This window comes from Frankia sp. AgPm24 (assembly GCF_023243055.1).
In the GTDB taxonomy this organism is placed as follows: Bacteria; Actinomycetota; Actinomycetes; order Frankiales; family Frankiaceae; genus Frankia; species Frankia umida.
Map to the genome: position 1 here is coordinate 1 of NZ_JALKFW010000207.1, position 101010 is coordinate 101010.

A 101010-nucleotide genomic window follows, 5' to 3' on the forward strand; every position below is an offset into this window, starting at 1 on the left:
CACGTCCGCCACCCACCAGCTGTGTGTCGCCCACCTGCTGCGCGAACTCCAAGCCGTGAGCGACACCGCCCCGGCCGGGACCTGGTGCTGGGCGACCCAGGCCGCCGACGCCCTCGTCGCCCTGCACCGGCTCACCGCCGACGCCACCACCACCGGCACGCCGGTCGACCCGACAGCGCTGGCAGCCCACACCCGGGCCCTGCGCCACGCCGCCCACATCGGGATCACCCAGACCTCACCGCGCGGCACGACACTCATGGCCGCCCGCCACGCCCTGGCCTGCCGGCTCATCGACCGCGAAACCGACTACCTGCGGTTCACCCACGATCTGCGAGTTCCCGCGGACAACAACGGCTCGGAACGCGACATCCGCATGATCAAACTACGGCAGAAAGTCTCCGGGTGCCTCCGCACCCTCACCGGCGCCCGCCAGTTCTGCGCGATCCGAAGCTACCTGTCCACCGCCACCACACACGGCATCCCCCTGCTCCCCGCCCTCGTCCAACTCGCCGAGGGCCACCCCTGGATGCCCGCAACCACCTAACCCACGATCAAAGCGATACCTGACCAGTTACGAGAAAAGCATCGGCGAATTCGGTGTCCAGGTCGTCGACGGTGGCGTGCTCGACAGCCCCTGCCTCGGGAGATCCGCAGTGCCGGAAGACATCACCGTGCCCCCTCGGATCCCGCGGTCGACACGTCGGTTCCGCACTCGGCGCGGACCGGCTCGCCGGCCCGGATGCCACGCTCGCCGCGCCCACGGCCGCTGACACCGAGCCGGCCTAAGCCGGCGGCGTCCTCACACTCCGACCGCCGCCTCCGGATCGCCGGCGTCGGCGGCGCCCGCTCCGACCGGCGGGAGGTCTGGTCCAGCCGCCGCCGTGGGTTGCGAGTCCAGGCCGAACGAGGCGAGGGCCGCCACCACGAGCGCTCCGGCCGCCACGTACCAGGCGTGCTGGAAGACCGCTTCGCTCGCCGCGCCGGAGGCGCGGCCCAGGATCGCCACCAGGACACTGATTCCGATGACCGAGCCGAGCTGGGTGGCCATCGTCACGATCGCGCTGCCGGTCGCGGAGTCCTTCTGCGGCAGGCCGACCGTCGCCCGGGTGATCGCGGTCGGCACCGCCAGGCCGTAACCCAGGCCGAGGACCACCCAGGTCGGCAGGAACGCGGCCACGAACCGCGGGTCGTCGGTGACCAGGAGAATCAGCATGATCGTGCCGACCGCGGCGAGCAGCGCGCCCGCGACCGCGATCCGTCCCGCCCGCAGCCGGGTACGCGTCTGGAGGGTCTCCGCGACCGCCGAGCCGACGGCGAACATCACCGGGCCGGCCGTGGAGGCCAGCCCGGTGCGGATCACCGAGTAGTGCCAGTGACCCTGGAGCCACAGGATCGTCGAGAGCAGTTCGATCCCGAAGGCCACGAAGGCGACGAAGGCCACCAGGTTGGCGGTGGTGAACACCCGGTCCCGGAACAGGGAGAGGGCGATGACCGGCGCCGGGTGGCGGGCGGAGCGGGCCAGGAACCACGTCAGCGCGACCGCCGCGAGGACGAACGCGACGATCACCCGGGCGCTCGACCAGCCCCAGTCCGGCGCCTTGACCAGCCCCAGGGCCAGCGCGCCGATCGCGACGATGAACAGCCCGCCGCCGCGCAGGTCGGGCAGGTGGTCGTCGGCGTCCCGGCTGCTGGGCAGGTAACGGGCGCCCAGCGCGAGCGCGGCCACCGCGACCGGGATGTTCACCAGGAACAGCCACCGCCAGGACGCCTCCACGAGCAGGCCGCCCAGCACCGGGCCGGAAGCCGCCGACAGCGCGCCGGTGGTGAACCAGATCTTCACGTAGGTGCCGACCTTCGCCGGCGGCGCGGTCAGCAGCACCAGACCGAGGCTGGCCGGGGTGAGCAGGGCCGCACCGGCGGCCTGCAGGACCCGGAACCCGACCAGCACCCAGATGTCGCCGGACAGGCCGGCGCCGATGCTGGCGACGGCGAACACGATCAGGCCGAGCAGGAAACCACCCTTGCGGCCGAACCGATCTACCAGGCGGCCGGCCGGTACCAGCAGCGCGGCGTAGACGATCGCGTAGCCGTTGAGCACCCAGCTCAGGTCTGCGAGGGAACCTGCGTGGGTGCCGTGCCCGATGGCGGGCAGGCCGACGTTGGTGACCCACACGTCGAGCTGGGCCAGGAAGCTCGCGATCGACAGGATCGTCAGTAGCAGGGCCGGGGAGACGGGCCGTGCGCCGGTGGCCGCACGGCGCTGGCTCGGGATGAGCGGGACAGCTTGGGGGCTGGGACCGGCCTGGTCGGGCTGGGTGTCCTGCTCTGTCATGAGGTTGGCTCGCATCTCGCGGTCGGGGCCCGGCGCATGCGCGCGGCGCCCGGTCGGCAGGGGACGCCCAACGATCTGGACTGTTCAGTAAAGAACGCTCAGGGTTCTGGACTATTCCGCCAACAACGAGATCCGTGGTTACGATCGATCGATGGGGCGCCCACCTGGCTTCGACCGGCAAGAGGTGCTGGCGGCCGTCGAGCGTGCATTCCGCAAGAACGGCTTCGACGGGACGAGTCTCGACGACATCTCGGCCGCGACGGGGCTCGGCCGCGGCAGCCTCTACGCCGCCTTCGGCGACAAACACGCGCTGTTCCTGGCCGCACTGGGGGACTACTGCGACCAGGACGAGGCGTGCGGCGCAGCCGCGTTGGCCGGCCCGGACGAGACCGCGATGGAGCGCCTGCGGGCCTATCTCATCGACTCGCTCGACCGGCAGCTGAACGACCCCGAGCAGCTGGCCTGCATGGCCAGCCGCTTCACCGTCGAGCTGGCCGGGCGCGACCAGGACGGCACGGCCCGCCTACGCCAGAGCTTCGAGGCGCAGCGGGCGGCCCTGGCCGACTGCCTGCGGGCCGCGCAGCGCAACGGCGACCTCGATCCAGCGGCCGAGCCGGTCACGCTGGCGACGTTGCTGGTCGTCGGCTTCCGGGGCATCGGCTCCCTGATCGGGATCGGGCTGGACCGGGGTGAACTTGTCGCCGTCATCGACGCGACCCTGGCCGGCCTGCCCGTGCCGCCCCCGTCAGTCGCCTCGTCCTGACCGTCGCCGGCGCATCCTGAATGCGCCTTGCCGACTGAGTGGTGCGCGGGAGGCCGGTCCGGCCGCCTGAGCCCCGGTTTCGCCGGGCTGCCACACAGGAGCCGTACTCTCAGGTGTGACCGAGTCCGAAGACCAGCCGACGTTCCATGACCTCGGGCTTGGTACCCCGGTCCTGCGAGCCCTCACCGAACTCGGCTACGAGGTGCCGTCGCCGATCCAGGTCGCCACGATCCCCGCCCTGCTCGAGGGCCGCGACGTCGTCGGCCTCGCCCAGACCGGGACCGGTAAGACCGCGGCGTTCGCTCTCCCGATCCTGTCCAGGATCGACGCGCACAGCGCCGCCACCCAGGCGCTTGTGCTCGCCCCGACCCGGGAACTGGTCCTGCAGGTCGCCGAGGCGTTCGGCCGGTATGCCCACCACCTCACCGGCCTGCATGTGCTGCCCGTCTACGGAGGGCAGCCCTACGCTCCCCAGCTGGCCGGGATCCGCCGCGGCGCGCAGGTCGTCGTCGGGACTCCCGGGCGGGTTATCGACCACCTGGAACGCGGGACGCTCGACCTGGGCGGCCTGCACACCCTGGTCCTCGATGAGGCCGACGAGATGCTCCGGATGGGCTTCCAGGAGGAGGTCGACCGGATCCTCGCCGACACCCCCGACGCCAAGCAGGTCGCGCTGTTCTCCGCGACGATGCCCGCGCCGATCCGTCGCATCTCCCGGCAGTACCTGCGCGACCCGGTCGAGATCACCATCAGGGCGCGGACCGTCACCGCCGCGAACACCCGGCAGCGGTTCCTGACCGTCGCCGGGCCGCGCAAGATGGACGCGCTCACCCGGGTCCTCGAAGTCGAGCCGTTCGAAGCGATGATCATTTTCGTGCGGACGAAGTCGGCGACCGAGGACGTCGCCGAGCGGCTGCGCAGCCGCGGGTTCGCCACCGAGGCGATCAACGGCGACCTCAGCCAGCCGCAGCGCGAAAAGCTCATCGCCCAGCTCCGTGACGGCACTCTCGACCTGCTCGTCGCCACGGACGTCGCCGCCCGCGGCCTCGACGTCGAACGGGTCACCCACGTCGTCAACTACGACATCCCCACCGACCCGGAGTCGTACGTCCACCGCATCGGTCGTACCGGCCGCGCCGGGCGCAGCGGTGAGGCGCTGCTGCTCGTCACCCCCAGGGAAAAGGGCCTGCTCGCCGCGATCGAGAGAGCGACCCGCCAGCCGCTCGTCGAGATGGAACTGCCCACCGCGGAGGATGTGAACGCCCAGCGGGTCGCGAAGTTCCACGACGCGATCACCGCCGCGCTCGACGCGCCAGCCCACGCCGTCTTCAGGGACCTGGTCCTTGGCTACACCCACGAGCACGACGTTCCGCTCGCCGACATCGCCGCGGCGCTGGCCGTGATGACCCGCCAGGAACCGGGGGAGTTCCTCCTCCCGCCTGACACCGCCCCGCCTGCCCGCGACAGGCCCGCCCGCGGCGCGGGCGGGCCGCGGCCGGTCTATGCCACCTACCGGATCGGGGTCGGGCATCGCCAGCGGGTCACCCCGGGCCAGATCGTCGGGGCGCTCGCCAACGAGGGCGGCCTGGACCGGGCGGACTTCGGGCGGATCGACATCCGGGCCGACTACAGCCTCGTCGAACTTCCCACCGACCTGTCCAAGGACACCCAGCAGGCGTTGACCCGCACCCGCATCGCCGGCCAGCCCCTCAACCTGCGCGCCGAACGGCCAAGCCGGGAATCCGGTGCGCGGCTCGGCGGCAGCCGCCGAGGAAAACCCGCCCCCTCCGCCCGCAGGACGCGCCGCCCCGTCTGACGTCACGCCGTAGACACCGTCAGAACATCAGATTCGCCGAATGTTCCGCACGTTAATTTTGAGATCTGTGAACCGGGTGCTCGGTCTCCATCGGCCAACAATCACGTTCCGCTGGCCACGACCACCCGGTCATCGTCGAGCTGCTTAAACAGGAACGATGATCCTGAAAGCTCGCTGACCGGTCCCGTCGGGCCGCGGCCAGCGTTGGCCGGGCCACCGTCCCGTTCGGAGGCACGTTCGGCTGAAGACCGGGCAACGGGGGTGCCTCACGTGTTGTCCGGGGCCCACCGCATCGACATGCGCGGATTCTCGATCCGCACGACTTCGAAACCAAGGCGGATATAGAGAGCCTGTGCGGGATTGTTGACGAAGACGCTGAGCCGGACCGGAACGTCGCGCCGCTGAGCAGCCCGAAGGATGCCCCGTAGCAGATGGCTGCCAATGCCACGACCTTGCGCGTCGGGGAGCAGCGCGATCTCCTCGACCACGGCAAATGGCAGATCGGCGAACTCCTTGTCAGCGGTTATGTGCTGTTCCGCATCATCCCACCCCGATGTCTGTTCGACGTATGCCCGCAGGGCGGCTCACCTCACCTCGAAGAAGAACTCTCGATCGCTGCTCAGAGCGGGCGTGTCAATCGCGAGCGGTGGCATGCTCGATGAGCGCGTCGGTGAGCTCGAGGCGACCGTTGTCGGCAAGCGCCTTCCAGGCCAGCGCGAGCAGCCGTTGGTCTCGATCGCTCACCGTCGCCGCGGGAATCGGCAGCACCGAGCCCGGATATCCCGCCGGATAGCCAAGCCCTGATGCCCCATCAAGCACGTCGATCAGCGGAACGACGCTGTCAACGCCGTAGCGTTCGACGAACCGGCGGTGGTAATCCGCCCACGCGGCCGGTCCCAGCGGCTCCCGACCCAGCCGCGTCAGGACGTCGGCGGCCACGGCCATGTCCGAAGCGACGGACATGGGCAGGTGCAGGTCGCAGTCGAGGACGAGGTCGACCGCCATGGGCGAGCGCTGCTGCGGGCTGACCCGGTCCATCACCGCGATCAGGTCCGCACGCGGACCCGCCTGGGCTCCCAGCTCCGGCGCTGCATTAAGTTCCCCGAGCCGGGCGTGGATCGCGGCCAACTCATCCGCAAGCAGCCCGACCTCGGCCAGATCGCAGGCACCAGCTCGCTGAAGGGCCGCGACCAGATGACCGAGCGGAGCGGTCTCCGTCATCGGTGCCCGAAGACCGCTGGTCAGGAACTGCTCGGCGACCAACTGGCGCAGCAGCGCCTCGATGCGCTCACGGCCGACGCCGGCGAACTTTTCGTCCAGCCGGTCAGCCAGTTCGGCGAACCGCCCTGGTCCTCTCGCGGTATCCATCACGAGCCGCACCGGTGGGGTCAGAGGGATCTCGACGTGGCCGTCGGCGCGAGGCACAACCAGCCGCCCAGCTCGTTCGACAGCCAGACTGTTGAACACGACCTCCATTCGCGCCAGGACCGGGCCCGCCTCCAGCCGGCTGACGATCTCATCCAGCCACGCGGCATCGGCCCGAAGCGTCGACCGATGGCGATCACCGATGCGCACCGACGCCACCTGGCCGAACCGGGCCGGCGCGACACCCGCGAACAGCGCGAACGGCGTCGAGCGGCCCCCGGAACGCACCAGGTACCGCACGACCGTCGCCGCAGCAGCCCGCACCCGCCGGTCGGCGACGGGATGCCCGGCAACGATCTGCTCGACCCGCGCGGCCAACGCACCGCTGGCGAGCCCGACCGGCTCCCGGGCCTGCGGCCAGACCCTCGCCAACCAGCCCCGGCACGCTGCCGCGTCCTCCAACACCGGCCAGTCCGACACCACGCCATCCAGCGGGCGGGCCGCAGCGCGCAGCAACGCGGGACCCGCCGGCTGGTACAGCATCCCGCCCATCCGCATGCTCCTTCCTGCAACCGCCACGATGGCCATGTGCCCTTCCACGCCGCGCCCCCAGGACCGTCGAGGCGGCACGGCGCTCACCTCGTTACGCGCTGACGCACGCCGACGGGGCACCGTAGGTCTGCCGTGAGGCGGCGAACAACGCCCGAATCCGGGTTTCCAGCGTGATACGCCGCAGGGTGGTCGTCGAGGAGGGCCGGCGGGTCCAGTCGTAGAAACCGGACGCGGACACCGCAGGCCATCGGCACATGTTTCCTACCGGGTAGGAGTCCTTCTCCGCGGCGATCAGCTGATACTTATCGGTCGCTGATGGCGTTGCGCGAAGAAGACGGTCGCTTTTGAGGGGAACTCACGCTCCATCCGGAGTTCTCGGTTCTCCTTCTGCAGCTCCCGCAACCGGGCCCGCTCCGACATGGTCAGTGGCTCGTCCTCGCTGTTCTCGTGGGCACGCCGCCAGGCCGTGACCCAGGTGCCCGGCGTGCCCTCATGGATACCGAGATCCTTCGCGACAGCCGAGACCGGCCGGCCCGAATCGATGACGAGTTTGACCGCATCGTCCTTGTATTCCGGCGTGAACCGCCTTCGCGGCTTTGTCATCAATATCCTCCGTCCACGGATCAATTCTCCCACAGGGATCACTCTCCGAAGAATGGGGACCACCTCACTGGCGGAGGGTGTCGAGGAAACGCTGACAATGGCGGGCGATTTCGTCGTCGAACACCGCGACGTAGCCGCGGGCGGTCTGCGGGACTCGCGCTGCTGGTTCCGGCCGGTCCTGGTTCCGGCCGGTCCTGGTCTCGGCCGGTCCTGGTCCCGGTGTTGCCGCTGCTGGGAGATGGTTCCGAGGTCGCAGGGCCTTCCGGCGCGGGCCCGCGCCCAGAGATTTGCCCTGGACGCGGGCGGCACGACCGGGCCGGGTCAGGTTCGGCAGGAGGCTCCGGCGCAGGTGGCGAGGACGTCGAGGCGGGCGTCGAGCTGGGCGACGAGCTGGGCGTTGGCGGCCACCCCTGCCGGCGTGGCGAGCAGGTTCGTCAGCTCGTAGGGATCGCTGGCCAGGTCGTAGAGCTCGCGTTCATGGACCTGCGGGTTTCGGTCGAGGTCGTACCAGCGGACGTAGAGGTACTGATCGGTCCGCAGGCCCGACCACGGCGGCAGGTCGAGATAGACGCCGGCGATGCCTTCGACCTGTTCCTGGATGACGCCGTCCTGGCCGTCGAGGCCGGGCCCGGCGTACTGTCCGAGCAGGTCGGACCGCCAAGAGGCGGGCTGCTCGCCGCGCAGCAGCGGCGTCATCGACTGGCCGTCGACGTCCGCCGGAACCGGCACCCCGGCGAGGTCGAGGAACGTCGGGGCGAGGTCGAGACCGGCCACCATGTGGGCGTCGGTCCCCGGCCGGACACCGGGCCCGCTGATCACCATCGGCACCCGCAGCGACTCCTCGTAGGGGGCCATCTTCTGGGTCAGCCGGTGGGAACCCAGGTTGTAGCCGTTGTCCGAGGTGAAGACCAGGTAGGTGTTGTCGAGCTCGCCGGTTTCACGCAGCGTGTCGACGATGCCGGCGACCATGTCGTCGAACGCGTACAACGATCCCATCCGGTCCTGGTAATCGGGATCGTTGATCGCCGCGACCCGGGCTGACCGTTCACCGGCACTGGCTCGCAGCCACCACGGCTTGTCGGAGACGTCCGCCTCGTCGAAGTTCGGGGTGACCGGCGCGCTGGCGGTCGCGAACGGATGGTCGGTGTGCCGCGGCGCCGGCGGCAGCGGCAGGTGCGGGGCGGTGGGCGCGGCGTACAGGAAGAAGGGCACGTCGTCGCCGGCCGCCCGGCTGATGAAGTCGGTCGACTTCGCGGCCACCACGTCGGTGGAATAGTTCGCCGCGTCGTCCGACCCGCCGTACTGGACGATCTGGCCGTTCTCGTTCAGCGCGTAGTTGTAGCCGGTGTAGAAGTTGTTGTCGACGCTGCCGTACCACTCCGACCAGCCGGGCGGGATGTGCTCCGGTGCGTCCTCGATGCCGTTCATGTATTTGCCTACCAGCGCGGTGCGGTAGCCGCCGCCCTCGAGAGATGTGGCGACGGTGTGTTCTTCGTTGCCGTTGGCCGCGAAGGTCGCCCAGCCGCCGACGTCACCGCTGTTGGTGAGCACGCCGGTGTTGTGGCCGTATTTCCCGGTCAGCAGTGAGCCGCGGGCCGGGCAGCAGATCGGTGTCGGCGCGAAACCGTTCGAGAACGTCATGCCGGTGTCGCGGACCAGCGCCGCCGTCTGCGGCATCGCCTCCCAGTACGGCGACGTCGTCGCGTCCAGGTCGTCTGCGAGGATCAGGACGATGTTCGGCCGCTCGCTCGCCGCGTCGGCGAACGTGGCGGCCGTGGCGGCCGAGGCCGGGGACGGCGGGCCGGTCACGACGGCCACGGTGCCGGTCGCGAGTCCGAGCGCGCCGGCGACGGCGGCGGCACCGAGACGGACCCGCGGGCTGATCCGACGATGTCGGGGCATGGCGCCTCCTGGGAGGGTGGAGGCCGGCGGGACGCCGACCAGGCTGTGGGGACCGCCGACGGAACGGTTCCGTCGCGGCGGTGCCAGCAGACCAACCTCGCCTGCGAATCGGATGTGAGCCGGCGGCGAGAACCGTGTGACCGGGTCGCGCGGCATCCCTCGAACGAAGCTCACATGCCGCTCGGTTGGAATGGCGATCCGTGGCCGCGCCGTCCGCCCTCAGCCGGAACGAGGCCACGGAGTTGGGCGAAGGCCGGCACGGAGGGGTGGGAGTGGACGGGAACGGGCAGGCGCCACGGCTGCTGGTGGTAGACGACGAGCCGAACATCGTCGACATGGTCCGGATGGCCCTGCGGTTTCACGGTTTCGAGGTCGCCACCGCCAGCTGCGGCGCGGAGGCGACGTTCGCCGTCACCACCGACCGGCCCGACCTGATGCTGCCCGACGTGATGCTGCCCGATGCCGACGGGTTCGACCTGTGCCGGCAGTGGCGGGCGCAGGGCCTCGACGTCCCGGTGGTGTTCCTGACCGCTCGCGATCGCCACACCGACAAGGTCGCCGGTCTGACCTACGGCGGCGACGACTACGTGACTAAGCCGTTCTCGATCGACGAGCTGGTAGCCCGGGTACGCGCGGTGCTACGCCGGGCCTGGCGCTCCGAGGAACCCGAGGCGCCCGCCGGGCACGTCCTCACGTTCGCCTGGATCGTCGGACCGTCGACGTCTCGGAGATCGTCCGGGATGCCGTGGCGGACGCGGCGGCCGTCGAGCCGGACCGGCCGCTGGTCGCCGACGTACCCGACGGATGCCGGACCGTCGGCGACCCCGACGCGCTGCGGCAGGTCCTCGGCAACCTGCTCGCCAACGTCCGCGCCCACACTCCGCCCGGCACCCCCGCCGAGGTCAGCCTGGCCCAGCTCGAAGTGGCTGAGGTCGAGGTGGCTCAGGACAGCGTCGGCGGCGGCCTCCGGGTCGAGATCCAGGTCCGTGACGACGGCCCCGGGGTCGCCCCCGGCGAGCTGGACCGGATCTTCGACCGGTTCCTCCGCTCGTCCGCCGGCCGCTCCCGCCCTCACGGACAGGGCGGGGACCGCCGCACACCGGTCGAGGCAACAACCGACACCGCTACACCGAATCGCCGTGCAGAAACGCCAGGGCGGGAAAATCTTGCGCCGACATGTCCAGATCCGGGCCGCTGCTCCGACCGGGAGCTGGCGCCCACGACCGGGGCGCGTGACGGAAAGGAATCACTGTGAAATACATGATCATGATGTTCGGTGGACTAGGTACCTCCCTCGCGGACCGCAGTCCGGAGTGGATCGCCGAGATGCAGGCCACGATGATGCGGACGGACCGTGAACTGCGCGAGTCCGGCGAGGTCGTCGAGAGCCGGCACCTGACCGACCCGACCCAAGCCACGACTGTGCGGTTCACCGACGGCGCGCCGACGCCGACCGACGGCCCGTTCGCCGAGATCAAGGAGACTCTCGCCGGGTACTGGGTCGTCGAGTGCGGTCGCGAGCGGGCGGTCGAGATCGCCTCGCAGGTCGTCGCAGTCACCGAACACCCGATGGAAGTCCGTCGAATCATGGACGAGCCTCCCCAGCAGATGTGAGGCGAGCGATCGTGACCGAGCCGACCGAGGACCTGCTGCGCGACCTCGCGCCGCACGTCCTCGGCGCGCTCGTCCGCCGCCACGGACAGTTCGACGCCTGCGAGGACGCGGTCCAGGAGGCGATGCTCGCCGCCACCCTGCAATGGCCCGTCGACGGCGTCCCGGACCGGCCCCGAGCATGGCTGACCACCGTCGCCACCCGGTCGCTCGTCGACCACTGGCGCAGCGACAGCGCCCGACGCCGCCGCGAAGCAACCGCCGCGCTCGACCCGACCCGCCAGCCGCCCGCAGCCGACCCCGACGACACGCTCGTCCTGCTGTTCCTGTGCTGCCACCCCGCCCTGTCGCAACCGTCACAGCTCGCACTCACCCTCCGCGCGGTCGGTGGCCTCAGCACCGCGCAGGTGGCCTCGGCGCTCCTCGTACCGGAGGCCACCATGGCCCGACGGATCAGCCGGGCCAAACGACGCATCCGCGACACGGGCGCCCAGCTCGAACTACCGACCTCCGCCGACCGGGCCAGCCGGCTCGCGGTGGTCCTGCGCGTGCTGTACCTGATCTTCAATGAGGGGTACACAGCCACGTCGGGACCGGACCTGATCCGGGTGGACCTGACCGCCGAGGCGATCCGGCTCACCCGTCTGCTGTACCAACTGCTGCCCCACGAGGGCGAGGCCGCGGGGCTGCTGGCGCTGATGCTGCTCACTGACGCCCGCCGCGCGGGGCGAACCGACCGCGACGGCTCCCTCGTGCCCCTCGCCGACCAGCAGAGGGACCTGTGGGACCGAGCAGCGATCGCCGAAGGGCAGACGTTGCTCACCCGGACGCTGGGCGTCGGACCGGTCGGCCAGTACCAGGTCCAGGCCGCCGTCGCAGCCCTCCACGACGAGGCCCCGACCGCCGCCGACACCGACTGGCCACAGGTCCTCGCCCTCTACGACGTGCTCGGACAGATCGCTCCCGGACCCCTTGCCACCCTCAGCCGCGCCGTCGCCGTCGCCATGGTCCACGGCCCGACCGCCGGCCTCGTCGAGCTCGGTACTCTCGACACCGACGACCGACTCGCCCACAGCCACCGCCTCGAAGCCGTCCGCGCGCATCTTCTGGAGCAGGCCGGCGACCCTGACGCCGCTCGAGAGTCCTACCTACGAGCCGCACAAATGACCGCCAGTCTGCCCGAACAGCGCTACCTCACCCGCCGCGCCGCCCAGCTCCGTCCGCACCCGTAGCCGAGCCGGTCGTCTTCGTCGATGGTCGAAAGAGTGATCTACTGGTGCTCGTCGACCAGGTCCGCTGCGTCGCTGTGCGGGATCCGACCGGCCTCGTAAGGGCTTGACAAGGAGGTTCACGGCTTGTTTCGGAATGCCGTTTCTGGCAGGTGTCCTCTGGTCGTAGCCGGTCAGGTGGAGGACCTTGATCCCTGGTCGGATCTGGCGGATGCGGTCGGCGACCTCGACGCCGGGTATTTCTGCCAGTGCAGGACGTCCTCGGCGCGGGACCGGTGGAGCAGGTCTTGCTCCCGCGCACCCGCGTTGGCCCGATCTGGAGACGTTCCGGTCGATCGAGCTGGCGTCCTGCCCGCCTGAGAGACGGACGTGGGAATCTTCGCCCGTCGGAATGCCCAGACGGATACCGAGCGTCGCGACGTTGCCGAAGCCGAACAAGAACGTCAGCCCGACCACGATCCCCACCATCACGGTCACGAGACGGACCGAAGCCTCCGGACCCGCCAGGTGTTCCGAACGCGTGTTCGAATCCGTGGATGATGTCGCCAGCTCGGCGCTCATTGGGCGTCGTCCCTGGTCGGAAGCCGTGCGGCGACCGGGCGGACGGTGATTTCGGGGCCCTGAACCAAGATCGGCTGGTTCTTGTTGTGGTGCGTTAGGTCCACGAGTCGGCCCGCCGTGGTCGCTGACCGTCAGTCAGCTTCCCGGCGGGCCGCGATGCTTTTCGGGGACGACCCCCGAACCTTCTGCTGTCGAGCTGCGCTCGACGCCGCCCGTGCCGCACTGGGTTCGGGCTGGACGCTGGCGGAGCTGTTGACAGGGGCCTGTCCCCGTCTGGCGCCCCGCCGACCTCGCACTGGTCACTCGTCCGCCATCGGCTCGCTCCTGCGTTCGGGGATCGGATCGCCGGGCTTCGACGGCTTGCCATCCGGGCCGTAGACGATGCTGTCACCGGGGCCGTTGACAAACCGGCCGAGTCGGTCCTCCGGCTGCTCGTCTGGCTCTTGGTCGTTACTTCGCTGCATTACGTCCTCCTTGACCACCATCGCCTTGGTTTGGTCGGCATAGCAGCCAGGCCACACGTCGGGGTGCATATGCCCTCTGGCAGGTGAGGGTGGGGGGTGACCGCCGGAGCGAACCAGGGAGACCCTCTATCGCCCGGTGGCGCTCAGGGCATCCAGGTGCCACCGGGGCCGGAGGCCGTAGATGCGGCGTTCCTGGCTGGTGATAGTTGTCCCAAGCGCACCCGTACGGCTTGAGCGGCATTTGTCTCGATTCTGGGGTGTGATGATGGTCGTAGAGGCCTCTTGCTCCAGCCCAAGAGGCGTCGCGATGACGTTGTCGAGACTCATGGTGCCTTTCGGTGCGCCGCGAAATATCTCGCCCGTCCCGGTAGGTTGGTCACCTGGTTTCAGGTTGATCCGCTGGCTGATGGAGACGTCGATAAGAGACTCCCCGCGGTCTGGCGCGTCATTGACCAGGGTCCAGTTCAGGTTGGGCCAGAACCGGGCACAGGTCACCAGCCCGGAGGGCTCGCAGGGCTCATCATCGATCGATCATGCCCGACCCGGTCCTGAGCGGGCTCGATTCCCGCTACCTCCACCAATGTGGGCATCGGGCGATCCGCTCCCTTTGGGAGCGATGTAGCCAGTAGGACGGTTGCGGCGCCCCTGTGGAGGCGGGGGGCGTGGCTTGTCGGGTCGGCTTCGGCCCGTTGGAGTCTCCGGCGTCTGCGTTGGCAGCGTCTCCTGGAGCGTCGGATCTGAGGACCTTGCCGCAGCGGTTCCGTCGGTTCTGGACCCGCTGGGAACGCCGCGCCGACATGTATCAGGCGTTCCTGACTCTGGCCTGCTCGATCATCTGGCTGTGGAAGCTCAGCGGACCACTCCGAAAAGACCCGTAACGACTGTGGGGCGCTGCCCTGCCTCAACCAGATGTTCGCCGCCGCGGAGCCGAACTTCCGGTCTACCTGCCCGTTGCGTCCATGTTGGACCCGATTCCCGTGACCAGAAGGGCCTGCTCCGATGATTTGCTGCACGCTCCCGTATCGGCGCATATTGAATCAATTATCGACATCACGAACGCCGTAGCGCCCGCGGCGAAGAATACTCCTACCGCCATGTTGGCCACCCCCTCTACGGTCATTCCTCCGGCGCTGGCAAGTGCGGCAATCGAGCTCGACGTCTCGAGCAGTGCGATAATGGCCGGTGTGCTGACGGGTCCGGCCGCTATGCACGCTGCGGCGACGACCACAAATGCTGCGGCAGCGGCGCCAACAATGAGTCCTTTGCAGAGTGCGCAGCCGAGCCAGTTGCTGGCTTCCGCGTCCGTTTCCCACCCGGCCGTGAACTGCACCGACTTGAGCCAAGCCATGAACTGCGTACAGCAGTCCGGAGCGCCGCCGATCCCCTCGCGGAGATTGATCATTGAGGACTTCGGGAAACCGGCGGTAAACATCAGGGTCATTGGGTCGCTGTTCCATGCCGGGTAGAGACTGGGTGCGGTGGAAACGAGCTTCATGATCTGCTGAGTGAGCGGGCCTATTTCGTCCATCTCTCGCAGCAGGGGAACCGAGAGCGGCGCGGTACCACCTGCGATGGTTGCCACGTTCGCGGCGTCGATGCTGATCTTCAGCATGCCCTCGTCGCGGTACAGATACTGATGCTTTCCGTTTACCAGCAGCGACCAGGTTCGGGAGTTCGGGCCCGCGCCGGTGTCCTCAATTGTCAGCGAACCGAGGTCGCCTGCCGATACGATATAAGCTGCTCCTTGTGGGCCAAGCCGGTCGCCGAGTGGCCGAGGGCCCACTGCGTTACCCGAACCTCCCCAAATCGCGCCCTGCTCGCCCGTTCGGGTAGATATGGTTTCGATGTGCCACATTGGATTCGCCACTCCTTAGCGGATTGGAGATCTGCTGGTTCCCGGGAATTGATTGATGGGAGTACCGGGCGGGCGACAATCATGTCTCGGCCCTCCTGTCCCCCTCCCAGGTTTCCTGATAGAGCCCCAGATTGCGCGTGAGATCAAATTCCGCGATTCCCGATCAATGCATCCAGGATCAACCGGAGAGTCTGCTGCGAGGCAACGTTGATCGATTATTTTTGTCTCGCGTGCGACAGCAGGTGCTGGTTCGGTCGCGCGAAAGTGACTGATCATCGTCCCGTGGACTGGCCTGCCCGGGTCATCGGAAGATCCACGTGATGATGGCCGTCGATGGTCACCTCGCGTCGGTGTCGTCGGTTGAGCGGGCGTTATGTCGCCGCGGGCTGCTCCAGCCGGTCGACCACCAGAGCGAACGGCGTGAGCTCGTGAAAGCCCGCAAGGCAGTGTTCGCTGGGCCGCCGACCGGATCCGTGTCAGGTCTGGCAGTTGGATTTCTCCGAGGTCGCGGATGTCGTCGAACCGGGTGCGACGGAACTCGCGCAGGGTCCGGGCGAAACCCTCGTCGACCAGCGCGGCCTGCTCAGCGTGCGCATCGTCGCGGCGTGCTCCTGGTGGACGTGCCAGTAGGCGGCGATGTGGTACCGGATCGCGTCGGGGTCGGAGAAGTCCGACGAGTGCGCCGGCATGCTGGCGCACTCGTCGCTGGCCGTGGCGACCTCCTGTAGCAGCCCCGCAAGCAGGTCCTCCTTGCCCGCGAAGTGCGTGTAGAAGGACCCACGTCCACCCGCCGACCAGGCGGGCAGTGCATGAACACCGGCGTGCAGGACGCCTACAGCCTCGACTGGAAACTGGCGGCCGAGACCATGATTGACACCTGTGAGAGCGAGCCGCGTACTGTCGCCGCGCGCGTCCATCGGAGTCAGCACCGCTCTGCTGGAGCAGTACCGGCAGGAAGATCCGGACGCATACAAGCGCGGCGAGGACGGCTTCGGCCTCGATATCACCTACCGTGCTCCGGACGTCACCTGCTGAATCACCTCGTCAGCGTGAGGTGGGCGGTCGACGCGGGTCCAGCAGAGCACTGCCGGGCTGGGGTGGCAGGACATGGTTCGGCAGTTCTCCGGAGGCATGAAATCTGCCCGGTCGCAACTCTCCGGGTTCATGAAATCCTTCCGCTCGCACATTGGCCGAAGGGCACAAAAGTACCTCTCCTGCAAACCTGACAGAGGGCATAGGTTCCGTTCTGTTGCAACGGTCCTGGCAAGAAAACACAAACTTGACAGCACCGTGGATCTTGCTTATGGTTCGGCCATTCAGGTCCTTGCTGATCGATGCCCGAAGGTGTTCATGGCCGCGCCTCCAGTATTGCCGAAGTTCAAGCGGAATTTGATTCTTGCCGTTCTCATGTTGTCTTCGCTGCTGATTTGGCTGGACAATACAGTCCTGAGTACTACGCTGGAGACCCTTGCCGACCCGGTTCGCGGGCTGGGGGCCAATCCCGGTCAGCTGCAATGGGCGACCGGTTCGTACACTCTGGCCTTCGCCACATTGATGTTCACCGCAGGAGCACTGGGTGATCGCTTCGGTCACCGTGCTGTGTTTTCCGGCGGGTTGGTGATCTTCGCCGGGTCCTCGCTGTGGGCGGCGTACGCAAGCGATGCGAGCGAGCTGATCGCAGCTCGAGCTGCGATGGGGGTGGGTAGTGCGCTGATCACGCCCGCCAGCTTGGCCATCCTTACGTGGACCTTCACCGGCCCCGCGCGGGCTGCCGCGGTCAGCGTTTTCTCGACGTCGGCCGGTGTCGGAATGGCTGCTGGCCCGGTGCTGGCTGGGCTCCTGCTCGATCATTTCTGGTGGGGCTCGGTCTTTCTGGTCAACGTCCCGGTCGCGGCATTGGCGCTTGTCGGGCTCGCGGTGCTGGTGCCGAATTTCCGCAGCCCCACTCGGCGGCCATTGGACCCGACCGGGATGTTGCTCTCGGTCGGTGGGCTCGTGGCATTGTCCTACGGGCTGATCCGGGCGGGGCAGGTGGCTGCCTGGAGCCGCACCGATGTCTGGGCTCCGATCCTTGCCGGTCTGGTTCTGCTGGCCGTTTTCGTACTTGTTGAGCTGCGTGCCAAGACGCCCATGTTTGATCCTCGACTGCTCGCGCAACGCATGTTCGGTGGCGGAAACGCGGCGCTTGGGCTACTGCTTTTTGGTGTGGCTGCCATAACCTTCTACAACGCGTTCTATCTGCAAGGATCGCTCGGATTCTCACCGATGGAGGCCGGGTTGGCCAATATCCCGACCGCGCTCGGCGCGCTCGCGGGGGCCCTCCTCGCTCCGCGCCTGGTCCGCCTCCTGTCGCTACGTCTTGTCGCCGTGCCAGCTCTGACCGCGGCCGCGCTGACCATGGGCGGGTACGGGTTCCTCGGGCTGCGAACTCCACTCGTCTGGATCGAGATCCTGCTGCTGATACAGGGCCTCTCGATCGGCATGGTGATCGGCCCCGTCACGGCTGCCTTGATCGGCAAGCTGTCACTGGAACAGGCCGGTGCAGGATCGGCGGTCACCAGCACCGTGCGACAAACGGGCAGTGTGATCGGAATCGCCGTAGGCGGCACGATCATGTCGATCACGTATCGACGCGCGATCGAACCTTCGCTGACAGGTGTACCGGCTCCAGTGCGGGATCAGGCGCGTGTGTCCGCCGAACAGGCCCGCCACGTCGCCGCTGCCATCCATCGGCCAACCCTTTCTCGGGCTGCTGATCATGCCTTTATCCATGCCATGCACGTCGGTGCGGTATGGATCGCGGTCGTCGCACTCCTCGGGGCGGCTGTGCTGCTGTTGACCTTGCCTGCTGCCGGCAAGAAGAAAGGTTCGATGCCGGAGCTGGACCACGAAGCGGCCCGTGGCTCTGAGATCGGGGCCGCCCAGACACCACAAAGCGTGATGGATTCGCATCGGTGACGCTGGTATTCGGGCAAGCCGACCTGTGTCTGTCGGTCGACGCGGTGTCGAATGGCGCTGACGTGGTGCCGATGCCGAGAGACGCGGAGGGCACCGAGCACCTCGGTCGGCGCAGATGGAGGTCCACCGACGAGGGGGGTCGTTCACCTGGGACGGGCCCCGCAACCAGTAGAAACGCCAGGCGCTTCCGCGGTCCCAGCACCGTCACCGTCACCAGTGCGAGTGCGGGTGTACGAGGGATCGCCGCGGCGCCGTTGCTACGGTGCAGGCGATGACCACCGAGCGTTTCACTCTCGATCCCGGTGTTCGCGCGCTCCTGCATGACATCGGTGCCTCGCTCGGGCGCGTGCTCAGGCGGGCGCGGCTGCCGGCGGGGCTTCTCGGTGACGGGCCGGCCAGGCTGACCACCGACGAGTACTACCGCTTCTGGGAGGCGCTTGACGCCGAAACCGGCGACCCTGACCTGGCGGTGCGGATCGGACGGGCGATCTCGGCTGAGGTCTTCGACCCGCCGCTGTTCGCCGCACTGTGCAGTCCCGACCTGGCGAGTGCGGCCGAGCGGATCGCGACGTTCAAGCCGCTCATCGCGCCCACCGTCCTCGATGTGGTCAGGAGTCCACGCGGCCTGACCATCACCTTCAACTGGCCACCGGGTACGAACCCGCCGCGGTTGCTGAGCATCGCCGAGCTCGCCTTCTTCGTGGCGCTCGCGCGGCTGGGCACCCGCCACGAGGTCCACGCCGTGCGCGTCGCGGCCCGTCGGCCGCCGGCGGCCTCCGACGAGATCTCGAACTTCTTTGGTGTGCAGGTCCGCAGGGGCAGGGCCGACTCGATCACCTTCGCGCCCGAGGACGCCACGCGACCTTTCCTCACCGAGGACGAGCCCATGTGGCGTTTCTTCGCTCCCGAGCTGCGCCGGCGACTGTCCGATCTGCAGGCCGCGGCCAACACCGCGGACCGGGTGCGCGCCGTGCTCCACGAGATCCTTCCTGCGGGCGACAGTGCGATGACCACGGTGGCCCGCGAACTCGCCACCAGTTCCCGCACCCTGCAACGCCAGCTCCAGGCCGAGGGAACCAGCTACCAGGCCGTGCTCACCGGCACTCGCGAACAGCTCGCCCGTCACTACCTCACGGACAGCACGCTCGGCATCGCCAAGATCGCCTACCTGCTCGCCTACGACGACACGAACTCCTTCTACCGGGCCTTCCGCACGTGGACGGGGCGCACCCCCGACTCGGTGCGGGCCGAACACGCCGCACACCCGCGCGCTCTGCCTCCCACCTAGGGGTGCATCCGCCGCCGCCTCCGACCCGGTGGGATCACCGATCGCTCGGGGGAACCCGTCCGAAGTTTGGCGGGATCAGAAGGTTCTCTGGCGTGTTCTGCGAGTCACACCGGCGGTCGTGGTCCCTACCGTCAGGGACATGGCACCGACCGACGAGGTCGGGCGAACACCCAGGAGATGACCATGACCCAGACGACTCTGATCACCGGAAGCTCGAGCGGCATCGGCAAGGCCACCGCGAAGCACTTCCACGCCAGGGGCTGGAACGTGATCGCCACGATGCGCACCCCCGAGACCGAGACCGAGCTCACCCGGCTCGACAAGGTCCTCGTCACCCGGCTCGATGTCCTGGACCCGATTTCCATCTCCTCGGCGGTCGATGCCGGCCTTGACCGGTTCGGCGCGATCGACGTGCTCGTCAACAACGCCGGGTACGGCGCCTACGGCCTGCTCGAGGCAACGCCGATGGACAAGGTCCGCCGGCAGTTCGACGTCAACGTCCTCGGCCTCGTCGAGACGACCAAGGCCGTGCTGCCTCACCTGCGCGCCCACCGCGGCGGCACCATCGTCAACATCTCGTCGATCGGTGGCAAGGTCACGTTCCCGCTCGGCACCCTGTACCACGGCACCAAGTTCGCCGTCGAAGGGCTGAGCGAAGCACTCCACTTCGAGCTCGCCGCTATCGGCGTCAAGGTCAAGATCATCGAGCCTGGCTTCGTCGACACCGACTTCGGCGGCCGCTCGTTCGACTTCACGAACGACGAGAACCTCGCCGAGTACCGCGACGTCGTCGCGGCGTTCCTCACCGCCCAGGCACAGCTGGGTGCCGGCGGCGACGCACCCGAGGTCGTCGCAGAGACGATCTTCCAGGCGGTCACCGACGGCACGAACCAGCTCCGCTACACCGCGGGCCCCTACGCCGCCGAACTGGTGGCCAGCCGTGCCGCCGCCACCGACGACACCTTCCTTGACGGCGTGAAGAAGCAGTTCGGCCTGTGACGAACGAGTCGCGGCCTTTGGTGCGAGAATCGACGGCTCCGTGGTCGGGCTCCCTCCCTGGCCGACAGCGACCCTGACCGTGATCGAGGCGGCGAGGCCGGCAGGCGACGCCGGGCCGCCTTCACGTCTCGGGCCCGCCAGGGGGTTTTGGTGGCGCCCAGCCGCGCATGACACGACAGAACCAGCAGCGGGAGGGCAGGGCATCGTGAGGAACTCCATCACCGTCGCGCGGGTCGCCCGCACGATCGACGGACTTCGCCACCGCGACGACCATGACGTTCCACGCGCGGCCGGCACGGCATCTTCCGCAGGTGCTCCCCACCGGCCGCGGGTCGTCGTCGTCGGTGCGGGGTTCGCCGGTCTCGGTGCGCTCCGTCATCTGGAAGCCCGCCTGCCGGCCGGCGCCGCGGATCTCGAGCTCGTCTCAGCGACCGACCATCTGCTCTACACGTCCCTTCTGCCGCAGGTGTGCGCGGGCGGCGTCGAACCGAGGCACGTGGCCGTCCCCGTCCGAGGCATGGTGCGCCGAACGGTGCTCCGGCTCGGGCATGCCGTCGACGTCGACACCACCAGCGGGACCATCAGCGTGGTCGCCCGGGACGGCTCGACGTCGGAGGTCGGCTGGGACCGGCTGGTCCTCGCCCCCGGATCCCTGACCCGCGTCCCGGACATCCCCGGCCTGGCCGAGCACGGCCTCGGCCTGAAGAACCTCACCGAGGCCGTCTACCTGCGCGATCACGTCCTGCGGCAGCTCGAGCACGCCGACGCCTGCGTGGAGACCGCCGAGCGGCGGGCCAGGTGCACCTTCCTGGTCGCCGGCGCCGGCTACACCGGAACCGAGCTGGCCGCCCAGATGCGCCGGTTCACCCTGGAGGCCCTCGACCGCTTCCCCCGCCTGAGGCGGGAGGACCTTCGCTGGATTCTTCTCGATCAGGCGCCGCGGGTACTTCCCGAGCTGGACGAGGCTCTCAGCGACGGCGCCATGGAGGTCCTGCGTGAGCGTGGTGTGGAGGTACGGCTGAAGACCTCCGTCTCCGCGGTCACGGCGACCTCCGTGGCCCTCAGCGACAACGAGACCATCCCGGCTCACACCCTTGTCTGGTGTGCGGGCGTGACACCGAACCCGCTCATGGAGAAGGTCGGTACCGAGACCGTCAAGGGCCGGCTCGTGGTCGACGAGAACCTGCGCGTTCCCGGGCTGTCGGGGGTGTTCGCGCTCGGGGACGCCGCGGCGGTCCCCGACATCACCAGGGACGGAGCCCCGGCCGGGCAGACGGCACAGCACGCCGCGCGCCAGGGCGCGGCCGCCGGCCGCAACGTCGCTGCGTCACTCGGCCATGGCAGGGCACTGCCGTACCGTCACCGCGACCTCGGGTTCGTCGTCGATCTCGGCGGCACCGACGCCGTCGCCAATCCGCTCGGCCTGCATCTTTCCGGCACTCCGGCCGCGGTCGTCACCCGCGCCTACCATCTGCTCGCCCTCGGGTCCGGCGGAAACCGGGCGCATGTGGCCGCCGACTGGCTGCTTTCCTCCACCGGCCCGGAACAGATCGTCCAGCTCGGATTCCTGCCCTCGCCGAACGCGACGATCGCCGAGGCCGAGGACACCCATGTGTACTCGGCCTGACACCTCAGGCCGGGGGTGAACACCGACGGCGGTCCGCGACCGCCGAACGACCCACCAAGGAGGCGATCATGCCGACCAGTCGCGAAGAGCCGCAGGGGACCTTGCGTCGCTCACCGGCCAAGGTGCGGCGCACCTATGAGAAGACCCTGGACAACGCCCATGAGGAGTACGGCGACGAGGAACGGGCCCACCGGACCGCGTGGAGCGCGGTGAAGAACATCGCCGAGAAGAAGAGCGATCACTGGGAGCTGAAGGACGAAACCGGCCCGTCCGACTCCCGTTCGAAACTCCCACGGTCGGCCAGGCGCAGCGGTGCGGGAGAGACCTTCGGTGGGCAGGCGCCGGCCAGCGGGCCTGACCGGTGCCGATGATCAGGGCCGCAGGATGACCTTCACCGCGCCGTCCCGCTTGCGCTGGAACATCTCGTAGGCGCTCGGTGCCTGCTCCAGCGGCAGGGTGTGGGTGGCGAACCCGTCGACGCCGAGTGGGTCGTCGTCTGTCAGCAACGGGAGGATCTCCGGCACCCACCGGCGGACGTTGGCCTGCCCCATCCGCACCTGGAGCTGCTTGTCGAACAGCGTCATCATCGGCAGTGGGTCGGCCATCCCGCCGTAGACACCGCTCAGGGACAGGGTGCCGCCGCGGCGGACGATGTCGATCGCCAAACGCAGCGCGGCGAGTTGATCGACTCCCACGGTCCGGGCCAGCGGCGCGGCGACCGCCGCGGGCAGGCGGGCGGCCACCTGCACCATCGACCGTGCCACCGGCGAGCCGTGCGCCTCCATCCCCACCGCGTCGATGACGGAGTCCGGTCCCCGGCCCGCCGTCAGGTCCCGGATGACATCGCCGAGGTCGTCGCCGTGCTGGCTCAGGTCGAGCACCTCGACACCACGGTCGCGGGCCCGCGCGAGCCGCTCGGGGACGAGGTCGACGGCGATCACTCTGCTGCCCTCGTGCGCTGCCACCCGTGCGGCCATGTCACCGATCGGGCCCAGACCGAGGATCGCCACCGTCCCACCCCTGGGCACGGCGGCGTACCGCACCGCCTGCCACGCGGTCGGCAGGACATCCGACAAGTAGACGAACCGCTCGTCGGGTGGGCCCTGCGGCACCTTGATGTGGGTCGAGCGGGCATGCGGGACCCGCAGGTACTGGGCCTGCCCCCCGGGGACCTGACCGTAGAGCTTCGAATAGCCGAACAGGGCCGCGCCCATCCCCTGCTCGCGGACCTGGGTCGTCTCGCACTGCGAGTACAGCTGCTCGTCGCACATGAAACAGGAGCCACACGAGATCTGGAACGGCACGACGACCCGCGCACCGACCCGCAGGTCACCGACGTCGCTCCCGACCGCCTCCACGACACCCATCGCCTCGTGGCCAAGGATGTCCCCCTCGGTCATGAAGGCGGCCAACGGCTCGTAGAGATGCAGATCCGATCCGCAGATGTTCGTGCTGGTCACCCGAATGACCGCGTCGCCCGGATGTTCGATGCGCGGATCGGGCACCTCGTCCACCCGCACGTCCCGCCGGCCATGCCACACAACCGCCTTCATGATCAGTAATCCTTTCTCCGGTCCTGCCGGCCGGTCGAACGGACGCCTGCCAACCACGCGAGCGCCCTGGTGGGTCCTCCACCTCTGACGGCCGTCCCCGGACGGCGGATACCAAAACGCGGCCGGACGGACCCTCGGACCCTCGGACCAGGGACACCTCCGCCGTGCGGTCCGCACTGCCCGTGGTGTGGAGGGATCGGACTCCACCGGCCCGACCAGGACGCGCCCGCGGGGTGTGCCGTCACCAGGCCGAACCGGCCCGTTTCGGTGGTCAGTCGAAGGGTGGCGAGCCCGGCTAGATCATCGCCTCGGGCCTTTTCCCCCGATGCGCAAGGGGATGTTCCCGTCGAATCCCGGGGCCTCATCGAGTAGCTGGGACGTTTTCATTTCGTCCACCGGGTCGGCCAGGAGCTCGAAGACCATGTCGGCGTACCAGGCGTTCCTTTCTGGATTTCCTCCGTGCTCGTGCTCGTCCCTCACCTTCAGGGGAGGGGGGTGAGCAGGCCCTCGACCCCGCGGCGGAACGCGTCGCCGACGCTGTCGACGCCGTCGAGGTGGGCACCGGACATGGCGCCGTCGCGAATCAGGACGAAATGTCGCGCGGCGTGCTCGGGGTTGCCTCGTCGAGGGGAATCCCCGAAGACCTGCGCGAAGAGCTCGGTGAGTGTGGTCGCGTACCAGGTTCGGTGTTCGAGGATCACCTGGCGCACCGGGTCGTCGGGGTCGGGGTACTCGGCGGCGGCTTTGAGGAACGCGCAGCCGCGGAACTCCGGCGCGGCCAGGTTGTCGGCGACGGCGGTCCCGATCGCGCGCAACGCGTCGGCCGGAGACCGCGCGGCCTCGACGGCGGCCCGTACGCCAGCCCGCGTGCCGGTATCGACGCCGCGCAGGTAGGCGAGCACGAGGTCTTCCTTCGAAGGGAAATGCCGGTAGAACGTCGCCCGCGTGGCCGGGGCCTCGGCGAGGATCCGCTCGACCCCGACCGCTCGGATGCCCTCCCGGTAGAACAGCCTGCTGGCCGTGGACAGCAGCCGCTCCCGTGCCTCGGATCGCTCCGGCCGCCCCGAGGAGCTCGCGTTCGGGTCGTCCTGCGCCAGGCGGGTCCGTGCTGCCATCGCGCAACCCTAGCGGAAAGAACGATCGGTCTTGCGGTCAAGGAGGCATCGTGCCAGGCTTGCGCCGCAAGAGAGAACGGTCTTTCTTCCAGGAGGGAACTGTTGTGACCACGACCACCGCCCCGTCCGCCGACCTCGGCGCCGTCGCGCAGGCGCTGCGCAGGCTCTACCTGCTCCGTTTCGGGTTCGCTCTGGTCTGGGCCGTGGTGATGTTTCTGACCGGGTCGAGCATCGGGCCGGTGAGCGCGACCCTGCTCGTGATCTACCCGCTGTTCGACGTGGGCGCCGCCATCGTCGATGCTCGCTCCTGCCGGGCGAGCCGCTCCGCCCGGGGCCTCCAGGTCAACATCGCGATCAGTGGGATCGCCGCCGTCGGGCTGGCCTTCGCGGCGGCCTCCGGTGTTCCGGCCGTCCTGCGGGTGTGGGGAGTCTGGGCCATCGTCGCGGGCCTGGTCCAGCTCGTCGTCGCGCTGTCGCGGCGCGCCGCCCTCGGCGGCCAGTGGTCGATGATCGCCAGCGGCGCCCTCTCCGCGGTCGCCGGGATCTCGTTTCTCCTCCAGGCCGCCTCGTCGCACGACTCGGTGCGCAACCTGGGCGGTTACGCCCTGCTCGGCGGCATCTTCTTCCTCGTCTCCGCGCTGCGCCTCGGACGCGACGCCAACCCGAACACCGGAGCTGGCACGAGCCGCCAGACCCGCACCCAGACCCCACCGGCGGCTCACGGCACAGCGGGCTGACGGCCCGCCGGCGGCATGTCGCGGTGACTTCGATCCGCGGGTGCTCGCCGACATGATCGGAACCGTCGGCCGGTTCACCGACGACGACCAGGTAACAACGGCTGGGCGGCGGGCATGGGCGTCCAGCCGCGGGTCAGCCGATCCGCTCGGCCAGGGAGACGATGATTCCCTCCGGGCCGCGCACGTAGGCCATCCGCCAGATGTTCTCGTGCTGGCCAATGGCGCCGACCAGCCCGTAACCGTCCGCGGCCAGTCTGTCGACGGCGCCCTGGAGGTCGTCGACCTCGAAGGCGATGTTGCGCAGGCCCAGCTCGTTGGCCATCGCGGCGGGCGATCCGGGCTCGTGATCGGGCCGGACGCGTGCCCTCGACCTCGAGACCCAGCCCGACGAAGAACGCCGTCACGGTGTCGAGGTCCGCGACGGTGATGCCGACATGATCAAAACGTCGGATGTGTGCCATGGGCTCTCCTCCAGTGCTCGTGCTTACCGACCAGTCCGGGGACGAAGCCGACGGCGCGATCTCGACACGCTCACCCGCGTCAGCCCGCGCAGCGCGCGCTCGGTCGCCGCGTCGATCGGTGTGACGACGAACAGGCGCTGGTGGGAGTCGCCGAGGGTGGCGAGAATGTCATAGGCGACGGTCATCTCACCGGCCACCGGGTGGCGGATGCGCTTGACACCGTGGGAGTGTTCCCTGACCGTGTGGTCGTCCACCAGGCGGCGAATTCGATGCTTTCCTGGCGCAGGCGTGCGATGACCTCCGCCAGTCGGGCGTCCTCGCGGTGACGGGCGAAATCGGCGCGCAGGTTCCCGACGGTCTCCCGCGCGATGCGTGTCCAGTCGAGCTGGGTCTCCCGGGTCCGTGGGTCCAGGAAAACCAGACAGGCGCTGTTGGCCGCCTCGCCCTGACACCCACCACGCCGCCCGCCGTCGTGGGCTTCACCCTGTCCAGCCACGTCCTCGGTTACGCCCGCCTCACCGCCACCGTCCAGCGGTAGGCGGTCCGGCGCATCCGGCGTCGCTGGTGCCAGCCGGCGGTGCGACACGCCAGCTGTGAACGCCCGGTGAAGCCGCGGACACCCGTTGTCATGGGACCGTGACGGGGTCGGTTCGGGAGAAGGGCGCCTCCATGTCAGATAGCGCCAGTGCGCGGCACGGCATCGCCACGATGGCCGTTCTGGTGATGGTCGCCGGTGTTGGCGCGCTGCTCGGCGCGGTGCCCGCGGGTGCCGCGCCGCTACCGCCCAGGGCGGTCCCGACAGTGATCGACCCACGCACCAGCGCGGGTGTCGGCAGCGTCGCCACCGCCATCAACGACCGGGGCGAGGTCGCCGGCACGTACTTCGCGCCCGGAATGTCCGGCGTCTTCGTCTGGTCCGCGGCGGACGGGGTCCGGTCGCTGGGTCTGTCCGGCGCCGAACCGATCGACGTCAACGAGTCCGGCCAGATCATCGGATGGCTTCCTGTGCCCGGCCTGCCGCCGGTGGGCTTCGTGTACCGCGACGGTGTGACGACGCCGACACCCGGGTTCCTCCCGCTGTACCAGAACGACCGCGGCCAGGTCCTCGGCGCGGAACGGATCGTCGACGGGGCCGCGGTCGGGATCATCCTGTGGGAGGGCGGGGTGCGGACCGACCTGTCCGCCCTGATCCCCGGCTACGTCCGCGGTGTCGGGACCGGGATCAACAACGAGGGCCAGCTCATCGCCGCGTTCCGGCGTGCCGACGGCAGCACCCATGGCGGGATCTACCGCAACGCCCAGTGGCGTGACCTCGGCGGCCTCGGTCCCTACACCTGGCCAAACGACATCAACGAGGCCGGCGACGTGGTCGGCGTATCCGGGACGGCCGCCGGTGCCGGACGCCCGTTCCGCTGGCGCGCCGGGCAGCTCACCGACCTGGGATCCCCCGGGGTGCTGCCCGGGGGAAGCGCGGTGGCGGTCAACGACTCCGGCCAGGTGCTCATCGGCACCCCCGGTTTCCACGACGGCGGCGCCTACCTGTGGACCGATGGGGTGACGACGCGAATCGCCGACGACGACACGGAGGCGATCGGACTCAACAACGACGGGGTGGTGATCGGCACCCGGGCGTTCGGCGGCCAGGGCTTCGCATGGCGCGACGAAAGCTTCTCCGCGCTGGTCGGCTACGCCGCCACCTCGCCGCTCGACCTGAACGAACACGGTCAGATCGTCGGCCAGGCACTCGTCACGGACGCACCGACCGTGGCCCAGCAGGCCGCGCTGTGGAACCTCTCACCCAGCTCCTAGCGATCATCGCCTCCGCGGTGCTACCGCGGGGGCGGGTGGTTCTGGCCGGCGGCGATGGTCGCGTGCACCTCGGCGACTCGTTGTTCCTGCGCCGCGTGGACGCGTGCGACGTCGAGCGTCTCGGCGGCGGCGTCGTCCTGGGCCATGAGAAGGTCCAGGTCGGCGTCGCCGAGGTCGAGGACGCCCAGGTCGAGGTAGGCCTGCCGCAGCCGCGGACCCCACAGGCCGATGTCCTTCACGCACGGGACGACCCGGGCGAACAGCAGCGTGCGAAAGAGCCGCATCGTCTCGCTGGCCTCGACGATCCGCCGGGCCTCGTCGGTGCGCAGACCGAGGTTCTCCAGGACCTCGAGACCCTGGATGCGGTCACGCATCAGGTGGCAGCCCTCGATCACGAACTCCTCGCGTTCCCGGAGTTCGGCGTCGGAGAGCTGCCGGTAGTAGTCGCGCAACGCGATGCGTCCGAAGGCGACGTGCCGGGCCTCGTCCTGCATGACATAGGTGAGCAGCTGTTTCGCGAGTGGCTGTGTCGTGGCATCTCGAATCAGACCGAAGGCTGCGAGCGCCAGACCTTCGATGAGGACCTGCATGCCCAGATACGGCAGGTCCCACCGGGAATCGTTCAGACTGTCGGCCAGCAGGCCCTGAAGGCTGTCGTTGATCGGGTACAGCAGGCCGATCTTCTCGTGCAGGAACCTGGTGTAGATCTCGACATGCCGGGCCTCGTCGACCACCTGGGTGGCGGAGTAGAGCTTCGCGTCCAGACCGGGGGAGGTCTCCACGATGCGTGCCGCGCAGATCAGCGCCCCCTGCTCACCGTGCAGGAACTGGGAGAACTGCCAGGCGGCGGCGTGCCGGCGCACCTGCGTACGATCGGTGGCCGACATGCGGTTCCAGTGGTCCGTTCCGTACAGGACGTTCGCCTCGTCGGGAATACCCAACGGATCCTCGGGGTCGACCGGCAGATCCCAGTCTATCCGCGTGGTCGAGTCCCACTGCCGGTCCTTGCCCTTCTGGTACAGGTCGAGCAGCCTGCCGCGCTCGGGATCGTATTCCCAGGTGAAAACAGGGCGGCCGCCGACGCCGGCGGCCCAGCGGTCCGTTTCGGGGGTCTGAGTGTAGAGATCTCGCGTGGACACCAGCTGTGCTCCCGTCAACGCCGGATGACGTTCCCCGACCGATGCTGCGCCCTGACCGCCGGCGCGGCCACACCGATCTGTCTATCGGGCCATAGGGGAACAGTATGATGCGACATCGGAGCCATCGAGGTGGCCGTCGGGAATCCGCAGAGTTTACCGGTGGTATGCTCGGATTCTGCCGGCGCGCAACCTGTGCGGTGAATCGCGGATATTCGCGTCTCGGCATGTGAAAAAATATTCGCCCCGCTGTCCCGCGCCGCGTGGAGGCGCCTGGTTCGGGTGTTCGGGCGCACTGTCAAGGAATACCTGCTGGTATTCCGAAGACTTATCGGTCCATGGTTGTCCTCTGGTGGTTTGTGGCCGATGCCGATGCCGGTGCGACACTGGCCACGGCTGCGGGAGAAAGGCCGGTTCCCGGCGACAGGGCGCCGTCTTCTCCCGGTCCGGTCCACAGGTCCCGGAAACCCGGTTCACGGGTCGCAGGAAGAGGTGCCGAGATGGCCACGCCGACGACGAGTGTCAGTCACGCCCGCAGACCACGGAGAAACTCGGTCCTGATCACCGCGACGCCGGACATGGCAGCCGTGGTCGACACCCTCACCCGGGCGTTCGACCCGGACCCGATCCTGAACTGGGCTTTTCCACCGGCCGCCGCGAACCGCGAACAATCGATGGCCGCCTTCTTCCGGATCACCACCGAGCTCCTGCTCGAACACGGCGGGCAGGTGGGGGTCGCACCGGAATACGCCGCGGTCGCCGTGTGGTCGCCACCCGGTGAACCGGCGTTGAGCGAGCTGGAACAGACCCGGTACTTCCAGCGGCTGGCCGACGCCTGCGGCGAGTGCGGTGAACGGGCCGTCGCGCTGATGCGCGCCCTCGATGATCAGCACCCGCCGGGCCTGCCGGCCCACTACCACGTGATGTTCGCCGCCGCGCGTCCGGAGCCGGCCGCGGTCGGGCGGGCCGTTCTGCTCATACGTGCCCTGCTGAAGCTGGAGGAACTGCGGGGTTGCGGCCTGTACGCGGAGGCGTCGAGCCCGCAGAACCGCGACCTGTGGCTGGAGATGGGCCTGCGGCGGGTCGGCGACGAGATCGTGCTACCGGCCGGCGGACCCTCCCTCTACCCGGTCTGGCGCGCACCGGATCCGCCGACGGCGTGATCACACGGGAGGCGGGAGACGCTCGACCGGACAGCGCGACGATGCCAGAACCTCATGCGGACCCGGGGCCAGGCGTTCCCGAGATCGCCTTCGGACCGGCGGACGAGCCCTGGCGGAACTCCTTCGGCGGGCTCTCGCTGATGTCCGGCCCACCTGATGTGACACCGCCCAGCAGCGACCCGCGTCGAAGCTATGCCAGCATCCCGGAGATCCCCTACGGCCAGTTCCAGCTGCCGGCCAGCGGGCTCACCGAAGAGCAGTACGCGGCGGCGGAGAACCACTTTCGCTCCTGGTTGGAGCAGCAGTGCCGGGTCTCGGTGGGTTTCCAGGTCAGCGGTGACCTGGATTACCAGCAGCGGCTCGGCCCTTACCTCGGCCTGGCTCTCAACAATGTCGGTGATCCATACCAGAGTGGCGCCTACACCCACAACTCGAAGATCCTCGAGCGGGCTGTTCTCGACTACTTCGCCTCCCTCTGGAACGCCAGATGGCCGCATCGCCGGGACGACCCCGAATCCTACTGGGGATATTCGCTGACGATGGGCGCCAGCGAAGGAAACCTGTACGGCCTGTGGAACGCCCGGGAGTACCTGTCGGGGCAGCTGATGCTGCATTCGGGACAGGACTCGTGGTCGTCTGGCGGTGGCCGGTACGGCCCGGCCGACGATCCGGCCGGGCCGAGGTCGAACAGCTACCATCCGGTCATCTTCTACTCGCAGGACACGCACTACTCGCTGACGAAGGCGACCAGGCTGCTGGGTGTCGACACCTTCCAGGACGTCGGCCGCCGCTGGTTTCCGGACGAGAACCCGCTGGCCCCGGGCACCCCCTGGCCGGCGGAGGTGCCGTCGCTCGGTGGCGCCGACGGCGACGGCACGATCGACATCGACTGTCTGGCGGTACTCGTGGAGTTCTTCGCGTCCCGCGGATTTCCGATCCTGGTCAACCTGAACTACGGCTCGACCTTCAAGGGCGCCTACGACGATGTGGAGGTCGCGTCGAGGACGGTGCACGAGATCTGCGCGAAACACGGCCTGGACGAACGTCCCGTCTACCACGACCACCGCGGCCGTGATGGCCGCGCCGCCGAGGACCAGGACGGTTCCGGAGGTTTCGATCTGCGCACCGGATACTGGGTCCACGTCGACGGTGCTCTGGGCGCCGGCTACGCGCCCTATCTGGAGATGGCCCGTCGAGCCGGCCTGGTCGCGGCGGCACCCCCGGTGTTCGACTTCCGCCTGCCGACGGTGCACTCCATCACCGCGAGCGGCCACAAGTGGATGGGGGCGCCCTGGCCGTGCGGAATCTTCATGACCCGTACCGGATTCCAGATGGTTCCGCCGCGGGAGGTGGAGTACACGGGTTCGTCCGACACGACGCTCGCCGGATCGCGCAACGGTTTCTCGCCGCTGCTGATGTGGGACTATCTGGCCCGGCACTCCTACGACGACCAGGCCCGGTGGGCGGCCGAATGCGACCGGATGGCGGCGTACGCCGAGAGCAGTCTGCGGGCGCTCGAAACGGCGCTGGGCCTCGACCTGTGGGTCGCGCGCAGCCCGTTCTCGCTCACCGTTCGCTTCCGCCGGCCCGTCCCCTGGATCGTCCAGAAGTACTCGCTGTCGTACGAGACGACCCACGTTCGCGGGCAGCGGCGACCCTACGCCCACCTGTTCACGATGCGGCACGTGACCCGCGACCTGGTCGACGCACTGGTTCGCGATCTTCGGCGGGTGGGAGCGTTCGCGGTCGGATAACCGCGGCCGTTCGGCGATGCGCGGGGAAGACGGAAAAAGGTTCGGGTGGCCTGGTCGAGATCCCGTTGACGTCCAACGGGTCCAGGAGGTCTTCGAGTTTCTCGCGGGCTCGGCGAACGCCGGCGAGAAAGACGCCTTCTTTCGTGGCGTAGTGTGAGTGGACGACAGGTCGGGTGACAGCCGTCGAACGGGTGATGCCCCCATCGAAGTGTTCTGGTCGAAGCCGGATCCGGCGACCAGGCAGGTTTGCGAGGAGATCGGCCCGCGGTGGCACGGGTCGTGCCAGGCCGCACTCACGGGACGACGTCCCGCGACGGTTCCTTCTGCTTGCCCGCATAACCGGCACATTGGTATACAAGCTGTAACTTAGGTCGCGGACGTCGCTGACACCAGTGACGCACCGCCCCGAAGCGGGTCTGACCACGATCGTCCACCACCCGGTGCGACTCCTTGGTCTGGCGGGAGACCGGGCCGGCTGTCACCTGCTGACGGCCGTTGTCGTGTCGATCGACGAGGAGGACGACGGGTGGACCTGTTCGACCTGACCGGCCGGACGGCGGTGGTCACCCGTGGCACCCGCGGACGACGACCCGGCCCGCATCGTCAACGTCGGCAGCATCGACGGGCTGACGGTTCCGGTCGGGCCTACCTGTGTCTACTGCGCGAGCAAGGCGGTGCTCCATCACCTGACCCGGCACGCGGTCATCCCGGTGGATGGCGGACTGGCGACGAGCAGGTAGGAAGGCACGCCGGCGAGCGACCGCCACGCTGGTACCGCCGAACCTCTGCCGTCACACGTTCCGCCGTCACATGAACTGTCAGTGCAAACCTGTCGACCGGAGGTCGAAGATGACCGACTTCTCTGTTTCGCTGAACGATGACCAGCGTGCACTGCAGAAATGGGTACACGACTTCGCGGTGGATGTGATGCGCCCCGTGGCCGCCGAGTGGGACGAGCGCGAGGAGTTCCCGTGGCCGGTGGTACAGGAAGCCGCCAGAATCGGTCTCTACAGTGTGGATTTCGTCAGCAACGGCACCTTTGGTGACCCGACCGGCCTCACCCTGCCGATCGCCGTCGAGGAACTGTTCTGGGGCGACGCGGGTATCGGCCTGGCCATCATGGGGTCCGCGCTGGCGGCCGCCGGCATCGCGGCGAACGGCACTCCCGAGCAGCTCATGGAATGGGTCCCGCAGTGCTACGGGAGCGCCGACGACGTCCGGCTCGGAGCGTTCTGCGTGTCCGAGCCGGACGCGGGATCGGACGTCTCCTCTCTGCGTACCCGCGCCGTCTACGACGAGAGGACCGACGAGTGGGTCCTGGACGGCACCAAGGCGTGGATCACCAACGGCGGCATCGCCGACATCCACGTCGTCGTCGCCACCGTCGACAAGAACCTGGGCAGCAAGGGGCAGGCGAGCTTCGTCGTTCCCCGGGTCGACGGTCTGAGTCAGGGCCAGAAGTACAGAAAGCACGGCATTCGGGCCTCCCATACCGCGGAGGTCGTTCTCGAGGGCGTGCGGGTGCCAGGTTCGCACCTGCTGGGAGGCAAGGAGAAGCTCGACGCGAGGCTGGCCCGGGCCCGGGAGGCGCTCGTGCGACCCAGCGGCGAGCGCTCCGGCAAGCAGCCGGCCATGGCCACCTTCGAAGCCACCCGCCCCACCGTGGCCGCCCAGGCTCTCGGTGTCGCCCGAGCCGCCTACGAATACGCGCTCGACTACGCCAAGGAACGCCACGCCTTCGGCAGGCCGATCATCATGAATCAGTCCATCGCGTTCATGCTCGCCAACATGTGCACCCAGATCGACGCGGCCCGGCTGCTGACCTGGCGGGCGGCCTGGCTCGGCCACAACGGGACGTACCAGAACGCGGAGGGGTCGATGTCGAAGCTGTATGCCGGCCGAACCGCGGTGTGGGTCACCGAACGCGCCATCCAGATCCTCGGTGGCTACGGCTACACCCGCGAGTTCCCGGTCGAGCGGTGGCACCGGGACGCGAAGATCATGGACATCTACGAGGGCACCGAGCAGATCCAGGAACTCATCATCTCGCGGGCGATCTCCGGACTCCGGATCGAGTGAACAACAGCTTCGGTGGAACTGCTTCCGTTGGATACTCCGGCAGCAGCCGACCGCGGATCTGTTCGACGACGCCGGACATGCTGACGACCGGGGCCGAACGAGGCAGGGACGGTGCCTAGTTCTCGGTGACGGACTCGGGGATCGGGGCGCCGGTGACGTCGTGGGCGGCCACGTCGGCGGGAACGGAGCCACCCAGCGGCTGGGCGTGCCAGTCCACGAAGGTCCAGCCGGTCGCGGCGCTGCCCTCGAGGGTGACCATTCCCGTGTTCGCGAGCCAGCGATGTTCCACCGAACCGACGCCGGCGGCCCGGATGCCGACCCAGGCCCGGATCGCGGCACCGTGACTGACGACGACGACCCCGTCGTGGTCGTCGTGCGCGGCCGAGATGGACGCGAGGGCGGCGTCATAACGGTCGACGAACGCGTGCCCGGTGTCGGCGCCGGGCATCGCACGGCCCAGATCGCCGTGAATCCAACTGCCGATGACGTCGAGGTACTCGGTGACGGACGCCTGGGCGGTGTGCAGCTCAAGGTCGCCCGCGGTGATCTCCTCGAGGCCCTCCAGCACGGTGACCCCAAGCTCGCGGGCCTGCGCGAGGGGGGCCGCGGTGAGCTGGGTGCGGATCAGGACCGAGGCGTACATCGCCGAGATCCGTTGCCCGCGCAGCGCGCCGGGCAACGCCTGTGCCTGCCCCTGACCGAACGCGGTCAGGGGGGCACCCGGACGCCCGGTGTCGAGGGCACCGGCGACGTTGTGGGGGGTTTGGCCGTGTCGGAGCAGCATGAGGCGCATCGACACGGATTCTAACCGGCGCTCAGCCGGCGAGCAGGGTGGTCGTGGCGAGGCCGAGCACCGTCGCGGCGATGGTGATGCGGATGGGAAGCTGGGCCCGTTCGGCCAGCGACGGTCGCCGTGAGATCGCAGACAGCGGCCCGGCGATCATCGCCAGCAGCGCCCCGGCCCACACCAGCGCGGACAGGTCGGCGGTGTCCCGGCCGAGCCCGACCACGACGATGGTGACGATCAGCGCGGCGGCGAACAGTGCCTGCGGCAGGAGCAGCAGGGACATTCTCGGCAGCGCGGTCTTGGCGGTGGTGCCCGACTCCGGCCGTCCGGCGATCACCACCCGGATGAACGCCAACGCGTACAGCGGCGCGTTGAACAGGGTGCTCGCGATCGTCCGATGCGCGCCACGCAGGCCCGCGTGATACGCGACGAGCAGCATCGAGCCCATCAGATACGGCAACGCGTGCAGCATGTAGGCGGTCAGGGAGGTTCCGGCGGCGATCTGGATGCCCGCGACGGCGCTCAGCGGCGGACCGAGCAGGAACATCATCTGGGCGCAGGCCACCAGATAACCAACGCCGGTGTGCAGATAGTGGGCGCGTTGCCAACCGGTGAGGCCGGGCTTGCGCAGCGGGTTGTCGAACAAGGTCAGGCGCAGGCCGTCCATCGCCCAACGGCTGCGTTGACGCGCGTACTCGGCGGCGGTGGCCGGTGCGATACCGACGGACACCGGCTGCGGATGGTAGACGCTGCGCCAACCCCGGGAGTGCAGTTCGTAGGACGTGTGCAGATCCTCGACGATGTTCCACTCGCTGAAACCGCCGGCGGACTCGAGCGCGGTGCGCCGGTACAACGTCCCGTTGCCGCAGGAACTCGCCGCGCCGTCGCGGTCCTTCGCCGGCTGCACCGCCCGGTACAGCATCGGCTCGGCATTGTTGAGGACGTCGTAGCGGCCGACGTCGAAACGCTGCTCGGTGCAGACGAGCCCGACGGTGGGGACACGCAGATAACCCAGCACCCGTTCGGCTAGGTCGGGGACGGCGATGTGGTCGGCGTCCAAAGTCATGATCGCCTCGCCGGTGGTGCGGGCGAGGGCGTGATTGAGGTTCGCGGCCTTGCCCCTGGGCCCGTCGGTCCGGGTGAAGCAGGTCAGCCCCAGGCGGGCGGCCAGCTCGTCGATCTCGCGCCAGTTGTCCCGCCGGGCGATCCGACCGTCATTGAGAACATAGGTGTGGTGCGGATAGTCGATCGCCAGAGCCGCCCGCAGGGTCGCCTCGACGATCTCCACCGGCTCACCGCAGACGGTGACGTAGACGTCCAGCGTCCCCGCCGGCGCCGGCGCACGACGGACCAGACCGGGCCGGATGCGCGCGGTCATCACCGCCGTCCACACGATGGCGAGGTAGCTCGCGACCTCCGCCGCGTAGAACAGGCCACCGGCCACCCCGGTGCCGCCCAGGCCACCGGCCCGCCACGTCAGGTACACCGCCCCGATCAGGACGACGACGACCGCGAGCACGGGCCCGGCGGCCGCCCGTGCTCGGCTCACGGGCACCCGCACCCAGGCGGCGTCGTCGGTCAGGGGCGCGAGGTCCGCCAGCCGCGTGGAGGTGGCCGGCGCGGCGGGGTCGTCGACGCCGCCGGCGACGTGGGCCTGCACGGGAATCGCCGGCACCTCGGGCGTCGTCGGCTTCGCGGAGGTCGCCGTGCTGGCGGGCGCCGCTGACGGGGGCCACGAACGGGCCCGCTGCGCCATCAATGTCGTGACCTCGTGGACGTTCCCACCGTGTCCACCCTCGGGTCCGGCATTATTCACAAGATCTCCTCTCGATCTTCCCGGGCATCCTCCCACCTGACCCCTTGTTCGAATGCACCGCCTGCCAGAAGTTCGGTCAGCGAGGTGCAATGGAGAAAATCGCTGGGGGTGTCACACCTGTGGCGCGTAACTCACCCGTTCAAACAAACGATGTTGACCCGGCCAGCCTGTTTCCGGGCAGCCATGTACGGGTCGCGACCGACTGGCTTCGTTCAGGATCAGGCGGGTGGCGGGCTCTCGCCGGACTCCCTCGCGGAGTTTGTCGAAGACGCCCCTGCGGTGATCCCGCACCACCGGGTGCGGGGAGACGAACAGGGCCGCGGCGGCGGTCCGGGGGCACGTCCAAGGGGGTGCCCGAGGGCGTACCCGAGGTCGTGTCCGCCCAGGAGGCGAGCGCGTCGGTGTGCGCGACATGATCGTCGTGCACCTGTCGATGCCGGGTGAGTTCCAGCTCGCGGTCGCCGCCCCGGCGAAATCGGCGTTGCCGCTGACCTTCGGAATGTTCGCCGACGGAAGGTGCACTCGAAGTGCCGCATGCCATGTGTGCGAGCGCTTCGCCGCTCCGCGTTGGTCGCCGCCCCGGCTGGCGCCGCGAGTTTATCCCGCCGTGTCCGGATCATCTACGGCACCGCCCGGCCCGGCCGGCCAGCACAACAATTTAAGTGAGACAATTGTGTGACCCGCGAAACCAACAATCAGCGCTACCGCCGGGGTGCGGCCGACATCGCGACGAGCGAGTTCGGCGCGCGGGGTCGGCTCGTTGCCGGGGTAGGCGGTGTGCTCGTGGAACCGGGGCTTTGCGTGATCAGGGGCCGAAGGGTGCTCGTTGGGCACGGTGATGGCCGGGCTGGCGACCGCGGTGCGGGTAGTCGATCACCATGGCCGCCCGCGGCGTCGCCTTGGCGATCTCCGCCAGTTCACCGCAGACGGTGACGAACACATCCAGGCTGCCCACCGGCGCCGGCGCCGGCGCGTGGCGGATGGGAGCCGGCCGGATCCGGGCGGTCATCACCGCCGTCCACATGACCGCGAGACAGCTTGCGACGTCCGCACTGTTTCCACCCTCGGGTCCGGCGGGATTCACAGGAATCTCCTCTCGATTTTCGGGCGATCGTCCAGTGCCGGACGGCCGCTGCGGGCTGCCGGGATTTGCCCATAGGAGATATGTTCTGTCGGTGGTTTCGGCGGAGCTGGGGGTCGGTTTCGGCCCGCGGGCGACGGTGCGGGTGTACTGGCGGCTGCTGTGCGCGGGTTTTCGCCGGCAGTCGGCCTATCGGGCGGCGATGCTGGGTGGGCTGGTGGCCAACGCGGCGTTCGGCCTGCTCAAGGTGGCGGTGCTGTTCGCGACGGTCCGGGCGGCCGGCGGTGAGGTGGCCGGCTATGACGTCGGCCGGATGAGCGCCTACATCTGGATCTCCCAGGGGTTGTTCGGTGTCCTCAATCTCAACGGCCGCAGCGAGCTGGCCACCCGGGTGAAGGACGGATCGGTCGTGGTCGACTTCCTGCGCCCGCTCGACGTGCAGGCGGCCGAGATCACGGTCGAGGTCGGGCGCGCACTGTTCGCACTGGTCTCGCGCGGAATCCCGATGATTGCCCTCGGTGCAGCCATCGGCATGGCGCTGCCGACCTCGGTGGCGGCGTATCCGCTCGGCGCGCTCAGCGTGCTGCTGGGAATCGTGCTTTCGATGGCGAGCGCCTACCTGGTCGGGGTCGCCGGGTTCTGGCTGGTGGAAACACGCGGTATCCAGGTCCTGTACATGGTGATGTCGGGTTTTCTGGCCGGGCTGTTCGTGCCGGTCGGGTTGTTCCCACCGCTGCTGCGAGCAGTGGCACAGGCGACGCCCTTTCCGGCCATGATGATGTATCCGGTGGACGTGCTCGGCGGGCACACCGATGTCGCCGGCATGTGCGGCCGGCTGGTCGCCCAGGCCGCCTGGCTGTTCGGCGTCGCGATGCTGGGTCAGATCCTCACCCGCGCCGGCCGGCGCCATCTGGAGGTACAGGGTGGCTGAGGTGGCGGCCGGGCGGGACCTCTGGTGGCGCAACGAGGCACAGCCACCGGGCCGAGGCGATCTGCGGGCGCGGTTGCGGCCCTACCGGGTCGTGCTGGCATCCCGGGCGCGGTCGCAGACGGCGTACCGGGCGAACTTCGCCCTGGACCTGGTCAGCTCGCTGCTGGTCGGGGTGGCGGAGCTCCTGGAGATCTGGGTGCTGTTCCATGCGGTGACCCGGCTCGGCGGGCTGGAGTTCCACCAGATACTGCTGGTCTTCGGGCTGGCCGATCTGGCTTTCAGCCTCGCTGACCTGGCCTTCGGGCACTGCGACGAGCTGGCCACCTACGTGCGCGCCGGCACTTTGGACGTGTTCTACCTACGGCCGCAGCCGTTGTTGCTGCAGCTGGTCACCTGCGACGTCACACTGCGTCGGCTTGCCCGGGCGTCCGTCGGTGTCTGTGCTCTCGGAGTGGGCCTGGCCGTCAACGACATTTCCTGGAACCCGTCGAGCGTGGCCCTGCTGATGACCGCCCTCGCCAGCGGGGTCGCCATGTTCTCCGCGCTGTTCGTCTGGGCGGCCGGGGTCCAGTTCTTCCTGGTCGACGGCGCGGAGATGACCAATGCCGTGACCTATGGTGGTCGTTACGCCGCGACCCAGCCGGCGTCGGTGTGGTCGCGGCCGCTCAAGGCGGTGTTCGGATTCGCCGTTCCCATGGCGTTCACCGGTTTTCTTCCGACGCTGCGGCTGCTCGGGCTGCCGGGGCCGGCGTGGTTTCCGACCTGGCTGGGCTGGTGCGGCCCGCTGGGGGCGCTGTGGACGTGGGGAATGGCACTGCTTTTCTGGCGCTGGGGCGTCCGGCACTACCGCAGCGGGGGCGGATGAGCGCGATCATCGAAACCGTCGGTCTGAGCAGGCGGTTCACTGTCCGAGAAGGGCTTCGGCGCCGGGTGCTGACCGCCGTCGACGGGCTGAGCGTCCGGATTGAGCCGGGGGAGGCGGTGGGCTACATCGGCGCGAACGGCGCCGGCAAGTCCACCACCATCAAGATGCTCACCGGCATTCTCGTCCCGACCGGTGGGACGGTGACGACCTGCGGGCTGCGACCGGTCGCCGACCGTCGCCGGATCGCCCGGCAGGTCGGGGTGGTGTTCGGCCAGCGTTCCCAGCTGTGGTGGGACCTGCCGCTGCGGGAGTCGTTCCGGATCCTGGCCGCGATCCATGCTCTGCCCGGTGACGTCGAACGGGCCCGTACGGCCGAACTGGTCGAGCGTCTCGACATGACCGAGTTCCTGGCCGTCCCGGTCCGCCAGCTGTCGCTGGGCCAGCGGATGCGGGCCGAGATCGCCGCCGCGTTGCTGCACGCCCCCCGGCTGATCATCCTGGACGAACCCACCATCGGTCTGGACGTGCTGTCCAAACAGCGGCTGCGCGAGTTCCTCGTCGACCAGCGTCGCGCCCATGGCACCACCCTGCTGCTCACCACCCACGACATGGGTGACGTCGAGCGGCTGTGCGACCGGGTGCTGGTCATCGACCACGGCCGGCTCGCCTATGACGGCGACCTCACCGGTCTCGCCCGCGCGTCCGGCGCCGAACGGGTGCTGGCCGTGGTGCTGGCCGAACCCACGACAGACCTGACCGACGTTCCCGGTGCCCGCCATCTGGTCAGCCAGGCCCGTGGGCTGCGGCAACGCCTCGCGTTCGACGCGGAGATCACCACGGCGGCCCAGGTGTTCGCCGCCGTCGCGCAGCGCGCCGAGGTTCTCGATTTCACCGTCGAGGAACCCGACATCGAGGACGTCGTCCGCCGCGTCTACGCCCGCGGTTCCGTGCCCGTGGTCCGCAGCTCCACCGACAGGTGAACGTCATGGTTTCTCCCGGCCGGGGTCAGGCAGTGACGATCGCGAAGGCGGGATTCGGGTCGTCGAGCAGCGATCGCAGCCGGGACAGGACGCTGGGATCGCCGTCGACCGTGAGATCGTCGGCGGGGATCCGGCCGCCGAGGAAGCCGAGCAGTTCCGCCCTGGACAGGCGCACGGTGGCATCCGGGGCATCGGTGGCGGGATCGGACCAGTGGGTCAGGGCGCCGTGGGACAGCAGGCTGCGGTGGATCTCCTTCTGATCGGTGATGGCCCAGTCGAGGGTGAAGGCCTGTCCCCAGGCTCGTGGGCCGTTGATCCTGATCGCGAAGGAGTCGAGGATCTGCTCGATCGTCAGTGCGCCCGCCAGGGCCGTGGTGTCGACGTCCGCCGCACCGTGGGCCGTGCCCTGGCGGAGTTCCTGGGCTCCGGTGAGGTAGAAGTTGCGCCAGGTGCCGTTCTCCGCGCCGAATCCCAGGCGGGTGTGGACATCGGCGAGCAGGTCCCGGGCGTCCTCCGACGCCGGATCGGCGAAGACGGCATGGTTGAGGAGCTGGGCGGCGAATCGAAGGTCGCCGTCGTCCCGGTAGGCCCGCGCCTTCGCCACGACCGCTTTCACCCCGCCGATGCAGTCGACATATCGGCGGGCCGACTCCACCGGCGGGTGTTCCCACAGATGCGCGGGATTGCCGTCGAACCAGCCCAGGTAGCGCTGGTAGACCGCCTTCACGTTGTGGCTGACCGAGCCGTAGTAGCCGTGGGTGTGCCAGGATCGCGCCAGCTCGGGATCCAGCTCGACCAGTTCGGCGATCTCGGTTCCCGTGTAACCCAGGTTCATCAACCGCAGGGTCTGGTCATGGAGATAGGCGTAGGTGTCCCGCTGGTCCGCCAGGAACGCTCGGATGGCCGCGGTGCCCCAGGTGGGCCAGTGGTGCGAGGCGAAGGCCACATCGGCCTCGTCCGCGAACAGGGTCATCGTCTCCTGGAGATACCGGGACCAGACGCGGGCGTCGCGCACCACCGCACCGCGCAGCGTCAGGACGTTGTGGAGAGTGTGGGTGGCGTTCTCCGCCAGGCACAGCGCACGATGGTCCGGAAGAAGGAAGTTCATCTCCGCCGGCGCCTCGGTGCCGGGCGTCATCTGGAACACGAACCGGACCCCGTCCAGGATCTCCTCCTGCCCGGTGCGGGTGACGTCCACCGTCGGCGGGAGCAACGACACCGTGCCGGCTGACGCCGTCTGTCCCAGGCCGGTACCGACCAGCCCGCGCGGCCCCGGTTCCAGTGACGCGCCGGTGTGGTACATCCCGCGGCGCAACATCGCCCCGCCCGCGTAGACGTTCTCTGTCACCGCGTGCCGCATGAAATCCACCGGTGCCACGATCGGGACCCCGCCGGTGACCACTCCGGCGACCCCGCCGAAATGGTCGATATGTGGATGGGTGTAGATGACCGCGGTCACCGGCCGGTCGCCCCGATGCCGCCGGTACAGTCCGAGTGCGGCGGCGGCCGTCTCCGTGGACACGAGCGGGTCGATGACGACCACTCCGCGCTCGCCCTCGACCAGTGTCATGTTGGACAGATCCAGGCCCCGCACCTGATAAAGCCCCTCGGTCACCTCGTAGAGGCCGTGCCTCGCGCACAGTCGGGACTGTCGCCAAAGGCTTGGATGTACCGTGGGTGGGCATTCGTCCGCCAGGAATCGGAACGCCTCGTTGTCCCACACCGTCCGGCCGGCCTCATCCCGCACGACGCATGGTTCCAGCGCGCCGATCAGACCCCGGTCGGCCGCCTCGAAATCCAGCTGATCGCCCTTCGGCACGCGACCCCTCCTGTACCTGGCCATGGAAAAGCACCACAGACGTCGTGCGCCCACGGGACCGGAATTCCAGTCGGCTTCGTACGTACCCAGAGCCGCCGTGGCCACGCAGGTTGGAATCTGGTTCAGGGGCCGGCGGGAAACGACCGGTGCGGTGGCGCCGCGCGCAGCGCGAGAAGCGCGATGTCGTCCTCTCCGGTCCGCGGCGCCATTGCGGCCAGGACGCCGTCGCAGAGGCTGGCAAGGGCAATGTCTTCGCCAGCAGGGCCTTCGCCAGCGGGGGATTCGGTGGTAATGCCTTCGGTGGCGAGGCTGGTCAGGACCCCGCGCAGGGCGTCGAGTCCTTCGTCAAGCGAGGTGCCGCGGCGTTCGACGAGGCCGTCGGTGTAGAGCAGCAGGACGGCACCGGGCGGGAGGAACGCGCTGTGGTCATGGCGGTCGGCGTGGGTGTCGAAGCCGAGCAGCAGGTCGGTCCGGGCCGTTTCGAGGATCTCGGTGGATCCGTCGGCGTGCACGAGGATCGGCGGCAGATGTCCGGCATTGCACCAGTGGACAGTGCGTATATGCAGGCTGTCGCCGCTGTCGCCGCTGTCGCCGCTGTCGCCGCTGTCGGCAGCGGCCTCGACGCGGACGAGGACGACGGTGGCGAGGGCGTCCACGCCGAGACCCGCCGCGGTGTGCTCGAGGGCGCTGAGAACGGCGGCGAGTGGACTGGACCGGTCCGGACGGTCCTGTCCACCGGCCGGGACGTGGCTGACCGAAGGTTGGCTGGCAGGGATTCGGTCGGCGGGGGTGCGACCGTCGGCGACGGGGGTGAGGTCGGCGGTGTAGGCGAGGGTGCGCAGCAGCCCGCGCAGCTGCGCCATCTTCGCGGCCGCGGTGCTGTCGTGCCCGGTGACGTCGCCGATCACCAGGACGGTCGAGCCGTCGGTGTGCTCGAAGGCGTCGTACCAGTCACCGCCGACCCGGGCGGCGTCCTGGGCGGACTGGTAGCGGACCTCGATCTGCAGGCCGGCGGGGGTGGGTGGTGGGGTCAGCAGGGCGAGTTGCAGGGCCTCCGCGAGTTCGCGTACCTCTCGGGCGGCCTGTCGTTCCTGCTGGGTCGCGCGGATGCGGTGCAGCGCCTGGGCGCACTGGGCGGCGAAGCCGTCGAGCAGGTCGAGTTCGCTCGCGGACGGCTCATGTTCGTCCACCCAGGCCGCGGCGAGGCTGCCCAGGACCTTCCCCTGCACGGTGAGCGGCAGGATGGCCCAGCCCAGTCGGGCGGTGTCGGCGTAGACGTCCGCCATGATCGGATCGAAGGCGTGGCCGGACGCGACGGTGGGCAGCAGAACGCGCCGGCCCGTCCGGGCGGTCCAGCAGCTGGGTAGCGGGCTGTCATACGGGACGGCGCCGTAGGTGCGCCGGGCCCGCTCGCCGAGGGCGGCGTTGAGGGTGATCCGCCAGTTGCCGGTCTCGTCGGGGGAGACCACGGCACCGCCGTCCGCACCGAGTGTGGCCAGCCCCTGGCCCACCACGATGGCTTCCAGGGCTTCGACGGTGTCCACCGAGGTCAGCGCGAGGGCGACCTCGGCCAGGGTGGCGGCCTGGCGGGCCGCCAGATCGCGCTCCGCCGACGCGTGCAGCAGCGACCGTGTGATGGACCGTTCCCGCTCCATGATCTCGTGGCGTTCGGTGACGTCGAGGAAGTAGGCCACGACCCCGCCGGTGTCCTCGATGTCTCCGATGACGTGGATGTCCAGCCATCGGCAGAGCGGCTCGGGGTAGTAGATCTCGATGTTCTCCGGCTCGCGCAGCCGCGCGACGCGCCGGTAGACCGTCTCGAACTCGGTGCCGACGACCGCGGGGAAGATCTCCCACAGTGATCTGCCGAGCAGCTCCTCGCGAGACCGGCCGCACAACCGCTCACCGGCGGGGTTGACACCGTTGCAGCGCCAGCCGCCATCCCAGGCGATGAAGCCCACCGGCATCGTCTGCAACAGCTGCCCGGCCCGACGTTCCACAGGGGTCAGGTCCCGCTCCGAGCCCGCGGTCACTGCTCCCACCCTTGTCGTGCACGGCCGATGACAGTCGAATGTTCCTGCCGAAAATAGCCGAGTCCCCGGACTCGGGCCACAGGTGAGACGGACCAGGAAGGGGTGGATCAGACCTGGGGTGGATCAGACCTGGGCCGGACCGGGCGGGTGCGGCAGGCCGCAGGTGCCCGGTCAGGGGCGAGGGAGCCGAACCAGGCCCAGGTAGAAGTCGTCGATGGTGTGGATGGTGCCGAGGAAGTCGTCCAGATCGGTGGGTTTGCAGACGTAGGCGTTGGCGTGCAGCTGGTAGCTGCCGGCGATGTCGTCGGGCGCATCGGAGGTCGTGAGGATCACGACCGGGATGGTGCGCAGCTCGGAGTCGGCCTTGATCGCGGCAAGCGTCTCTCGACCGTCCATCCGTGGCATGTTCAGATCGAGCAGGATCAGATCCGGCCGCGGACGGGCCGGGTCGCGCAGGTACTGCAGGGCCTGCACCCCGTCACCGACAGTGTGCAGGTTCTGGCCGAGTCCACGGGAGAGGAACGCTTCCTCGATGAGCAGGGCGTCACCGGCGTCATCCTCGGCGAGCAGGATGTCGTAGGGGCGGCTTGGTGCGGCAGCGGTCATCGGATCCCGGTTTCGATTGCCCCCCACACTCGTCGTGCGGTGGTTGGTGCCACGTCATCATGGCATGACCGGGACGTCCAGTGTGGCGATCTTGAAGGGTGTCCGGCGGGCGGACCCCCGGTGCGACGGACCGGTGGAAGGCGGACGAAGGTGACGTCGCAACAGGCTGTCCAGGGCCGGCCGTCCGGCTGGACCACCAGCCGGTGGTTGTCGGCCGGGGTGGGCGGCGCCCTGGTGGTGCTGGTCACGCTGGGTGTGCTCGGCACCTGGCTGCTCGCCCACGCGACCTCGGTGAACCAGCGCCTCATCGACCGCAGCGCCCCCGCCCTGCTCGCCGCGGTCCGCCTCGACGCCGCCCTGGTCGGCCAGGAGACCGGCGTGCGCGGCTTCGGGATGACCGGGCAGGCCGAGTTCCTGGCGCCCTACCGCCAGGGGGTCGAGGAACAGAACCGGCTGGCCGGCGAGCTGCGTCGGCTGCTGACCGCCGACGGCAGCCGCACCGACACCCTCGACGACCTGCTCGGACGGGCCACCAGCTGGCACCGGGTGTACGCCGACCGGGTCGTCGCCGCACCCCCGGGCGCACCGGTGGCGTTCGCGACGGCGCGGGCCACCACCGGCAAGACGGCGTTCGACGCCCTGCGCGCGGCAAGCCACACCCTGCAGGAACAGCTGGGCGCCGCCCGTGCCGAGGCCCGGGCGGACCTGATGCACGTGCGCCGGCTGCGGAACTGGACCTTCGGCGCGATCGCTGCCGTGATCCTCGCTGGTGCGGTCCTCGCGTTCGTGGGTCTGCGCCGCGCCGTGTCCGCACCGCTCGCCCGGCTCGCCAGCGACGCCGACCGGGTCGCCGCCGGCGACTTCGACCATCCGATCCGCACCGGCGGTCCCGCGGACATCCAGACCGTGGCCCGGACCGTGGACCTGATGCGTGATCGCCTCGCCGCCGCCCTCGTGGCCTCCGAACAGGCCCGTTCGGACCTCGACCGCCGGGCCGAGGAACTACGCCGCTCCAACACCGACCTCGAGCAGTTCGCCTACGTCGCCTCGCACGACCTGCAGGAACCGCTGCGCAAGGTGACCAGCTTCTGCCAGTTGCTGCAGCGCCGCTACGGCGGCCAGCTGGACGAACGCGGCGACCAGTACATCGGCTTCATCGTCGACGGCGCCGCCCGCATGCAGAAACTCATCCAGGACCTGCTGGCGTTCTCCCGCGCCGGCCGGGCGGATCACCCCGCCGAGGACGTCGATCTGGACGTGGTCCACCGCCGCGCGCTGGAAGGTCTCGAGCTGGTTGTTCGGGAAAGCGGCGCGCAGCTGACCCACGACCCGTTGCCGACGGTCGCCGGACACCCGGCCCACCTGGAGATCCTGCTGACCAACCTGCTCGGCAACGCCCTGAAGTTCCGCCACCCCGAGCGCACTCCGGCCATCCACGTCGGCGCCGAACGCGACGGCGACCGGTGGCAGATCAGCGTGACCGACAACGGTATCGGCATCGAGGCCCAGTACAGCGAGCGCATCTTCGTCATCTTCCAACGCCTGCACAGCCGGGAGGACTATCCCGGAACCGGCATCGGCCTGGCCCTCTGCAAGAAGATCATCGAATATCACGGTGGCACGATCAGCCTCGACGCCGATCGCGCCGTCGGAACGCGCGTGGTGTTCACCCTGCCGGCCGCGTAGCGCGATGTCGACGAAGGTGCACCGTCCCGCTCCGCCGCTCTCGTGGTCGGCGATCACGAGCCGCCGCCCTCGACCAAAGCTACTTTCTGTAGCGATGTTGTGGGTTGCTGTGGGGTGCTGGGAGCCAAGGGGGTCGTCGTGGGGGTTTTTGTGTCTGATTTGCCCCCCACGACGACCTGTTTAGCGTGATCTTGCTCCGTGGTCGGCTGCGGGGTGTAGCGGCTGGGGAGTTCGGGGTCCGGGGCGGTGACTGCTCGCGGTGGACGGATCCGCCAGCTCGTCCGGGTCTCGTGCACACCGCTGCCTGTGGGTGGAAAGGGTCGGTCGCCGTGGGGCGTCCGGATACAGTGACGCTCCCGTGGGGTTCCTCGACGCAAGGGCGGCGCGACGCAGCGATGGAGGCGGCGGGATGAGGGCATATGGCGACATTGCGGCGTTGAGCGTGGCGGGGCGCCGCCGGTTGCTGGTCCGCCTACAGGCCGTGGTGCCAGGTGTGACGGACGTCTCCGCCGAATACGTCCACCTCGTCGACCTGGCTGACCCGGCCGAGGTGCTGGGGGCGGCCGAGGTGGCTGGCCTGGCCAGGACGGCCGATCCGGCCGCTGGTGCGGGAGGTGCGGGTGGTGCGGGTGGTGTGGCTGAGCCCGGCGGGCTGAGCGGGTCGGACGAGGAACGGCTGCGCGGGCTGCTCACCTACGGGGAGAGGTTCGGCGGCGACCGGTCCGCGACCGTGGCGACCCTGGTGGTGCTGCCACGGCCGGGGACGATCTCGCCGTGGTCGTCGAAGGCGTCGGATATCGCCGCGTCAGCGGGGCTCACCGCCGTGCGGCGCATCGAACGCGCCACCGTCTACTACCTGCCTGGCGCCAAGGCATCCGACCTGCGCGTGCTCGCTCCGCTGCTGCACGACCGGATGACCGAGGTCGTCGAGGCGTCGCTGGATGCCGCTGGTGCGCTGTTCGCCGCCGGGCGGCCGCGGCCGCACACCGACGTCGACCTGCTCACCCAGGGGGAGGTAGCCCTCACCCGGGCCAACGCCGGCCTTGGCCTGGCGCTCGGCGCGGGCGACATCGCCTATCTGGGCGAGAGGTACCGCGAGCTTGGCCGCAACCCGACCGACGTCGAGCTGATGATGTTCGCGCAGGTCAACAGCGAGCACTGTCGGCACAAGGTGTTCAACGCCGACTGGGTGATCGACGGGGAGTCCCGACCGAAGAGCCTGTTCGCGATGATCCGCAACACGCATGCGCGCTCCGGTGAGAACGTGCTCTCGGCGTACTCGGACAACGCGGCCGTGCTGCGCGGCGAACCCGCGTCCTGGTTCTACCCGGACCCGCACACCCACACCTACCGTCGCCACGACGGTCCCGCGCACATCCTCGTCAAGGTCGAGACGCACAACCATCCGACCGCGATCGCGCCCGGCCCCGGTGCCGCGACCGGTGTCGGTGGGGAGATCCGCGACGAGGGTGCCACCGGCCGCGGCGGCGTCCCGAAAGCGGGCCTGTCCGGCTACACCGTCTCCCACCTGCGCATCCCCGGTGACGACTGTGCGTGGGAGGGCGAGGAGGACCGTCCGGAGCGGATCTCGTCCCCGCTGGAGATCATGACGGATGCGCCGCTGGGCGCCGCCGGCTACAACAACGAGTTCGGCCGGCCGAACCTCGTCGGCTACTTCCGCACCTTCGAGGCACCGGACGGCCCAGGCGACACCGCTGACCTTCCTGGCCAGCGGTGGGGGTACCACAAGCCGATCATGATCGCGGGTGGGATCGGCAACGTCCGGGACGCGCTGGTGGGCAAGGGGCAGCTGGCGGCGGGCGACCTGGTCATCGTGCTCGGCGGGCCGGCGATGCTGATCGGGCTCGGCGGCGGGGCCGCGTCCAGCATGCAGACCGGCGCGGGTGACGCCGAGCTCGACTTCGCCTCGGTGCAGCGCGGCAACGCCGAGATGCAGCGCCGGGCACAGGAGGTCATCAACGCCTGCTGGGCGCTGGACGAGGCCAACCCGATCGTGTCCATCCACGACGTCGGCGCCGGCGGCTGGTCGAACGCGCTGCCCGAGCTGGTGCACGACGCGGGCCGCGGCGCCGTGTTCGAGCTGCGCGACCTGCCGAACGCCGACTCCGGCATGACCCCGCTGCAGATCTGGTGCAACGAGGCGCAGGAACGCTACGTGCTCGGTATCGCCGCCGCCGATCTGGACACCTTCACCGCCCTGTGCGCGCGGGAACGCTGCCTGTTCGCCGTGGTCGGCACGGTCACCGACGAGCAGCGTCTCGTCGTGCGCGACCGGCTGTTCGCGACGGCACCGGTGGACGTGCCGATGTCGCTGCTGTTCGGGGAGGCGTCCCGACAGACCCGCACCGCACGTTCGGTCACCATCGCGACGGCGCCGTTCGACGAGTCCGGGATCGTGCTGGCTGAGGCCGTACAGCGGGTGCTGCGGGTGCCCGCGGTCGGCAGCAAGAAGTTTCTCATCACCATCGGTGATCGCACCGTCGGCGGTCATACCGTGCGCGACCAGTTGGTCGGGCCGTGGCAGGTGCCGGTCAGCGATGTCGCCGTCACCGCGTCGGCGTACGGGAGCCGCACTGGTGAGGCGCTGGCGATGGGGGAGCGCACACCGCTGGCCACCGTGAACGCCCCGGCCGCGGCCCGGATGGCCGTCGGCGAGGCCCTCACCAACCTGGCCGGCGCCGCCGTCGCCGACCTGAGTCAGGTGGCGCTCTCGGCGAACTGGATGGCCGCCGTCGGCGTGGACGACCAGCAGGCCCCGCTCTACGACGCGGTCGAGGCGCTGGGCGAACGGTTCTGCCCGCAGCTTGGCATCCCGATCCCGGTCGGCAAGGACTCCACCAGCATGCGCACCGTCTGGACGGACGACACCGGCGAACACGCTGTCACCTCCCCGGTGTCGCTGATCGTCACCGCCGGAGCGCCGGTCGCGGACGTCTCCCGGGTGCTCACCCCCCAGCTCGCCCGCGACGAGGACAGTCGCCTGATCTTCGTGGACCTCGCCGGCGCTGGCGACAGTGGCGATGCCGGCAGGGGTGTCGGTGCTGGTGGCCGCACCGGGGGGCGGCTCGGTGGCTCGGCGCTGGCCCTGGCGTACGGACGGCACGCGCCCGCGGACGTCCCCGACGCCGATGCCGAGGTGCTGCGGGCGTTCTTCGCCGCCTCCCGGCGGCTGGTCGCAGACAGTGACGTGCTTGCCTATCACGACCGGTCCGACGGCGGCCTGCTCGCGACGCTGGTCGAGCTGGCGTTCGCCGGCAGGGTCGGCCTCGACGTCGACCTCGCCGGACTGCCCGGTGGCACGCTGCTGGCCCGGCTGTTCGCCGAGGAACTCGGTGCTGTCCTTCAGGTGGCGGGCCCCGCCGTCGACCGGGTGGTCGCGGTGCTGGCCACCGCGCTGGGCGCGGACCGGGTCCACGTCCTCGGCCGGCCCACGCTGACGCAGCGGATCGTGCTGCGCGACGGGGAGACGGTCGTCTACGCGAACGGCCGGGCGGAGCTCGAACGGGTCTGGGCGACGACCAGCTATCTCGTCCAACGGCTGCGGGACAATCCCGACACCGCCGACGCGGAGTTCGACGCGCTCCTCGACGACGCCGACCCCGGCATCACCGAACGGATCACGTTCCCCCTGCTGCCGGCCGCCGCCCAGCCGGCCGCTGCCGACCGGCTCGCCCGGCCGAAGGCCGCGATCCTGCGGGACGAGGGCGTCAACGGGCATGTCGAGATGGCGGCGGCGTTCGACGCGGCCGGTTTCGACGCGGTCGACGTGCACATGACCGACCTGCTCACCGGCACCGCCGCCCTCGACGACTTCCAGGTGCTCGCGGCCTGCGGTGGCTTCTCCTACGGTGACGTGCTCGGCGCGGGCCTTGGCTGGGCGAAGTCGATCCTCGCCCATCCCGACCTCGCCGCCGCCTTCCGCACCTTCTTCCACCGCCCGGACACGCTCACCCTCGGTGTCTGCAACGGCTGCCAGATGGTCGCCGGTCTCGGCACGCTCATCCCCGGCGCCACCGGCTGGCCGACCCTGTTGGAGAACACCTCCGAACGGTTCGAGGCCCGGGTGTCCAGCCTGCTCCTCGAGGACTCACCGTCGGTGCTGTTCGCCGGGATGGCCGGTTCGGTGCTGGCCGTGCCGATCGCCCACGGCGAGGGACGGATGGACTTCGGCCCCGCCGGCACCCCCGGTGCGGTGACCGCCCGTTACGTCGACAACCACGGCAAGCCCACCCAGGACTACCCGGCCAACCCCAACGGCAGCCCCGCCGCCGTCGCGGCCGTCACCTCCGACGACGGCCGCGTCACCCTGATCATGCCCCACCCGGAGCGCGCCTTCCTCACCCAGCAACGTTCCTGGCTGCCCGTCCGCACCGGCAGCGCCGGGGACGAACCCGGCCTGGGCACTGGTGACGAGACGTTCGGCCCGTGGCTACGCATCTTCCAGAACGCCCGCACCTGGCTCGACGGGCGCTGAACCTCCGCCCGGACGGGGAGCGGACCCCGTGCGACCAGATTGTTCTGCCCCGCGCAGGGCGTGGTGGAGCCACAGCGCGGACAGCAGGCCGAGCAGACCGGTGAGGGCGATCAGCCAGAAGGCGTGCCGGAACGCCCCCTCGGGATCGTCGGGCAGGTTACGTGCGATGACCACCGCGAACAGCGCCCCACCGAGCGCGCCGCCGACGCGCTGCACGATGTTCACCGTGGTCGTCGCGTCCGGGAGCTGCTCGGGGGTGACCGGGAAACGTAGCGCGTAGGCCCCGTCCTTCAGGGCGGGGCCTGCGCGTCAACTCGGCTGCCAGAATGACCGGGGAATCGTGTATTCTGTCAGGTATGGGAAGTCGGGTGGTGAAGCGGGCATACCGCTACCGTTTCTACCCGAACCCCGACCAGATGGAGAACCTCGCGAAAACGTTCGGCTGTGTCCGCTACGTCTACAACCGGGCGCTTGCCGAACGGCACCGGGCGTGGTCCCAGGAACAGCGGCGGATCAGCCACGGGGAAACCGATCTGATGCTCACCGGGTGGAAACGGGACCCGGACACTCTGTGGTTGGCCGAGCCGTCGAAAGGCCCGCTGCAGGCCGCGCTGCGGAATCTCCAAACCGCCTACGTGAACTTCTGGGGAAAACGGGCCGGCCATCCGACGTTCAAGCGGAAGGGGAAGACGGACGATGCGGCGACCTACTTCCGGAACTGTTTCACGTTCCGGGACGGGCGGCTGAGGCTGGCGAAGCAGGCCGCGCCGCTGCGGATCGTCTGGTCCCGTCCGTTCCCGGACGGCGCGGTGCCGTCGCAGGTGACGGTGTCCCGCAACAGCCGGGGCCAGTATCACGTGTCGATCCTGGTGGACTGCCCGATCGAGGCGCTGCCGGCGGCGGACGGGCAGGTCGGGGTGGACGCGGGCCTCACGTCGCTGGTCACGCTGTCCACCGGGGAGAAGATCGCCAACCCGCGGCACGAGCGGACCGACCGGGCCCGGCTGGTCCGGGCACAGCGGGAACTGTCCCGGAAGAAGAAGGGCTCCGCGAACCGGGCGAAGGCCCGGCTGAAGGTCGCGAGGATCCACGGTCGGATCGCCGACCGGCGGCGGGATCACCTGCACAAACTGTCGACTCGACTCGTTCGCGAGAACCAAACGATCGTCGTCGAGGATCTCACCGTACGGAACATGGTCCGCAACCACAGTCTTGCCCGTGCGATTGCGGATGCGGGCTGGCGGGATCTGCGGACCATGCTGGAATACAAGGCCGGCTGGTACGGACGCGACGTGGTCGCTGTCGACCGCTGGTATCCCAGCTCGAAGACCTGCTCGTCCTGCGGGACGCTCGTCGAGAAACTGCCGTTGAACATTCGGGAATGGGCCTGCGCTTGTGGTGTGGTCCACGACCGAGATGTGAACGCGGCACGGAATGTTCTCGCGGCGGGGCTCGCCGTGATCGCCTGCGGAGACGGAGTGAGACCACCCCGCTCCTAGAGTGGGGAGGCGTCTGTTGGTGAAACAGGAAAACCTGCCCGCGAGGGTAGGAATCCCCGGTCTTCAGACCGGGGAGGATGTCAACGTCGCGGCGCGGTACACCTGGTTGCGCCGGTAGAGCCGCAGGTCTAGCAGCGGCTCGCGCTGGCGCAGGGAACGGGCCACGAAGGCGGCGAGCGCACCCACCCCGACGGCGAGCGCCCCGACCACGACGGGATGCGCCAGGGAGCCACGGTCCCCCAGACCGTGAGCGCGTACACCATCGGCGGCGAGGAGGAACCATGGACAGCCAGGGCGGGATCCGCACGGGTGTGGCCGATGCCGCCTCCGGTCGAGCGGCGCGGACGGGGCGTTCGTGGCGCGCCGGCGACAAGCGGCGCGACCTGCTGGACGGTTCGCTCGCGGCGTTCGCCCGCGACGGGTACACCCGGGCCAGCGTCGACGCGATCGCCCGGGCCGCCGGCACCTCGAGCCGCACGATCTACAACCATTTCGGGGACAAGGCGGGGCTGTTCCACGCGGTGATCGTGGACAGTGCCCGCCGGGTCGCGGACGCGCAGATCATCCTCGCTGACCGGTATCTCGGAAAGATCGTCGACATCGAGGCCGACCTGCTCGAGTTCGGCCGGGTCTGGGCGACACCGGCCCCGGAGTTCGCCGATCACTTCACGCTCGTGCGGCAGGTCATCGCGGAGGCGGCGCATGTTCCGCCGGCCACGCTGGAGGCCTGGCAGGAGCAGGGGCCGCGGCGGGTCCGGCGCGCACTGGCCGCCCACCTGCGGCGGATCGCCGACGCCGGGCACCTGTCCCTGGCCGATGCCGACCTCGCCGCGGCCCACCTGGTCCTGCTGGTCGCCGGGGACAGCGGCCAGCGCTCGCTGCACGGTGCTGTCGCGCTCGAGCCGGCCGAGATCCACGCCACCTCGGACGCCGGAGTGCGCGTGTTCCTGCACGGCTACGGCGTGCGTTGAGCCGGCCCGGGCGGGGGGCGCGAAAAAATCCTGGAGTTCTTCGGCGTCGGGTGTCGAGAACGGTGGGCCGGCTCCGTCCCTGGGGCATGAGTGGCCGCGACGGGCCACCGGATACCGAAGGAGAACCGAGATGAAGTACCTGCTGCTCAAGCACTACCGCGGTGGCCCGGACCGGGTTGTCGACTTCCCGCCGCTGGACCAGTGGGAGCCGCGGGCGGTGGACGCGCACATCCGGTTCATGCAGGAGTTCGCCCGTCGGCTGGAGGGCAGCGGCGAGTTCGTCAGCGAGCAGGCGCTCTCGCCCGAAGGCGCGTTCGTGCGCTTCGACGGCGAGGGCCGTCCCCCGGTGACCGACGGTCCGTTCGCGGAGACGAAGGATCTGATCGCCGGCTGGATGGTCATCGACGTGGAGTCCTGGGAGCGGGCCCTCGAACTCGCCGGCGAGCTGTCCGCCGCACCCGGCCCGGACGGCGCGCCGATCTACGAATGGCTGGAGGTGCGGCCGTTCCTGACCGCGCTGCCCACCTTCACGCAGTGAGCGGCGGGGGCTGACTGCCGGGTCAGGTCCGCGCTGGGGGTGCGGCGATCGGGGTGTAGAGCGCCATTTCGGAGAATCCGCTGGCGTCGTTCGCCTGCCGTCGGATGTGGGCGATGGCCACCCCGGGCGCCGGGGCGCGCACCGCGACGACCTCGAACGTCGACGGTGGCGCGGTGCTCCCCCCGGCAGCGGTGTGCGGGGAAAGTCATTAGCCGGATCGGTCGGTGCTTGGCAGAATGCCGATGTGCTGCTGACCGTGTCGACGACCGTACGGCCCGCTACTGACCTGGGGTTTCTGCTGCACAAGCATCCCGAGCGGGCGCAGCAGTTCGCCACCGCCGCCGGCACGGCGCACGTGTTCTATCCGGAGGCCACGGTGGAGCGCACGACGGCGGCGCTGCTGCTCGACATCGACCCGGTCGGCCTCGTCCGCGGCCGAGGCGGCGGGCCCGCGGGTCGTCGCGGCGGCCGCGGCAGAGGCGGCGGATCGGCGGCGGACGCGCAGGCACGCTATGTCGACGATCGGCCGTATGCGGCATCCAGCCTGCTCGCGGTGGCCCTGGCGGGTGTGTTCTCGACGGCGATGGCGGGCATCTGCACGTCCCGTCCGGAACTGGCCGCCACCGCCATCCCCCTGCAGATCCGCATTCCCGCGGTGCCGTGCCGTGATGGTGGGGCGGCGCTCGCCGAGCGGCTGTTCGCCCCGCTCGGCTGGGCCGTCGAGGCCCGCCCCGCGCCGCTGGACCCGCGGTTTCCCGAGTGGGGCACGGCACCCCATCACGATCTCACCCTGACCGGCACCCAGCGCCTCGCCGACGCGCTCACCCACGTCTACGTACTGCTGCCCGTCCTCGACGACGGCAAGCACTACTACGTCGGACGGGACGAGGCCGACAAGCTCGTCCGAGAGGGGGCGAGCTGGCTCGGGGAGCATCCCGAACGCCATCTCATCGCCCGCCGCTACCTCGCCCACCGCCGCGGACTCGCCAGTTTCGCCCTCGCCCAGCTGGCCGCGGCCGAGGACGTCCCGGACGAGAGCATCGCCACCGGTTTCGAACCGGGCCTCGTCCCCACCGAGCAGGAACCCGACCCCGCCAGCACCGGCCCCGCCAGCACCGACGCCGCCAGCACCGATGCCGCCAGCACCGATGCGGCCGATGTTGATGCGGCCGGTGCCGAGGCGGAGCCGAAACGGGTGCCGCTGGCGCAGCGGCGGCGCGAGGTGATCCTTGACGTGCTGCGGGCGGCGGGAGCGGGCCGCGTCGCGGACCTCGGCTGCGGCGACGGGAAACTGGTGGCCGCGCTGCTCGCCGACACGGCGTTCACCGAGGTGATCGCCGTCGACGTGTCACACCGCGCGCTCGAGCTGGTCGCCCGCCGGCTGCACCTCGACCGGATGCCCGAACGGGTCCGCGGCCGGCTGCGCCTTGTCGCCTCGTCCCTGACCTACCGGGACGCCCGCCTGGCCGGGCTGGACGCGGCGGTGCTCAGTGAGGTCGTCGAGCACGTCGACCCGCCGCGGCTGCCGGCGTTGGCCGAGGCGGTGCTCGGCGCGGCCCGTCCGCGTCTGGTCGTGATCACCACGCCGAACGTCGAGTTCAACGTCCGCTACGAGGGCCTCGCTGCCGGGACGCCGCGCCACCGCGACCACCGCTTCGAGTGGACCCGCGCCGAGTTCGCCACCTGGGTGCACGGCCTGAGCGCCACCTACCCGTACACGGCCCGCCTCGGCGGCATCGGCGAAACCGACCCGACCCTCGGCGCCCCCACCCAGCTCGCCATCCTCGAACGGCAGGACGACCGATGACCGACCCGAGCGCCGCATCCGACGCCTCGTTCGAGACCCTTGCGTCCGCGGTCGGGGTGGTACCTGAGGCGAGGACGCTGGCGATTCCCGAGATGTGTCTGGTGGTGCTCGTGGGGGTGTCGGGGTCGGGGAAGTCGACGTTCGCCCGCGCGCACTTCCGGTCGACGCAGGTGCTGAGCTCGGATGTCTGCCGTGGCCTCGTCGCCGACGACGAGAACGACCAGAGCGCCACACCGGACGCCTTCGACGTGCTCCACTACATCGCCGGCAAACGGCTCGCGGCCGGACGGCTCACCGTCGTCGACGCCACGAACGTCCAGGCCAAGGCGCGGGCGTCGCTCGTCCAGGTGGCCCGCGAACACGACGTGCTGCCCGTGGCGATCGTGCTGGACCTGCCCGAACGGGTCTGCGTGGCGCGCAACGCAGACCGTGCCGACCGCGCCTTCGGTCCCGCCGTCATCCGCCGCCAGGCCGCCGACCTGCGCCGGTCGCTGCGCGGCCTGGCCCGGGAGGGGTTCCGCCGCGTCCACGTGCTGCGCTCGGTGGACGAGGTGGCGGACGCGACCATCGAGTACACGAAGCTGTTCACCGACCTGCGCCACGAGACCGGCCCGTTCGACATCATCGGCGACGTCCACGGCTGCCTCGACGAGCTCGAGCAGCTGCTCACCCGCCTCGGCTACCACCTGCGCCGCGACGACGGCCGCGACGCCGACGGCGGTGCAGACGGCGGCGGTGGTAACGGCGGACGGCCCGTTTCGGCGTGGCATCCGGACGGGCGGCGCGTGGTGTTCGTCGGGGATCTCGTCGACCGTGGGCCGGCCGTCCCCGGCGTGCTGCGCCTGGCGATGGGGATGGTCGCCGAGGGCACCGCGTTCGCCGTCTGCGGCAACCACGAGAACAAGCTCGTGCGCGCCCTGGCCGGCCGAAAGGTGACGATCGGTCACGGTCTCGCCGCGTCGCTGGAGCAGCTGGCGGCCGAACCGGCCGAGTTCCAGGCGCGGGCGACGGCGTTCTGCCAGGACCTGGTCTCCCACTATGTCTTCGACGCGGGACGCCTCGTCGTCGCGCACGCCGGCCTGAAGGAGGCCTACCACGGCCGCGCCTCGGCCCGGGTGCGCTCGTTCGCGCTCTACGGTGACACCAGCGGCGAGACCGACGAGTACGGCCTGCCCGTGCGGCACCCATGGGCACGCGAGTACCGCGGCCGGGCGACGGTCGTGCACGGCCACACCCCGACGCTCGAACCGGAGTGGGTCAACAACACCCTGTGCGTCGACACCGGCTGTGTGTTCGGCGGCAGCCTCACCGCCCTGCGTTATCCCGAACGCGAGCTGGTCGCCGTCCCCGCCGCCCGCGTCTACGTCGAACCCACCCGCCCGCTGACCGACCCGACCGAGCCGTCCACGTCCACGATCACGCCGACCGCGTCCACGACCGCGCCGACCGCGTCCGCCATCGCGCCGGACGCGGGTCCGTCCGGGCTGGCGATCGAGGTGAGCCCGCCGGTCACCCCGCGTGATAGGGGTCCGGCCGGGGTGGTGGACCTGCTGGACGTCACCGATGTGCTCGGACGGCGGTTCCTGGAGACCCGCCACGGTGGACGCGTCCGGATCGACGAGGAGAACGCGCTGGCGGCGCTGGAGGTGATGAGCCGCTTCGCGCTCGACCCGCGGTGGTTGGTCTACCTGCCGCCGACGATGAGCCCACCGCCGACGTCGGCCCAGTCCGGCCTGCTCGAACATCCCGCGGAGGCGTTCGCGGCCTACCGCGCCGACGGGGTCGACCGGCTCATCTGCCAGGAGAAGCACATGGGCTCGCGGGCCGTCGTCGTCCTCTGCCGGGACGCGGGCGTCGCCGCCACCCGCTTCGGCGCGACCGACGGCCCGTCCGGTGCGGCCACCGGCGCGGTGTACACCCGCACCGGACGGCCGTTCTTCGCACCGGAGCTCACCGAGCAGCTGCTGGCCCGGCTGCGGACCGCGAGTGAACGCGCCGGCCTGTGGGACGAGCTCGCCGCCGACTGGCTGGTGTTCGACGCGGAGATCATGCCGTGGAGCGCGAAGGCCAGCGACCTCGTCGCCCGTCAGTACGCCGCCGCGGGAGCCGCCGCCCGTGGCGCCCTGCCCGTCGCCCTCGAGGCGTTGACGTCCGCCGCCGGCCGTGGCATCGACGTCGCCGACCTGCTTGGCCGGACCAGCACCCGACTCGCCAACGCCGAGGCGTTCACCGACGCCTACCGCCGCTACTGCTGGCCGGTCGACGGCCTGACCGGCATCCGGATAGCCCCGTTCATGCTGCTGGCCTCCGCCGCGAAGGCGGCACCAGCGGCACCAGCGGCACCAGCGGGGGCCGCGGGGGCGACGACGGGAGCGACCTATGCGCAGCGCCCGCACTCCTGGCATCTTGACGTCGCCGGACGGCTCGCCGCCGCGGATCCGACCCTCATCACCGCGACCCGGCACATCACCGTCCAGGCGGATGACACCGACTCGGTGGCAGCGGGCGTTCGCTGGTGGGAGGAGCTGACCGGAGCCGGTGGCGAAGGGATGGTCGTCAAGCCCGCCGATGCTCTGGTGCGTGGCGAGCGTGGCCTCGTCCAGCCTGGTGTGAAGGTCCGTGGCCGCGAGTACCTGCGGATCATCTACGGTCCCGACTACACCGAGCCGGAGCACCTCGACCGGCTGCGCTCACGCGGCCTGGGCCGCAAGCGCTCGCTGGCACTGCGGGAGTACGCACTCGGACTGGAAGCGCTGGAACGGGCGGTGGCCGGGGAGCCGCTGTGGCGGGTCCACGAATGCGTCTTCGCGGTCCTCGCCCTCGAATCCGAACCCGTCGACCCCCGTCTCTGACCCAGGCGCGCGGCGGTCACCGCGGATAACCAGGTCATCCCGCTTTTCGTTTTCCCTGGACGCCGAGGGATCGCCGCTGCCCCCATCGTCGCGTGCCCATGGCGGTGAAGCTTCCGCGTACGGTGCCGAGCCGGAAGGGATCCGAGTAGGTTCCCTCTCCCACCAGGGTTGTCTCGCCTGCACGGAGACTTCTGGGGGAATCCCCGCCGGATGCCGTCCCACACCCCAGTCATCATCCAGTCGCGACTGATGGTGGCCGAACATGGCCGAATGTGGCCGAATGTGGTTGGGTGTTACTGGCGGTCGTCGGCTGGGATTGTCCGTGGCTGGGTTCCGGGGTCAAGGATCCCGCTTGCCGCATCCAGAACGCCGGAGATCTGGCGACGAGAACCTCATGCCGAGGGATAGTCGGTGATTTCCAGGGTGTGGAGCCGATGAACCCTCGGCATGGCATCGACCAAGCCTCGGCCCGGCGAACGGGGCTGGACGGTGTGGCCCGGGGCTCGGCGGGTGCTCCTCAGGAATGGCGCAGTGCCTAGCGCGAACATGTACGGCGCCGTGCGGATGCGCCCCGCGGGTCCTACAGCGGGATGTTTCCGTGCCGGCCGCGGCGGGCGGGGGCGGCGGCGAGGGCCGCGGCGATGCGGCGGCGGGTGTCGCGCGGTTCGATGACGGCGTCGATGACGCCGATCGAGACGCCCCGGTCGACGCCGCCCGCCTCGCGGGTGTGCTCCTCGACGAGCTGGCCGCGCAGGTGTGCCAGCTCGTCCTCGGCGGCGGCGGCGAGGGCCCGCCGGTGCAGGATGTTGACCGCGGCCTCGGCGCCCATCACGGCCACCTCCGCCTCCGGCCAGGCCAGCACGGCGCTGGCACCCAGCGCCCGGGAGTTCATCGCGATGTACGCGCCGCCGAACGACTTGCGGGTCACCAGGGTCACCCGGGGCACGGTGGCCTCCGCGAAGGCGTAGAGCAGCTTCGCCCCGCGGCGCACCACCCCGTCCCATTCCTGGGTGACGCCGGGCAGATAGCCGGGGACGTCCACGAGGACCACCAGCGGGACGCCGAACGAGTCGCACATCCGCACGAACCGGGAGATCTTCTCGGCGCTCAGCGAGTCCAGGCAACCGCCCTTGCGGATCGGGTTGTTCGCGATCACGCCGACCGGCTGGCCGTAGAGCCGGCCGAGGCCGACGACGGCGTTCGCCGCCCAGCGGGCCTGCAGCTCCTCGAACGGATGCGGCCCCTCGTCCAGAACGCGCAGCACCAGCGGGTGGACGTCGTAGGCCCGCCGGGGTCGCTCGGGAAGCAGGCTGCGCGGGTCCGGACGGCCCTGTTCGGCCTGCTCGAACGCGTCGACGTCGACGACCTCGAAGCCCCGCTCGGAGCCGAGGCCATCGTCGAGGTCGGCGTCGGCGTCGGAGCCGGGGTCGAAGTCGGGATCGAGCCGCCGCAGGCGGGCGTCCTGGGCGCCGAACCCGGGCGCGCCGGTGAGCAGCCCGGTGATCCGCCGGGCGCGGGCCAGGGCGTCGCTCTCGGAGGTGGCCAGCACGTGCACGACCCCGGAGCGCCGCCCGTGCGCCTCGGCGCCACCCAGACCCTCCTGGTCGATCTGTTCACCGGTGACGCTGCGCACGACGTCTGGTCCGGTCACGAAGACCCGCCCCTCGGGCGCCATGATGACGACGTCGGTCAGCGCCGGTCCGTAGGCCGCCCCGCCCGCCGCCGGCCCCAGCACCACCGAGATCTGCGGGATACGACCGGAGGCGTGGATCATCGCCGCGAAGATGCGGCCGATACCGTCGAGCGAGGCCACTCCCTCGCTGAGGTTCGCCCCGCCGGAGTGCCACAGCCCGATGACGGGCCGCCCCAGCCGGACCGCCGTCTCGATGGCGGCGACGATCTCCGCCGCGCCGGTCGCGCCGAGCGCCCCACCCATCCGGGTCCCGTCGGTGCAGAAGGCGACGGCCACCGCCCCGTCGATCCGCCCCCGGCCGGTCACCACCCGGCTGCCGGCGACGATCTCGTCCAGTTCGAGGGTGCCCGGATCGAACAGGTGCGACAGTCTGCGCCGCGGACTGCGGACGTCCTGTTCCGGCACGTTCACCCGGACCGGTGCGCTGCTCGCGGTCTCCGCCATGATGCCCCTCACCGCCCGGCGCCCACCCGCACAGGCGGGGCCGGGCTGGACTGTCGCGAAGGCGCGGTGTGGGGCGCGTCCCGCGGTGCCGGTCGTCTGGCCGACGACTCCGATGTCGACCTCCCATGATGGCGGGAGGGCCTTTCGTCCGCCTTATGGATGGCTCAACCGGTCTGTCCGGCGCCTGACTGCGACTCGTGGCCGCCGGCTACGGACGGGTCCTTCGGCGCGGGGAATCCCAGGGCCTGGGCCGCGACGAGGGGGGTCGGCTGGGTCCAGAGCCGTTCGTGGTTGACCATCGAGGACAGCGAGCGCGGCTCGGCCCGGTCCAGGTAGAGCACGCCGTGCAGGTGGTCGGTCTCGTGCTGGGCGATCCGGGCCGGCCAGCCGGTGAGTTCCCGCTGGTAGGCGTTGCCGTGCCGGTCGAACGCGTCGAGGTGGACCCGGTGATGGCGGGTGACGACCGCCGTGTAGCCGACGACGCTCAGGCAACCCTCGTAGAAGGTGCGCCGGGACGTCCCGATCGGGGTGAGCACCGGGTTGATCAGGTCGAAGGCGGCCAGCGGCGAGCGCTCCCGCGCCTGGGCGAACTCGGCCGGCACGGTGGCGGGATCGGAGATCACGGCCAGGGCGAGCGGGATGCCGATCTGCGGCGCGGCCAGCCCCACCCCCCGTTCGGGGAGGTGGGCGCGCATCGCGTCGAGCAGTCGGTGCAGCAGCTCGTCGGGAAGCTGCCCGTCGTAGCGCGCGGCCGGCCGGCGCAGCACCGGTTCGCCGGCCTGGACGATCGCCCACGGCGCGGGCGCCTCGAGCACCTCGCGCACCAGCTCCTCGAGTCGCCCGTCCGACACCACACCGCTGTCATGATCTGCTCCGGCCGTCACCGGCCCATTGCACCATCCGGTGACGTTCCCCGTGCCGCCGAGCACGCAAATCGTCAACTGAAGGTTGACGCTGAGATGTCGTCAACCTAAGGTTGACGCATGAGTGAAGCCGTGAAGGTCGCCCCCACCGTCCGCCTCGACGATCTGATCCACGCGATCCGTTCCGCGCACACCGACACGCTGGACCAGCTCTCCAACGCCGTCCTGCTCGCCGACCATCTCGACGAGGTCGCCGACCATCTGATCGGCCACTTCGTCGACCAGGCCCGCCGCTCCGGCGCGTCCTGGACCGAGATCGGCCGCAGCCTCGGCGTCACCAAGCAGGCCGCGCAGAAGCGGTTCGTCGCCAAGGCCGCCAACGACCCGGCTGACCTGCACGGCGCCACCGGGTTCGACCGCTTCACCCCGCGGGCCCGCAGCGTCGTGGTCGCCTCCCAGAACGCCGCGCATGCCGCCGGCAACGATCACATCGTCCTGGCGCACCTCGTGCTGGGGCTGCTCGACCAGTCCGAGTCCATCGCCGTGCGGGTCCTGCGAGAGGTGGGCGTCGAGCCCGACGCGCTGCTGGCAGCGGCGGCCGCGGCCCTGCCGCCCAGGTCCGCGACCGTCCCCGCGCTCATCCCGTTCGACGCCGCGGCGAAGAGGGCGCTGGAGCTCGCCATCCGGGAGGCCCTGCGGCTGGGCCACGGCTACGTCGGTACGGAGCATCTCCTGCTCGCGCTGCTCGCCGTCGAGGACGGCACCGGCATTCTCAGCGCGGCCGGCGTCGAGCGCGCCGCCGTCGAGACCCACATCGCCGACCTCCTGGCCGCCCTCACCGCGGGAGCCCAGGGCACGACCGGCGAGACCGGCTGATGGGGGAGGATCACGGGGTGACCGAGCGTTCCGATTCGTTTCCCGGGCCCGCCACCGAATTCGCCGAACCGCCACCGGACGCCGAAACTTCGCCGAGTGCCAACCCACCGCCGGGCACGGAGCGGGCGGGGGGTGCCGAACCGGCGTGGGCGGCGATCGGCGCGCACAACCCGGACTGGCTGGGCTGGGTGCGGGAGTTGTACTCCATCGCGCAGTCGGGTCTGACGTACTGCGAGAACCCGTACGACCTGGAGCGTTTCGAGCAGCTCCACGTGCTCGCCGGGCAGATCGCGGCGCGGTGCGCGGCGGTCAGCGTGCCGGTGGCCGAAGGCATCTTCGCCGGTGAGGTCGGCTACCGAACCCCCAAGGTGGACGTGCGTGGGGTGCTCTTCGACGCCGACCGGATTCTGCTGGTGCGGGAGAGGTCCGACGGTGGCTGGTCACTGCCCGGCGGCTGGGCGGATGTCGGACTCACCCCGTCCGAGGTCGTCGTCAAGGAGATTCGGGAGGAGGCGGGGCTCGTCGCCGAGCCGGTGCGGCTGCTCGGTGTGCTCGACAAGCGTCGCCACGCGCATCCGCCCTATCCCAACGACACCTACAAGATCTTCATTCGGTGTCGGGTGGTCGGCGGAACGGCGGCGGGTGGGCTGGAGACCTCCGATGTCGGCTGGTTCACCCGCGACGCGCTGCCGCCGCTGTCGACCAACCGCATCACCGCCGAGCAGCTCCGCCTGATGTTCGCCTTCCTGGACGACCCGGCCGCCCCGGCCCTGCTCGACTGACGGCCCTGCTCGACTGACGGCCCCGCCCGGCTGGACGAGCTGGCCGTCAGGTGGCGAACAGGCCGCTGGCCCAGAAGTCCCTGCCGTCGCGGACACCGGGTGGGATCGCGAACACCGCGCTCGAGGTGTGCTGGATGTACTCGTTGAGCGCGTCCGACAGGGCGAGGCGACGCTGCACGGGGATGAACCCGGTGCGCGGGTCGCGCTGGAAGGCGATGAAGAACAGGCCCGCGTCGAGCTGGCCGGTCTCCTGGCTGACACCGTCGGTGTAGGAGTAGCCGCGGCGCAGCAGCGTCACGCCGTTGTTGGTGGCCGGCGCGGCCAGGCGGATGTGGGCGTCCTCGCCGATGACGAGCTCGCCGTCCCTGCCACGGGCGGTCAGCGGCACGGTGTCGAACTCCTCGGCGGCGCCCAGCGGCGCACCGGAGACCTTCGCCCGACCGAAGACGTTCTCCTGGTCGAGCAGGTAGTCGCGGTCCCACGCCTCCAGCAGCATCCGGATGCGGCGGGTGACGGCGTAGGTGCCGCCGCGCATCCAGGACTGGTCGCCGCCCTCGCCGACCCAGACGAACCGGTCCAGGCTGGCGGTGTCCTCCCGCTTGATGTTGTTGGTGCCGTCCTTGAAGCCCATCAGGTTGCGTGGGGTGGCCTGACTGTCGCTGGTGGTGCTGGTGCGGCCGAAGCCGAGCTGGAACCAGCGCAGCACGGCGGTGCCCTGGGCGAGGCGGCGCAGGTTGCGCACGGCGTGGAAGGCGACCTGCGGATCGTCCGCGCAGGCCTGGATGCACAGGTCGCCGTGGCTGCGCTGCGGGTCGAGGTTGTCGCGGGGCATCGCCGGGATCTCGGCGAGGGCCGCCGGGCGCCGGGCGGCCAGGCCGAACCGGTCGTCGAACAGGCTCGGCCCGACCCCGAAGGTGATCGTCAGGTTGCCCGCGGTGAGACCGATCGCCTCCCCGGTGTCCCGGGGCGGTGACTGCGGGGCGGCCTCGTCGTCGGCGACGGCCTGACCGGCGGCCATCCGGGCCGCGGCCGCGGTCCAGCCGACCAGCAGGTCGCGCAGCGCGGCGCGATCCACGCCGGGGGAGACGTCGAAGGCGGCGAAGGCGAGTCGGTCCTGCGCGTCGGTGATGATCCCGGCCTGGCGCGCGCCGTGGAAGGGCACCAGCCCAGGTGGGGAGGACGTGGTGTCCGCCGACGAACCGTCGTCGGAACAGCCCGCCACCGCCGCGGCGCCCGCGACCCCCGCTCCGGCCAGTCCGGCCGCGCCGAACAGCGCCCGCCGTCGGGACACGGTGAACCGCTCGACCATGACGTGCTCCTCTTCGTGCGGGGTCCGGGCGCTGCCAGGGTGATCGACCGCCGGCGACCGATCCAGCATGCCCGGCCATCTCAGGCCGGTGGAGGCCGAACGTGCCACCGTCCGGCCCCCAGGCCTGTTGCCGTGAAAAGCGTCGACTGCCGGGTCAGCCCGGCGGCCGGGCTAGCTGACGACGATGCCGGCCACCTGGGACAGCGGCTCGGCGAGGGCGTCGACCGCCTGGGACAGGGTGCGCCGCTGCGGTTCGGTCACCGTGTCGTAGGAGACGTAGCCGTCGCCCTTCTTGTAGGGCTCGAGGGCCTTGTACATCGCGGTGAACCGGGTCCGCACGGTGGTCGCGAGCTTGGGGTCGAGCGTCCTGAGTGCCGGCTCCAGCAGGCTGAACGCCTTGTCGGCGCCCTCGATGTTGCCCTGCATGTCGAGCAGGTCGAGCTTGCTGTACCGCTCCTCCTCGCCGGTGATCTTCGACTGGCCGACCTCGTTGAGCAGCTCGGTCGCGCCGTTGGCGATCTGCGCGGGCTGGAAGGAGACCGTCGCCACCAGCGAGTTCAGCTTGCCGACGTCGGTGTTGAGCTGGTCGGCGACGGTGCCCAGGCCCGCGATCGACCTGTCGGCGAAGATCGCCTTCTCCAGGCGGTGGAAACCGGTCCAGGTCGCCGGGTCGGGCGCGTCGTCGGCGCGGGCGTCGATCGCCGGGTCGAGGTCACCGAAGGACTCCGCGACCGGCTCGATCCGCTCGTAGTTGAGCCGGGGCGCCGCGTACAGCTTCGCGGACTGGTCGAGGTCGCCGGCCTTCACCGCGGTGACGAACGCGGCGGTGTTCTTCACCAGGTCCGCGACCTGCTGGCGAACGTAGGTGGCGTACCCGGTGGTGGCGGCGGTCAGCGCCGCGGTGACCTGCGGGCTGAACGTCGTCGCCGGCGCGGCGCTCGCCGCCGCGGTCACGGTGAAGTCGACCTTCTCCGGGCCGGAACCACCGGGGCAGTAGAGCTGGTAGCTGCCCGGCTTCACGTTCAGGGAGAACGACCCGGAAAGCCCGGGTGCGATGTTCTCCTTCTCGCCGAGGATGGTGTCGCCCTTCATCAGCTCGGCCTCGGTGACCGCGCCCGCGTCCTTGTTCACCACGTTGAACGTGGTCGGGCCCGCCGGGATACTCGTCACGCTCGGCGAGCAGCCCTTGGAGGTCAGGGTGAGGGTGACGGTCTGCTTCTCGCCGGATCCCGAACCGCCGGAGCTGCCGGAATCACTTCCTCCGCAGGCGACGGCGCTCGTCGCGAGGACGATGGCGATGGCGCTGTACGCGACTGGTGCGCGACGCACGTGGTGCCCCTATCTCGTCTGTCCATTGATGCGATGTACACCGCTGACGCGGTGCTCTCAGGTCTCCGCCGAACTGGTCGTGTCGACGGCGGACGTCTCGATGGTCTCCGCCTCACGCGTGGCGACCGGCTCGGACGAGGGACCGTCCGAGGGCACGGTGACCGGGGAACGGGGGCTGGGTCGACGCCTGGCCGGCCAGGTGACGTACAGCAGCAACGGGACGAGGTACACCAGCCACGCGACGACCTCGGCGACCACCGGCCGCGGCTGCAGCCCGAGGACGCCGGTGAGCACACTGGCCAGCACCGTGCCCGGGCGCACCAGCCAGCTCAGGTCGACCGTGCGGGACTGGCCGACGTCGAGCCAGCCCGCCTCGTGCCCGGTGTGCGCGGCGGTGGCCAGCAACCCCGCGGCGATGACGACCAGGACCACGCCGGTGACCCGGAAGAAGCGGGCCAGGTTGATCCGCACCCCGCCGCGGTAGATACCGAACCCGATGAGGACGGCGATGAGCACGCCGAGCAGTGCGCCACCGCCCGCGGTGGTGGCGTTGTTGCTCGCGTTGAAGGCGGCGATGAGGAAGACCGCGGTCTCGAAGCCCTCCCGCAGCACGGCGAGGAACGCCATCAGCACCAGTGCCCGGGTGGAGCCCTTCTCCAGCGCCGACTCGGTGGCCGACTCGAGGGAGGCCCGCAGGTCACGGGAGTGCCGGCGCATCCAGACGATCATGTAGGTGACCATCGCGACCGCGATCAGCCCGATGACCGTCTCCAGACCCTCCTGCTGACGCTGGGGCAGCTCCCGGTCCAGCACGTGCAGCCCGACGCCCACTCCGATGCACAGCACCAGGGCGAGACCGACGCCGAGCCAGACCTGGCGCAGCGCGTCCCGCCGCTCGCGCTGGCGGAGGAAGGCGGCGACGATCCCGACGATCAGCGCGGCTTCCAGGCCCTCGCGGAGCCCGATCACAAATGTGGGAAGCACGTGGCCTCCGTCCGTCGTAGCCCGCGGTTGCCCGGTGGCCTGTCGATTGCGAAATCCTGCGGTTAACCTCAGCTAAGTTAGGGCAACCTAAAGCGGTTGGCAAGACATTCTTTTGTGACTCCAGCGGCCGAGTCCGGTGCGGATCGAGAGGGTGTCGACGGGGCGTACGCCGGCTCGCTTGACGCGATCATCTGATGCCGAACGGGGTGGGTTGGCAGCGATGAGTCACCAACTCGGATCCGCGGGTGTTCGGTCGGATCGGCCGGAGTGCCCACGCCGCCGCCCCGGGTGACCGCCGCGGTCCATCACCCTTCCCCACCGGTCTGATCGAAAAGCTTCCGGCGGCGCTCTGGCCTTGCTACTTGTCCGGAATCACATCACCGAGGGAGTCGGTGGCGATCCGACTCGGACGGCGCCGGCGGGCCTGCGTGGGAGCCACGCCCGCGGCTGGTCGGCGCGGGGTGCGCCGCGGCTTCGCCAGCCGATCTCCGATGTCGCCGACAGATCCTCCACCGCGGCCGAAGCAGGGACCAGAAATCCGCAAAAACCAACATTTTTACGAGAAATCTGACGTAGCTGCGGAGATGTCTCGAGGTTGAAGGCGGGCGGTCACGGTGGTGCGTCGTTCTCACCGCGTTGTCGGCGTCGGTCGGCGGTGACGCTCGGGCCATCCGGCAACGGCGACGGGTAATACCGCCCGGTGGTGGTGAAGGCGCGGGGGTGAGTGCTGCAGATGTCAGCGAAATTAACCCGTTGTCTCGTGCATTGCTGTGGCTTCCCGTCTTCACCTGGACGCGCGTGTCCTTCGCCGGTCCACGGAGGTGAATCACTGGCCGGACGGCGCATTTCGTGGTCGGGTATCGAGGACGCCACCGCGCACGCGGTCGGCTTCGTGGCCGGCCGGCTGGCTCGCTGTCCGGCTGGCTGTCTGTACTGTCTGGCCGTTGGTCCTGGGTCGGATGATGATGTACGTGAATGGGGATCGTGAGACTCCCTGGACGACGGGTGGGCGTGGATCTCATGGCGGAGTGCGATTCGGTACGGGTGAGTAGGGTGGGTCGGTTCAGGGTGGGCGGGGGATCGGGGCGCGGCGACGTGGGGTCAGGGGCGTGCCCACCGTGAGCGAGGCGAGTTCGGGCGGGACCTTCCCGCCGATGGCGCGGCCCTTCGCGGCGGCCGGTGCCCTGTTCTTCGATGACCAGCAGCGGGTCCTGCTGGTCGAGCCGTCCTACAAGCCCGGCTGGGACATTCCCGGGGGCTTCGTCGAACCCGGTGAGTCGCCGTACGCGGCCTGCGTGCGTGAGGTGGAGGAGGAACTCGGCATCACCCCGCCGATCGGCGAGCTGCTGGCCGTCGACTGGGCGCCGCGCCCACACGACGGCTGGCTCGAGGGCGAGATGCTGCTGTTCGTCTTCGACGGCGGGCGGCTCACCGATGACTGGCGTGAGCGCATCCAGCTGGACATGGACGAACTCGTCAACTTCGCCTTCGTGCCGATCGACGAGGTGGGTGCGCTGCTACCCCCGCTGCACGCCCGACGGGTCACCGCCGCCGCCCGGCTGCGCGGCACCTCGCGGCGGGCCGGCTACCTCGAGTACGGCGCCGAGCGTCCCGCCAGCACGGACGGTGCGATCACCTCCCGAGCGCGCTGAGCACCGACGGGCGCGCTCCGTCACCGCCCAGGCCGGTCACCCGGCGAACTTCGGGACTCTGTGGAACCATTTCAGGACCCGTAGTTATCAAGGTGGACGCGTCCTGCGGTCCGGCCACGGCTCGTGGCGCGTCCCGGTGCAGGGGGGAGGCCACGTGCGTAGGTACCTGGCCGAAGGAATCGGAACGTTCGTCCTGGTCTTCGGGGGTGTGGGAACGGCGGTGCTGGCCGGCGACGTGATGGGCACCCTCGGGATCGCTCTGGCCTTCGGGCTGGCGTTGCTGGTGATCGTCTACGTGATCGGTCCGATCTCGGGCGCGCACGTGAACCCGGCGGTGACCCTGGGTCTGTTGTTGTGCCGCAAGATCCAGCCTCGGCACGCGGTCGGCTACGTGGTCGCCCAGTGCGTCGGCGGCATCATCGCGGCGGCCACGGTGTGGCTGCTCGCCGACTCGGGTCCGTTCGGCTACTCGGCCGGGACCAGGGGACTCGGCGCCAACGGCTACGGCGCCCACTCGCCGGGCGGCTTCGGCCTCGGCGGTGTCTTCCTCGTCGAGGTGCTGCTCACCGCGCTGTTGGTGTTCACCGTGCTGGGGGCGACCGATGTCAGGGCGCCCTTCGGGTTCGCGGGCCTCGCGATCGGCCTGGTGCTCACCCTGTGCCATCTGATCAGCATCCCGATGGACGGGACGTCGGTGAACCCGGCCCGTTCGCTCGGGCCGGCCGTGTTCGTCGGCGGCTGGGCGGTGGGTCAGCTGTGGCTGTTCGTCGTCGCGCCGCTGCTCGGCGCTGCTCTGGCGGCCGCCGCCTACCTCGGTCTGCGGCCGGGGCCGCGGATCAGCGCGTCCACCGCGGAGCGTGACCTGCCGCAGGAGTCACTGAGTCGGATAGCGCAGGAGACCGCCCGCCTCATCCGCGGCGGCGTGGAGTGAACCCTCGGTCGCGGTAGCGAAGCTGGCCGGCGGCACCTCGGTGGCGATCGGCCGATCCGGACGCGCAGGCTTACCGATCGATCGGTAGGTTGGGGACGACGGCAACATCCGGGCGTACTGGATCGGAGAGTGAGCACCACCATGCCCGCACAGGTGCGCCCCCTGGCCAAGCCCGCACAGTCCTCCCAGCCACCACAGTCCTCCCGGTCACCACAGTCCTCCCGGTCACCACAGTCCCCGCGGTCCTCGGGAGATACCCGGTCGCGCATCCTCGCCGCCGCCGTAGCCCTGTTCAGCGAGCAGGGCTACGCCGGAACGTCGGTGCGGGACATCTCCGAGCGGCTCGGTGTGACCAAGGCGGCGCTTTACTACCACTTTCCGTCGAAGGAGACCATCCTCGACGCGTTGCTCGAACCGTTCGTGCGGGACCTCGGGCGGCTGGCGGAGCTGACGCGCCAGACACCATCGCCGAGCCCCGACCTGGTGATCGAGCGGATCGCCGAGGTGATGGCCAGTGCGGGTGGGATGCTGCTGTTACTGGTGGATGATCCCTCGATCATCCACCGGCGGATCGGCGAGCAGGACATGCTCTCGCTGCAGCGCATGCTCGTGCGGGCCCTGGCCGGTCCGGACCCGTCGGAGGCACGGCTGCTGCGGGCCCGCTGCGCGATCGGAGCGCTGAAGGCCGGCATCATGAGCCGCGCCCTGGAACGGGCCACCGCCGTGGCCTGCTCGGTCACGGCGACCGGCTCGGCCGCGACGGCCACCTCGATCGCCTCGTCGTGCCTGGTCACCAGCGAGGAGCGGCGGGAGATCGTGGCCGCCGCACTGGCCGCGCTGGGCAGCGAGACCCCGGTGGTTGTCCGGCCCCGCGGGTAGGCCGGGATTCGGCCGCGACCGAAAGCCGGATCCCGGTGATCGGCGGACCGGAAACCATCCGGGTAACCACCCGGGGTAGGGCCTCCGTCGGATGGTCGGACGACCCGATCATTCCCGGTTATCGGTAATCGCGTGGATCGACTGGGTATCCGATCGGGGGTCACCCGCCGGGTATGACCACCGAACGTGCCGGTGTCGTCGTAGTGTTCGCCACATGTGGACCATCGGCGGACATGAAGAGAGGCGATGTGTCGGATATCACGAGTGGCCGGATATGCCGGCCGATGGCTCGTCCGCGATGTTCGGTAAATCGTCGCTTTCGAACCTCTTTGTGAGTGCCGGTAGGGTGTTGTCATGTGGAGGATGGATCAGCGCTGAGACGATGCCCGACCGGGTCGTCCTGTCCGCGGTGTCGACCTGTTCATCGCGGCGCGGGAGGTGTGCCGAATGCGCCTGGTTCCCGGTTGGTCGGCGTCGTCGGGCCCGTTCGGGCCGGGGCGGCGGAGGGTCGTCGCCCACTGCGGCCACGGGGCTGTGCAGCCCGTTTGGGCCGGTTGAGTGCCGGGGAGTCCCCATCCGGGTCGGTGTGTAAATCCGCCCCCCACAACGTGGTGAGAAATCACCGTAATCGTCCGCCCATGAAGTGGTCATCCGGTTACCCGGAAGATCCCGAAACCATCATGGGTCCGTCAGACGGGTCACTCACCCGGCGTTGACGGGAGTCACCTCCCTGACCGGAGGGGCATCGCCCGACAGGGAGTGTGATAGGGAGTGCGGAGCCACCCACGGGGTTCCACCCACCCGATGTCGCCCATCTGACCATGGACGATCCGGCGATCGGACGGTGGAATGGAGGAGGCAGTGGACGCGCTCGTGCGGCGCTGCCGACGCACCGTGGTCCGCAGTTCGACAGTTGATATCGAGTAGCTGTTCCGGTCGGTCAGGTCCTGTGCCCGGGGCCACCGCGCCGATCCGGCGGACGAGTTCGCGCGATCGCACCACCTCGCGACGCGGGGCGAGATGAGTGGGGAAAGTAGTAGGTGACGTGCAACCAGTGCCCGCGGGGGAGAACTGCGTGAAAGGAACGACCGGAAGTGGTGTGTCATGAGCACACGGTCCCGGCCTGCTTTCCGTGACGGAGGGTTGACCGTTCTCGCCAATCGGGTCGCGCGCACGGGCGCGACCACGCCAGCCTGGCCGCCGCGCACGGCGGTCGTCACCGGCGCCTCGAGTGGCATCGGCCGCGAGGCCGCGCTGCTGCTGGCCGCCGGTGGCTGCCGCTCGCTGCTCGTCGGGCGCAACGGCGCCGCCCTGGATGAAGTCGCTGCTGCTACGGAGAGTCACCGCATCGCGGTCGACCTGGCTGTCCCAGGAGCCGAGATCAATGTGGCCTCCCGGGCCACGGAACTGCTTGGAGACATCGATCTGGTGGTGTGCTCGGCCGGGCTCGGCGCGGCCGGCCCGTTCGACACGATGTCACCCGACGCGATCGCACAGCTCGTCGCGGTCAACGTCCTGTCGCCAATGGCGCTGGTCAGGGCCATGCTACCGGCCATGCTCGACCGGGGCCACGGCCGCATTCTGATCGTCGGCAGCATCGCCGGCTCGCTCGGCGTGCGCGGTGAGGTCGCCTACTCCGCCACCAAGGCGGCGATGGTGGGCTTCACCGACGCGTTGCGGGCCGAGGTCGGTCGACGCGGCATCACGGTGACACTGTGCATCCCAGGTGTGGTGGACACGCCGTTCTTCCAACGGCGTGGGGCGCCCTACGTGCGTCGCTGGCCGCGGCCGATCCCGCCCGCGCTTGTCGCGGAGCGGATGCTCGCCGCCACCGGGAGGGGGCGCGCCGAGGTCTGGACGCCGGCCTGGCTGCGTGGCGCGGTGCGCATCCACGACGCTGTGCCGTCGGTGTACCGCGGGCTGGCCGGGGTGTTCGGATGATCCGTCCCGCCCTGGCCGCTCGGCGGACGCGACCCGTCCCGGCTGACCACCTGGTCGACTATCGGCGCTGACCCTCGATAGTCCGAGTCGCGGCGCCGGTCACGGCGTTCGCGCAGTCCCGATCCGGCACACCGCGCCCGGGGTGCGGACCGTCATCGAAGGAGAGGCGTATGACCGCTATCGACGCCCCAACCGGGCCACCGCGCACGGCCGCGCCGCCGCGCACGACCGGCCTGACCACCTCCGCCGACCAGCTGCTGCTCGCAGCGCCGGCGGAGAACTTCCCGGTCGCACCGATCGTCCTGCCGCCCGCCGTGCGTACCCACTTCAACGCGTTGTACGCCTACTGTCGCTTCGTCGACAACCTCGGTGACGAGGCCGACGGCGACCGGTTGGCGCTGCTGGACCGGCTCGACGTCGACCTCGCGGTGATCTGGGCCGGCGGCGAGCCGGAACTGCCCGTACTGCGCCGGCTCGCCCCGACCGTGCGGGCCTGCGACCTGCCGGCCGAGCCGTTCGAGCGGCTGGTCGAGGCCAACCGGCAGGACCAGCTGGTCACCCGGTATGAGACCTTCGACGACCTGGTGCGTTACTGCACTCTGTCGGCCGACCCGGTCGGCCGGATGGTGCTCGGCGTGTTCGGTCTGGCCACCCCTGACCGGGTGGTGCTCTCCGACCGGGTCTGTACCGCGCTCCAGCTGGTCGAACACTGGCAGGACGTCGCCGAGGACCTCGCCGCCGGGCGGATCTACCTCCCGCTGGAGGACCTGGACGCCTTCGGGGTGACCGAGGACGACCTGCGCGCCCCCAGCGCCGGTCCGGCGGTGCGGCACCTGATGGCCTTCGAGGTCACCCGGGCCCGCGCCGTGATCGACGCGGGCGCGCCGCTGGTCTCGATGGTGCCGGGGCGCCTGCGCCTGGCCCTGGCCGGTTTCGTCGGTGGCGGCCGGTCCGCGCTCGACGCGATCCGCCGGGCCGACTACGACGTGCTCAGCGGCACGCCGAAGGCGGCGAAGCCGCGGATGGCCGGTGCCATCGCTCTCGCCCTGGCCCGCTCGGCCGCCCGCGGTTCGGGTGCCGCGGCCAGCACCGCCGCCGCGGTGGCCAGCGCCACCAGCGCCGGCGGCCTGCCCGCCCGGCCACCGGTGACCGGCGGCTCGGTCGTCGGCTCCGCTGTGGCGGGACGCTCCGGTGTGGCGGGTGGCGGCCGATGAGCGCCGAGTTCCCGCGCCTGGTCGGCCGGCCGACCGTCGTCGAGGCGTACGCGTCCTGTGAGGCGCTGACCCGCGAGGCGGCTCGTAACTTCTCCTACGGCATCCGGTTGCTGCCGCCGGACAAGCGTGGCGCGCTGTCCGCCGTCTACGCCCTGTCGCGTCGCCTCGACGACATCGGCGACGGTGACCTGCCCGACGCCGAGAAGCTCGCCGGTCTCGCCGAGGTGCGGGCCGAGGTGAACGACCTCGGGGAGAACAGCTCCACCGACCCGGTCTACGTCGCGCTGGCCGACGCCGCCCGCCGCTTCCCGATCCCGTTGGAGGCGTTCATCGAGCTCGCCGACGGTGTCGAGAGCGACGTCCACGGCTCGACATACGAGACCTTCGACGACATGGTCGGCTACTGCCGGCTGGTCGCCGGCACCATCGGACGGCTGTCGCTGGGCATCTTCGGCACCGAACAGGCCGCGTCCGTGCGCGAAGCCCCGGCGGTCGCCGACGCGCTCGGGGTGGCGCTGCAGCAGACCAACATCCTGCGTGACGTCCGCGAGGACCTGCTCGGTGGTCGGATCTACCTGCCCGCCCGCGAACTCGAGGACTTCGGCGTCGACCTCACCGTGGACGCCAGCGGCCGTCTGGGCGGACCCGAGGTGGCGCTGCTGGGCTACCTGCGTTTCGCCGCGCAGCGGGCCGAGGACTGGTACGACCGCGGCATGGTGCTGCTCGACCTGCTCGACCGGCGCAGCGCCGCCTGCTGCGGTGCGATGGCCGGCATCTACCTGCGGCTCAACCGTCGGATCAAGAACGAGCCGGCCGCCGTGCTGGAGAGCCGGCTCGCGCTGCCCAGCTGGCAGAAGGCCGTCGTCGCCGCCCGTAGCCTCGCCGGACGCCCCGAGACGAGCGCCGCATGAGCGCCGCCGGGACGGACGGTCAGCCGCACCTGGTCGTCATCGGCGGGGGCCTGGCCGGGATGGCCGCGGCGCTGGTCGCCGCCGACGCCGGCGCCCGGGTGACGATGCTCGAGGCCCGGCCGCGCCTCGGCGGGGCGACGACGTCGTTTCGCCGCGGCGAGCTGTGGATCGACACCGGTCAGCACGTGTTCATGCGCTGCTGCACCGCCTACCGCGGGCTGATCGCCCGCCTCGGCGTGACCCACCTGACCACCCTGCAGCCCCGGTTGGACGTCCCGGTGCTGCTCGGTGCGACCCAGACCCGCACCCGGCTGCGCCGCACCGGTGTGCGCCTGCCCGCGCCGCTGCATCTCGCGCCGGCGCTGCTGGGCTACAAGGCGCTTCCGCTGGCCGAACGGGTCCGGGCCGGGCTCGCGGCGTTCCAGCTCGGTCGGCTCGACGAACGCTCCCCGCGGGTGGACAGCGGTTCGTTCGGCGCCTGGCTCGCCAGCCACGGCCAGGGCCCGGCGGCGACCAGCGCGCTGTGGGAACTGCTGACCGTGGCGACGCTGAACCTGCCCGCGGACGAGGCCTCGCTGGGCCTGGCCGCCAAGGTGGTGCGCACCGGCCTGCTGGAGGCCGCCGACGCCGGCGACATCGGCTGGGCGGAGGCGCCGCTGTCGCGCCTGCACGGTGACGCGGCGCTGGCGGCCCTGACCGCGGTCGGCGCGGACGTGCGTACCGGTGTGAAGGTGCGCTCGGTCACCGCGGACGGCGCGGGCTGGCGGGTCGCGGTGACCGCCGGCGGTACCAGCCGGGGTGAGGCCGTGCCCGGGGCGGACCCGTCCGGTTCGCTGTACGCCGACGCGGTGGTGCTCGCCACCCCGGCGCCGGCGGCCGCGGGGCTGCTGCCCGACGGCGCCACCGTCGACGCGCGGCGGCTGCACGCGCTCGGCGACTCGCCGATCATCAACGTGCACATGATCTACCCGCGTCAGGTGATCGAGGGCCCGTTCCTCGCGGTCGTCGACTCGCCGATCCAGTGGATCTTCGACCGGACGATCTCCTCGGGCCTGGCCGCCTCCGGGCCGCCCGGAGCACAGTACCTGGCGCTGTCCCAGTCGGCCGCCGAGCCGTGGATCAACATGCCGGCCGGCGACGTCGCGACGCTGTTCACCGAGGAGATGGCGCGGCTGTTCCCGGCCGCGCGGGCCGCCGAGCCGATCGAGGTCTTCGTGACCCGGGAGCGCACGGCGACCTTCCGACAGGTGCCCGGTTCGCTCGCGTTGCGCCCGGGCGCGTCGACCGGCCTGGCGCACTTTGCCCTGGCCGGCACCTACACCGACACCGGCTGGCCGGCGACCATGGAATCGGCCGTGCGTAGCGGAGTCGCTGCGGCCCGTGAGAGCCTGGCGGGCATGGGGGTAGTCGTAGGGGACCTGGCCGACCTGGTCGAGCGGCCCTCGGCCGTGCCAGCCGCACCAGCCGCACCGGCTGTGTCGGCCGTGTCGGCTGGGCCAGCGGCGTCGGCGGCACGGGGCGGGCTCGCGGTGAAGCCACGGCAGGCGTCAGACGACCTGCCGGACAGACCAGAACCATCGGATTCGTCGGATTTTCCGGATCCACGGGGAGCGAACGCGACAGCCGCCGGTTCCACGGAGGCTGTCGGACCGGTGACCACCGGCCAGCAGGAGCACTCATCCACAGGGGGATTCCCGGTATGACCATGACGGTTCCGGATGCGATCGAGCGGGGGAGGACCCTCACCGTCCCGGCGCTGCGCGCCGTGGTGGACCGCCTGAACCCGCGTCTTCGCCATATCGTCGCCTACCACCGCGGCTGGGTCGACGCCGAGAACAAGCCACTGACCGGCTCGGGCGGCAAGCTCGTCCGTCCGGCGTTGGCACTGCTGTCGGCCGAGGCCGCGGGCGCGCCGCCGGAGGTGGGCCTGCCCGCCGCCTGCGCCGTCGAGCTCGTGCACGACTTCTCGCTGCTGCACGACGACCTGATGGACGGCGACCGCGAGCGCCGCCACCGCGCGACGGCGTGGACGGTCTTCGGGGCCGACGGCGCGATCCTGGCCGGCGACGCCCTGCTCGGGCTCTCCGTGCAGATCCTGCTCGAGGTCGAGGGCGACCCGGCGCGCCGGGCCGCGCTGATCCTCAGCGCCGGTATCCAGGACCTGGTCCGCGGCCAGGCCGAGGACCTGATGTTCGAAAGCCGCACCGACGTGACGGTCGCGGACACGCTGCAGATGGAAGACGGCAAGACCGGCGCGCTGCTGGCCTGCTCGGCGTCGCTGGGCGCCGTGCTCGCCGGGGCCGGCGACGAGATGGTCGACGGCCTGGCCGAGTACGGTTCGCGCCTGGGCACCGCCTTCCAGCTCATCGACGACCTGCTCGGCATCTGGGGCGACCCGGCCGTCACCGGCAAGCCGGTGCTCTCCGACCTGCGTTCGCGCAAGAAGTCGGTGCCGGTGGTCGTGGCGCTGGAGGCCGGCGGAGCCGCCGCCGACGAACTGCGCGCGTTCCTGACCGCGTCGGGTGAGTCCACCGAGGCGGAACTGAGGCACATCGCCGAACTCGTCGAGCGGGCCGGTGGCCGGGAATGGACCACCGCCGAGGCCGACCGGCAGCTCGAGGCCTGCGAGAGCGTTCTGCGCTCGCTGTCGATGCCGGCGCAGGTCGAGGCCGAGCTGCTCGCCCTCGCCCGTTTCGTGACCGAGCGCGATAGCTAGGAGGCCGCAGGTGCGCACCGGCGCTCACGCGGTCGGCGATCACCCCGACGATCGCCTGTTTGACCATCGCCCGTACGACGAGGGGAGTCGTCGATGAGCCTGACTTCGGACCCGTCCCCGGCTGCTCCGTCCGCGCAGGAGACTCCGAAGCGGCCCGCCATCCCGGTGCCCGCCACCGCCGAGGCCTATGGGATCTCCCGGTCGTCGCCGCCGCTGACCGAGGAGGCGGCGGCGCCGACCAGTCCACCGGACGTGTCGGGTGCGGTGACCGCGCCGGCCGCCGCGCACCTCGCCGTCACGGCCAGCGCCCAGGTCGCGACGCAGCGAGCCCGTGACCATCTCCTCGCCCTCCAGGCGGACGAGGGATGGTGGAAGGGCAACCTCGAGACCAACGTCACGATGGACGCCGAGGACCTGTTCATGAAGCAGTTCCTCGGCATCCGTGGTGTCGAGGAGACCGAGCAGACCGCCCGCTGGATCCGCTCCCAGCAGCAGCCCGACGGCAGCTGGGCCACCTTCTACGGTGGCCCGGCGGACCTGTCGACCACTGTCGAGGCCTACATCGCGCTGAGACTGGCCGGGGACGCGGTCGACGCGCCGCACATGGCGCGGGCCGCCGAACTCGTCCGGGAGCAGGGCGGGATCGCCGCCTCCCGGGTGTTCACCCGGATCTGGCTGGCGGCGCTGGGCCAGTGGTCCTGGGACGACGTGCCGGTGATCCCGCCGGAGCTGATCCTGGCGCCGTCCTGGCTGCCGCTGAACGTCTACGACTTCGCCTGCTGGGCGCGCCAGACGATCGTCGCCCTCACGATCGTCGGTTCCCTGCGCCCGGCGCATGACCTCGGCTTCGACATCGACGAGCTCAAGGTGGCGGCGCCGCCCCGCAAGCTTGCGCCCCTGCGCAGCTGGGAGGGAGCCTTCGAGCGGCTCGACAAGCTGCTGCACCGCTACGAGCGTCGGCCGATCAAGCTGCTGCGCAGCCTGGCGCTGCGCCGGGCCGCCGAGTGGGTCGTCGCCCGCCAGGAGGCCGACGGCTGCTGGGGCGGTATCCAGCCGCCCTGGGTGTACTCGGTGATGGCCCTGCACCTGATGGGCTACCCGCTCAACCACCCGGTGATCGCCGCCGCGTTCCGTGGCATGGACCGCTACGTGATCCGCCGGGACACCCCCGAGGGCCCGGCCCGCCAGATCGAGGCCTGCCAGTCACCGGTGTGGGACACCGCGCTCGCCGTCGTCGCGCTCTCCGACGCCGGCGTCCCCGGTGACCATCCGGCGATGGTGAAGGCCGGCAGATGGCTGGTGGACGAGGAGGTCCGGGTCGCCGGCGACTGGGCGGTGCGCCGCCCCGAACTCGCCCCCGGCGGTTGGGCGTTCGAGTTCGACAACGACTTCTACCCGGACGTCGACGACACCGCCGAAGTCGTCCTGGCGCTGCGCCGCCTGCTCGGTGACGGACACGCCTCGGTCACCGGCGCCGGCCGGGCCGGTTCACACGGCGGTGCCGGGGCTTTCGGTAGCCGGCCGAACACGGTGGAGGATGCCGATCCGGCGCTCGCCGCCGCGATCCGCGCCGCCGCCGCCCGCGGGGTCGACTGGAGCGTCGGGATGCGCTCATCCAACGGCGCCTGGGGTGCCTTCGACGCCGACAACGTCCAGATGCTCGCGATGAAGATCCCGTTCTGCGACTTCGGTGAGGTCGTCGACCCACCGTCGGCGGACGTCACCGCCCACCTGGTCGAGATGCTCGCAGACCTGGGCCGCTCCGATCACCCGATCACCCAGCGGGCAGTGCAGTGGCTGCTGGACAACCAGGAGCCGGGCGGTTCCTGGTTCGGCCGGTGGGGCGTCAACCACGTGTACGGCACCGGTGCGGTCGTGCCGGCGCTCATCTGCGCCGGTGTGCCGACCGACCACCCGGCGATCACGGCATCGGTGCGCTGGCTGCTCGAACACCAGGCTCCCGAGGGCGGCTGGGGTGAGGACCTGCGCTCCTACACCGACCCGGCCTGGATCGGACGTGGCGCGCTCACCGCGTCACAGACCGCCTGGGCCCTGCTCGCCCTGCTCGCCGTCGACCCGCACAGCCTCGCGGTCAAACGCGGGGTTCGGTGGCTGTGCGAGACCCAGCGTCCGGACGGCACCTGGGACGAGCCCCACTTCACCGGCACCGGCTTCCCCGGGGACTTCTCCCTGAACTACAACCTGTACCGGCTGGTGTTCCCTCTGACCGCACTCGGCCGGTACGTGAGCCTCACCGGGGTAACGACACCATGAACACCTCCGCATCCCCGGGCGGGGACGGCACCGTCGCCGGAGAGCATCCGACGCCGGTGGCCGTGCCCGCGGTGATCCCCGCCCAGGACACGCTGTCACCGTCCGTTCCCTCCAGAGCACCCGCGGACCCGTCGCGCGCGCCTGTGCTGCCCTTTCGCACACCGGCCGCCGGCGCCCGTCGCCCCACCGCCGCTGCCCCCGCGGCTGTCACCTCCACCCCCACCCCCACCCCCACCCCCACCTCCTCCTCCACCACCACCCAGGCCGTCACCGATCCAGCCGCGACCACCCCGGCCGCCGTCTCCGCGGTGGCGGGGACGTCCGGCGGTGCGAGCCGGCCGGGACGACTTGTCGTCGCGACCGCGCTGCGGTTCGAGGCGATGGCGGCCGGCCGCTCCGGGCTGCCCTCCGACACGATCATGATCCGGACGGGTATGGGCCCCGACAAGGCCCGCCAGGCCGCCCGGGTGGTCCGCGAGGCACGACCCGACGCGGTCGCCATCGTCGGCCTCTCCGGCGGGCTCGCCCCCGGGGTGAAACCCGGGCACATCGTCGTGGCACAGGAGGTCCGCTCGTCCGACGGGACCGTCACCCCGTGCGCCTCGGCTCCGCTGCTGGCCGGTGACCTGCGCCGACTCGGCTTCACCGTGCACGTCGGCCCGATCATCACCGTGCCCAGGGTGGCCCACGGCAGCGAGCGGACCCGACTCGCCGCCACCGGCGCCATCGCCGTCGACATGGAGAGCGCGCCGATCGCCGAGGGCAGCGGGGACGTGCCGTTCGCGGCCGTCCGCGTCATCGTCGACACCATGGACGAGCCGCTGGGTCGGCTCGACCTGGTCCGCCGCGGTGTGCGGGGGCTGCTCACGATGAGCCGGCTCGGTACGCCGCTGGCCGCGTGGGCCGCGGCGGTCGGTCGGCGCACGGTGCTGCTGGCCGAGCCGCGGGCGTTCTGCGCCGGGGTCGAGCGGGCGATCGAGGTCGTCGAGCGCGCCCTGGACCTGCACGGCGCGCCCGTCTACGTCCGCAAGCAGATCGTGCACAACTCCCATGTCGTCGCGGACCTCGCCGCCCGCGGCGCGGTGTTCGTCGAGGAACTCGACGAGGTGCCCGCCGGCGCCACGGTGGTCTTCTCCGCGCACGGCGTCGCCCCCGCGGTGTGGGATCAGGCGGACGGGCGCGAGCTGTCCGTCATCGACGCCACCTGCCCGCTGGTCGAGAAGGTGCACGCGGAGGCACGCCGGTTCACCGCCCGCGGGGACACCGTCCTGCTCATCGGTCACGCCGGCCACGAGGAGGTCGACGGCACCCTCGGGGAGTCGCCCGGGCGGATCCAGCTCGTCCAGTCGCCGGCCGAGGTCGCCGACCTCGAGGTCCCCGACCCGGAACGGGTCACCTACCTGATGCAGACGACCCTCGCGCTGGACGAGGCGTCCGAGATCGTCGACGCGTTGCGGGAACGCTTCCCGGCGATCGTCGGCCCCGGATCGGCCGATATCTGCTATGCGACGTCCAACCGGCAGAACGCCGTGCGCAAGGTCGCCCAGGAGGCGCAGCTCGTGCTGGTCGTCGGCTCGGCGAACAGCGCGAACTCGGTGCGCCTCGTCGAGGTCAGCAACCGCGACGGTGTCTCCTCCCATCTGGTGGAGAACGTCGGTGACGTGCGGCTGTCCTGGCTCGCCGGAGTGGAGACGGTCGGCATCTCGGCCGGGGCGTCCGCGCCGCCGGCGCTGGTCGAGGAACTGACCGCGGCGCTGTCGGGCCTTGGCCCGACCGAGGTGACGGTCCGTTCCGTCGGCCGGGAGTCGATCTCCTTCCATCTGCCCAAGGAGCTGCGTCGGGCCGCGGGGAACTCCTCGCCGGCACCGCTGTCGCGGCCGGCCGCCTCGCGGGCCACGTCCTAGCGTCGGGTTCCCCGGGCCTGCCAGATAGTCGGCGGGCCCGGGGGTTCGTCTGTCCTGGTCCACCTCACCCACCCGCCGCGCGACCGGGACCGGGATCGCGATTCCTGTCCCGGTCCGGTGGACACGTGGAGTGTCGTCCGGGCGGTGGGTCGTCCTCGAGTCGCGCGTGGGCATTGATTGTGTCACTCTCGGTGACAGAAATGGTCTTGGCGGCGTCGGGCGTGCGGGCGCCGCCGGGGAGGCCCGGCCGAAACGGAAGCGCTCCTGACACGTCCGACGAGACGTCGAAGTAGCCGTTTCCGGCCTGGGTGGCACGCGGCACATTCGGTCCCTGAATTGCCCCTGACCTGGCGAGATGCTGTCTGATTCCGCCCAGATGGGGGATGCGGTCACGCAGGGGATCTGGTTGTGCGGCACTTCATCGAGCGATCGACATGCAGGCTGTACGTACAGGCTGTATGGTCAGTGCAGCGATCATCGGTCATTAACCGGAGACCAAAGAGAGGGGAGCTACGCCGTGGCGGTCGAGTGGCGGTACCAGCTCCGTGTAGGTACCTATCTGGCGAAGCAGAAACTGCTGCGTCGCAAGCACTTCCCGCTCGTGCTGGAGCTGGAGCCACTGTTTGCCTGCAACCTGTCCTGCACGGGTTGTGGGAAGATCCAGCACCCGGCGTCCGTCCTGAAGCAGCGCATGAGCGTCGACGACGCTCTCGCCGCTGTGAAGGAGTGCGGCGCTCCGGTTGTTGCGATCGCGGGCGGTGAACCACTCATGCACCCGCAGATTCACGAGATCGTGAACGAGCTTACCAAGCGTAAGAAGTTCGTGATCCTCTGCACGAACGGGCTGCTTCTGCAGAAGAAGCTGAAGAACTTCACCCCGTCGCCCTACTTCACCTTCGTCCTGCACATCGACGGGCTGCGCGAGCGGCACGACGCGGTGGTGGAGAAGGAGGGCACCTTCGACGAGTGTGTCCGGGCGTTCCACGCGGCGAAGGCCGCGGGCTTCCGGGTCGGCACGAACTCGACCTTCTTCAACAACGACAGCCCCCAGGACGTCATCGACATCCTGACCTTCCTCAACGACGACCTCAAGGTCGACCAGATCCAGCTCTCCCCGGGCTACGCGTACGAGAAGGCTCCCGACCAGGAGCACTTCCTCGCGGTCCAGGAGACCCGGGAGATGTTCGCCAAGGTCTTCGCCGAGGGGCGGCGCAAGAAGTTCCGGCTGAACCATTCGCCGGTGTTCCTTGACTTCCTGGAAGGGAAGAAGGAGCTCGCCTGCACCGCGTGGGGCATCCCGAGCTACTCGCTGTTCGGTTGGCAGAAGCCCTGCTACCTGATGAGCGACGGGTACGTCTCCTCGTACAAGGAGCTCGTGGAGACCACCGACTGGGACTCCTACGGTCGCGGCAAGGACCCGCGCTGCGCGAACTGCATGGCGCACTGCGGGTACGAGACGTCCGCCGTGCTCGCCACGATCGGCTCCCTCAAGGAGTCGATCCGCGCCGTGCGCGAGGCCTGAGCCCCGCGTCCGACCCCGGTGACACAGCACCACAGCACCGTCGCACCACAGGCACGACCGCGCTGCCCCGGCGCCACCGCGATGTTCCTGCGGTGACGCGGCAGCGCACAATATGAGCGGCGCCGTCCCGACCGGATCCCTTCCCGGCCGGGGCGGCGTTCGTGCGTGTGGGGCCGATATCGCGGATGTCGCGGGTATCGACGTTCGTCCTCGGCGGGGCGGGGGGATGCGCGGCCGGGAAGGACCGGCATCCCCCGCGGGGATCAGCGCGGACGGCTGCCCGGTTCGGCGCCGACCGAGGGCTGGGCGCTGAGATCGCCGCCGCGGCTGAGGCCGCGCATCAGCCGGTCGAGCACGATGCCGATCTCGACCCGGGCCGCGTCCGGATCGGCCGCCCTGCCGGTGTAGATGCTCGCCTCGGAAAGCAGGGCGGCGACCAGACGGGTCAGCGGGGCGACCGGCAACTGGTCGATACCCTCCTCGGACATGGCCCGTTGCAGCCATTCGGACAGCAGCCGATAGCCGTGCCGTTCGACCAGGGCGTCCCAGGCCTCGCTGCCGAGCACGGCCGGACCATCCACCAGGACGATGCGTTGGAAGTCGCTGTCCGCGGTGGAGATGTCCAGCAGGGACTGGAAACCGGTGCGTAGCTGGGTCCAGGCGTCACTGGGGAGCTGCGCGTCGCGGGCCAGTTCGCCGGCCACGAGTTTCTCGGCCACCTCGGTGGCGACCTGTTCCATGACGGTGCGAAACAGGTCGGCCTTGTCGCGAAAGTGGTGGTAGAGCGCGCCGCGGGTCACCTGGGCGTCGGCGACGATCTCCTCGGTTCCGGTGGCGGCGAACCCCTGCTCGGCGAACCGACGGCGGGCGGCGGCGACGAGCGCCGCACGGGTGTCAGTCGTCTGTTCGGAACGGCGGGTCACCCCCCGATTATGGTGCAGCCGCTGGCCCATGCGGGGGTTGAAGGGGGTGTGGTGTCCGTCGGTGGGCCGGGGGTTCCCAACGTGTGGGTTCGCCGGGCACCGAGGTGCCCGCTTACGCTGCCTGGCCGGGTCATCCCGCCCGTGCACCGGGCCGGCGATCCTGGCCCACCGGTCCGTGTGCGAACGGGTTGCCTCCGGCCGGGTGGGGATGCATTCTCGCAGGTCAGCGGCATTGTTAGCGGTGCTGAGCCGGACGGGGCGCCACCGCGGGCGGTACCCGCCGAGCGGACGGTTCTTTACACACAATTACCCCGGTCGCCCGACTGGAGTTCGACCTTCGTGGCAGGATTACTCTCTGTGACTGTACTCCAGTGGATAGCCCTCGCCTCGTTGCTCGCCTGGCTGTACCTGGCCGTCGGTCATGGCACCTTCTGGCGGACCGACCAGCGGCTGCCGCGGCGCCAGGCCCCGGCGAGCTGGCCGAGCGTCGCGATCGTCATCCCGGCCCGGGACGAGGCGGACATACTGCCCGTGACCCTGCCGAGCCTGCTCACCCAGGACTACCCCGGTCCGGTCCGGCTCATCCTCGTCGACGACGGTTCGACGGACGGCACCCCCGAGGTCGCCCGCGCCCTCGCCGAACAGGCGGCGCAGCGCGGCGGCTCGAACGTGACGGCGGCCGTGACCGCGTCGACCGAACCACCCCCCGGCTGGACGGGGAAGCTCTGGGCGCTGCGCCGGGGCATCGAATGCGCCGGGGACGTCGAGTTCCTGCTGCTCACCGATGCCGACATCGCCCACGACCCCGGGTCGCTGACGGCGCTGGTCGCCTCCGCCCGCACCCAGCGCCTCGACATGGTCTCCCAGATGGCGGTGCTGCGCGCCGACACGTTCTGGGAGCGGATCATCGTCCCCGCGTTCGTCTACTTCTTCGCGATGCTCTACCCGTTCCGGTGGTCGAACCGGTCGACGTCCCGGGTGGCGGCGGCCGCCGGTGGCTGCTCGCTGGTGCGCCGTGAGGCCCTGATCCGCGCGGGCGGGCTCGCCGAGGTGCGCGGCGCGGTCATCGACGACGTGGCCATCGCCCGGATCCTCAAGCGTTCCGGCGGACGGACCTGGCTCGGCCTCGCCGACCAGGTACACAGCCGCCGCCCGTACCCACGCCTGGCCGACCTGTGGAAGATGGTCTCCCGCTCCGCCTACGCCCAGCTGCGGCACTCGCCGCTCCTGCTGATCGGCACGGTGCTGGGGCTGAGCCTGGTGTTCCTGGTGCCGGTGGTCGCCACCGTCGTCGGGATCGCCGCCGGGGACCTCACGGTCGCCCTGATCGGCGCCGTCACCTGGCTGATCATGACGTTGACCTACGTCCCGATGGTCCGCTACTACCGGCAGCCGCTGGCGTCCGCGCTGTTGCTGCCCGGGGCCGCGGCGCTCTACCTGGCGATGACGGTCGACTCCGCGCGGCTCAAGCGGGCCGGCCGCGGCGCCGCCTGGAAGGGCCGTACCTACGACGGCCACGGCACCCCCGAACGGCGCGGCCTGGGCACGACAACCCTCGCGCCCCATGTCGCCGCCCCGCACGTCGCCGTCGTCCAGCCTCCACGGGATCCCTGGGACCTGCCCACCCCCGCCACCCCTGCCGACGACGCCACCACCTCCTCCACCTCCGACCCGCACCGCGCCTCCTCCTCGTAGCCGCCTCCTCGGCCATGGTCACTTGCTGTGACGCCCTTTTCGGAGTTGCCGGTGTGCCGGGTGCACGTGGGTGGTCGTGGTCGTGTCCGTCCTGCCGACTACGGCGATCGGTGTAGGCGGATCTTGCTTGAGGTGCGCTGCGCCGAGTAGTGCTCGGGACGAAACGGGGCGGGGCGGGTGCGGCTCAGGAGGCTGGGGGCGGGAGCGGCGCGGGGGAGCGGGGTGCGGTGGTCAGCAGGCGGCGCAGTGTGACGGCATCCGCGGCGAGCGCCGACACCAGATAGCCGGGTCCGGCCAGCGGCAGCAGCGCCGCCTCCCCGTGCTCGTCCGTCACCGAGACGGCCTCGGCCGCCTGCCCCGCCCATGCGGGGCCCGCGACGAGCCGGGAGCCCACCGCCCGCGCGCCGCCGAGCTGCGCCGGGCCGCGCAGCCCCGGCGCGTCCGGACCGAGTGCCAGCTCCTGGCGCAGCAGCGGCCCGTTGACGTCCACGCGCAGTGTGCTGTGGAAGGCTCCTGGCAGCTCGCCGAACCGACCGAGCAGGATCTCCTCCCGCAGGCAGAGCCGGGCGGACGAGGCCAGGCTCACCTCGGTGATCGCCACGTGGTCGGCACCCCTGGCGACCACCGTCGGCTCCGGCTGGAAGTCCAGCTCGCCCTCGTTGCCGACCTGCGCGCGCACCAGCAACCGGGACGGCCCGGTGCCTCCGCGGCCGGGCAGCGCGACCATGGCCGCCACCGAGCGCACCACCAGCCGTACCCCGCCGCCCACGGTCAGATCGAGCCTTAGCTCGTCGCCGGCGAGCGGTCCGGCCGCGGCACTGACCAGATGCACGGTCGCCGTCGGCGGGGACGCCCCCACCGGCGAGGTCCCGGTCAGACGCAGGACCACCGGCACGTCCGAACGCAGTTCGGCGACCCGGAGCGCACCGTGGGCGTCGCGCTCGACCCGGACAGCCGCATGGGCGCGCATCCCGGCAACCTAGCAGCCAGCGGACGACCGTCGGTGGACGGCAACGCGTGGACGGCAACGCGTGGACGGACAGCCGGCACGGTGGACGGCAGGGGGTGGATGGTGCCGGGCGGTCGTCAGGAGGCGAACATGCGCAGGTCCGCGAGGCGGTGCCGCTCGGCCAGCAGGTCAAGGCGGATGCCGGCGGGGGCGGGCAGGGCGTGCGGGGGACGGCTGGCCGAGTCGGCGCCGAGCCGGGCCACCGTTGCCACCTCGGCCGTGAGGCGGGCAAGCGCACCGGTGACGGCGAGGGGGTCCAGCCCGAGCAGGCGGGTGGCCGCGGTGGCCGGGCCGGTGACCGTCAGGTGCGCGGCGGCGAGGGCGGCGTCCGCCGGTGGCAGTCCGGCGCCGGTGGTGACCATGCCCAGCGCGATCGGGTGATGCGGAGCGCGGGGTCCCGCCGGGACCGGCCAGGCGGCCCGTCCGGCGCGGAGCAGGGTTCGGCCCTGGGCGCGGCTGGCCGTGCGCTGGGCGGGGGAGGGGGTGCGGGCGTCGAGCTCGGCGTCGAGCTCGACGAGTCGCGCCGGACCAGCCGTGGCCGGCTCGCGCAGCGCGTGGACGGTGGCGGCGGCGAACGCGGCCGCCACCACGCCGGCGGTGTGCAGCCGGCCGAGCAGGAACAGCTCGAGCTCGGGCAGACCGGTGAGACTTCCGTCCGCGACCGCGGCCTCGACCCCGCCCGAATGCGCATGTCCGCCGGCCGGCATCCGGCCGTCCACCAGCACCAGCAACGTGGCCAGTCGGCCCGGTCCGTCATCCATCTGCATGTCCCTCCGCCGGTGTGTCCCTTCGCCGGGCAACCCGTCTCTGCCGGGTGACGCCTTCCCACGGTTTCCGCTTTGGCCACCCGTCGGCCACCCGTCGGGCTGGCTCCGGCTGCTGAGGTTATGAGCTGCTGAGGTTACGGCCTGCCCGGACAGGTGCCTCGCGGGTCGCAGTGGCTGCCCCGGGTGGCCGGGTCGCGAATCTGACGTGAACGGTCGATGACGTAGGCGACCCGTCCACATGCCTTGGGTAGCCTCCGTAATCGCACGATTGGACCATCTACGCGGCAGAGGCGAATTCGGGCATATCGAGCCAGATGTACCGAGCGGCTCTGGTCGGATGTACTGAACGGCGAGGTGAGGCATGACCGATCCGTCGCGTTCCCCACTGACGGGTGTCATGGCACCGACCGCCGCGCCACCGGCCCAGGGCGGGAACCAGCCCGGCGCGTCGGGTGGGCCTGCCGGGGGGACGCTGCCACCGGCGGCCGGCCCGGACGTTTTCCTCGATGCCTGGCGGCGGGCACCGCGTGCCCGCCGGCCACGCACCCGGCTGCCGGGGCGTTCCTGGGGTGCGCTGGGGGGACTCGGTGTCCTCGCCCTGCTGGCGCTGCTCGTCGTCTCGCTCGCCACACAGGGACGAGCCGGTGGCGACCAGACGCTGAGCGCCGACCGGCTACCGCCGGTGATCTCAGCGACAGCGACGAACGTCGCCAGCCACCCGGCCAGGTCGGCCACTCCCACCCCTGCGCCGTCCACGGCATCGTCACCAGTCGTGGCGGCACCACCCGCGGCGCTGCCGCCACCCACACCCGCCCATCCGGTCCAGGCGCCGGCTGGGCGGCGGGCCACGCCCGTGCACACCGCCGCCCCCCATCCCGTCCATCCGCCGGCGCCGCCCGCCCCGGCCCCGGCCCCGGCCCACACCACGGTTCCCGCCCGCGCCGTCGTCTCGACCCCCGCCCATGCCGCAGCTCGCACGACCACGCCGGCACCTGCTCGCACCGCCGTCCCGGCGCCGGCGCCGGCCGGGCCGTTCACCTTCACCAACCTGGCAACCGGCTACTGCCTGGACAGCAACGCCAACCAGGTCGGCTACACGATGGGCTGCAACGGCGGGCAGTACCAGCGCTGGCGGGTCTTCGGCTACGGCCGGGTGGTACTGACCGACCAGGCCACCGGCTTCTGCCTGGACAGCGACAGCTCCGGCAACGCCTACACCCGCGCCTGCCAGAGCACCGCCAGTCAGCAGTGGCAGACCTCCGACGCCGGTTACGGCACGGTGACGATGACGAACGCCGCGTCGGGGCGGTGCCTGGACAGCAACGCGAACGGCAACCTCTACACGTTGGGCTGCAACGGCGGCTCCTACCAGCGGTGGACCCGTGGTTGATCTTTTCCGGGAGCATCGCACCGCGATCCTGCTGATCCTGACCGCGCTGGTCGCGTTCGTCCTGCTGGTCGTGTTCGTCCAGTGGTTCTCGCGGACCAGGGGCCTTCGGCGGACCCTGGTGCACCGGTGCCGGCAGTTCGCCGCCGGCCTGCGCGACCTGGCCCGGCTGGTGTCCGCGTCGTACCGCTTCCGCCGGGACGCGCGTCGCATCGCCCGGCTGCTCGCCCACCCGCGGCTCGGCCTGGACATCCGCACCGCCTTCGTGCTCGACGCGACCGCCGACCGGACGGATGGCAACACGGGCGTCGACCGACCGTCCGGGGACGCGACCGCCGACCGGACGGGCCGGGAGTCGACGGCCGACCACACCGGCGGACGGGCGTTCCTGGCCGCCGTGCGTGCGGACTCGATCGCGATCAGACGCACCGCACCGGAGGCTGACACGCGCCTACGGGTGCTCACCCGACCCTGCGTGAACGACGCCCATCTGCTCGGTGGCCCCGCCCATCCACCGCAGCGGGTGCTGGCCGCGCTGTCCGCGCAGGGCAGCTGCCCGGTTGCACTCGGCCTGCTGCCCGCGATGGGCGGTGCCCTCGCCGTGGTGGACCTGGCCGTCCTACCGGGCGTGGGCAGCATCGACGGTCCGCCCGGCCCGGCCCGCCGGCTCGGTGCGGCGATCGCCGCGCAGCTCGCCGCCGGGATCCTGGTGTCCCGGGGCATCGAGCTGATCATCACGGACCTGGTGCTGCCCGGCTTCGGCGGGCCCACCCTGGACGCGGCGCTCGAGCTGCTCGAGCGGTCGGCGCCGCGCGAGCCGGCGCCGCGCGAGCCGGCAGGGCCGTTCGGACGGGGCACCGACGTCAACGGGGATGTTGCGGATATCGGGGACGACGGGGATGAGCAGGAGAGCGGTGTACGGACCGTCCTGGTCTGCACGGCGACCTCCCGCCCGGACCTGGCCCGGGTGAGCGAGCTCGCCGAGCGGCGCCCGCAGCTGCGGGTCCTCGTCGTGGGGCGGCACCCGGGATCCCGCTGGCGGCTCGAGCTCGACGCCTCGAGCCGGATCACGGCGCCCGAGCTCGCCCTGCAGGCGGACGGCGGACCGCTCGAGCGCGGCCTGGCCCGCGCGGTCAGACGGCGGGCCCGGCTGCGGGCGAAACTGACCGTCTCACCTGCGCTGCCGGTCCCGCCCGCAGCGGCCGAGCCGCCCGCAGCGGCCGAGCCGCCCGCAGCGGCCGAGCCGCCCGCACTGGCCGAGCTGCTCGCGTCGACGCGTCCGGGAGCGCGGCCGGCAGTGGCGCTTCCCTCTCCGCCTGCGTACCTGCCGGCGGAGGCGCTCCCACCCGCGACTCCCCTCATGCCCGTCGAGTCGCGCGTGCCACGTGCGCCGCGCATGCCGGCCGAGCTGTCTGCACCACCCGTGCCACCGGTGCCGGCCGAGCCACCGGTGCCGGTGGGGGCCCGGCCGGAGACCGTCGGTCGCTGGCGCACGCCCGGCCTGGACGCGGGTCCGCTCGCCGAGCCGGAGCCGGCCCGACTGCAGGGCCGGCAGGCTGCCACGGCCGGGGAGACGGTGACGGCCGGGACGGTGGCAACAGGGTCGGCGGTCACGGCAGCGGGTACGCACACGGGTGCCGAGGGAACGGTGGCGACGGACGAATGAGCGCGGATGTCATCCTGACCGTCGAGGTTGTGGCCGAGACCGAGATCGACGCCGAGGCCGACGCCGCGGCGGGGGCCGGGGCTGACCGGGCATCGCGGCCCCGCCCGCCGGGAACACTCGGCACCGAGCGGTCCCCGCTGACCGGATGGGTCGGCGGGGAGGCACCGGCCGTCCCGGGGGGTGGCGGCGACATGCTGGTGCGGCTACGGCCCACCGACTCCGTGCGCGACCTCGCCGCGGGCCTCGCCGAGACGGACCCGCGCTGCTTTCTGGACGAACATGCCCTCGACCCGGCCGAGACGGTACGCGCCAGCGGCATCACGCCCGGGCGGCGGATCGGCCTCGGCGCCCCCGCCCGCCCGGCCCGCCCGCTGGTCCCACCCGCGCGGGCGGGCCGCCGGTTCGAGGTGCAGGTCGTGGGCGGTCCGCAGGCGGGGCGGATCTGGCGGCTCGGGCTCGGCGCGCACGACATCGGCGCCGATCAGGGCGCCACCGTCCGGCTGCCCGACCCGGGCGTCCCGCCGCTGGCGGCGGTGCTGCACATCGGTCAGGACGGTCAGACCTGGCTCAGTGAGCTTGCCGCGCACGGGGTCACCACCACCCGGCCGCACCCCCCGCAGCTGCGCTTCACCGATCATCACCGGGCGGCGACCCGGGTGGAGCAGCGGGATCTGCCGCTGCCACCGCCGGCACCGGACTGGCCGCCGTTCGGCCCCGACGCGGCAGGCTGCGTGCCCTGGGCGGTGGGGGAGGACCTGGTCGTCGGCCCGCTGCTGCTGCGGCTGGCCGAACGGTTCGAGCCGGACACGGACGTCACCCCGTCCGAGGATGTGCTGGGACTCGACTTCAACCGGCCGCCGCGGATCGTGCCGCCGCTGCTGACCTCCCGCAAACGGTTTCCGACGCCGCCGACGCCGCCGACCCGCCGCAGCATCCCACTGTTGCTGATGCTGGCGCCGCTGCTGCTGGGCCTGGCGTTCGTCTGGTTCTTCCATTCGTACTTCTTCCTGGTCATCATGCTGTTCAGCCCGCTGCTGGCCTTCGCCAACTGGCTGCAGGACCGGCGCAGCGGCCGGCGGCGGTTCCGGGCGGAGTCCGCGCGTTACCGCGACACCCGGGCCGAGGCCGAGCAGGCGCTGACGGTCGCGGTCCGCGCCGAGCGCCGCGCCCGCTGCGACGCGTCCCCCGATCCGGCGCTGGTCGGCCTCACCGCGACCGGTCCCGGCCACCGGCTGTGGGAGCGGCGCCGCACCGACCCGGACCATCTGCTGCTGCGGGTCGGCACGGTCGACCAGCCCTCCCTGATCGAGGTGGACGACCCCGCCCTCGACGACCACGACCACCGGCTGCGCTGGAACATCCCGCAGGTGCCCCTTGCCCTGGACCTGGCCGCCCTCGGGGTCGTCGGGGTGGCCGGTGAGCCAACGAGCCGGCATGCGCTGGCCCGTTGGCTGTTGCTGCAGTGCGCGGTCCTGCACAGCCCCCGCGACACCCAGATCGTGGTGCTCACCGACGCGGCGGGCCGGGACAGCTGGGAGTGGGTGCGCTGGCTGCCGCATGTGCGCCCGCCGCGGGAGCTGGGCGAGGGCGCGCCGCCGGTACTGATCGGCAACGATCCGGAGACGGTCGCGCACCGGGTGGCCGAGCTGCAGGCCCAGATCCGCGCCCGCCAGGTGGCCCGCGGCTCGGCGCTCGGACCGGTGATGTTCGCCCAGCCGGACGTGGTGGTGCTCGCGGACGGGGCCCGGCGGCTGCGGGACGTGCCAGGCATGATCGGAGTGCTGACCGACGGGCCGGCGGTGCGGATCTTCTCGATCTGCCTCGACAGTGAGATCCGCCTGCTGCCCGAGGAGTGCACCACCGTCGTCGTCTGCGAGCACGACGAGCTGGCCGTGCGCCGCAGCGACGTGCCCGAACTGACCGGGATCCGTCCCGACCTGGTCGACGCCGACTGGTGCGACGGCCTGGCCCGGGCGCTCGCCCCGCTGCGCGACATCACCCCCGCCGCCGAGGACGGCCTGCCCGAGCAGACCCGCCTGCTGGAACTGCTCGGCCTGACGGGCCCGGACCAGCCCGACCCGCCCGAGCCGGCCCGCATCGCCGACGCCTGGCTGACCCATCCGGCCTCGACCCGGTTCCCGATCGGGGTCGGCTTCGACGGGCCGGTCGTGCTCGACATCGTCCGTGACGGGCCACATGCGCTGGTCGCCGGCACGACCGGCGCCGGCAAGTCGGAGCTGCTGCAGACCCTCGTCGCGTCGCTTGCCGCCCACAACCGCCCGGACGAGCTGGTCTTCGTCCTGGTCGACTACAAGGGCGGCAGCGCGTTCCGCGGCTGTGCCCGGCTGCCGCACACCCTCGGCATGGTCACCGACCTGGATCCGGCGCTCGCCGTGCGGGCACTGGAGTCGCTGGCCGCCGAACTGCGCCGCCGCGAGGTGCTGCTCGCCGAGGCCGCGGCGAAGGACATCATCCACTACCGCGCGCTGCGGACCCGCGACCCGCAGCTACCCGCGCTGCCCCGGCTGATGCTGGTGATCGACGAGTTCGCCACCCTCGCCCGGGAGGTGCCCGACTTCATACCGGGACTGGTCAGCCTCGCGCAACGCGGCCGTTCCCTGGGCATCCACCTGGTGCTCGCGACCCAGCGCCCCGCCGGGGTGGTGACCGGGGACATCCGGGCCAACACCAACCTGCGCATCGCCCTGCGGGTCACCGATCCGATGGAGAGCACCGATGTCGTCGACACCCGGGACGCGGCGCTGATCCCGGCCGCCACCCCGGGACGGGCCCTGGCCCGGCTCGCGCACCGCTCGACGGTGCTGTTCCAGACCGCCTACTGCGGCGCGCCCGTCGGCGGCCCGGCCGAGCAACCGGGCGGTGCGGGGGGCAGCCCCGTCCGGGCCGTCCCGCTGACCTGGACGTCGCTCGGCCGGCCGCGTTCGGGTCTCGCGGACGACGCCGACCTGCAGCTCGACGGCCTGGCCGAACCGGACGAACTGGCCCCCACCGAACTCGACCTGCTCGTCGAGCTCATCCGCGGCGCCGCCGAGCAGACCAGCTACCAGGCCCAGCCGAGTCCCTGGCTGCCGGCACTCGGCGGTCGGCTGCTGTTCGAGGACCTGGTGCGGCACTGTGGTCCGCAGGCGGTGCCCTACGCGCTCGAGGATGTGCCACACCAGCAGATCCAGCGGCCCGTCTGCTGTGAACTGGCGAGCTTCGGGCACCTGTTCGTCATCGGCACGCAGCGTTCCGGCCGCTCCCAGGTGCTGCGCACCCTCGCCGGTGCCCTCGCGCAGGCCCGGTCCTGCGCGGACATCCACCTCTACGGGGTGGACGCGGCCGGTGGGGCGCTGGCCGTGCTGACCGAGCTGCCGCACACCGGTGCCGTGGTCACCGGCTCCGACCTGGAGCGAGTCGGTCGCCTGTGCGACCGACTCACCGGCGAGCTGGCCCGCCGCCAGGCGCTGCTCGGCCAGTATTCCTGTGCCGACCTGACCGAGCTGCGCACCGCCATGCCCGTCGACGAGCGGCCCGCCCACATCATGGTGCTCATCGACGGCTGGGACTCGCTGGCCGCCACCCTGCCCGAACATGACGGCGGCTGGCGCTACGAGGCTCTGCTCACCCTGCTGCGCGAGGGAACCGCGGCCGGTCTCCACGTGGTCGCGACCTCCGACCGGGGTCTGCTCGCCGGGCGCGCCGGTTCGCTCAACGACCACCGCATCCTGCTGCGGATGAGCGAGCGCACCGACTACACCACGATCCGGGTCCCGCACCAGCGCATCCCCGCCCACGTCCCGCCGGGTCGCGGGTGGCGTTCGACGAACCAGGCCGAGCTGCAGATCGCCCTGCTCGACCCGGACCCGTCCGGCCAGGCGCAGGCCACGGCGCTGCGCCGGATCGGCGTGCGGGCCATCGCCCGCGACCGGGAGGTGTCCGCCGCGCGCCGTCCGTTCGCCGTCGCCGCGCTGCCCGGTGCGCTGACGTTCGCCGACGCGATCGCCCGGGTCGACGCGGCCGACCGGCGTCCGTTGCAGGCGCTGCTGGGCCTGGGCGGGGACGAGGCGGCGCCGCTGCTGCTCGACTTCGCCGGCCGGTCGCACACCTTCCTCGTCGCCGGTCCGCCCGGTTCCGGGCGCAGCAACACCCTGGCGACGCTCGCCGTCTCGCTGCTGACCGGCGGCACCAGCCTGGTGGTGCTCACCCCGCGGGAATCGCCGCTGCGCCGGCTCGCCGCCCATCCCCAGGTACGCCTGGCCGCCCCGGAGGTGCTCACCGGCGCCGAACCGCTGGTGGTCGAGGGGCCGGCGGTCCTGCTCGTCGACGACGTGGACCTGTTCGGGTTCAACTCCCCGCTGGAGCCCACGCTGCGCGCGATCGTCGCCTCCGGACGCGACCGCGGAGTGGGGCTGGCCTACGCCGGCAGCGGCGAGGTGCTCTCCCAGTCGATCAGCGGCTGGCTGGGGGAGGCGCGCCGATCCCGGCAGGGGGTGCTGCTGGCCCCGCAGAGCTCGCTGGAGGGCGACCTGGTGGGCTGCCGGATCCCGCCGAGCCTGCTGCGCGGCGGGATCCGGCCCGGCCGCGGCTATGTCGCCGACACGGCCGGATCGCTGCGGGCCATCGTCATCCCGCACACGGTGCTCAGATAACCGGCGGGCGCGACCTGCTCGGGTCCACGCCCGCCCGCCGTGCGCGTGTTCGACGTGCCTGTGTTCGGGGTGTGTCTGGTCAGGTGTCGGCCGGCGGGTTGGCCAGGGAGTCGTCCATCGTCTGCAGGTTCGCGCTGATGGCCTTGAAGCTGTCGGCGAACTTCGGGATGTTCTCGATCGCGCTGGTGAGCGAGGCGTTGAATTCGGTGTACTGCGTGGTCATCGCCGGGCTCGACTGCTGCATCCACAGCCCACCGGCGCTGGTGAGCAGCTCCGTCACCTGAAACTGCAGCCGGGTGAGGGTCGAGGTGATCTCGGTGCCCTCGTTGATGAGCCGGGTTGCAAGCGCGTTGACCTGGGCGTAGTCGACGTCGATGTCTGCCATGGGCAGCGTTCTCCTTCGGGCTTGGGGGCGGGCGATCGGCGCGGCTGGCGGGATCAGGAGCTGGCGATGGCCGAGTCCATCGCCTGTAGCTGCGAGACGATGTTGTTGAACTGGTTCGCGAAGCTGTTGATGTTGTTCACCGCCGCGGTGACGGAGGTGTTGAAGTCGGTGTACTGCTGCTGCAGGACGGGACTCGACTTCACCAGCCACAGGCCGCCGCCGCTGGACAGCAGTGCCGTCACCGCCGACTGCAGCGAGGTCAGCTTCGGCACCGTCTCGGCGACGGCGGCGTTCAGCGAGGCGGCGACGGTGTCGACGCTCGCGTAGTCGATCTTGATGTCGGCCATGAGCCGCTCCTGTCGTTTCGGGGCCCGTAGCCGGGCGACGGTAGGCGGTACGGGACGGTGGGCGGTACTGGTCAGAACACGGGGGGATAGCCGTACAGGTCCGGTAGCGGGTCCACGTGGGAGGTCAGGGTCCAGCGGTCCTTGGCCGGGTCACCGTTGTAGAAGTCCATGCTGCCGTCCGGGTTAGCGACGATCTTGGTGCCCGTCCCGTCCGAGCCGACGGTCACGCTCGTGGTCGTCGTCTCGCCCTTGGGGTCGACGGTGACGCTGTTGTAGGCGCCGTTCTGGCCCGGGGTCACCGTCGTCGTGGTGGTGCCGTCGTCGGTGGTGCTGGTCATGACGGAGACGTGGTCGGTACCGGTCTTCTTGGTGATCACTTCCCTGGTGCCGTCGGAGTGGGTCACGGTGGTCGTGTAGTCGACGTTGTCGGGTTTCCCGTCGTTGTCGAGGTCGGTGTAGCTGTAGGTGGTCGTCTCCGTGTACGACAGGCCGTTCGGGGCCGTGACCGTGCTCGTCTCAGAAATGATCTTTCCGTTGCCGTCCACCTGCTGGCTGCTGGAGGTGGTGGTGCCGTCCGGTACGGAGACGCTGGTGGGCCGGGCGCCGGGGTCCGTCGGCGGCGGGCGGCCCTCGCCCCACAGCGGGATGGTGGCGGTCTGCAGCACGCCGTTCTCGTCGTAGTACTGGTAGGTGATGACCTTGTTCTTGGTGTCCTGGTAGTGCTGCCAGGCGTTCTCCTGGGCCTGCCACTGGTCGATCTTCGACTGCAGCCGCGCGGAGTTCGCCTTGCTCGCGAAGTCCGCATCCTGGTCGAAGAACGCCTTGGCGACGCTGTCGAGCAGATCGGCCAGGTCGTCCAGCTTCGTCATCGAGTCCTTGAACGGCTGGTGGCAGGTGGCATAGAAGGCGCTGAGCGCGGCGAACAACGTCGAGTCGCCGACCGCGTCAGCGCCGACCTCGCCGGTGCTGCTCACGACCGCGCGACCGGAGACGTGGTCGACGTCGGTCTGGATCTGCCCGCGCAGGGTGCGCAGGCTGCCGGACAGCTCATGCAACAGCCCGTAGTCGAGCACGATGTCGGCCATCTTGGCTCCCGTCCGCGGCGGTCCTTCCCACCACCTACTACGTGCCGCGGGGCCGGCACGGTTCGCGGCCCGGGGCCGCCAGAGGCCTGCTCTGTCCGGCGATGAACCGTGGCGTGGCGTGGGCGCGTCTCACTGAGGGGGCGGTCCTTGTCTGGCCGGGCCGGTGCCCTCCGACGAGGCGGTGGCCGCTGGACGGTGCCACAGCGCGCAGTGGTGCCGCAGCGCAGAGCGGGAGGTTCGGGATGCCACGACCGACCGACTGGTCGCCGTTGAAGCTGCCGGGTGATCCCACCCCCGGTGACCCGGACGCGCTGGGCTCGGTCGCCGACTTCATGGTCACGATGGCGGGGCACGCCGAGACCGCCAGAATCGGCCTGAACCAGGTCGTGGCCAAAAGCGGTGAGGGCGCCTTCGTCGGCAAGACCGCGGACTGGCTACGCGACACCATCTCCACCGCGATCCAGGACTTCGTCGGCGGGGTGAGCCAGGCGTTCCATCAGACCGAACCGGCCATGCGCACCTACATCGCGGCGCTGCGGGAGGCGCAGAGCCGCGCCGACGGGGCGCTGAGCCAGGCGGTCGGACTCGCCGAGGACGACACGCGCCGGGACACCCTCGCCGAGGACGCCAAACAGGCGGGCTCCGACCTCACCACGGCCGCACGCTCCGCGGCCGGGACGATCCGCGCGGCCCGGGAGTTCATCCACTCGCCGAATCCCAAGAAGTCCGCCTGCGACGTCTTCTGGGAGATCTTCGGCTGGATCGTGCTGGTCATCTCGGTGGTGGCGATCTTCACCGGCGGGACGCTCGGCCTCATCGCGCTGGGTCTCGGCGCGATCATGGCGATCAAGTCGGTGGTCGACTTCGCCCAGGGCAAGACGAACATCGCGGGCCTCGCCCTGGGTCTGCTGGGTCTGCTGGGCCCGTCCACCAAGCCGCTGATCGCGCTGTCCACGCTCAAGAGCATCGCCGGTGCCACCGCCAAGGTGGTCAAGACCAGTCTGACCTCGGCCGGAGTGACGATCGCCAAGATCGGCGCCGACTTCTGGCAGGCCGTCTCGACGATCACGTTCCGCGGGGTCGTCAACGGTGTCGGCGACATCGCCAGCACCGTCGCGAGCACCATCCGCAGCGGCGGCCTGTGGGTGTTCCACGCCTTCACCGCCGCCGACGGGCTCGCCGTGCGGGGCGGGGTCATCCTGCGCAACTTCGTGGTGGCCGCCCCGGCCGCCTCGGCGGCTCTGCTGCGTTCGATCGCGGTGGCGGGTGGCAAGCTGCCGGCCGCGCTCGCCGCGAGCGTCCGGGCGGTCCCCGGGCTCGCCCGCGAGGTCACGAACCTGCTCGGCACCGGGATACGTGCGGTGCCGCGGGTGCTGAGCAACGAGTTCGGCGGCTGGAAGTGGTTGAAGATCTTCCTGCCGCTCAACGGCGTGGAGATCGGCGTGCTCGGCGTGCAGGACGCGTTCCGCCTCGCCGTCCTCGGCCGGGGGCTGATGCGCACCGGCCAGTATGCGGACCTCGTCGAGAAGGTGAACCTGGCGCAGCTTGCCGGCGGGTCGCTGCGGATCAGTGACAGCATCCTGCACGCGGTGAACCCGCCGGAGCCCGGGCTGGCCCGCACGGACTCGGGTCTGTTCGTGCCGAAGCCGGCGCAGGGCGTCTCCGCCATCGACACGCACCTCGGCGGCGGGGTCTCCGCCGAGCTGGGCGGTGGCACCGGGCTCGCCGGCAAGCTCGCCACCGCCGGGGTTTCCCTGCCGGACCTGCACCTGCCCACCGCCGGGGTGCACCTCGGCGAGGTGGGCGGCACCCCGGTCCCGGCAGTGGGGCAGCTGCCCGGCGCGATCACCGCCAGCGGACTGCACCTGCCAGGGACCGCCGCCACCACCCTGCACCTGCCCGCCACGATCGGCGCCGGCACCCAGCTGCCCAACGGTGCCACGCTGGCCCACAGCGTCACCGGTCTGGACGGTGGCGTCCGCCTGAACGGCACCGCCAACCTGAGCAGCACCGCCCATCTGGACGGCACCCTGCAGGTGAACGGCATAGCCCACCTGAACAGCGGCACCGGGCTGGACGGTGTCCAGCTGCCCGGGGCGGCACCTTCGGTCGGTGACCTGACCCGGTTGGGCGAGCTGACCCAGCTCGGCGGGGTGGGGGTCCATTCCGGGGGTGCCGACCTGGCCTCGCCAGCCCGGCTCGCCGTGCACCATGCGGGCGACCTGCCCGCCGCCGGAAGGCTGCCCGAGGTGCATGCGGCGCTCGGCGGGGACATCACGGCCGTGCGGATGTCCGACAGCCAGGTGGCGTTCAACCTCGGCGCGGCCGACGACGGCCGGGTCGTGATCGGTGCCAGCCCCGTCAACCTGCCGTCCGCGGTGCCGGCACCGGGCGGCCTCAACCACCTCGGCGGCATCCTGGGCGACGCCGGCCCCCTGGCCGGCGTGAACCACCTGGCCGGCATCAACCACCTGGCCGGCATCAACCACCTGCCCGGTGCAAACCACCTGGGCAACGCGGGCCAGCTGGGAGATGTGGGCCAGACCGGACGGCTCGCCACCCCGGCCCCGCTGCCCTCGGTCGGCGCCGCCCATCCGGACCTCGCCACGGGCACTCACCTGCCAGGCGGAGTGGCCGACCAGGCGAGCGGGACGGTGCACGCACCGGCCGCGGTGGAGCGCGCGACCGTGAGCCCGCCACCGGCCGTGACCACGTCGGTCAGTCACCCGCCAACGTTGACCACGCCGGCCCTGACCACGCCGGGCGCCGGGGCGCCCCTGCACCTGGGCGGGCCCACCACGTTGCCGGGTGCCCAGTCGGTGAGCGCGGCGCGCGCACCGGGACCCGCCCACGCCGAGGTGGTCATCGGCGCCGGCGGCGTGGAGATCCGCAGCCAGACGGCAGCTCCGACCCAGGCGACGGCATTGGGCTCGACCGGAGCCGGAGCCGGAGGTCGGGTCGCTGGTGCCACGCCGCCGAGCCAGCCGACGGTCAGCCAGCTCATGAACGACGTCCTCGACCTGCTGGCCACGCCGCCGCACACCGGGGACCGGTCCGGCGCAGGCCTCGGCGCGGGAACAACCTCCGTCCCGGACGGGGTGAGCGCGAAGGTCGTCGATCCCTCGCTGGCCGGCGAGCGTGGCCCGCAGCCCGGACTCGACACCGCCGGTATGCCGGGGGCCCGGGCCGGCTCCGAAGCGGCGGTTCGGACCGATCCGGCATTCGCCGGGCACGCCCCCATCCCGCTTTCGGTGCGCCCCGACCAGCTCGGGGGAACAGGGGGACCCGGCCTTGGCGGTGTGTTCGATGATCTGGCGCACAGCGTCGCGGCCGTGCAGAGCGCCCGGGAGCACCTCGGGTCCGTCCAGGACACCGTTCGCCTCGGCAGCGGCTCCAACCCGGCGGCGGACGCGCTACGGGTGGCCCGGGCCGACCGCGACCTGCGCATCGCCGAGTCGATGCACCAGCGCACCATCGACAACCTGCAGGCCAACGGGATACCCGACCCGATCAGAGCCGCCGGCGAGCACGCCTGGGAGCAGTTCCGGATCGCCGAGGTTCGTCTCGGCGAGGCCGCCGCCGAACACCAGCAGGTGAACCCGGGTGCAGCCATGGGCCCGTTCGGCGAGGGCGCATCGGCGGCGGTCAAGGGCAAGGCGACGATGACCCCTGCCCAGCTGGCAGCCGACGGCCGGCTGCACGAAGCCCTCGCCGGATTCGCCGCCGCCGAGGACAGGCTGCACAACCTCGGCCTCGACCCACGCCAGCTGCGCGCCGCCGACGACGAGGCCCTGCGACTCTCCCTGATCGAGCGGCCCCGCCTGCTCGGCGGAACCCAGCTGACCGGACTGACCGGACCCTTCGGTCACCTCGAGATCGACCCGGGCGGCCGACTCGCGACAGTGCAGCGACCGCAGGGCCCACCGGAGAACTTCACCTACCGGCCGGAAAACGGTGGTCATCGGCTTACCAGCCAGGATGGTTCCTGGCAGCAGTTTGATGTGAGCGGTCAGCTGACCGGTCTGCATATGCCGGTGCGGGATGTTTCTGGTGGTGCGGGTGGCCGGTTGGAGGTGGACCTCAATACGAACACGGCGACGTTGCATCGTCCGGTGGGTCAGCCGGAGACTTTCACTCATGCCTGGCAGGGCGGTGGTCATCGGCTTACCAGCCAGGATGGCAGCGGTTCCTGGCGGCATTTCGATGTGAACGGTCAGCTGACCGGCCTGGACATGCCGGTGCGGGATATCATCGGCGCGCCGGGTGGCCGGCTGGAGATCGACGTCAACGCCGGTACGGCGACGTTGCATCGTCCGGTGGGTCAGCCGGAGACTTTCACTCATGCCTGGCAGGGCGGTGGTCATCGGCTTAC

At 70.7% G+C, this 101010-nt stretch carries 75 protein-coding genes and 4 pseudogenes; 47 read left to right on the forward strand and 32 right to left on the reverse strand.

What is annotated here, in order from left to right:
* Positions 1-544 (forward strand): transposase (locus MXD61_RS20425; RefSeq protein ID WP_248815074.1); only part of this gene is annotated, 544 nt, incomplete at its 5' end.
* Positions 545-799: 255 nt separating this feature from the next.
* Here the strand turns inward: MXD61_RS20425 and MXD61_RS20430 are convergent.
* Positions 800-2332, reverse strand: a complete 1533-nt coding sequence (locus MXD61_RS20430; RefSeq protein ID WP_248815075.1) for an MFS transporter — start codon at positions 2330-2332, stop codon at positions 800-802.
* A gap of 151 nt (positions 2333-2483) precedes the next feature.
* Between MXD61_RS20430 and MXD61_RS20435 the strand changes: the two genes are divergently transcribed.
* Both MXD61_RS20435 and MXD61_RS20440 read left to right on the forward strand, forming a co-directional pair.
* Positions 2484-3095 carry a TetR/AcrR family transcriptional regulator gene (locus MXD61_RS20435; RefSeq protein WP_248815076.1) on the forward strand — a complete coding sequence of 204 codons (612 nt, stop codon included), beginning with the start codon at positions 2484-2486 and terminating at the stop codon, positions 3093-3095.
* A 115-nt stretch (positions 3096-3210) separates the two neighbouring features.
* The gene (locus MXD61_RS20440) at positions 3211-4911 is read left to right on the forward strand and encodes a DEAD/DEAH box helicase (RefSeq protein ID WP_248815077.1); all 1701 of its coding nucleotides are present in this window, start codon (positions 3211-3213) and stop codon (positions 4909-4911) included.
* Positions 4912-5177: 266 nt separating this feature from the next.
* On the opposite strand, the gene MXD61_RS20445 is transcribed toward MXD61_RS20440, so the two are convergent.
* The 4 genes and pseudogenes from MXD61_RS20445 to MXD61_RS20460 all read right to left on the reverse strand — a co-directional run bounded on the left by MXD61_RS20445 (position 5178) and on the right by MXD61_RS20460 (position 9333).
* The gene (locus MXD61_RS20445) at positions 5178-5489 is read right to left on the reverse strand and encodes a GNAT family N-acetyltransferase (RefSeq protein ID WP_374629312.1); all 312 of its coding nucleotides are present in this window, start codon (positions 5487-5489) and stop codon (positions 5178-5180) included.
* Positions 5490-5544: 55 nt separating this feature from the next.
* On the reverse strand, positions 5545-6828 hold the full coding sequence (locus tag MXD61_RS20450; protein WP_248815079.1) for a lantibiotic dehydratase family protein: 1284 nt from the start codon (positions 6826-6828) through the stop codon (positions 5545-5547).
* Positions 6829-6943: 115 nt separating this feature from the next.
* A pseudogene (locus MXD61_RS20455) lies at positions 6944-7431 on the reverse strand (transposase); the annotation flags it as partial.
* A gap of 321 nt (positions 7432-7752) precedes the next feature.
* Positions 7753-9333 (reverse strand): sulfatase, encoded by a 1581-nt coding sequence (locus tag MXD61_RS20460; RefSeq protein WP_248815080.1) that lies wholly within the window; start codon positions 9331-9333, stop codon positions 7753-7755.
* 335 nt (positions 9334-9668) lie between these two features.
* On the opposite strand from MXD61_RS20460, the pseudogene MXD61_RS20465 reads away from it, so the two are divergent.
* The 4 genes and pseudogenes from MXD61_RS20465 to MXD61_RS20480 form a co-directional block, all read left to right on the forward strand.
* Positions 9669-10034 (forward strand): annotated as a pseudogene (locus MXD61_RS20465) (response regulator transcription factor); the annotation flags it as partial.
* 44 nt (positions 10035-10078) lie between these two features.
* The gene (locus MXD61_RS20470; RefSeq protein ID WP_248815081.1) at positions 10079-10588 is read left to right on the forward strand and encodes an ATP-binding protein; all 510 of its coding nucleotides are present in this window, start codon (positions 10079-10081) and stop codon (positions 10586-10588) included.
* A gap of 5 nt (positions 10589-10593) precedes the next feature.
* On the forward strand, positions 10594-10947 hold the full coding sequence (locus MXD61_RS20475; RefSeq protein ID WP_248815160.1) for a YciI family protein: 354 nt from the start codon (positions 10594-10596) through the stop codon (positions 10945-10947).
* Between the two features lie 8 nt (positions 10948-10955).
* Positions 10956-12176: an RNA polymerase sigma factor gene (locus MXD61_RS20480; RefSeq protein WP_374629314.1), complete on the forward strand. Its 1221-nt coding sequence runs from the start codon at positions 10956-10958 to the stop codon at positions 12174-12176.
* 857 nt (positions 12177-13033) lie between these two features.
* Here the strand turns inward: MXD61_RS20480 and MXD61_RS20485 are convergent.
* From MXD61_RS20485 to MXD61_RS20495, 3 genes are all read right to left on the reverse strand, one after another.
* The gene (locus MXD61_RS20485) at positions 13034-13219 is read right to left on the reverse strand and encodes a hypothetical protein (RefSeq protein WP_248815083.1); all 186 of its coding nucleotides are present in this window, start codon (positions 13217-13219) and stop codon (positions 13034-13036) included.
* A 919-nt stretch (positions 13220-14138) separates the two neighbouring features.
* Positions 14139-15053 (reverse strand): hypothetical protein, encoded by a 915-nt coding sequence (locus tag MXD61_RS20490; RefSeq protein ID WP_248815084.1) that lies wholly within the window; start codon positions 15051-15053, stop codon positions 14139-14141.
* Between the two features lie 476 nt (positions 15054-15529).
* Positions 15530-15982 carry a TetR/AcrR family transcriptional regulator gene (locus MXD61_RS20495; RefSeq protein ID WP_248815085.1) on the reverse strand — a complete coding sequence of 151 codons (453 nt, stop codon included), beginning with the start codon at positions 15980-15982 and terminating at the stop codon, positions 15530-15532.
* A gap of 361 nt (positions 15983-16343) precedes the next feature.
* On the opposite strand from MXD61_RS20495, the gene MXD61_RS20500 reads away from it, so the two are divergent.
* The 5 genes from MXD61_RS20500 (at position 16344) to MXD61_RS20520 (ending at position 22296) form a co-directional block, all read left to right on the forward strand.
* Positions 16344-18011: an MFS transporter gene (locus MXD61_RS20500; RefSeq protein ID WP_248815086.1), complete on the forward strand. Its 1668-nt coding sequence runs from the start codon at positions 16344-16346 to the stop codon at positions 18009-18011.
* 271 nt (positions 18012-18282) lie between these two features.
* On the forward strand, positions 18283-19299 hold the full coding sequence (locus MXD61_RS20505; protein WP_248815087.1) for an AraC family transcriptional regulator: 1017 nt from the start codon (positions 18283-18285) through the stop codon (positions 19297-19299).
* Between the two features lie 183 nt (positions 19300-19482).
* Positions 19483-20298: an SDR family oxidoreductase gene (locus MXD61_RS20510; RefSeq protein WP_248815088.1), complete on the forward strand. Its 816-nt coding sequence runs from the start codon at positions 19483-19485 to the stop codon at positions 20296-20298.
* A gap of 205 nt (positions 20299-20503) precedes the next feature.
* Positions 20504-21925: an FAD-dependent oxidoreductase gene (locus tag MXD61_RS20515; protein ID WP_248815089.1), complete on the forward strand. Its 1422-nt coding sequence runs from the start codon at positions 20504-20506 to the stop codon at positions 21923-21925.
* Positions 21926-21993: 68 nt separating this feature from the next.
* Positions 21994-22296 (forward strand): ChaB family protein, encoded by a 303-nt coding sequence (locus tag MXD61_RS20520; RefSeq protein WP_248815090.1) that lies wholly within the window; start codon positions 21994-21996, stop codon positions 22294-22296.
* Here the strand turns inward: MXD61_RS20520 and MXD61_RS20525 are convergent, their stop codons facing one another.
* Both MXD61_RS20525 and MXD61_RS20530 read right to left on the reverse strand, forming a co-directional pair.
* Positions 22297-23478, reverse strand: coding sequence for a zinc-dependent alcohol dehydrogenase (locus tag MXD61_RS20525; RefSeq protein WP_248815091.1), 1182 nt, complete (start codon positions 23476-23478; stop codon positions 22297-22299).
* Between the two features lie 482 nt (positions 23479-23960).
* Positions 23961-24593, reverse strand: a complete 633-nt coding sequence (locus MXD61_RS20530) for a TetR/AcrR family transcriptional regulator (protein WP_248815092.1) — start codon at positions 24591-24593, stop codon at positions 23961-23963.
* Between the two features lie 104 nt (positions 24594-24697).
* Between MXD61_RS20530 and MXD61_RS20535 the strand changes: the two genes are divergently transcribed.
* Complete coding sequence (locus MXD61_RS20535; RefSeq protein WP_248815093.1) at positions 24698-25330, forward strand: hypothetical protein; 633 nt, start codon at positions 24698-24700, stop codon at positions 25328-25330.
* A gap of 133 nt (positions 25331-25463) precedes the next feature.
* Here MXD61_RS20535 and MXD61_RS28995 read toward each other — a convergent pair.
* A pseudogene (locus tag MXD61_RS28995) lies at positions 25464-25791 on the reverse strand (VOC family protein).
* Between the two features lie 23 nt (positions 25792-25814).
* Positions 25815-26377: pseudogene (locus MXD61_RS20545) on the reverse strand (hypothetical protein).
* A gap of 83 nt (positions 26378-26460) precedes the next feature.
* Here MXD61_RS20545 and MXD61_RS20550 point away from each other — a divergent pair.
* Complete coding sequence (locus MXD61_RS20550) at positions 26461-27600, forward strand: hypothetical protein (RefSeq protein WP_248815096.1); 1140 nt, start codon at positions 26461-26463, stop codon at positions 27598-27600.
* A 20-nt stretch (positions 27601-27620) separates the two neighbouring features.
* Here the strand turns inward: MXD61_RS20550 and MXD61_RS20555 are convergent, their stop codons facing one another.
* Positions 27621-28739, reverse strand: a complete 1119-nt coding sequence (locus MXD61_RS20555) for a ferritin-like domain-containing protein (protein WP_248815097.1) — start codon at positions 28737-28739, stop codon at positions 27621-27623.
* Positions 28740-29236: 497 nt separating this feature from the next.
* Between MXD61_RS20555 and MXD61_RS20560 the strand changes: the two genes are divergently transcribed.
* The 4 genes from MXD61_RS20560 (at position 29237) to MXD61_RS20575 (ending at position 33732) form a co-directional block, all read left to right on the forward strand.
* Positions 29237-29899: a GNAT family N-acetyltransferase gene (locus MXD61_RS20560; protein WP_248815098.1), complete on the forward strand. Its 663-nt coding sequence runs from the start codon at positions 29237-29239 to the stop codon at positions 29897-29899.
* A 41-nt stretch (positions 29900-29940) separates the two neighbouring features.
* Positions 29941-31653, forward strand: a complete 1713-nt coding sequence (locus MXD61_RS20565) for a pyridoxal-dependent decarboxylase (protein ID WP_248815099.1) — start codon at positions 29941-29943, stop codon at positions 31651-31653.
* A gap of 569 nt (positions 31654-32222) precedes the next feature.
* Positions 32223-32393 (forward strand): SDR family NAD(P)-dependent oxidoreductase, encoded by a 171-nt coding sequence (locus MXD61_RS20570; RefSeq protein WP_248815100.1) that lies wholly within the window; start codon positions 32223-32225, stop codon positions 32391-32393.
* Positions 32394-32502: 109 nt separating this feature from the next.
* The gene (locus tag MXD61_RS20575) at positions 32503-33732 is read left to right on the forward strand and encodes an acyl-CoA dehydrogenase family protein (protein WP_248815101.1); all 1230 of its coding nucleotides are present in this window, start codon (positions 32503-32505) and stop codon (positions 33730-33732) included.
* A gap of 115 nt (positions 33733-33847) precedes the next feature.
* Here MXD61_RS20575 and MXD61_RS20580 read toward each other — a convergent pair whose 3' ends face one another.
* Both MXD61_RS20580 and MXD61_RS20585 read right to left on the reverse strand, forming a co-directional pair.
* A complete protein-coding gene (locus MXD61_RS20580; protein ID WP_248815102.1) occupies positions 33848-34525 on the reverse strand; it encodes a histidine phosphatase family protein in 678 nt (225 codons plus the stop codon).
* Positions 34526-34547: 22 nt separating this feature from the next.
* Positions 34548-36194: a glycosyltransferase gene (locus MXD61_RS20585; protein ID WP_248815103.1), complete on the reverse strand. Its 1647-nt coding sequence runs from the start codon at positions 36192-36194 to the stop codon at positions 34548-34550.
* Between the two features lie 544 nt (positions 36195-36738).
* On the opposite strand from MXD61_RS20585, the gene MXD61_RS20590 reads away from it, so the two are divergent.
* Positions 36739-37014 (forward strand): hypothetical protein, encoded by a 276-nt coding sequence (locus tag MXD61_RS20590; protein WP_248815104.1) that lies wholly within the window; start codon positions 36739-36741, stop codon positions 37012-37014.
* A 126-nt stretch (positions 37015-37140) separates the two neighbouring features.
* Here MXD61_RS20590 and MXD61_RS20595 read toward each other — a convergent pair whose 3' ends face one another.
* Positions 37141-37419 (reverse strand): hypothetical protein, encoded by a 279-nt coding sequence (locus tag MXD61_RS20595; RefSeq protein WP_248815105.1) that lies wholly within the window; start codon positions 37417-37419, stop codon positions 37141-37143.
* A gap of 91 nt (positions 37420-37510) precedes the next feature.
* Between MXD61_RS20595 and MXD61_RS20600 the strand changes: the two genes are divergently transcribed.
* Genes MXD61_RS20600 through MXD61_RS20610 form a run of 3 tightly spaced genes read left to right on the forward strand, consistent with a single transcriptional unit; the run spans position 37511 to position 40192 of the window.
* Positions 37511-38347 carry an ABC-2 family transporter protein gene (locus MXD61_RS20600; RefSeq protein WP_248815106.1) on the forward strand — a complete coding sequence of 279 codons (837 nt, stop codon included), beginning with the start codon at positions 37511-37513 and terminating at the stop codon, positions 38345-38347.
* Position 38348: 1 nt separating this feature from the next.
* On the forward strand, positions 38349-39212 hold the full coding sequence (locus tag MXD61_RS20605) for an ABC transporter permease (RefSeq protein WP_248815161.1): 864 nt from the start codon (positions 38349-38351) through the stop codon (positions 39210-39212).
* Entirely contained in the window at positions 39209-40192 is a 984-nt protein-coding gene (locus tag MXD61_RS20610; protein ID WP_248815107.1) for an ATP-binding cassette domain-containing protein, read from the forward strand. Before MXD61_RS20605 ends, MXD61_RS20610 begins: the two co-directional genes overlap by 4 nt.
* Before the next feature lie 25 nt (positions 40193-40217).
* On the opposite strand, the gene MXD61_RS20615 is transcribed toward MXD61_RS20610, so the two are convergent.
* From MXD61_RS20615 to MXD61_RS20625, 3 genes are all read right to left on the reverse strand, one after another.
* Positions 40218-42011 (reverse strand): alkyl/aryl-sulfatase, encoded by a 1794-nt coding sequence (locus MXD61_RS20615; RefSeq protein WP_248815108.1) that lies wholly within the window; start codon positions 42009-42011, stop codon positions 40218-40220.
* A 122-nt stretch (positions 42012-42133) separates the two neighbouring features.
* On the reverse strand, positions 42134-44044 hold the full coding sequence (locus tag MXD61_RS20620) for a SpoIIE family protein phosphatase (RefSeq protein ID WP_248815109.1): 1911 nt from the start codon (positions 44042-44044) through the stop codon (positions 42134-42136).
* Between the two features lie 171 nt (positions 44045-44215).
* The gene (locus tag MXD61_RS20625; protein WP_248815110.1) at positions 44216-44650 is read right to left on the reverse strand and encodes a response regulator; all 435 of its coding nucleotides are present in this window, start codon (positions 44648-44650) and stop codon (positions 44216-44218) included.
* A gap of 150 nt (positions 44651-44800) precedes the next feature.
* On the opposite strand from MXD61_RS20625, the gene MXD61_RS20630 reads away from it, so the two are divergent.
* Both MXD61_RS20630 and purL read left to right on the forward strand, forming a co-directional pair.
* Complete coding sequence (locus tag MXD61_RS20630) at positions 44801-46336, forward strand: ATP-binding protein (protein WP_248815111.1); 1536 nt, start codon at positions 44801-44803, stop codon at positions 46334-46336.
* A gap of 409 nt (positions 46337-46745) precedes the next feature.
* Positions 46746-50831, forward strand: a complete 4086-nt coding sequence (gene purL / locus MXD61_RS20635) for a phosphoribosylformylglycinamidine synthase (RefSeq protein ID WP_248815112.1) — start codon at positions 46746-46748, stop codon at positions 50829-50831.
* Here the strand turns inward: purL and MXD61_RS20640 are convergent.
* Complete coding sequence (locus MXD61_RS20640) at positions 50787-51056, reverse strand: hypothetical protein (protein WP_248815113.1); 270 nt, start codon at positions 51054-51056, stop codon at positions 50787-50789. The two genes, purL and MXD61_RS20640, sit on opposite strands and share 45 nt — an antisense overlap.
* 131 nt (positions 51057-51187) lie before the next feature.
* Here MXD61_RS20640 and MXD61_RS20645 point away from each other — a divergent pair, with 131 nt between their 5' ends.
* Positions 51188-52330, forward strand: a complete 1143-nt coding sequence (locus MXD61_RS20645) for a transposase (RefSeq protein WP_251080315.1) — start codon at positions 51188-51190, stop codon at positions 52328-52330.
* Between the two features lie 63 nt (positions 52331-52393).
* Here MXD61_RS20645 and MXD61_RS20650 read toward each other — a convergent pair whose 3' ends face one another.
* Positions 52394-52540 carry a hypothetical protein gene (locus MXD61_RS20650; protein WP_248815115.1) on the reverse strand — a complete coding sequence of 49 codons (147 nt, stop codon included), beginning with the start codon at positions 52538-52540 and terminating at the stop codon, positions 52394-52396.
* Between the two features lie 71 nt (positions 52541-52611).
* Between MXD61_RS20650 and MXD61_RS20655 the strand changes: the two genes are divergently transcribed.
* The 4 genes from MXD61_RS20655 (at position 52612) to MXD61_RS20670 (ending at position 58498) form a co-directional block, all read left to right on the forward strand.
* Entirely contained in the window at positions 52612-53301 is a 690-nt protein-coding gene (locus MXD61_RS20655; protein ID WP_248815116.1) for a TetR/AcrR family transcriptional regulator, read from the forward strand.
* Between the two features lie 130 nt (positions 53302-53431).
* A complete protein-coding gene (locus tag MXD61_RS20660; RefSeq protein WP_248815117.1) occupies positions 53432-53839 on the forward strand; it encodes a YciI family protein in 408 nt (135 codons plus the stop codon).
* Between the two features lie 244 nt (positions 53840-54083).
* A complete protein-coding gene (locus MXD61_RS20665) occupies positions 54084-55646 on the forward strand; it encodes a 3' terminal RNA ribose 2'-O-methyltransferase Hen1 (protein WP_248815118.1) in 1563 nt (520 codons plus the stop codon).
* A complete protein-coding gene (locus MXD61_RS20670; RefSeq protein WP_248815119.1) occupies positions 55643-58498 on the forward strand; it encodes a polynucleotide kinase-phosphatase in 2856 nt (951 codons plus the stop codon). Before MXD61_RS20665 ends, MXD61_RS20670 begins: the two co-directional genes overlap by 4 nt.
* Positions 58499-59078: 580 nt before the next feature.
* On the opposite strand, the gene MXD61_RS20675 is transcribed toward MXD61_RS20670, so the two are convergent.
* Together MXD61_RS20675 and MXD61_RS20680 are read right to left on the reverse strand one after the other, a co-directional pair.
* Positions 59079-60635 carry an acyl-CoA carboxylase subunit beta gene (locus tag MXD61_RS20675; RefSeq protein WP_248815120.1) on the reverse strand — a complete coding sequence of 519 codons (1557 nt, stop codon included), beginning with the start codon at positions 60633-60635 and terminating at the stop codon, positions 59079-59081.
* Between the two features lie 164 nt (positions 60636-60799).
* Positions 60800-61519: a peptide deformylase gene (locus MXD61_RS20680; RefSeq protein WP_248815121.1), complete on the reverse strand. Its 720-nt coding sequence runs from the start codon at positions 61517-61519 to the stop codon at positions 60800-60802.
* A 99-nt stretch (positions 61520-61618) separates the two neighbouring features.
* Between MXD61_RS20680 and MXD61_RS20685 the strand changes: the two genes are divergently transcribed.
* Together MXD61_RS20685 and MXD61_RS20690 are read left to right on the forward strand one after the other, a co-directional pair.
* Positions 61619-62374: a Clp protease N-terminal domain-containing protein gene (locus MXD61_RS20685; protein WP_248815122.1), complete on the forward strand. Its 756-nt coding sequence runs from the start codon at positions 61619-61621 to the stop codon at positions 62372-62374.
* Positions 62375-62391: 17 nt separating this feature from the next.
* Positions 62392-63156 (forward strand): NUDIX hydrolase, encoded by a 765-nt coding sequence (locus tag MXD61_RS20690; protein WP_248815123.1) that lies wholly within the window; start codon positions 62392-62394, stop codon positions 63154-63156.
* 46 nt (positions 63157-63202) lie between these two features.
* Here MXD61_RS20690 and efeB read toward each other — a convergent pair whose 3' ends face one another.
* From efeB to efeU, 3 genes are all read right to left on the reverse strand, one after another.
* Entirely contained in the window at positions 63203-64465 is a 1263-nt protein-coding gene (gene efeB / locus MXD61_RS20695) for an iron uptake transporter deferrochelatase/peroxidase subunit (protein WP_248815124.1), read from the reverse strand.
* 171 nt (positions 64466-64636) lie between these two features.
* Complete coding sequence (gene efeO / locus MXD61_RS20700; RefSeq protein ID WP_248815125.1) at positions 64637-65794, reverse strand: iron uptake system protein EfeO; 1158 nt, start codon at positions 65792-65794, stop codon at positions 64637-64639.
* A 57-nt stretch (positions 65795-65851) separates the two neighbouring features.
* Positions 65852-66778 (reverse strand): iron uptake transporter permease EfeU, encoded by a 927-nt coding sequence (gene efeU / locus MXD61_RS20705; protein ID WP_248815126.1) that lies wholly within the window; start codon positions 66776-66778, stop codon positions 65852-65854.
* Positions 66779-67887: 1109 nt separating this feature from the next.
* Between efeU and MXD61_RS20710 the strand changes: the two genes are divergently transcribed.
* The 11 genes from MXD61_RS20710 to hpnH all read left to right on the forward strand — a co-directional run bounded on the left by MXD61_RS20710 (position 67888) and on the right by hpnH (position 82722).
* Positions 67888-68430 carry an NUDIX hydrolase gene (locus MXD61_RS20710; protein ID WP_248815127.1) on the forward strand — a complete coding sequence of 181 codons (543 nt, stop codon included), beginning with the start codon at positions 67888-67890 and terminating at the stop codon, positions 68428-68430.
* A 154-nt stretch (positions 68431-68584) separates the two neighbouring features.
* On the forward strand, positions 68585-69361 hold the full coding sequence (locus MXD61_RS20715) for an MIP family channel protein (RefSeq protein WP_248815128.1): 777 nt from the start codon (positions 68585-68587) through the stop codon (positions 69359-69361).
* Between the two features lie 129 nt (positions 69362-69490).
* Positions 69491-70240, forward strand: a complete 750-nt coding sequence (locus tag MXD61_RS20720) for a TetR/AcrR family transcriptional regulator (protein WP_248815129.1) — start codon at positions 69491-69493, stop codon at positions 70238-70240.
* A 1104-nt stretch (positions 70241-71344) separates the two neighbouring features.
* Positions 71345-72181, forward strand: coding sequence for an SDR family oxidoreductase (locus MXD61_RS20725; RefSeq protein ID WP_248815130.1), 837 nt, complete (start codon positions 71345-71347; stop codon positions 72179-72181).
* 170 nt (positions 72182-72351) lie between these two features.
* Positions 72352-73395, forward strand: coding sequence for a squalene synthase HpnC (hpnC, locus tag MXD61_RS20730; protein WP_248815131.1), 1044 nt, complete (start codon positions 72352-72354; stop codon positions 73393-73395).
* Positions 73392-74306, forward strand: coding sequence for a presqualene diphosphate synthase HpnD (gene hpnD / locus MXD61_RS20735; RefSeq protein ID WP_248815132.1), 915 nt, complete (start codon positions 73392-73394; stop codon positions 74304-74306). The genes hpnC and hpnD overlap by 4 nt, the downstream gene beginning before the upstream one ends.
* Positions 74303-76009 carry a hydroxysqualene dehydroxylase HpnE gene (gene hpnE, locus MXD61_RS20740; protein WP_248815133.1) on the forward strand — a complete coding sequence of 569 codons (1707 nt, stop codon included), beginning with the start codon at positions 74303-74305 and terminating at the stop codon, positions 76007-76009. The genes hpnD and hpnE overlap by 4 nt, the downstream gene beginning before the upstream one ends.
* Positions 76006-77022, forward strand: coding sequence for a polyprenyl synthetase family protein (locus MXD61_RS20745; RefSeq protein WP_248815134.1), 1017 nt, complete (start codon positions 76006-76008; stop codon positions 77020-77022). The genes hpnE and MXD61_RS20745 overlap by 4 nt, the downstream gene beginning before the upstream one ends.
* Positions 77023-77115: 93 nt before the next feature.
* Positions 77116-79296 (forward strand): terpene cyclase/mutase family protein, encoded by a 2181-nt coding sequence (locus tag MXD61_RS20750; protein WP_248815135.1) that lies wholly within the window; start codon positions 77116-77118, stop codon positions 79294-79296.
* Complete coding sequence (ispH, locus tag MXD61_RS20755; protein ID WP_248815136.1) at positions 79293-81200, forward strand: 4-hydroxy-3-methylbut-2-enyl diphosphate reductase; 1908 nt, start codon at positions 79293-79295, stop codon at positions 81198-81200. Before MXD61_RS20750 ends, ispH begins: the two co-directional genes overlap by 4 nt.
* A 517-nt stretch (positions 81201-81717) precedes the next feature.
* The gene (gene hpnH / locus MXD61_RS20760; protein ID WP_163550287.1) at positions 81718-82722 is read left to right on the forward strand and encodes an adenosyl-hopene transferase HpnH; all 1005 of its coding nucleotides are present in this window, start codon (positions 81718-81720) and stop codon (positions 82720-82722) included.
* 263 nt (positions 82723-82985) lie between these two features.
* Here the strand turns inward: hpnH and MXD61_RS20765 are convergent, their stop codons facing one another.
* On the reverse strand, positions 82986-83675 hold the full coding sequence (locus MXD61_RS20765; protein ID WP_163550288.1) for a TetR/AcrR family transcriptional regulator: 690 nt from the start codon (positions 83673-83675) through the stop codon (positions 82986-82988).
* A gap of 327 nt (positions 83676-84002) precedes the next feature.
* On the opposite strand from MXD61_RS20765, the gene MXD61_RS20770 reads away from it, so the two are divergent.
* Positions 84003-85340, forward strand: coding sequence for a glycosyltransferase (locus tag MXD61_RS20770; RefSeq protein ID WP_248815137.1), 1338 nt, complete (start codon positions 84003-84005; stop codon positions 85338-85340).
* 184 nt (positions 85341-85524) lie between these two features.
* Here the strand turns inward: MXD61_RS20770 and MXD61_RS20775 are convergent, their stop codons facing one another.
* Both MXD61_RS20775 and MXD61_RS20780 read right to left on the reverse strand, forming a co-directional pair.
* Positions 85525-86310, reverse strand: coding sequence for an urease accessory protein UreD (locus MXD61_RS20775; protein WP_248815138.1), 786 nt, complete (start codon positions 86308-86310; stop codon positions 85525-85527).
* Between the two features lie 116 nt (positions 86311-86426).
* The gene (locus MXD61_RS20780; protein WP_248815139.1) at positions 86427-87110 is read right to left on the reverse strand and encodes an urease accessory protein UreF; all 684 of its coding nucleotides are present in this window, start codon (positions 87108-87110) and stop codon (positions 86427-86429) included.
* A gap of 367 nt (positions 87111-87477) precedes the next feature.
* Here MXD61_RS20780 and MXD61_RS20785 point away from each other — a divergent pair, with 367 nt between their 5' ends.
* Genes MXD61_RS20785 through MXD61_RS20795 form a run of 3 tightly spaced genes read left to right on the forward strand, consistent with a single transcriptional unit; the run spans position 87478 to position 94821 of the window.
* A complete protein-coding gene (locus MXD61_RS20785) occupies positions 87478-88506 on the forward strand; it encodes an RICIN domain-containing protein (protein WP_248815140.1) in 1029 nt (342 codons plus the stop codon).
* Positions 88499-90169 (forward strand): hypothetical protein, encoded by a 1671-nt coding sequence (locus MXD61_RS20790; protein ID WP_248815141.1) that lies wholly within the window; start codon positions 88499-88501, stop codon positions 90167-90169. The genes MXD61_RS20785 and MXD61_RS20790 overlap by 8 nt, the downstream gene beginning before the upstream one ends.
* Entirely contained in the window at positions 90166-94821 is a 4656-nt protein-coding gene (locus MXD61_RS20795) for an FtsK/SpoIIIE domain-containing protein (RefSeq protein ID WP_248815142.1), read from the forward strand. The genes MXD61_RS20790 and MXD61_RS20795 overlap by 4 nt, the downstream gene beginning before the upstream one ends.
* Before the next feature lie 79 nt (positions 94822-94900).
* Here MXD61_RS20795 and MXD61_RS20800 read toward each other — a convergent pair whose 3' ends face one another.
* From MXD61_RS20800 to MXD61_RS20810, 3 genes are all read right to left on the reverse strand, one after another.
* Positions 94901-95206: a WXG100 family type VII secretion target gene (locus MXD61_RS20800; RefSeq protein WP_248815143.1), complete on the reverse strand. Its 306-nt coding sequence runs from the start codon at positions 95204-95206 to the stop codon at positions 94901-94903.
* A 53-nt stretch (positions 95207-95259) separates the two neighbouring features.
* The gene (locus tag MXD61_RS20805) at positions 95260-95553 is read right to left on the reverse strand and encodes a WXG100 family type VII secretion target (RefSeq protein ID WP_248815144.1); all 294 of its coding nucleotides are present in this window, start codon (positions 95551-95553) and stop codon (positions 95260-95262) included.
* A 71-nt stretch (positions 95554-95624) separates the two neighbouring features.
* Positions 95625-96638 carry a hypothetical protein gene (locus MXD61_RS20810; RefSeq protein WP_248815145.1) on the reverse strand — a complete coding sequence of 338 codons (1014 nt, stop codon included), beginning with the start codon at positions 96636-96638 and terminating at the stop codon, positions 95625-95627.
* 242 nt (positions 96639-96880) lie between these two features.
* Here MXD61_RS20810 and MXD61_RS20815 point away from each other — a divergent pair.
* On the forward strand, positions 96881-101010 hold a 4130-nt coding region (locus MXD61_RS20815; protein ID WP_374629307.1), incomplete at its 3' end, for a hypothetical protein.

Excerpts from the sequence above, each read along its gene's own strand:
- MXD61_RS20655 (WP_248815116.1), top strand. The coding sequence starts at position 52,612 with ATGGACAGCCAGGGCGGGATCCGCACGGGTGTGGCCGATGCCGCCTCC.
- MXD61_RS20785 (WP_248815140.1), top strand. The coding sequence starts at position 87,478 with ATGACCGATCCGTCGCGTTCCCCACTGACGGGTGTCATGGCACCGACC.
- efeB (WP_248815124.1), bottom strand. The coding sequence starts at position 64,465 with ATGGTCGAGCGGTTCACCGTGTCCCGACGGCGGGCGCTGTTCGGCGCG.
- MXD61_RS20795 (WP_248815142.1), top strand. The coding sequence starts at position 90,166 with ATGAGCGCGGATGTCATCCTGACCGTCGAGGTTGTGGCCGAGACCGAG.
- MXD61_RS20560 (WP_248815098.1), top strand. The coding sequence starts at position 29,237 with ATGGCCACGCCGACGACGAGTGTCAGTCACGCCCGCAGACCACGGAGA.
- MXD61_RS20800 (WP_248815143.1), bottom strand. The coding sequence starts at position 95,206 with ATGGCAGACATCGACGTCGACTACGCCCAGGTCAACGCGCTTGCAACC.
- MXD61_RS20510 (WP_248815088.1), top strand. The coding sequence starts at position 19,483 with ATGACCCAGACGACTCTGATCACCGGAAGCTCGAGCGGCATCGGCAAG.
- MXD61_RS20610 (WP_248815107.1), top strand. The coding sequence starts at position 39,209 with ATGAGCGCGATCATCGAAACCGTCGGTCTGAGCAGGCGGTTCACTGTC.
- MXD61_RS20565 (WP_248815099.1), top strand. The coding sequence starts at position 29,941 with ATGCCAGAACCTCATGCGGACCCGGGGCCAGGCGTTCCCGAGATCGCC.
- MXD61_RS20685 (WP_248815122.1), top strand. The coding sequence starts at position 61,619 with ATGAGTGAAGCCGTGAAGGTCGCCCCCACCGTCCGCCTCGACGATCTG.
- MXD61_RS20765 (WP_163550288.1), bottom strand. The coding sequence starts at position 83,675 with ATGGGCCAGCGGCTGCACCATAATCGGGGGGTGACCCGCCGTTCCGAA.
- hpnE (WP_248815133.1), top strand. The coding sequence starts at position 74,303 with ATGAGCGCCGCCGGGACGGACGGTCAGCCGCACCTGGTCGTCATCGGC.
- MXD61_RS20675 (WP_248815120.1), bottom strand. The coding sequence starts at position 60,635 with ATGGCGGAGACCGCGAGCAGCGCACCGGTCCGGGTGAACGTGCCGGAA.
- MXD61_RS20780 (WP_248815139.1), bottom strand. The coding sequence starts at position 87,110 with ATGGATGACGGACCGGGCCGACTGGCCACGTTGCTGGTGCTGGTGGAC.
- MXD61_RS20505 (WP_248815087.1), top strand. The coding sequence starts at position 18,283 with ATGACCACCGAGCGTTTCACTCTCGATCCCGGTGTTCGCGCGCTCCTG.
- MXD61_RS20580 (WP_248815102.1), bottom strand. The coding sequence starts at position 34,525 with ATGCGCCTCATGCTGCTCCGACACGGCCAAACCCCCCACAACGTCGCC.
- MXD61_RS20520 (WP_248815090.1), top strand. The coding sequence starts at position 21,994 with ATGCCGACCAGTCGCGAAGAGCCGCAGGGGACCTTGCGTCGCTCACCG.
- ispH (WP_248815136.1), top strand. The coding sequence starts at position 79,293 with ATGAACACCTCCGCATCCCCGGGCGGGGACGGCACCGTCGCCGGAGAG.
- MXD61_RS20575 (WP_248815101.1), top strand. The coding sequence starts at position 32,503 with ATGACCGACTTCTCTGTTTCGCTGAACGATGACCAGCGTGCACTGCAG.
- MXD61_RS20460 (WP_248815080.1), bottom strand. The coding sequence starts at position 9,333 with ATGCCCCGACATCGTCGGATCAGCCCGCGGGTCCGTCTCGGTGCCGCC.
- MXD61_RS20805 (WP_248815144.1), bottom strand. The coding sequence starts at position 95,553 with ATGGCCGACATCAAGATCGACTACGCGAGCGTCGACACCGTCGCCGCC.
- MXD61_RS20485 (WP_248815083.1), bottom strand. The coding sequence starts at position 13,219 with ATGGTGGTCAAGGAGGACGTAATGCAGCGAAGTAACGACCAAGAGCCA.
- MXD61_RS20450 (WP_248815079.1), bottom strand. The coding sequence starts at position 6,828 with ATGGGCGGGATGCTGTACCAGCCGGCGGGTCCCGCGTTGCTGCGCGCT.
- MXD61_RS20645 (WP_251080315.1), top strand. The coding sequence starts at position 51,188 with ATGGGAAGTCGGGTGGTGAAGCGGGCATACCGCTACCGTTTCTACCCG.
- MXD61_RS20750 (WP_248815135.1), top strand. The coding sequence starts at position 77,116 with ATGAGCCTGACTTCGGACCCGTCCCCGGCTGCTCCGTCCGCGCAGGAG.
- MXD61_RS20475 (WP_248815160.1), top strand. The coding sequence starts at position 10,594 with ATGATCATGATGTTCGGTGGACTAGGTACCTCCCTCGCGGACCGCAGT.
- hpnC (WP_248815131.1), top strand. The coding sequence starts at position 72,352 with ATGACCGCTATCGACGCCCCAACCGGGCCACCGCGCACGGCCGCGCCG.
- MXD61_RS20550 (WP_248815096.1), top strand. The coding sequence starts at position 26,461 with ATGTCAGATAGCGCCAGTGCGCGGCACGGCATCGCCACGATGGCCGTT.
- MXD61_RS20530 (WP_248815092.1), bottom strand. The coding sequence starts at position 24,593 with ATGGCAGCACGGACCCGCCTGGCGCAGGACGACCCGAACGCGAGCTCC.
- MXD61_RS20430 (WP_248815075.1), bottom strand. The coding sequence starts at position 2,332 with ATGACAGAGCAGGACACCCAGCCCGACCAGGCCGGTCCCAGCCCCCAA.
- MXD61_RS20435 (WP_248815076.1), top strand. The coding sequence starts at position 2,484 with ATGGGGCGCCCACCTGGCTTCGACCGGCAAGAGGTGCTGGCGGCCGTC.
- MXD61_RS20810 (WP_248815145.1), bottom strand. The coding sequence starts at position 96,638 with ATGGCCGACATCGTGCTCGACTACGGGCTGTTGCATGAGCTGTCCGGC.
- purL (WP_248815112.1), top strand. The coding sequence starts at position 46,746 with ATGAGGGCATATGGCGACATTGCGGCGTTGAGCGTGGCGGGGCGCCGC.
- MXD61_RS20725 (WP_248815130.1), top strand. The coding sequence starts at position 71,345 with ATGAGCACACGGTCCCGGCCTGCTTTCCGTGACGGAGGGTTGACCGTT.
- MXD61_RS20670 (WP_248815119.1), top strand. The coding sequence starts at position 55,643 with ATGACCGACCCGAGCGCCGCATCCGACGCCTCGTTCGAGACCCTTGCG.
- MXD61_RS20660 (WP_248815117.1), top strand. The coding sequence starts at position 53,432 with ATGAAGTACCTGCTGCTCAAGCACTACCGCGGTGGCCCGGACCGGGTT.
- MXD61_RS20745 (WP_248815134.1), top strand. The coding sequence starts at position 76,006 with ATGACCATGACGGTTCCGGATGCGATCGAGCGGGGGAGGACCCTCACC.
- MXD61_RS20490 (WP_248815084.1), bottom strand. The coding sequence starts at position 15,053 with ATGTGGCACATCGAAACCATATCTACCCGAACGGGCGAGCAGGGCGCG.
- MXD61_RS20625 (WP_248815110.1), bottom strand. The coding sequence starts at position 44,650 with ATGACCGCTGCCGCACCAAGCCGCCCCTACGACATCCTGCTCGCCGAG.
- MXD61_RS20775 (WP_248815138.1), bottom strand. The coding sequence starts at position 86,310 with ATGCGCGCCCATGCGGCTGTCCGGGTCGAGCGCGACGCCCACGGTGCG.
- MXD61_RS20525 (WP_248815091.1), bottom strand. The coding sequence starts at position 23,478 with ATGAAGGCGGTTGTGTGGCATGGCCGGCGGGACGTGCGGGTGGACGAG.
- hpnD (WP_248815132.1), top strand. The coding sequence starts at position 73,392 with ATGAGCGCCGAGTTCCCGCGCCTGGTCGGCCGGCCGACCGTCGTCGAG.